This is a genomic window from Paraburkholderia megapolitana, assembly GCF_007556815.1.
Classification (GTDB): Bacteria; Pseudomonadota; Gammaproteobacteria; order Burkholderiales; family Burkholderiaceae; genus Paraburkholderia; species Paraburkholderia megapolitana.
In genome coordinates this window covers 1,720,331-1,835,673 of record NZ_CP041743.1, presented here as the reverse complement: position 1 = coordinate 1,835,673, position 115,343 = coordinate 1,720,331, and the positions used below count along the sequence as shown (strand labels likewise).

At 63.9% G+C, this 115,343-nt stretch carries 77 protein-coding genes and 1 pseudogene (2 of these 78 running past the window's edge); 38 read left to right on the top strand and 40 right to left on the bottom strand.

Translation table 11 applies throughout. The features are described from left to right. From FNZ07_RS07705 to FNZ07_RS07660, 10 genes are all read right to left on the bottom strand, one after another. Window positions 1-1,210, bottom strand: partial view of a molybdopterin cofactor-binding domain-containing protein gene (locus tag FNZ07_RS07705; RefSeq protein WP_091015159.1) — the beginning only. It extends 2,426 nt beyond the left edge of the window; 1,210 of the gene's 3,636 nt are visible here — the first part of the coding sequence; its start codon is at window positions 1,208-1,210; its stop codon lies beyond the left edge, outside the window. Then, on the bottom strand, window positions 1,207-1,755 hold the full coding sequence (locus FNZ07_RS07700) for a (2Fe-2S)-binding protein (RefSeq protein ID WP_091015156.1): 549 nt from the start codon (window positions 1,753-1,755) through the stop codon (window positions 1,207-1,209). Before FNZ07_RS07700 ends, FNZ07_RS07705 begins: the two co-directional genes overlap by 4 nt. Window positions 1,756-1,789: 34 nt before the next feature. Beyond that, on the bottom strand, window positions 1,790-2,989 hold the full coding sequence (locus tag FNZ07_RS07695; RefSeq protein ID WP_091015153.1) for an amidohydrolase family protein: 1,200 nt from the start codon (window positions 2,987-2,989) through the stop codon (window positions 1,790-1,792). 54 nt (window positions 2,990-3,043) lie between these two features. Next, window positions 3,044-3,757, bottom strand: coding sequence for an ABC transporter ATP-binding protein (locus tag FNZ07_RS07690; protein WP_091015150.1), 714 nt, complete (start codon window positions 3,755-3,757; stop codon window positions 3,044-3,046). Then, window positions 3,754-4,560 (bottom strand): ABC transporter ATP-binding protein, encoded by an 807-nt coding sequence (locus FNZ07_RS07685; RefSeq protein WP_091015148.1) that lies wholly within the window; start codon window positions 4,558-4,560, stop codon window positions 3,754-3,756. The genes FNZ07_RS07690 and FNZ07_RS07685 overlap by 4 nt, the downstream gene beginning before the upstream one ends. Then, on the bottom strand, window positions 4,557-6,518 hold the full coding sequence (locus tag FNZ07_RS07680) for an ABC transporter permease (protein ID WP_245811573.1): 1,962 nt from the start codon (window positions 6,516-6,518) through the stop codon (window positions 4,557-4,559). The genes FNZ07_RS07685 and FNZ07_RS07680 overlap by 4 nt, the downstream gene beginning before the upstream one ends. A gap of 71 nt (window positions 6,519-6,589) precedes the next feature. Then, on the bottom strand, window positions 6,590-7,174 hold the full coding sequence (locus FNZ07_RS07675) for an amino acid synthesis family protein (RefSeq protein WP_091015144.1): 585 nt from the start codon (window positions 7,172-7,174) through the stop codon (window positions 6,590-6,592). A 66-nt stretch (window positions 7,175-7,240) separates the two neighbouring features. Further along, on the bottom strand, window positions 7,241-7,831 hold the full coding sequence (locus FNZ07_RS07670; protein WP_091015142.1) for an amino acid synthesis family protein: 591 nt from the start codon (window positions 7,829-7,831) through the stop codon (window positions 7,241-7,243). Further along, a complete protein-coding gene (locus FNZ07_RS07665; RefSeq protein WP_091015140.1) occupies window positions 7,807-8,850 on the bottom strand; it encodes a UPF0280 family protein in 1,044 nt (347 codons plus the stop codon). Before FNZ07_RS07665 ends, FNZ07_RS07670 begins: the two co-directional genes overlap by 25 nt. A gap of 5 nt (window positions 8,851-8,855) precedes the next feature. Further along, window positions 8,856-10,454, bottom strand: a complete 1,599-nt coding sequence (locus FNZ07_RS07660; protein ID WP_091015138.1) for a 6-hydroxynicotinate reductase — start codon at window positions 10,452-10,454, stop codon at window positions 8,856-8,858. Window positions 10,455-10,718: 264 nt separating this feature from the next. Here FNZ07_RS07660 and fdxA point away from each other — a divergent pair, with 264 nt between their 5' ends. From fdxA to FNZ07_RS07645, 3 genes are all read left to right on the top strand, one after another. Then, complete coding sequence (gene fdxA / locus FNZ07_RS07655) at window positions 10,719-11,042, top strand: ferredoxin FdxA (RefSeq protein ID WP_091015136.1); 324 nt, start codon at window positions 10,719-10,721, stop codon at window positions 11,040-11,042. 71 nt (window positions 11,043-11,113) lie between these two features. Beyond that, complete coding sequence (locus tag FNZ07_RS07650) at window positions 11,114-12,205, top strand: NAD(P)/FAD-dependent oxidoreductase (protein ID WP_091015134.1); 1,092 nt, start codon at window positions 11,114-11,116, stop codon at window positions 12,203-12,205. A 92-nt stretch (window positions 12,206-12,297) separates the two neighbouring features. Continuing rightward, entirely contained in the window at window positions 12,298-13,005 is a 708-nt protein-coding gene (locus FNZ07_RS07645; RefSeq protein ID WP_091015132.1) for a TetR family transcriptional regulator, read from the top strand. A 37-nt stretch (window positions 13,006-13,042) separates the two neighbouring features. On the opposite strand, the gene pcaC is transcribed toward FNZ07_RS07645, so the two are convergent. The 5 genes from pcaC to FNZ07_RS07620 all read right to left on the bottom strand — a co-directional run bounded on the left by pcaC (window position 13,043) and on the right by FNZ07_RS07620 (window position 17,139). After that, the gene (gene pcaC, locus FNZ07_RS07640) at window positions 13,043-13,432 is read right to left on the bottom strand and encodes a 4-carboxymuconolactone decarboxylase (RefSeq protein ID WP_091015129.1); all 390 of its coding nucleotides are present in this window, start codon (window positions 13,430-13,432) and stop codon (window positions 13,043-13,045) included. After that, window positions 13,432-14,220, bottom strand: coding sequence for a 3-oxoadipate enol-lactonase (gene pcaD / locus FNZ07_RS07635; RefSeq protein ID WP_091015127.1), 789 nt, complete (start codon window positions 14,218-14,220; stop codon window positions 13,432-13,434). Before pcaD ends, pcaC begins: the two co-directional genes overlap by 1 nt. Before the next feature lie 5 nt (window positions 14,221-14,225). Further along, window positions 14,226-15,605, bottom strand: a complete 1,380-nt coding sequence (locus FNZ07_RS07630; RefSeq protein WP_091015124.1) for a 3-carboxy-cis,cis-muconate cycloisomerase — start codon at window positions 15,603-15,605, stop codon at window positions 14,226-14,228. A gap of 144 nt (window positions 15,606-15,749) precedes the next feature. Continuing rightward, window positions 15,750-16,409, bottom strand: coding sequence for a 3-oxoacid CoA-transferase subunit B (locus tag FNZ07_RS07625; protein WP_091015122.1), 660 nt, complete (start codon window positions 16,407-16,409; stop codon window positions 15,750-15,752). A 16-nt stretch (window positions 16,410-16,425) separates the two neighbouring features. Continuing rightward, window positions 16,426-17,139, bottom strand: a complete 714-nt coding sequence (locus FNZ07_RS07620; protein WP_091015119.1) for a 3-oxoacid CoA-transferase subunit A — start codon at window positions 17,137-17,139, stop codon at window positions 16,426-16,428. Between the two features lie 278 nt (window positions 17,140-17,417). Between FNZ07_RS07620 and FNZ07_RS07615 the strand changes: the two genes are divergently transcribed. Together FNZ07_RS07615 and folE are read left to right on the top strand one after the other, a co-directional pair. After that, the gene (locus FNZ07_RS07615; protein WP_091015117.1) at window positions 17,418-18,341 is read left to right on the top strand and encodes a LysR family transcriptional regulator; all 924 of its coding nucleotides are present in this window, start codon (window positions 17,418-17,420) and stop codon (window positions 18,339-18,341) included. Window positions 18,342-18,458: 117 nt separating this feature from the next. Continuing rightward, a complete protein-coding gene (folE, locus tag FNZ07_RS07610) occupies window positions 18,459-19,121 on the top strand; it encodes a GTP cyclohydrolase I FolE (RefSeq protein WP_091015114.1) in 663 nt (220 codons plus the stop codon). A 477-nt stretch (window positions 19,122-19,598) separates the two neighbouring features. Here folE and FNZ07_RS07605 read toward each other — a convergent pair whose 3' ends face one another. From FNZ07_RS07605 to FNZ07_RS07590, 4 genes are all read right to left on the bottom strand, one after another. Beyond that, the gene (locus tag FNZ07_RS07605; protein WP_091015112.1) at window positions 19,599-20,507 is read right to left on the bottom strand and encodes a DMT family transporter; all 909 of its coding nucleotides are present in this window, start codon (window positions 20,505-20,507) and stop codon (window positions 19,599-19,601) included. A 136-nt stretch (window positions 20,508-20,643) separates the two neighbouring features. Continuing rightward, window positions 20,644-21,441, bottom strand: a complete 798-nt coding sequence (locus tag FNZ07_RS07600; protein ID WP_170275686.1) for an AraC family transcriptional regulator — start codon at window positions 21,439-21,441, stop codon at window positions 20,644-20,646. A gap of 71 nt (window positions 21,442-21,512) precedes the next feature. Next, complete coding sequence (gene epsC, locus FNZ07_RS07595) at window positions 21,513-22,439, bottom strand: serine O-acetyltransferase EpsC (RefSeq protein WP_091015108.1); 927 nt, start codon at window positions 22,437-22,439, stop codon at window positions 21,513-21,515. Between the two features lie 131 nt (window positions 22,440-22,570). After that, window positions 22,571-22,804 (bottom strand): hypothetical protein, encoded by a 234-nt coding sequence (locus tag FNZ07_RS07590; protein WP_091015106.1) that lies wholly within the window; start codon window positions 22,802-22,804, stop codon window positions 22,571-22,573. Window positions 22,805-23,146: 342 nt separating this feature from the next. On the opposite strand from FNZ07_RS07590, the gene FNZ07_RS07585 reads away from it, so the two are divergent. Together FNZ07_RS07585 and FNZ07_RS07580 are read left to right on the top strand one after the other, a co-directional pair. Then, the gene (locus tag FNZ07_RS07585; RefSeq protein WP_091015103.1) at window positions 23,147-23,590 is read left to right on the top strand and encodes a DUF3005 domain-containing protein; all 444 of its coding nucleotides are present in this window, start codon (window positions 23,147-23,149) and stop codon (window positions 23,588-23,590) included. A gap of 222 nt (window positions 23,591-23,812) precedes the next feature. Further along, window positions 23,813-24,418: a short chain dehydrogenase gene (locus FNZ07_RS07580; RefSeq protein WP_091015101.1), complete on the top strand. Its 606-nt coding sequence runs from the start codon at window positions 23,813-23,815 to the stop codon at window positions 24,416-24,418. 55 nt (window positions 24,419-24,473) lie between these two features. Here FNZ07_RS07580 and araD read toward each other — a convergent pair whose 3' ends face one another. From araD to FNZ07_RS07540, 8 genes are all read right to left on the bottom strand, one after another. Beyond that, window positions 24,474-26,204, bottom strand: a complete 1,731-nt coding sequence (gene araD / locus FNZ07_RS07575; protein ID WP_091015099.1) for an L-arabinonate dehydratase — start codon at window positions 26,202-26,204, stop codon at window positions 24,474-24,476. A gap of 64 nt (window positions 26,205-26,268) precedes the next feature. Beyond that, the gene (locus tag FNZ07_RS07570; RefSeq protein WP_245811611.1) at window positions 26,269-27,051 is read right to left on the bottom strand and encodes an ABC transporter permease; all 783 of its coding nucleotides are present in this window, start codon (window positions 27,049-27,051) and stop codon (window positions 26,269-26,271) included. Between the two features lie 128 nt (window positions 27,052-27,179). After that, window positions 27,180-28,058, bottom strand: coding sequence for an ABC transporter permease (locus FNZ07_RS07565; RefSeq protein WP_091015094.1), 879 nt, complete (start codon window positions 28,056-28,058; stop codon window positions 27,180-27,182). After that, window positions 28,055-29,137 (bottom strand): ABC transporter ATP-binding protein, encoded by a 1,083-nt coding sequence (locus tag FNZ07_RS07560; protein WP_091015092.1) that lies wholly within the window; start codon window positions 29,135-29,137, stop codon window positions 28,055-28,057. Before FNZ07_RS07560 ends, FNZ07_RS07565 begins: the two co-directional genes overlap by 4 nt. A gap of 67 nt (window positions 29,138-29,204) precedes the next feature. Beyond that, window positions 29,205-30,389, bottom strand: coding sequence for an extracellular solute-binding protein (locus tag FNZ07_RS07555; protein ID WP_245811572.1), 1,185 nt, complete (start codon window positions 30,387-30,389; stop codon window positions 29,205-29,207). Between the two features lie 262 nt (window positions 30,390-30,651). Beyond that, entirely contained in the window at window positions 30,652-31,590 is a 939-nt protein-coding gene (locus FNZ07_RS07550) for an SMP-30/gluconolactonase/LRE family protein (RefSeq protein ID WP_091015090.1), read from the bottom strand. A 69-nt stretch (window positions 31,591-31,659) separates the two neighbouring features. Continuing rightward, entirely contained in the window at window positions 31,660-33,240 is a 1,581-nt protein-coding gene (locus tag FNZ07_RS07545) for an aldehyde dehydrogenase (NADP(+)) (RefSeq protein WP_091015088.1), read from the bottom strand. Window positions 33,241-33,320: 80 nt separating this feature from the next. Continuing rightward, window positions 33,321-34,262: a dihydrodipicolinate synthase family protein gene (locus tag FNZ07_RS07540; RefSeq protein ID WP_091015086.1), complete on the bottom strand. Its 942-nt coding sequence runs from the start codon at window positions 34,260-34,262 to the stop codon at window positions 33,321-33,323. 580 nt (window positions 34,263-34,842) lie between these two features. Here FNZ07_RS07540 and FNZ07_RS07535 point away from each other — a divergent pair. Both FNZ07_RS07535 and FNZ07_RS07530 read left to right on the top strand, forming a co-directional pair. Continuing rightward, on the top strand, window positions 34,843-35,403 hold the full coding sequence (locus tag FNZ07_RS07535; RefSeq protein ID WP_091015084.1) for an autoinducer binding domain-containing protein: 561 nt from the start codon (window positions 34,843-34,845) through the stop codon (window positions 35,401-35,403). 145 nt (window positions 35,404-35,548) lie between these two features. Beyond that, on the top strand, window positions 35,549-36,241 hold the full coding sequence (locus tag FNZ07_RS07530) for a helix-turn-helix transcriptional regulator (protein WP_177228306.1): 693 nt from the start codon (window positions 35,549-35,551) through the stop codon (window positions 36,239-36,241). On the opposite strand, the gene FNZ07_RS07525 is transcribed toward FNZ07_RS07530, so the two are convergent. Further along, window positions 36,225-36,536: a helix-turn-helix domain-containing protein gene (locus FNZ07_RS07525; protein ID WP_091015078.1), complete on the bottom strand. Its 312-nt coding sequence runs from the start codon at window positions 36,534-36,536 to the stop codon at window positions 36,225-36,227. The two genes, FNZ07_RS07530 and FNZ07_RS07525, sit on opposite strands and share 17 nt — an antisense overlap. A gap of 180 nt (window positions 36,537-36,716) precedes the next feature. On the opposite strand from FNZ07_RS07525, the gene FNZ07_RS07520 reads away from it, so the two are divergent. Then, window positions 36,717-37,310: an acyl-homoserine-lactone synthase gene (locus tag FNZ07_RS07520; RefSeq protein WP_091015077.1), complete on the top strand. Its 594-nt coding sequence runs from the start codon at window positions 36,717-36,719 to the stop codon at window positions 37,308-37,310. A gap of 108 nt (window positions 37,311-37,418) precedes the next feature. On the opposite strand, the gene FNZ07_RS07515 is transcribed toward FNZ07_RS07520, so the two are convergent. Then, entirely contained in the window at window positions 37,419-38,927 is a 1,509-nt protein-coding gene (locus FNZ07_RS07515; protein WP_091015074.1) for an MFS transporter, read from the bottom strand. A gap of 172 nt (window positions 38,928-39,099) precedes the next feature. After that, window positions 39,100-39,789, bottom strand: a complete 690-nt coding sequence (locus FNZ07_RS07510; protein WP_091015072.1) for a FadR/GntR family transcriptional regulator — start codon at window positions 39,787-39,789, stop codon at window positions 39,100-39,102. Between the two features lie 286 nt (window positions 39,790-40,075). Here FNZ07_RS07510 and FNZ07_RS07505 point away from each other — a divergent pair, with 286 nt between their 5' ends. The 3 genes and pseudogenes from FNZ07_RS07505 to FNZ07_RS07495 all read left to right on the top strand — a co-directional run. After that, window positions 40,076-40,546, top strand: coding sequence for a universal stress protein (locus FNZ07_RS07505; RefSeq protein WP_091015070.1), 471 nt, complete (start codon window positions 40,076-40,078; stop codon window positions 40,544-40,546). A 143-nt stretch (window positions 40,547-40,689) separates the two neighbouring features. Further along, a complete protein-coding gene (locus FNZ07_RS07500) occupies window positions 40,690-42,009 on the top strand; it encodes an SUMF1/EgtB/PvdO family nonheme iron enzyme (protein ID WP_091015068.1) in 1,320 nt (439 codons plus the stop codon). Between the two features lie 75 nt (window positions 42,010-42,084). Then, window positions 42,085-42,474: pseudogene (locus FNZ07_RS07495) on the top strand (Clp protease N-terminal domain-containing protein); the annotation flags it as partial. Window positions 42,475-42,661: 187 nt separating this feature from the next. Here FNZ07_RS07495 and FNZ07_RS07490 read toward each other — a convergent pair. The 4 genes from FNZ07_RS07490 to FNZ07_RS07475 form a co-directional block, all read right to left on the bottom strand. Beyond that, window positions 42,662-43,057, bottom strand: a complete 396-nt coding sequence (locus FNZ07_RS07490) for a type II toxin-antitoxin system VapC family toxin (protein ID WP_091015062.1) — start codon at window positions 43,055-43,057, stop codon at window positions 42,662-42,664. Continuing rightward, the gene (locus FNZ07_RS07485) at window positions 43,054-43,293 is read right to left on the bottom strand and encodes a type II toxin-antitoxin system Phd/YefM family antitoxin (RefSeq protein ID WP_211367909.1); all 240 of its coding nucleotides are present in this window, start codon (window positions 43,291-43,293) and stop codon (window positions 43,054-43,056) included. The genes FNZ07_RS07490 and FNZ07_RS07485 overlap by 4 nt, the downstream gene beginning before the upstream one ends. A 194-nt stretch (window positions 43,294-43,487) precedes the next feature. Beyond that, window positions 43,488-43,910 carry a DoxX family protein gene (locus FNZ07_RS07480; RefSeq protein ID WP_091015058.1) on the bottom strand — a complete coding sequence of 141 codons (423 nt, stop codon included), beginning with the start codon at window positions 43,908-43,910 and terminating at the stop codon, window positions 43,488-43,490. A 47-nt stretch (window positions 43,911-43,957) separates the two neighbouring features. Further along, complete coding sequence (locus FNZ07_RS07475; RefSeq protein ID WP_091015056.1) at window positions 43,958-44,656, bottom strand: pirin family protein; 699 nt, start codon at window positions 44,654-44,656, stop codon at window positions 43,958-43,960. A 189-nt stretch (window positions 44,657-44,845) separates the two neighbouring features. Here FNZ07_RS07475 and FNZ07_RS07470 point away from each other — a divergent pair, with 189 nt between their 5' ends. Continuing rightward, window positions 44,846-45,763: a LysR substrate-binding domain-containing protein gene (locus FNZ07_RS07470; RefSeq protein WP_091015054.1), complete on the top strand. Its 918-nt coding sequence runs from the start codon at window positions 44,846-44,848 to the stop codon at window positions 45,761-45,763. A 56-nt stretch (window positions 45,764-45,819) separates the two neighbouring features. On the opposite strand, the gene FNZ07_RS07465 is transcribed toward FNZ07_RS07470, so the two are convergent. After that, window positions 45,820-47,382 (bottom strand): tannase/feruloyl esterase family alpha/beta hydrolase, encoded by a 1,563-nt coding sequence (locus tag FNZ07_RS07465; protein WP_170275685.1) that lies wholly within the window; start codon window positions 47,380-47,382, stop codon window positions 45,820-45,822. 889 nt (window positions 47,383-48,271) lie between these two features. On the opposite strand from FNZ07_RS07465, the gene FNZ07_RS07460 reads away from it, so the two are divergent. The 14 genes from FNZ07_RS07460 (at window position 48,272) to FNZ07_RS07395 (ending at window position 101,375) form a co-directional block, all read left to right on the top strand. Beyond that, window positions 48,272-52,114 (top strand): SDR family NAD(P)-dependent oxidoreductase, encoded by a 3,843-nt coding sequence (locus tag FNZ07_RS07460; RefSeq protein WP_091015048.1) that lies wholly within the window; start codon window positions 48,272-48,274, stop codon window positions 52,112-52,114. Beyond that, window positions 52,114-60,108 (top strand): hybrid non-ribosomal peptide synthetase/type I polyketide synthase, encoded by a 7,995-nt coding sequence (locus FNZ07_RS07455; protein ID WP_091015046.1) that lies wholly within the window; start codon window positions 52,114-52,116, stop codon window positions 60,106-60,108. The genes FNZ07_RS07460 and FNZ07_RS07455 overlap by 1 nt, the downstream gene beginning before the upstream one ends. Continuing rightward, the gene (locus FNZ07_RS07450) at window positions 60,105-71,336 is read left to right on the top strand and encodes a non-ribosomal peptide synthetase (RefSeq protein ID WP_091015044.1); all 11,232 of its coding nucleotides are present in this window, start codon (window positions 60,105-60,107) and stop codon (window positions 71,334-71,336) included. Before FNZ07_RS07455 ends, FNZ07_RS07450 begins: the two co-directional genes overlap by 4 nt. Next, window positions 71,333-78,454 (top strand): non-ribosomal peptide synthetase, encoded by a 7,122-nt coding sequence (locus tag FNZ07_RS07445; protein WP_091015042.1) that lies wholly within the window; start codon window positions 71,333-71,335, stop codon window positions 78,452-78,454. The genes FNZ07_RS07450 and FNZ07_RS07445 overlap by 4 nt, the downstream gene beginning before the upstream one ends. A 107-nt stretch (window positions 78,455-78,561) precedes the next feature. Then, window positions 78,562-85,560, top strand: a complete 6,999-nt coding sequence (locus FNZ07_RS07440) for a type I polyketide synthase (protein WP_091015040.1) — start codon at window positions 78,562-78,564, stop codon at window positions 85,558-85,560. Beyond that, complete coding sequence (locus FNZ07_RS07435) at window positions 85,560-91,247, top strand: beta-ketoacyl synthase N-terminal-like domain-containing protein (protein WP_091015038.1); 5,688 nt, start codon at window positions 85,560-85,562, stop codon at window positions 91,245-91,247. The genes FNZ07_RS07440 and FNZ07_RS07435 overlap by 1 nt, the downstream gene beginning before the upstream one ends. Before the next feature lie 98 nt (window positions 91,248-91,345). Then, window positions 91,346-92,284, top strand: coding sequence for a cupin-like domain-containing protein (locus FNZ07_RS07430; protein ID WP_170275684.1), 939 nt, complete (start codon window positions 91,346-91,348; stop codon window positions 92,282-92,284). 40 nt (window positions 92,285-92,324) lie between these two features. Beyond that, complete coding sequence (locus FNZ07_RS07425) at window positions 92,325-94,034, top strand: PfaD family polyunsaturated fatty acid/polyketide biosynthesis protein (protein ID WP_170275683.1); 1,710 nt, start codon at window positions 92,325-92,327, stop codon at window positions 94,032-94,034. After that, a complete protein-coding gene (locus FNZ07_RS07420; RefSeq protein ID WP_091015031.1) occupies window positions 94,031-94,843 on the top strand; it encodes a thioesterase II family protein in 813 nt (270 codons plus the stop codon). The genes FNZ07_RS07425 and FNZ07_RS07420 overlap by 4 nt, the downstream gene beginning before the upstream one ends. After that, window positions 94,827-95,546 (top strand): 4'-phosphopantetheinyl transferase family protein, encoded by a 720-nt coding sequence (locus tag FNZ07_RS07415; protein ID WP_091015029.1) that lies wholly within the window; start codon window positions 94,827-94,829, stop codon window positions 95,544-95,546. The genes FNZ07_RS07420 and FNZ07_RS07415 overlap by 17 nt, the downstream gene beginning before the upstream one ends. Then, complete coding sequence (locus tag FNZ07_RS07410) at window positions 95,512-96,960, top strand: polysaccharide pyruvyl transferase family protein (RefSeq protein ID WP_170275682.1); 1,449 nt, start codon at window positions 95,512-95,514, stop codon at window positions 96,958-96,960. Before FNZ07_RS07415 ends, FNZ07_RS07410 begins: the two co-directional genes overlap by 35 nt. Window position 96,961: 1 nt before the next feature. Further along, window positions 96,962-98,722, top strand: a complete 1,761-nt coding sequence (menD, locus tag FNZ07_RS07405; protein WP_091015023.1) for a 2-succinyl-5-enolpyruvyl-6-hydroxy-3-cyclohexene-1-carboxylic-acid synthase — start codon at window positions 96,962-96,964, stop codon at window positions 98,720-98,722. 110 nt (window positions 98,723-98,832) lie between these two features. Continuing rightward, complete coding sequence (locus FNZ07_RS07400) at window positions 98,833-99,594, top strand: metallophosphoesterase (RefSeq protein WP_091015021.1); 762 nt, start codon at window positions 98,833-98,835, stop codon at window positions 99,592-99,594. Window positions 99,595-99,725: 131 nt separating this feature from the next. Further along, complete coding sequence (locus tag FNZ07_RS07395) at window positions 99,726-101,375, top strand: acyl-CoA synthetase (protein ID WP_091015017.1); 1,650 nt, start codon at window positions 99,726-99,728, stop codon at window positions 101,373-101,375. On the opposite strand, the gene FNZ07_RS07390 is transcribed toward FNZ07_RS07395, so the two are convergent. Beyond that, complete coding sequence (locus FNZ07_RS07390; RefSeq protein ID WP_091015014.1) at window positions 101,376-102,785, bottom strand: MmgE/PrpD family protein; 1,410 nt, start codon at window positions 102,783-102,785, stop codon at window positions 101,376-101,378. 356 nt (window positions 102,786-103,141) lie between these two features. Here FNZ07_RS07390 and FNZ07_RS07385 point away from each other — a divergent pair, with 356 nt between their 5' ends. From FNZ07_RS07385 to FNZ07_RS07370, 4 genes are read left to right on the top strand one after another with little or no spacing between them, the layout of a single operon-like run. Beyond that, window positions 103,142-103,447 carry a putative quinol monooxygenase gene (locus tag FNZ07_RS07385; RefSeq protein ID WP_091015011.1) on the top strand — a complete coding sequence of 102 codons (306 nt, stop codon included), beginning with the start codon at window positions 103,142-103,144 and terminating at the stop codon, window positions 103,445-103,447. Between the two features lie 52 nt (window positions 103,448-103,499). Beyond that, the gene (locus tag FNZ07_RS07380) at window positions 103,500-104,114 is read left to right on the top strand and encodes a hypothetical protein (protein WP_091015848.1); all 615 of its coding nucleotides are present in this window, start codon (window positions 103,500-103,502) and stop codon (window positions 104,112-104,114) included. Between the two features lie 52 nt (window positions 104,115-104,166). Continuing rightward, window positions 104,167-104,760, top strand: a complete 594-nt coding sequence (locus tag FNZ07_RS07375; protein ID WP_091015009.1) for a cytochrome b/b6 domain-containing protein — start codon at window positions 104,167-104,169, stop codon at window positions 104,758-104,760. A gap of 2 nt (window positions 104,761-104,762) precedes the next feature. Further along, window positions 104,763-105,554, top strand: a complete 792-nt coding sequence (locus FNZ07_RS07370; protein ID WP_091015007.1) for a molybdopterin-dependent oxidoreductase — start codon at window positions 104,763-104,765, stop codon at window positions 105,552-105,554. Between the two features lie 20 nt (window positions 105,555-105,574). Here the strand turns inward: FNZ07_RS07370 and FNZ07_RS07365 are convergent, their stop codons facing one another. From FNZ07_RS07365 to FNZ07_RS07355, 3 genes are all read right to left on the bottom strand, one after another. After that, complete coding sequence (locus tag FNZ07_RS07365; protein WP_091015004.1) at window positions 105,575-106,534, bottom strand: GlxA family transcriptional regulator; 960 nt, start codon at window positions 106,532-106,534, stop codon at window positions 105,575-105,577. Window positions 106,535-106,703: 169 nt separating this feature from the next. Further along, the gene (locus tag FNZ07_RS07360) at window positions 106,704-107,009 is read right to left on the bottom strand and encodes a putative quinol monooxygenase (RefSeq protein ID WP_091015001.1); all 306 of its coding nucleotides are present in this window, start codon (window positions 107,007-107,009) and stop codon (window positions 106,704-106,706) included. Between the two features lie 197 nt (window positions 107,010-107,206). Continuing rightward, the gene (locus tag FNZ07_RS07355) at window positions 107,207-107,503 is read right to left on the bottom strand and encodes a DUF4148 domain-containing protein (RefSeq protein WP_091014999.1); all 297 of its coding nucleotides are present in this window, start codon (window positions 107,501-107,503) and stop codon (window positions 107,207-107,209) included. 405 nt (window positions 107,504-107,908) lie between these two features. On the opposite strand from FNZ07_RS07355, the gene FNZ07_RS07350 reads away from it, so the two are divergent. After that, a complete protein-coding gene (locus tag FNZ07_RS07350; protein WP_091014997.1) occupies window positions 107,909-108,619 on the top strand; it encodes an SDR family NAD(P)-dependent oxidoreductase in 711 nt (236 codons plus the stop codon). Window positions 108,620-108,685: 66 nt separating this feature from the next. Here the strand turns inward: FNZ07_RS07350 and FNZ07_RS07345 are convergent, their stop codons facing one another. Continuing rightward, on the bottom strand, window positions 108,686-109,639 hold the full coding sequence (locus tag FNZ07_RS07345) for a LysR family transcriptional regulator (protein WP_091014995.1): 954 nt from the start codon (window positions 109,637-109,639) through the stop codon (window positions 108,686-108,688). A gap of 147 nt (window positions 109,640-109,786) precedes the next feature. On the opposite strand from FNZ07_RS07345, the gene FNZ07_RS07340 reads away from it, so the two are divergent. From FNZ07_RS07340 to FNZ07_RS07320, 5 genes are all read left to right on the top strand, one after another. Next, complete coding sequence (locus FNZ07_RS07340) at window positions 109,787-111,073, top strand: MFS transporter (protein ID WP_091014992.1); 1,287 nt, start codon at window positions 109,787-109,789, stop codon at window positions 111,071-111,073. An 88-nt stretch (window positions 111,074-111,161) separates the two neighbouring features. After that, on the top strand, window positions 111,162-112,694 hold the full coding sequence (locus tag FNZ07_RS07335; RefSeq protein ID WP_091014989.1) for a M81 family metallopeptidase: 1,533 nt from the start codon (window positions 111,162-111,164) through the stop codon (window positions 112,692-112,694). A 40-nt stretch (window positions 112,695-112,734) separates the two neighbouring features. Then, window positions 112,735-113,784: an alpha/beta fold hydrolase gene (locus tag FNZ07_RS07330; RefSeq protein WP_091014986.1), complete on the top strand. Its 1,050-nt coding sequence runs from the start codon at window positions 112,735-112,737 to the stop codon at window positions 113,782-113,784. A gap of 84 nt (window positions 113,785-113,868) precedes the next feature. Continuing rightward, the gene (locus FNZ07_RS07325; RefSeq protein ID WP_091014984.1) at window positions 113,869-114,882 is read left to right on the top strand and encodes a D-cysteine desulfhydrase family protein; all 1,014 of its coding nucleotides are present in this window, start codon (window positions 113,869-113,871) and stop codon (window positions 114,880-114,882) included. A gap of 102 nt (window positions 114,883-114,984) precedes the next feature. Next, window positions 114,985-115,343, top strand: the 5' portion of a protein-coding gene (locus FNZ07_RS07320; protein WP_091014982.1) for a hypothetical protein. It continues 10 nt past the right edge of the window; only the first 359 of its 369 coding nucleotides appear in the window; it begins with the start codon at window positions 114,985-114,987; its stop codon lies off the right edge, out of view.

The following is a 115,343-nucleotide window of genomic DNA, read 5'->3' as shown; positions in this document are numbered from 1 at the left end:
CGACTTCGATCTGCGCTTCGTCGAGTGCGAGCAGCAGCGCGAGATCGGCACGCATCGAGTGCGGGTTCTGCGTACCGGACCAGACCTTCAGTGAACCTTCGCGATAGTCGGCAACCGCGCACGACGGTCCGATCGACGCGTGCATCTGGAACGGCCAGACATACGTGCGTTGCAACGTGTCATCGGTCTGTCCAAGCGCCGCGTCGACGTCGCCTTCGATCACGAGGTCGCGCCGCTTCGACGGATTCGCGCGCAACGCGGCTTCGACCTGCTCGCTCGTTTCTAGCGGCGGCAGTTCGTCGTAGGGTTTCCAGCGCACGTGCAGACGGCGCGCCGCCTGTTGCGCGATCTCTTCGCGCTCGGCGACGATCCCGACGAAATCGCGGATCACGACGACCTTCACGATACCAGGCAGATCGGCGATCGATGCTTCGTCCACGTGCAACAACGACCGACCGATGAAGTCGCCCTGCGCGACGCCCGCATACGGCGGCCGCACCACGCGGCCATGCAGCATGCCGGGCACGCGGACGTCGTGCACGAACACCGGCTCGCCGGTAGCTTTCGCGGGGATGTCAATACGCGGCGTACTACGGCCGACGACCCGGTAGTCGTCAGGCGACTTCACCGGCGTATCGAGCACCAGTGGCAATTCGATGCGGCGCCCCGCGATCAGTTCGCCATAGCCGATGCCTTGTGCGGGTGCCGCGTCGCGCGGATAGACGACGCCGTCGCGCACCGCCAGCGCTTCGGTGTCGAGTGCAAAGTGCTTCGCCGCCTCAGCGACGAGAAAACGGCGTGCCTGCGCTGCGGCGGCGCGCAGCGGCACAGCGGAAATCTGGATCGTCGCGCTCGCAATGGTTGGCCCCTGGTTCGGCGCCTCGCGCGTATGGCCGAGCACGATCGATACGCGCGTCAGCGGCACGTCGAGTTCTTCGGCAACGATCTGCGCAAGCGCTGTGCCGATGCCGGTACCGAGATCGACGTGGCCGTTGAACGCGACAACGCTACCGTCGCCGCGTACGACGACGAACATCTCGGTCTGCGTCGGCACAAACGACGAGCGCGAACCGGGCTGACCCGGCGCGGGCTGCACCGGTGCCTGCGGCATGCGCGTGATGATCAGCACGTTCGAGGCGAAATCGAGCCGCTGCGGCGAAGTTGAACCAGGCTGTGGATCGCGCGGTACGCCGAATTCGGGGCCGGTCACGAGCGATCTCCGGCGATGTGCTCAGGCGGGCGTTGGTCTGCGAGCGCCGCTTGATGCGCCTTGTCGCGTGCCTCGGCCAGCAACTGCACTGCACGCTGCACCGCGCGCAGGATCTCGACGTGCGTACCGCAGCGGCACAGATTACGCGACAGCTCACGCCGGATCGTGTCGAGCGCAGGTGTCGGGTCGCGGTCGAGCAGCGCCTTCGTGGTCATGATCATGCCGTTCAGGCAGTAGCCGCACTGCGCGGCCTGTTCGTCGATGAATGCCTGCTGCACCGGATGCGGCGCGGCGCGTGTACCAAGCCCTTCGAGCGTCGTAATCGCACGCCCCTGTGCGACCCGCGCCGTCGTCACACACGAGCGCGTCGGCATGCCGTCGAGCAGCACCGTACACGCGCCGCACTCGCCGAGCCCGCAGCCAAACTTCGGCCCGTTCAACGCGAGATCGTTACGCAGCAAATACAGCAGAGGTGTATCGGGATCGGCGGCGAGCGTGTGCGACGCACCGTTCACATCGAGCGTCAGGGTAGCGGTGCGGTTCATCGCGGGCGGCGGCGTAGGCGTAAGCGCGCCGTGCCTACAGGACGACCGGTACTTCGGTCGCGGGCGGCGTATTGCGGCTGCGACGACAGCGGATCAATCCGTCGATCATCACCATCCCCACCCCCGGAATATCGCCGAGCTGCACGCTTTGGAGCAGCGTCGCGCCCGCGGTGTGCTGCGCGCGATCCATGAACACGAGATCGGCGGGACGGCCCACTTCGATCAACCCCTGGCGCAGATTGCGTTGGCGCGCGGTGTTGCCGGTCGCAAAGCAGAAAGCGATTTCGGCGGGCACGTCGGCGAGGCTCGAGATCAGCGCGATCATCCGCAGGATGCCGAGCGGTTGCACGCCCGAGCCAGCCGGGCTGTCGGTACCGAGGATGATGCGATGCGGGCACTTCAGTTCGATGGCGTGACGCGCTGTAAGCAGTGCAATGCGTTCATTGCCGTTGTGGACGATTTCGAGCGCGCGGCTCGATTGCTCGCACAGGTCGCACACATGACGATATGACAGCGACGTATGGCCGCCGTTGATGTGGCCAATCACGTCGGCGTCGGCGGCAAGCACGACGTCCTTGTCGATCAGGCCTGAGCCGGGAATCGACGGACCGCCCGTGTGAATCGTGCTCTGGATGCCGTACTTGCGTGCCCACGCAACCATCTGCGCCGCTTCCTCACCGGCTTTCACGCTGCCGAGTCCCACTTCGCCGAGCAGCTTCACGCCCGCCTCGGCAAGCTCCTTGAAGTCGGCTTCGACCATGCCTTTTTCGATGATCGGCGCACCCGCCAGCACTTTCACGCCGCCGCCCACGCCCGCCCCGCGCATCCCTTCGAACGAACGTTGCGCGGTAATCGCCAGCGCCTTCACACCGACGATGTCTTTCGGGCGGCCGGGCAAATGCACCTCGCCCGCAGAGATCATCGTCGTCACGCCACCGTTCAGGTTCGACTCGATCCAGCCCATCTGATTCTGTCGCGGTGTCCAGTCGCCGAACACCGGGTGCACGTGTGAATCGATCAGACCAGGCGCCACCGCTGTGCCCTTGCAATCGATCGTCGTCAGCGCGCCTTCCGTGTCGCAATCCTTTTCGCGGCCGATTGCAACAATCGCCCCGTCGTCGATCACGAGCGTGTCCGCATCGAGTACGGGGTGATCGATATCGCCCGACAGCAAGAGGCCGATGCGCTTCACGACGACCTTGCCCGATGTGCCTGCCAACGTCTCAACTGCCATCTGTTCCTCCTTGTGCGACGACGCAGCGCGGTGTGGAATACCGTGCTGCCGGCGTCAGACGCTCAGATACGCGCGCCTGACCGTTTCGTTCTTTGCGAGTTCGTCGATCGTCCCGCTGAAGCGGATCTGCCCTTTTTCGAGCACATACGCGCGGTCGCTCACGAGTTCGGCGAAGTGCAGGTTCTGCTCCGACAGCAGGATGGAGAGCCCCTCGCGTTTGAGTTCGAGAATCATGTTCGCCATCTGCTCGACGATTACGGGAGCAACGCCTTCCGAGGGCTCGTCGAGCAGCACGAGATAGGGATTGCCCATTAGCGTGCGCGATACGGTGAGCATCTGCTGTTCGCCGCCGCTCATCTGTCCGCCGGGACGCTGCGGCATTTCGCCGAGATTCGGAAACAGGCGGAACAGTTTGTCGGGCGTCCATTGCGGTGCGCCTTCGCGCGGCGGTTGACGACCGGTATCGAGGTTCTCCATCACCGTGAGATCGGCGAACACGCGCCGATCTTCCGGCACGAAGCCCATACCCATGCGCGAGATGCGGTACGGCGGCAGCGCACCGATATCCGTGCCGCGAAACGTGACGTGGCCCTGGCGCCGCGGCAGCAGACCCATCACCGCTTTCATCGTGGTCGATTTGCCAGCGCCGTTGCGGCCCATCAGCGCGACGACTTCGCCTCGGCCGACTTCGAGATTCACGTCGAACAGGATATGCGCGCGTCCGTAGAACGCATTAAGGCCGGATACTTTCAGCAGCGCTTCGCTCATTGCAGCGCTCCCTGGTTCGTCGGCGCGGCCGCGTGATTCAACGCTGCACGCGGCTGGAACGTCTTACCCGTGCCGAAATACACTTCCTGCACGCGCGGATCGTTGCGAATCGTGTCCGCGTCACCTTCGGCAATCAGTTTGCCGCGCGCGAGCACGATCATCCGGTCGGCGTACGCGAACACCACGTCCATGCTGTGTTCGGTGAACAGCACGCCGATGTTGCGCTCAGTGACCAGTTGCCGCGTAAGCGCCATCAATGCGTTGCGCTCCTTCGGTGCCATGCCTGCGGTCGGTTCGTCCATCAATAGCAGTTTCGGCCGGTTTGCGAGCGCGATGGCGAGTTCGACGCGCTTCACGTCGCCATAAGCGAGCACGCCGCAGGAACGATTTGCATCCGCGGCCATGCCGACCTGTTCGAGCAAACTGAACGCTTCGTCCGCATGCCACGAGCGTGCCGGTTTCCACAAGCCAAACAACTTGCGTTCGTACGACACCAATGCCATCTGCACGTTTTCGAGCACGGTCATCGAGTTGAAGGTGGCCGCGATCTGGAAGGTCCGGCCCACGCCGAGTCGCCAGATATCGCGAGGGCGCATACCGACCAGTTCGTGACCGTCGAGCTGGATCGATCCCGCCGAAGGACGCAGTTGTCCGTTGACCATGTTGAAGCAGGTCGACTTGCCCGCGCCGTTCGGTCCCAGCAGCGCGAGCAGCTGGCCTGCGGCGAGATCGAAGGACACGCCGTCGACAGCCGTCAATCCGCCGAACGATTTCGACAGCCCGGTTACGCGCAGCAGGCTCATAGGCCCTCCTTCATCGCTGCTGCGGCCGACGCAGTTGCACCGGCCTCAGAAGAAGGATGCGCGGCACCATTCTTCGGCTCGACGTCATCGTTGCCGAACCGCTCGCGCACAAAACCGACGATACCCTGAGGAAACGCGATCACCAGCAACAGAATGGCGAGCCCGAGCAACGCCTGCCAGTAGTCGGTTTGCCGCGCAACCGTGTCCTGCAGCCAGGTGAATACCGCGGCGCCGACCACCGGACCGGTCAACGTTTGCAAACCGCCGAGCAGCACCATCACGAGCCCGTCGACGGAGCGGCTCACGCTGATCACTTCCGGCGAGATCGTTCCTTTCGAGAATGCATACAGCGAACCGGCAAGGCCGCAAAACAGCGATGCGATCACAAACGCGGCCCATTGCACGCGCTTCACATCGATACCGATCGCTTCGGCACGCAGTACCGAGTCGCGCGACGCACGCATCGCGTAGCCGAGCGGCGAGAACAGCATTCGACGCAAAAGCCACACGCCGAGCGCAACGCATGCAAGCGTCAGGTAGTAGTACGCAACCGGCGAAGACAGCCAGTTCGACGGCCAGAGACCAAGCAAGCCATTGCTCCCCCCCGTCACGTCATCCCACTGGAACACCACCGACCACACGATCTGCGCAAACGCGAGCGTCAGCATCGCCAGATAGACGCCGGATAGCCGCACGCAAAACCAGCCGAACACGATTGCACCGCCAGCCGCGAGCAACGGACCTAGCAGCAGTGCGACCTCCATCGGCAGAGCAAGCACTTTCAGAAACAACGCAGCGCCATAAGCACCGAGCCCAAAATAGGCTGCGTGTCCAAACGAATGCATCCCGCCGGGCCCCATGATGAAATGCAGGCTCGCAGCGAACAGCACGGCAATCAGTATTTCGACGAGCAGCACCGGCATATACGGAAACGCATTGGCCGCGAGCGGTGCGAGCACCAGTACTAAAGCTACGAACGCCGCAAGCCAGCGCAAGCGTCGGCCCGCGGGCCGCAGCGGCGCTTCCGGCGCGGCCATCGCGCGAACGGCAGCGCTGGCACGACCGAGCAAACCCCACGGCCGCACGACAAGCACGATCGCCATCACGACAAACTCAGCGACGAGTGTGAACCGGCTCAACGACAGATCGATTCCGCCGATCGACACATGTCCAATACCGATGCAGAGCGCCTTGATTTCCGCGATCAGCAGCGCCGCGACAAAAGCGCCCGGAATCGAGCCCATCCCGCCGACTACGACAACGACAAACGCATTGCCGATCGTATCCAGATCGAGTGAGAGATTCGCGGACATGCGCGGCCCCTGCAATGCACCGCCGAGCCCCGCGAGAAACGCACCGGCGAAGAACACACCGGTAAAGAGCCACGCCTGATTGATGCCGAGCGCGCCAAGCATCTCGCGATCCTGCGTCGCGGCACGCACCAGCGTGCCCCAGCGCGTGCGCGTCAGTGCGTACCAGAGCAGCAACAGCACGACAGGTCCGATCACGATCAGCAGCAGATCGTAGGTGGGCGCTGCGTGCCCGAGCAGATTCACCGCGCCGGCCAGATGCGGAGCGCGCGGCCCAAACAGATCCTCCGGACCCCAGAGCCACAACGTCGCATCGCGGAAGATCAGCACGAGCGCAAACGTCGCGAGCAGATGGAACAGTTCAGGCGCCTGGTAGATGCGTCGAAGCACGACGAACTCGACGAGTGCGCCGAGTATGGCCACGGCGAGCGCGGCGCCGAGCACCGACAGCCAGAACCCGCCCATCGTCGCGCCGAAGCGGCTCGTCAACGTGTACGCGACATAGACGCCGACCATATAGAACGAGCCGTGCGCAAAGTTGACAATGCGCGTCACGCCGAAAATCAGCGACAGACCCGCCGCGACCAGAAACAGCGCGGACGCATCGGCGAGTCCGTTGACGAGTTGTACCAGAAGATTCGAAAGCATCGGGTCCTCAACGACTTCCTGGAAGGCACATCGACCGCACGTACACGGCTGGACACTACCAGCGAAATAAATCAGCGCAAACCGTCTTCGCCCTTGATCTCGCTCGCCTGCAATCCACCGATGCGCGCCAACGGCCGGCCACCCGCCGTCACTGCGACTGCGACGACGATCTCGTTCGCACGCGGCGCATCGGCGACGCGTGCCTCGATCGCATCGAAATGGCTACGCACGTATGCAGCATCCTTGTGGCCGAGCGGCACGTCGATGGCGGTGCCGAGCGTACCCATCTTCTTCGCCGACGGCACGAGCGCCGCGCCCTTCTGCACAGCCGCGCGCAACGGTGCACCGAGCTTCGGATGCAGGATCGCCGCGGCGTGTTCGAGTTCGCCCGCTTCACCGACGATCGCTGCCTTGCCGTAACTCTGCGCCTCGCCCGGTTCGATGCCGAGCGCTTCGACACAACGCTGACCGAGCAGGCCGCCGAGTTCCTCGCCGGCTTCGATCAGTGCATCGAGCTGCGGCACATAGCGGCCCGCGTACGGATTGTCGATCACCGCGATCGCCACCGCGCGACGCAGCGGTGGATCGATGGTCTGGCCCATTTCGATGCGCGTCTCGTCCACCTGCACGATCAGCTTGCGAAGCTTGATTGCCATATTGCTCTCCTTCTATCGATTCGTTCTATAACGAGGCTGTCCTGGCGATGCGGTGCATACAACAGGTCAGCGCAGCCCGTCCTTGCCGGCGATCGCTTCTTTCGCCAGGCCGCCCACACGCGCATGTACGCGCTGCCCCGTGCTCATCGCGAGGATATAGACGATTTCGTCCGCGGCGGGCGCGCCGGGCACACGCACTTCGATTGCGTCGAAGTGGCTGCGCACGTAGCTCGCGTTAACGTGGGTCATGGGTACATCGAGTGCCGTTGAGGGCGCCCCAACCTTCTTCGCGGATGGCACGATTGCGTTGGTCGGTACGCCATTTTTCTCAAGCAGCTCGCGCATCGCATAGCCGCCGGGAACGTGCCACAGCGCACCGTGTTCGAGCTCGCCCGCCGCGCCGATGATGGCTCCCTTGCCATAGCCCTCGATCGCAGCGTGCGGAACCGCCATCGCCGCAAGCAACTGGCCGGCGAGCGTCACGCCAATCGGTTTCAGCAGTTCCATCGCGTGCTGGATCTCGGGTTCGTAGCGGCCGGCAAACGGGTTCTTCATCACCGCGGCCAACGTGCCGCGTCTAAGCGGATGCGCGGGCGGCGGACCGAACTCGTGAAAAATGTCTTCGACGTGTGTCAACACGCGGCGTATTTCAAACACGATGCCTCCGGTGAGTGAGGATGGCGGCCCGGACCTGCTGCGTCCGGCGGCGCGAAAATGGATTCGGTGAATCGTGACGCGACGTGGCGAACGTCGTGTTCGGGAAAGCCTACGGTACGCGCGCTATGTTGCAGGAATAGCGCTGCGCCTTCGATCGTGCCATCGTCGCACAACTGCTGCGCTGTTTGCGCGCCGCGTGTGAGGGCGAGATCGATCGACGGTTGAGGCAACGGCGGTACATCGACGGTGACGGCCAGATCGCCGAGATCGCTGTCGTCTTTCAGTGACGACGCGGGGCGCCGGACGATGCTCGCATCGTCCAGGTTGATTGCATTTGCAACGATCGTCGCCGACGCATCTGCAACAGCCGCCGTGCGTGCCAGCACGGTGGCGCTGTCGGCGATGCCGAGACTGAAGCTGCGCCCGCGCCAGCCGCTCGTTGCGATGCCGCGCACAGCCATCGTCGCGTCGAGCGTCAGGCTGCCGTCGAGTGCTGCTTGATGGTTTGGGCCGAGAAATGCCGAGAGATCGGCGAACACACCGATCCTGTAATGCTGGCCAGCGGTGAGATGCAGCGCGATGTCGCCGCCGTTGTTCACGAATGCGCGCGCGACGCCGGGCCGCATGAACGCCTGGATCAGCTCGTCAGCAACGCTGCCGGCTACCGCTGCCATTGGCGTGATGTAGTTTGCGCGATGCGGATGACATGCGGACCACATGCGTCGTGCAATCGGTCCCTGGCATGGGTTGTCTTCGTATGTCGACGTTTGCGGTACTCGTGTACGCAGCAGCGGTAGTTCTGTAACGAGTTCGCCGAGTACGACCGTGAAGCGCTGCCAGCAAGCATCGTGCGCGGCGAGTACCGCAGCCTCGTCGCCATCGGCGCCGACGATCAGATCGATCGGTCCATGCTGCAGATGCCAGCGGCCATCGTCGAGACGCCTGCGCGTCGCACCGCTCGCAGCCGTTTCGGTTGCGGTTGCGGTGTGCGCATGCGTGCGGGCAGTGACATTGGACATCGTGCTTATCCGAGCATCGGTGGCATACCGAGCGGCCACGGGTTGTCGGGATGACGAGCAAGCGTGCGGCGTGCGAGCGGCGCGCCTTCGAGATGCTCAGGCCCATGCGCAAGCACGTCTGCAAGCGGTCTGATCGCATCCATGTGACCACCGAGCTCGCGATAGGCATCGAGCGTCATCGAGAATTCGATCGGGGCGACGATCGCCGGTGTCGGCACGGTGCCAAACGAACGATCGGGCATCCGCGCCACATCCACCATGACTGTGATGCCACCGCCGGGCCATACATAGGCGGGCGCACCGCCGCATGTCACGTTGACGAGACGCTCCTTGATCGCACGCGTGAGACGCACCGGGTTCTCGGTCGCGCCCGCGCGCAGACTGCCGCCCGCACCGCCAATGAACAGCACGGTGGCCAGCGACGGCTCGCAGTTCTCGCCGATCCGCTCGACGGTCTGACGTACGGTGTCGGGCATCTGCGCGGGCCGCGGCACCAGGTCGCTGTCGAGTTCATACCATTGCGCGTGTTCGCCGGTCGTCGACACCATCAAGATGCGCATGCCGGGACGTGCCACTGCCGGATCAAATCCTTCGACGATCGCGAGCGGGTCCTGGATGTCGGTGCCGCCCCAGCCGGTGCCGGGGTTTGCCACCTGAAAGTAGCGGCCCGGTGTCGATTTGCGGCCACGGATTTTCAGACCCGAGCGCGTCATGCCGAGACAGCGCCCTGCCTGATGCTCTGTCAGCACACCGGTAATGTGATCGTCGACGACGACGACTTCGTCGACATGACCGAACCACTGTTTGGCAAAGATGCCGATCGTGGCCGAACCGCAACCCACCCGCATACGCCGCTCTTCGACACCATCGACAACCGGCGCAGCGCCTGCGCGAATCACGAGGCTCGCACCGCCGTCGATCGTCAGTTCAACCGCTTCCTTGTTGCCAAGCGCGAGCATCATGTCGCAGGTCACGCGCCCTTCTTTCTTGCTGCCGCCCGTCAGGTGGTGCACGCCGCCAAGGCTCAGCATCTGCGAGCCGTATTCGGCGGTCGTCACGTGGCCGACGATCTCACCATGGCAACGCACATTCGATTGTTCCGGCCCGAGAAAGCGGTCGGTGTCGATTTTCACCTTGAAGCTGCAGTAGCTGAAGATGCCTTCGGTGACGACCGTCACCATATCGACGCCCTCATGCTGCGACGACACGATGAACGGCGCGGGCTTGTAGTCGGGGTAAGTGGACGATGCGCCAACACCGGTTACAAATAACGGAGCGCTGTTGTCGGCACTGGTCTGCGCCTGCGCATCCGCACCTGCGCTAAAACCGATCGCCGTCGGCTCAGTCGCATCGGTCGCGCGCGACACGAAACACACCGGGTCGACGCGGATCAGCCGGCCATCCGCGTTCGCATAGCGATCGCAGGCGCCGGTGCGCCCTTCCGATATCTGGCACAACACGGGGCACGCATTGCATTCGATCTTGTTCACCGCCATCCGCTCGCTGCGCGGCGCGGCTTTTTCGAGCACGGTCGGACCGGGCGTCGTGGCAGTAGCGCCATCGACACGATCTGCACCGAAATCGACCTTCGTATGTTCAGTCATGGGTGGGGTTCCATACGACGACATTACATCAGGTCCTGCACAGCGAATGAAAGCACCTTGTTTCAGGACACTTTCTCGCAAAACACAGCATCTGCAATTTTGAAAAATGTTGCGGTCACTCACCGTTCGTGTAGTATCCGCTACACCAAACTTGCTTGAAATCTACTCGATCAAAATAGACTGCGCAACGTCTTTTCCCCACCCGGTTGCGATGCTGCGCCGCGCCATTTCGCGCGTCTCGCACCGTGCAGAAGGAGTCTTGCCGTGACTCATGTCGTAACCGAGGCCTGCATTCGCTGTCGTTATACCGATTGCGTCGATGTGTGCCCCGTGGATTGCTTCCACGCCGGGCCGAACATGCTGGTGATCGACCCCGACGAATGCATCGACTGTGCGGTGTGCATTCCGGAGTGTCCGGTCAATGCAATTTACGCCGAAGACGATCTGCCTGCAGGGCAGCAGGCTTTCGTCGCGCTCAACGCGGAGCTGGCAACCGTCTTTCCTGTCATCACTAAAGCCGTGCCGCCACTGCCCGATGCCGACGCGTGGAAAGACGTGACGGACAAGCTGCCGATGCTGGAACGCTGAAGCGCACGGCCGTACGCTTCAGCGTGTTCTCTCGCTGTTGTTCCTTCAACCTTCCCCTCTGAGGAGAAACCATGAACGAGGTCGTCGATCAACCGACTCAGCCCGTCACCCGCGCCGAACCGCCAACGCCCATCGAAACCGACGCATTGATCGTCGGTGCCGGGCCGGTCGGCCTTTTCCAGGTGTTCGAACTGGGCCTGCTGGAAATTCGCGCTCATGTAATCGATTCGCTGCCGGTGGTCGGTGGTCAGTGCGTCGAGTTGTATCCGGACAAACCGATCTATGACATTCCCGCCGTGCCCATGTGCACTGGACAGGAACTCGCTGACAACCTGATGAAGCAGATCGAGCCGTTCGGCGCGACGTTTCATCTTGGACAGGAAGTACAGACTGTCGAGCGTCTCGACGACGGACGCTTCTTTGTGCGTACGAGCAAAAACACCGAATTCATCACGAAGACCATCTTCATCGCCGCCGGCGTCGGCTCATTCCAGCCGCGCACGCTGAAAGTGCCCGGTATCGACAGGCATCATGGGCGGCAGCTGTTTTACCGGGTACGCGACCCCGAACTCTTTCGCGACAAAGACATCGTAATCTGCGGCGGCGGCGATTCGGCGCTGGACTGGGCACTCAATCTGGTCGACGTCGCGCAAAGCGTCGTGCTCGTGCACCGGCGCGACGATTTCCGCGCGGCGCCTGCTTCGGTGGCGAAGATGCGCGCGCTGTGCGACGAGATGTCGATGCAATGCCTGATCGGCCAGGTCAACGGTTTCGAAGATCGCGGCGACGCGCTGCATCGGCTCAAGGTAACGGGTGGCGATGGCGTGACACGCACGCTCGAACTCGATCACCTGCTGGTTTTCTTCGGCCTGTCGCCACAGCTTGGCCCGATTGCGCAATGGGGTCTTGGCATCGAGCGCAAACAGATCGGCGTCAACACCGAGAAGTTCGAGACGAACGTGCCGGGCATCTTCGCCGTCGGCGATATCAATACCTATCCGGGCAAGAAGAAACTGATCCTGTCGGGCTTTCATGAAGCGGCACTCGCCGCGTTCGGCGCGGCGCCCTACATCTTCCCGGACAAGAAGATCCACATGCAGTACACGACGACCAGCACGAAGCTGCACAAGGTGCTAGGCGTCGAAACGCCAGTGTTCGATTGAAGCGCGCCTGGTTATGATGGCATCGCGCCGGTCGCAAACGCGGTCGGCGCATTGTTCATCCAAGGAATCCGATCCGTGAATAGAGGCCGCCCATGAGTCCTACTGCCGCCCGCAAACCTGGTGCTACCGGCATCCGTGCGAAACAGGCACAGGACACGCGCGCGAAGATCCTGAAGGCGGCAATCCGGGTGTTTGCTAAGCAGGGTTATGCGAGCGGCCGTGTGGAGAGCATCTCGAAGGCAGCACGGTCACACGACCGGATGATCTACTACTACTTCGGCAGCAAGGAACAGTTGTTCATCGAAGTGCTGGAAACAATCTACACGCAGTTCAACGAAGCCGAAAGCAAGCTGGACCTTGACCTGGAAGACCCCGTCCACGGGCTTTCGCAGATGGTCGAGTTTGTCTGGCAGTACTACCTCGATCACCCGGAGTTCGTCACGCTGCTGTCGAGCGAGAACCTGCATCAGGGCAAACATGCGAAGAAGTCGTCGAAGCTGCGGGAAATTTCCGGGTTTGCGATTTCAGTCGTGCAGCGCCTGCTCGATGCGGGCCGCGCGCAAGGGGTGTTCCGCTCGAACATTGCTGCGCGCGATGTGTACATCATGATCGCGTCGCTTGGGTACTTCTATAACGCGAACCAGTACACGTTGAGCGCGTTTCTTGGCGAAACGTTGATGGACAAGGCCGCGCTCGCGCACTGGCGCGAGACAATCAAGGAGACGGTGTTGCGTGCGGTGTTGCTCAACGTGCCGGTGGAGTCATCGTTGCCTTCTGATGGCGACACAGCGGGAGCGTGAAGAAACGCATGCTGTTGCGTTGCATGTGCAACCGCTCTCAACCCTGCGCCGCGTCTTCCTCGCGAAACAGCTTGTCGGCAAGATGAAACGCCGCATTCCCCGCCGGCACGCCGCAATAGATGGCCGCCTGCAGCAGCACTTCCTTGATCTCATCGCGGCTCACGCCATTGTTCTTCGCGGCCCGCAGATGCAGCGCGAGTTCTTCGCTACGATTCAACGCGACCAGCATCGCGATCGTCAGCAGGCTGCGCGTGTGGCGCGGCAAACCATCGCGTGTCCAGATCTCGCCCCACGCATGTCGCGTGATCAGGTTCTGGAATTCTTCGGTGAATTCAGTGCGATTCGCCAGCGACCGGTCGACATGCGCATCGCCCAGCACCGCACGCCGCACTTCCAGTCCCGCTGCATAGCGCTCGTCTTCAGTCATCATGGCTCCGTGAGGAAATCGAGCACGGCCTGCGTAAATGCATCGGCCCGCTCGATGTTCGAAATGTGCGACGCGTCCAGCTCGAGATAGTGCGCACCGGGAATTGCAGCGGCCAGTTCGCGCCCCTGCTCGGCTTTCGCGGCGAGGTCGTGCGTGCCGCCGATCACGAGTGCGGGCGCCTTGATAACTGGCGCTTCGGGACGCAGATCGGTGGCATCGATTGCTTCGCAATTCAACGCGTAGCCTTCCTTGTCGGTATGCGCGAAGACATCGCGAATCGCCGCTAGCACCAGTGGCTCGCGCGCGATGAATTCAGCGGTAAACCAGCGTGGCAACACGGCTTCTGCAAGCGCCACCATACCTTCGTTGCGTGCGCGCGCCGCACGCGGCACCCAAACTTCCGGCGAACCGATACGCGCCGCCGTATTCGACAGCACCACGCGATCGATGCGCTCGCCGTGGCGCGCGGCAAGCGCAATGCCAGTCAGTCCGCCCATCGATATGCCCGCGAAATGCGCTCGACGAATCTTCAGTGTGTCCATCAGACCAAGCACGTCGCCTGCGAGCTGATCGATCGTGTAGGGCCCCTTCGGCGTTTCCGAATGACCGTGGCCGCGCGTGTCGTAACGCAGCACGCGAAACTGCTTCGACAGCGGCTCGACCTGCGGTGTCCACATCGACAGATCGCTGCCTAGCGAATTCGACAGCACGATCCACGGCGCACTACCGTGACGATCTCCGTCGATCCGATAGTGGAGCTCTGTGCCGTTGACTGCGGCGTAGGGCATGCCCGTTACTCCTTTGAAAGCGCGCGGCTCTCACGCGTAGCGTGAAGGGTGAGCACCGCATCGACATACGCGTGCGCGGAGCCGACGTAATGAGCGGGATCGAGCAGACGCTTCAGTTCGTCTACCGACAGATGCTGAGTGACTTCGGCATCGGCGCACAACACGTCGAGCAGCGGCTGGCCGGTACTGACTGCGGTCTTCGATGCATGCTCGACCCGCTGGTGCGCATCGAGCCTACCGATCCTGTCGCCGAGCGCAAGCATCACCGCTTCGCCGAGTATCAGTCCGTGCGTGACCTGGAGATTCGCGGCAAGGCGCCCGACGTTCACGTCGAGGCCGCTGGTAATCTGTTCGATATTCGCCAGTGCGCCACCCGCGAGCCGCGCGAGATCCGGCAGCGCATCCCATTCGGCCTGCCAGCCGCCGAGTGCGCGCTCATGCTCCTGCACCATCCCGGCAAGCACCGTCGCGACGAGGCCGGGCGCGCGCGTCGCAGCGGTGAGCACCGCTGCGCAGCCCACCGGGTTGCGCTTATGCGGCATCGTCGATGAACCGCCCTTGCCTGCGGCCGCGGGCTCCGCGAGTTCGCCGATTTCGGTCTGCATCTGCAGGGAGATGTCGCGGGCGATCTTGCCGAGCGTGCCGATCAACATGCCGAAGCTCGACGCGGCGTCGGCGATGCGATCGCGCTGCGTGTGCCACGGCAATGCGGGCTCGGCGAGATCGAGTTCCTTTGCCAGTGAGTGTGTGACGTCCAGCGCGGCTTCACGCAGGCTGGCTAGCGTGCCGGCCGCGCCGCCGAACTGCAGCACCAGTGTGCGTGCACGCACAGCGTCGAGCCGGTCGCGATGCCGCAGCAGCGCATCGAGCCACTGTGCGAACTTCAATCCGAGCGTGATCGGCAGCGCCTGTTGCAGCCAGGTGCGACCGACCGCAGGCGTCGCGCGATGCGTGCGAGCCAGCGTGGCAAGTGTCGAGCAGGTGGACTGCAGCCCGCGATCGAGCAGAGCAAACGTGCTGCGTAGCTGCAACACCGTGGCGGTATCGATGATGTCCTGGCTCGTTGCGCCCCAGTGCACGTATTTCGCGGCCTGCGGGTCGGCGGCTTTTACGCGGGCCGTGAGTTGCTTGACGAGGGGAATCGCAAGGTTGCCGCCCAGCGCCGCATCGTGAACAAGCGCATCGGCGTCGAGTTGATCGGCGTGGCACGCGGCCTCGATCGCCGCGACGGCAGCCTGGGGAATCACACGATGTGCCGCCGATGCGCGAGCCAGTGCCGCTTCGACATCGAGCATCCGCTGCAGCGTCGCGCGCGGCGACCAGATGTCGTTCATCGGTTGGGTGCCGCAGATGAGACCGGTCAGACGGGCGCTATCTTCGAGCATGGTGACTTCGACGGGACGAGAAAGCCTTAAAGGAGCGGCATGCCGCCCAGCGGGATGCACTCAGATTCTGCAGGCTGAACGAAAGACTGTTCGCGCGACCCGCGGCCAGTTGCGGCTTCATTGTCGCCGAAGCCCGCGTACAGGTCACGCGGCGCGCGCAGCCTGGGTACCGTCGATCAGCGCAATACCGGTCAACTTTTGCAGCGTATCGAAACCGAGATCGGAGACGATCTCGCGCACAACCAGCCCGCTCGCGGTCACATCGATCACCGCGAGATCGGTGTAGATACGATCGACGCAACCGACACCCGTCACCGGATACGAGCACTCGCCGACGATCTTGCTCTCGCCCTGCTTGGTCAGGTGCTCCATCATCACGTAGACCTGTTTGGCGCCGATCGCGAGATCCATAGCACCGCCTACCGCGGGGATCGCGTCCGGTGCACCGGTGTGCCAGTTCGCGAGATCGCCGGTGGCCGAGACCTGGAACGCGCCGAGCACGCAAAAGTCGAGATGGCCGCCGCGCATCATGGCAAACGAATCTGCGTGATGGAAGAACGCCCCGCCGGTCAGAAGCGTGACGTGCTGCTTGCCGGCGTTGATCAGCTCGTCGTCTTCCTCGCCAGGCGCCGGTGCCGGGCCCATGCCGAGCAAACCGTTCTCGCTGTGCAGGAAGATTTCCTTGTTCGCATCGAGGTGGTTCGCCACCAGTGTGGGCACGCCGATGCCGAGATTGACGTAGGCGCCTTCAGGAATGTCCTGGGCGACGCGTTGCGCCATTTCATCGCGGGTCAGTTTCTTCATGTCGGATCTCCGGTGCTCAGGCGGCCTGGCCGGTGGCTTGCACGTCGTGTGCCTCACCGTGCGCGGCCTGCCGCACTTCGATCACACGCTGCACGAAAATTCCGGGCGTGACGATCACTTCGGGATCGAGCGCACCGAGCGGCACGACTTCCGACACCTGCGCGATCGCGACCTTCGCCGCACTCGCCATGATCGGCCCGAAGTTACGCGCGGTCTTGCGATAAACCAGGTTGCCCCAACGATCGCCACGATGCGCCTTGATCAACGCGAAATCCGCCGGCAACGGTGCTTCCAGCACATAGTGACGACCGTCGATCAGGCGCGTCTCCTTACCTTCAGCCAGCTTCGTGCCATAGCCAGTCGGCGTGAAGAAGCCACCGATACCCGCGCCAGCCGCACGGATGCGTTCGGCAAGATTGCCCTGCGGCACCAGCTCGAGCTCGATTTCGCCGGCACGGTACAGCGCATCGAATACATACGAGTCGGTCTGACGCGGAAACGAACAGATGATCTTGCGCACGCGCTTCGCCTTCAGCAGCGCGGCAAGGCCAACGTCGCCATTGCCGGCGTTATTGTTGACGATGGTCAGGTTGCGCGCGCCTTGCGCGATCAGTGCGTCGATCAGTTCGGACGGCATGCCCGCGGTACCAAAGCCGCCGATCATCACGGTCGCGCCGTCATGAACATCGGCCACCGCTGCCTGAAGGGAATCGAAAATCTTGTTGATCATGTCGAATGTCCTCTAGCGACGCGTCGCCCAACCTGCGTTCATGGGTCGGACAATCTGCGCGTCTTGCTGCCGACCTTCACGGCCGGTGAAATGTTCGCTAAAAGAACACACATTCGTTTAACGAACATCGTGAGGCATTATCCGTGGCGCTTCGTACGCTTGTCAAGGCAGCCTTTCTCGGGCATGGTTGCTCTTCCCACTATATGCCAGCGCGATTTATCCGCTAGCGTGTATACGGTTTCTCCATACAGCCCGCGATACTGTCCGGCTACCCGGCCATGCAAGAGCTCGATCTCAATCTGATTCCCTACCTCGTCGCGATGGAAGACACGCGCAACGTGAGCCGCGCCGCCGAGCACCTGGGTGTGAGCCAGCCGCGTGTGAGCACTGCGCTCGGCCGGTTGCGCGATTACTTTGGCGATCCGCTTTTCGTGCGCACCTCGCGTGGCATGGAGCCTACGCCGCGTGCACTCGCGCTGCTGCCCGCTGCGCGCGACGCACTGATGCGCATCGAAAAAGGCATGCTCGACGCGCAGGATTTCGCGCCGGCTACGAGCACCTATACGTTTTCGATTGCGCTGTCGGATGTCGGCGAAATCGTATTCCTGCCGCGCCTGCTGCAGACGCTCGCCGAGCGCGCGCCGCACGCGAACCTGCGCTCCGTATCGCTACCGCCTGCACACGTGGAGCGCGGCCTGGAATCCGGCGACGTCGATCTGGCGATCGGCTACTTCCCGGACCTGTCGGGCAATAACTTCTTCCAGCAGCGGCTCTTCTCGCATCGCTTCATCTGCATGATGCGCAGCGGCCACCCGCTCGCAAGCGCGCCGCTTACGCTCGCCCAGTTCGTTGCGGCGGGACATGCGGTAGTCCGCGCGGAAGGACGCAGCCAGGAAGTGCTCGAGAAGTTTCTCGAGAAGAAACGCATCCGTCGTCGTGCGGTGCTGGAAACACCGCACTTCATGAGCCTGCCGTTCATCCTCGCGCGCACCGACCTGATCGCGACCGTACCGCACGCGATCGGCTTCGCGTACGTGACGGAGCACGCGTCGATCACGCTCGTCGAGCCGCCGCTCGTCCTGCCGCGTTTCGATTTGCGGCAGCACTGGCATCGCAAGTATCACAACGATCCGCGCACGAACTGGCTGCGGGGCGTCGTGTCCGAACTGTTCAACGATGCGCTGGATGAATGGCCGAAGTGATAGATAAGGATGCATGACCCTACCGGCGACATCGCGATGCGCCACGTACTGCAAAACATGGAACAATGGCCGCATCGTGCAACCCGCGTGTCCCCGGTGACGTGACAGGAGTAAAGAATGAACAGCAAAGCCGGCAAGGTCCGCGCAATCCGCACAACCGCGAAGGCGAAGCCTGCCGAGACTCCTGTGCGCCCCACTCGTGAAGAAGCCGAAGCAGCCGTTCGTACGCTGCTGCGCTGGGCCGGCGACGACCCGCAGCGCGAAGGGCTGCTCGATACGCCGGCGCGTGTGGTCCGTTCCTATGAAGAATTCTTCGCGGGTTATTCGGTCGATCCACGTGACGTTCTGGCGCGCACGTTCTCGGAGGTCGACGGTTATGACGAAATGATCGTGTTAAAGGACATTCGCTTCGAGAGTTATTGCGAACATCATATGGTGCCGATTATTGGTCGCGCGCACGTTGCGTATCTGCCGCAGCATCGGGTGGTGGGTATTTCGAAGCTTGCGCGGCTGGTGGATGCGTTTGCCAAGCGGCTGCAGATTCAGGAGAAGATGACTGCGCAGATCGCCGATACGCTTAACGAGGTGTTGCAGCCTCGAGGCGTTGGAGTAATTCTCGAGGCGTCGCATCAGTGTATGTCTACGCGCGGTGTGCATAAGGCCGGTGTCGCTATGGTTACCTCGCGGATGCTCGGGGCGTTTCGGAGTGATGCTTCTACGAGGCGGGAGTTTCTCGCTATTGTTAATGGTCCGCCTTCTGTTGGTATAGCTAATACCTGATCTTTTTGCCTCGGGCGGCGGCCTTTTGTTGGTGCCTCTCGTGGCTGGTTTTTTTGCCTGGGCAGGCGGCTTGTTTTTAGCGCCTCGCGGCGCCGGCGTTGCCCCTGTGCGGGGCGGCACCTTCTTTCTTTGCCGCGGCAAAGAAAGAAGGCAAAGAAAGCCGCTCGAGACGTTACCTAGTCCTTTCCGTGTGTCGCCTTCGTGGCCCGCATCTAAGTGTCGTCCTCGCATTGACACCGTAGTGGTCCGAAACGAGACCGTCCCTCGCACCCTCAACACTAGTGACAAGGCCGTCATTCATCCCGCTCGCACTACGTGCTCGCGGCCCGGTGACCACATGGGGAAACTATTGCGACTGCGAAGGATGTTGACGAACGCAGCGGAGAAAATATCTGAGAAAGGTCGATGCTGAGATGGACAAGTAAGCGCATGTCATTCGCTGCAAAAGCTTGAACCCGCATCCCGCCACCACGATGTTCAACCTGCTGTGCTCGGTGCACGCAGTCGTCGGCCAAACGTTGCTAGCCATACCGCTGCCAGCACGCATGCAACGCCCGCTAGTTGCGAGCTCGTCACCGGTTCGTGCAGTACTAGCGCCGCCAACGCCACCGCCGATACCGGTACGAGCGCCGTCATCAGGCCAGCTTCCGCGCCGCTCACGCGCGCAGCGCCCGCATACCACAGTACGAAGCCCGCGACCGTCGGCACCAGGGCGTAATACACGACTCCGAGCAGCGCGTTTGCGTCGAACGGCAACGTCCACGGTCTTTCGAAACAGGCCGGCACTATCGCGACCGCCAGGCCAATGCCCGACATCAGCGCGGATAGCGGTAAGGCATCGACGGGGCGGCTCAGTTTGCGGTTCAGCAGGATGAAAAGTGCCTCGCACACAACCGCCGCAAATACGAGCGCGTTGCCCGTGAATGCGCCAGCGCCGCGTGAACTCGACAACTGGTCGAAATGGATCGTGCACGCAAGCACGCCAGTCGTCGCGAGTGCGATCGCGCCGATCAAGGCGGGCGCGGGCCGTTCGCCAAGCGCGAGCATCGCCACCGCCGCCGAGACCGCAGGCAAGGTTCCGGCGATCACGCCCGCATCGGCGGCCGACGCGAGCTTCATACCGCTGATCAGGAACACCGTGTAACCGACGCTACCCGCACCCGCCTGCGCGATGGCAAGCCACGCATCGCGGCGTGACAGGCGGGGCCAGCGCACGCGTCGCACACGCATCACGACGATGAAGACCGGAAACGCAATCGCAAACCGCAACGCGGTCGCCGAGAACGGCGGCAAACCCGCCGCGATCGCCTTGCTGACAACCACAGTGCTGCCGACGCCTATCATCGCCAGTCCGCAGAACAGATACCCGACATAACGCGAATTCATGCTCGTGCTTCCCTTCGTCAATGGAACGAGCACGCAGATTAATGTCCGCGCAGACAGTGGGTCTTGAACGAAATTGCAGCGCGCGCGCACGCGGTGTGCGGCAAGCAGGAAGCAGGAAGCAGGAAGCAGGAAGTATCTAGCGAACCGCCGCCGAATACACAGCCGGCGTCACACCAAAGAGCCGCACGAACGCGCGCGTCATATGGCTCTGATCAGCAAAACCCGCCGCAGCGGCTACACTCGCGAGACCCATGCGGCTCGCGATCAGTCGTCGCGCCAACATCACACGCCGCTGCATCTGGTATGCATGTGGCGGCAAACCCGTTTCCCGCGCAAACGCACGCAGCAACTGGAAACGACTCATGCCGGAATCGGCAGCCAGTTCGGCGAGTGTGACCATGGCGGACGGCTCGTCGTCGATGCGCGCCTTCGCCCGCGCAACAGGTGTAGTCGCTTGCCGTGCGGTACACAGTGCAACGGTGGTGTGATGTCTGCCAACGTGCGCAAACAGCGCTAGTAGTGCTTCCTCGCAAGCGAGCGAGTCAGCCGCTAATCCGCTTTCCACCGATACCGCAAACAAACGCTCGAACAGAACCTTCAACAACGCATCGCGGGCCACCGGCACCGTGAGTTCGAGTGAACGCGAAGGTACGTCGGCCAGTTCACCCACCGCGTCGAACACCAACGACGGCTCGAAGTACAACATGCGCCACGCGCGGCCACGTTCGTCGAGCGGGCTACCGTCGTGAATCTCGCCGGGATTCACAGTGATCACGTCGTTCGCACGCGCCTCGACCGGGCCGCGACCGCTCGCCGATCGCTGGCCGCCTTGCGCAATCACGCCGATACCGAAGCGGTCGTGCGTGTGGCGGGCAAACGTTTGAGTAGTGCGCGCGACGGTCGCTTCGACACCGGCCAGTGCGCAGCGCGGCATCTGAACGCGTGCGCTAGCGCCGGGCTGTCTGGCGCCCACCACTGCCGCACTACGAACGCCGCGCGCAACCATCAGTGCTTCCCGTCGTCGGTACGCTCGCCTTCGCGGACTTTGCCCTGCGATACGCTACTGCCCGGCGGCACGCTATGCGTGAGCCACACATTGCCGCCGATCACCGAGCCACGCCCAATCGTCACGCGACCGAGAATCGTCGCGCCCGCGTAGATCACGACGTCGTCCTCGACGATCGGATGTCGCGCATTGCCTTTCACGAGCGCACCGTCGAGGTCGGCGGCAAAACTCTTCGCGCCGAGCGTCACGGCCTGATACACGCGCACGCGCTGGCCAATCACCGCTGTCTCTCCGATCACGACACCGGTACCGTGATCGATGAAAAAACTCGAATCGATCTGCGCACCCGGGTGAATGTCGATGCCGGTTGCCGAATGCGCGATCTCGTTGATGAAGCGCGCGAGCAGCGGCACGCCGAGCCGGTGCAGCGCATGCGCGAGACGATGGTGCGTCATCGCCCACACGCCCGGATAGCAAAGCAGGATTTCGGTGATGTGCTGCGCGGCCGGATCGCCGGCGAATGCGGCCTGGATATCGCTCACCAGCAGCGCACGAATACCGGGCAACTGCGTGCCGAATTCGCGGGCGACATCGAACGCCCGTATGCTCAGCGCTTCGTCGCTGGTTTGTGCATGTTCGGGAAGAAAGCGCAGCGCACGGCGAATCTGTTCGGAGAGCAGGCGCAACGTGCTTTCGAGTGTATGGCCGACGTAATAGTCGACGCTTTCGTCGGTCAGATCGGCCGCGCCGTAGTGAGTTGGAAACAGCGCCGCGCGCAAACCGCCCACAATATTGATCACCGCGTCACGCGACGGTAGTTCGCGGATGCCGAGCGGATGGCGGGTACGGTGTAGTTGCTCGCGCGACGCGCGCAAGTCCGCGACGATCTGCTCGAGGCCCCAGTTGTGGGAAGGCACATTTGACATGGTGGACACGGCGCCGTGCGACAGGGCACGGTTCAGAGTGAAGTGTCCTGAGAGATTACCTTGTTTTGCGGCGCCCCGCGCAACGTGCCTCTACCAGGCAGGAGGCACTGTACAGGCTACGCTGCGCCCGCTCAGATCGTCACGCTACTCGCGTCGATCCATCGCACTGCCCAGTCGCGGGCATGCGCGATCGCGGTGGCTTCGTCGGGAAATCGAAGGTCGGTTGGAAAAAAACGATTGGCAACGAGCTCGCCGTCGCTGGAACGGGAGATCACTACATAGGGTTGCCATGAGCCGTCGCCCACGTGTGCCGGCTCACAATTCAGCAAGTAGCCGCGATGTGTAAATGCAGCATCAAAGTGCATGAGTCACCCGCCCTGACTGCCTCGTATGATGGTTCGAAAGGCGCGCTGCCGCTGTGCATCCTCCACGCCGCAATAGCCCGAATTTCGCTGTTGCAGAATGCTGTTGCGGTGGGTGCTTCTGATGACCTGCAGAGTGTTCGGTGCGCGCCGGCTCGTCGGAGTACGATAATACTCTGTCGTAAAGTATCGTCCATTAAAAAAGTAAAAATTGACATTTGGTTCATAGAGCGAACGCACTTTTTTACGGCGTTTTGCGTTGCTTACCCGGAACGGGTTTTGCTCACTCATCAATGAAGGCCGCGACAGCCGTCAAGGCCCGCATATTTCAGAGTGAGGAACGCCATGAACACAACCGATACCGACGATACGAACAAACATACCGTATCACGCGGGCTCAGTACAGAGCTACACAACGATCGTACGCACGACAGCACGGTCGACACCGACGGCAAGAATCGCGAGGCGGCGCGGCTCGCCGGACACGGCACGATCGGTCCCGACGAAGTGACACAAAGCAACGCGACACTCGACAACAGCGTTCCCGAAGCGCGCGACGGGATGGCCGGTTTCGACAGTCGCACGGGCGGTAACCATCTGCTGCTCGCGGTCGCGCCAGGCTACACGGTGATCGACCGGGGCATGGTCGAACCTGAATCGCCACACGCGTTCGATGAGGGTTTCGACAATCCGGATCTGCCATCCGGATACGAAACGCGCGGGCGCGAGCATTACGCGTTGAATCATCGGCGGCCGGCTCGCGTGATCGAGTTTCAGCGGATTAAATAATCGCGCGATGCAACGCACTGTTTGATTCAATCGACGAGCGGGCGCGCGCATGCGGATGCGCAGCGCGTGCATCGTTTCAATGCGGCACTGAGCGAGAACGCGTCGACTCGAATTCGATTCGAAACCTGGGGTTTCAGGACCCCGGCTTCGCGACGGCTTTTTCCCGCCGCGGCAGTCCGCGACAATCAGGAATGATTCACCATCCACTCGCGGGAGCAGAACATGAAGAAGATTGTCGTCATCGGTGCAACGGGTACGCTGGGCCAGGCCGTGGCCACGGCGTTGAAGGCTCGTCATGAAGTGATCGAAGTGGGGGCGACACGCGGCGCGCATCGCGTCGACGGCACCGATCCCGCGAGCATCGAGCAGTTGTTTCGCGAAATCGGCAAGGTTGACGGCATCGTCACGGCAACCGGTAAGCTGCACTTCGGGCCGCTATCTAACATGACCGTCGAGCAGTTCTGGATTGGCCTGCGCGACAAGCTGATGGGCCAGATCAACTTCGTGCTCGGCGCGCAGCGTTATGTGAACGATGGTGGTTCGTTCACGCTGACGAGCGGCATCGTCGGCGAAGAACCGATCCGCGAAGGCGCGAACGCGACGACCGTGAATCTCGCGCTCGCAGGCTTCGTGCGTGGCGCGGCGATCGAATTGCCGCGCGGCCTGCGCATCAACCTGGTGAGTCCGACTGTGCTGGTCGAATCGATGGATGCGTATGCGCCTTACTTCCGTGGCTTCGAACCGGTTACCGCACAACGCGCTGCGCAAGGTTACCTGCGCAGCGTCGAGGGAGCGGAGACGGGTCGGGTGTATCGCATCGGTTACTGAACGACGGACTGTCGGCTGATCGTCAACTGACCGTTCAAACAGCGGCAGCGCCGCGTCAGTGGATTTCCGGATCGCCCTGACGCGCGCCGCCGCGCTGCAGAAAATCGAAGTCGCAGCCCTTGTCCGCCTGCATCACATGCACCTGATGCATCGCACCGTAGCCGCGCTCGAAGCGCGGCGCCGGCGCGACCCACGCAGCCTTGCGTCGGGCCAGCTCATCGTCAGCTACCAGCACGTTCAGTGTGCGACGCGGCACGTCGAGTTCGATCAGATCGCCGTCCTGCACCAGCGCGAACGGACCGCCGATAAACGACTCCGGTGCAACGTGCAGCACGCATGCACCGTAGCTCGTCCCGCTCATCCGCGCATCCGAGATGCGCAGCATGTCGCGCACACCCTTTTGCAGCAGCTTGCGCGGAATCGGCAGCTGGCCCCACTCGGGCATTCCCGGTGCGCCGATCGGCCCCGCATGTTGCAGGACGATCACGCAGGTCTCGTCGATATCGAGCGCATCGTCGTCGATACGTGCAGCCATATCGTTGTAATCGCGGAACACGACCGCGCGGCCGGTGTGCACGAGCAGCTTCGGATCGGCCGCACCCGGTTTGATCACCGCGCCGTCGGGCGCGATATTGCCGCGCAGCACTGCAAGGCCGTTGTCGGGTAGCAGCGGCGCGCTGCGTCGGCGGATCACATCGTCGTTGAATACCTGCGCACCCGTGATGTTCTCGCCGAGCGTGCGGCCGTTCACCGTTCTCTGCGAACCGTCGATCAGATCGCCGAGTTCGACGAGCATCGCCTGCAAACCGCCTGCGTAGAAGAAGTCTTCCATGAGGTAGGCACCGGTCGGCCGGATGTTGGCGAGCACCGGCACGCGACGCGCAATCTCATCGTAACGGTCGAGTGTCAGCTCGACACCCGCGCGCCGCGCGAGCGCGATCATGTGGACGATCGCATTCGTCGATCCTGACAGCGCGAGACAGGTCGTGACCGCATTGTCGATTGCGCCGGCTGTCACGATGTCGGACGGCTTCAGATCTTCCCAGACCATCTCGACGACGCGCATGCCGGTCTTCGCGGCCATCTGCGCGTGGCGCGAGTCGGGCGCCGGTATCGATGCGAAGCCAGGCAATGTGAAGCCGAGCGCTTCGGCCGCGCTCGTCATCGTCGACGCGGTGCCCATCGTCATGCAGTGTCCTGGCGAGCGCGCAATGCCGCCTTCCACACCCTGCCAGTCTTCCTCGGTGATCTTGCCCGCGCGCAGATCGGCCCAGTATTTCCACGTGTCCGAACCCGAGCCGAGCGTCGCGCCGTTCCAGTTGCCGCGCAGCATCGGGCCGGCGGGCAGGAAGATAGTAGGCAGGTCCATCGAGATCGCGCCCATCAGCAGCGCGGGCGTCGTCTTGTCGCAGCCGCCCATCAACACGACGCCGTCGGCCGGGTACGAACGCAGCGTTTCTTCGGCTTCCATCGCGAGGAAGTTGCGGTAAAGCATCGTAGTCGGCTTCTGGAATGGCTCGGACAGTGTCTGCACCGGCAGCTCGATCGGAAAACCACCGGCCTGCCAGATGCCGCGCTTCACTTCCTCCGCGCGCTGGCGGAAATGCGTATGGCACGGGTTCATCTCGCTCCACGTATTGAGGATCGCGATGACCGGTTTGCCCGCGTACTCTTCGCGGCTATAGCCCATCTGCGCAGTGCGCGAACGGTGACCGAACGAGCGCAGATCGTTGACGCCGTACCAGCGATGACTGCGCAGTTCTTCAGGGGTCTTTTTCTTTGTCACGTGTAGCTCCCAGCTTGATCGGGTCGCGGACGAACGCGGTTCGTCCGACAGGTAGTGGACCGGCTCAGCGGCGCTGTTCCTTCACGCGCGAGACGATCTGCGTGGGGCTCACGAACTGCAGCGCAATCAGCACCCACACCAGGGTGATCGCCATGTAGATCATCGCCATCGCATCGATCGATTGCGGCGCGCGCACGCCGGTCGAAAACACCGCGTAGTACAGCGCGACGACGAGCGTCTGCGTCGCCGGGCCGGCCGTGAAAAACGTCAGCTCGAACATGCCGATGGTACGCACGAGCACCAGCAGCCCTGCGGCCAGCATACCCGGCACGAGCAGCGGCAGCAGCACGTAACGGAAATAGCGGAACGTGTTCGCACCGAAGATACGCGCCGCGGACTCCAGCGCCGGATCGATCTGTTCGATGAAGGGCGTCATGACGAGAATCACGAACGGTAGCGCCGGCACGAGGTTCGCGAGGATCACACCGCCCAGTGTGCCGGCCAGTCCGATGCTGTACATCGCGGTCGCCATCGGAATACCGTAGGTGACGGGCGGCACCATCAGCGGCAGCAGGAAAACGAGCATCGCGATGCGTTTGCCGCGAAACTGCACGCGCGCAAGTGCGTAGGCCGCCAGCACGCCGAGTGCGACCGACAGCAGCACGACCGCGCCGACCACTTCGACCGTGACCCAGAGTACGCTCGCGAGCTGGAAGTCGCCCCATGCCTGCGCGTACCAGCGCAGCGTGAAACCTTGCGGCAGCAACGTGCCGAACCAGCGTGTCGCGAGCGAATTGACGGCGACTGTGGCGATCAACAGCACGACGTTCAGCAGGAAGAACAGCATCGTCCCCCATACCAGCGCGGTCCACGCGCGGCTGGCAAGACTTCTGTGCCGGCTGCCATTGCGTGCAGGCGGAGCATCTTCTACGGCGGGTGCCTGCGGTAGCGAGACGGCGTGGCGATCGGTCGTCATCAGCCCTTCCCTCCGCTGACCGGCCCACGATAGAAGAAGCGACGGGCGCCGAGCATACCCGCGACGACGATCAACTGCACGAAGCCCATCACGATCGCGATGGCCGAGGCAAGCGAGTAGTCGTAGCTCTCGAACGCCGCTTCCGCTGCGGCGATCGACATCACGCGAGTCGGGCCGGCCGGTGCACCGAGCAGTACCGCCGACGGAAACACCGAGAACGCCTGCACGAACGATAGACACGCAGCCATCGTCAGCCCAGGCACGAGCAGCGGCAGATAGATCTGCCGGAACTGCTGCCACGGGCTCGCGCCGAGCGTCGCGGCCGCGTTGGCCAGCGTCGGGTCGATGCCGGTCACGTACGAGAGCGTCAGCAGGAACGCGAAGGGAAACCCCGACACCACGAGCGAAATCAGCACACCCCAGTAGTTATGCGTGAGCCGTACTTCGTCCGTGTACAGATGCAGCGCGCGCAGCACCTGCGGAAACCAGCCGTTCGGCCCGAAGTACGTGAGCATGCCGTCGGCGATCAGCACGGTGCCGAGCGTGACGGGAATGACGAGCAGTGTCGTAACAAGCTTCTGGTACGGCGAATGGCGCCGCAGCGCGAATGCGACCGGCACCGATACGCCGACATTGATCAGCGTCGCGGGTACGGCGAGCTTGAGCGTGACGAGGACCGTCGGCCACATCGACGTGTCGGTGAAGAACGTGCGGTAGTTCGCCCACACGCCGCCGCCGTTCATCGGTTGAAACGACAGGACAAGACCGTACACGAACGGGTAGACGAACAGCGCGAGGATAAAGATCAGCGCTGGAGCAACCAGCCAGGCTTTCGGATCGCGTGGCGCGGTGGGCGGCGCAAGGGTTGCGGTGTTCATCGTGCTTCGCTGCCGTCGTAGACGAGCGTACGCGCCGGCGGCACCCTTAAGCGCAAACGCTCACCGACAACAAATTCACCGGCGATGCGCGCCCACAGATCGCCGAACATCGTATGCACACGCAGCAGCGAATCGTGACCGCCGTACTCCACTGTCGTGACGTCCGCGTCGAAACTATTGTCGGTTCCTGGCGCGGCCAGTTCGAGATCTTCGGGTCGCAGCGCAACGCACACGCGTTGACTGTCGAACCCGTCCATCGCAACACCAAGCAGGCGCACGCCACTCGCGTTCACCGCGACGCCATCGCCCTGCTGACCTTCGAGCGCAAACTCGAGCACGTTGCGATAGCCCATGAAACGCGCGACATGCAGATTCTTCGGCCGGCCATAGACTTCCTTCGGCGTCCCGACCTGCTGTACGACGCCCTCTTTCATCACGACGATGCGATCGGCCATCGACAGCGCCTCGTCCTGATCGTGCGTCACGTAAAGCGTCGCCCGTTCGAGCTGGCTATGAATACGGCGAATCTCCGCGCGCATTTCGATGCGCAGCTTCGTATCGAGATTCGATAGCGGTTCGTCCATCAACACGAGCGGCGGTTCGATCACGATCGCGCGGGCAATCGCGACGCGCTGCTGCTGCCCACCCGACAGCTGGCCAGGCAGCTTGCGTTCGTGGCCGACCAGTTGCACGAGTTGCAACGCATCGCGTGCGCGGCGCGCGGTTTCGCTCTTCGACACGCCGCGCATCTTCAGGCCGAAGCCGACGTTGTCGAGTACCGACATGTGTGGAAACAACGCGTAGTTCTGAAACACCATACCGAAGCCGCGCTTCTCGGGCGGCAGTATGTCGATGCGCGTTTCGTCGAGCCAGATGCCGCCGGACGTGAGCGGTTGCAGGCCCGCGATGCAGTTGAGCGCCGTCGACTTGCCGCACCCCGAAGGCCCCAGCAACGCGATGAACTCGCCGCGCCGGATGTCGAGATCGAGTCCTTGAAGCGCCGCGACCGGATGGCCGTCGGCGCTCGTGAAACTGCGACTCACTGCTGCGAGCCGCAATTGCTCAAACTGATGCTTCATGACGATGTCCTGATGCGGACGACGGCATCGCGGGCCACCGTCCGGTTCGCTCGCATAACACGGCTGGCTACTTCGTTTTCTGCGCGCCTACTTCACGGTCCCATTTCTGGAACGCCGCCACCATCGCGGATGCACTGAGCGGCAGTACGTGTGGACGTTCGGCCAGCAGCTTCGCGTACTCGGGACGACCGTACTGCTTCAGCACGTCCTGACTGTGCGCCGGCGCCTGATCGACGGTGACGCCCTTGATCGCGGGGCCGGGATAGAAGTAACCGTCGTCGTACGTGAGCGCCTGCTGCGCAGGCTCCAGCATGAAGTTCATCAACTTGTAGAGCACGTCGAGCTTCTCTTTCGGCACGCCCTTCGGGATCACCATGTAGTGCGCGTCGTTGACCCATGTCATGTTGTCGAACGCCTGCACGCGGAACTCCGCCGGCACGATGCCGAGTGCGCGCGGATTGATGTCCCAGCCGGTGACGGTAACCGTCATGTCGCGCGTGCCCTCGCCGAGCTCCTTCATGACCGCCGACGTGCCGCCCGGGTAGTACGGAATGCAGTCATTCAGCTGCTTCAGGAAAGCCCATGTCTTGTCCCAGCCATTGACCGGATCCTGCGGATCCTTGTCGCCGAGTACATACGGCAAGCCCATTAGAAACGTGCGGCCCGGACCCGAATTGGCGGGCCGCGCGTAGATCAGCTTGTCCGGGTGCGCCTTGCACCATTGCAGCAGTTGCGCGGGTGTTCGCGGCGGATCGCTGACCTTCGCCGGGTTGTATTCGAGCAGCGGACCAGCGGGCATATACGCGACCTCGAGCCCATACCCCTGCGCAAGGTCCTGCATCTTGCGCGGCCCGGGCGCGTAGCGGTCGAGCGTGCCGGGAAACGCAGCCGCTTGATCGGGCAGCAGCTTGATCCACAGGTTCTGCTGGATGCCGGCCGCGAGCGCGTCGGTGCCGGTCAGCACGAGATCGATATCGGAGCGCCCGGCTCCCTGCATCGCCTTGATCTTGCCGGGCAACTGCGGAGCCGGTGCATTCGTGTAGGTGATGTTCGAAACGAGGTTCGGGTATTTCGCCTTGAAGGCTTCGAAACCTTTTTGTGTCAGTTGCAAGTCGCCGGCTACGTCGACGATGTTGAGCGCGACCGGACCGGCTGCGTGCGCGAGCGGCGCGAATGCTGTCAGTGTCGCCGCGGCGGTGAGTGTCGCGCACGCCGCGACGTACCTTGCTGACCCGCTACCCGAAAAAATCATTGCATCTCCTCGCTTCTTGTAGGGGGTCCGCTACCGGTCCAGTAGCAGCGCCCCGTGTCTCGCCCCTCGTGGAACATAGCGAAGGCGGCCCGCAGATGTCAAGCAAATTTCAGAAACACATGGTGTGCTCGAGCAAGAGGAATTACGCCGCTTACCCGCTATTTATAAGGGTTTTACCGGTTGTGTCGGGATCCGCGTTACTGCTCTGCCAGGTTATTTCCTCAACTTGTTTAGCAACTTCCCCGCACGACGCGACCGCTCATCAACCGCCCTTCACACCCTGCGTATTCACGTACAGCGAATACAGCCCGTGCGACGCCGCCATGAACAAACGGTTGCGATGTCGCCCGCCGAAGCACAGATTCGCGCACCGCTCGGGCAGCGCGATATGTCCGATCGCCTCGCCTTGCGCGGTGAACACGCGTACGCCGTCGAGTTCGTCGGTGCCCATGCCCCAACCGCACCACAGGTTGCCGTGGATATCGACACGAAAGCCATCGGGCGTGCCCTGGCCCGCGTCGATCAGCACGCGGTCGCCAGTGAGCGTGCGGCCATCGCCGGCGACATCGAATGCGCGGATCTTGCGCGGCGTGCCGCGCGACTCGACGATGTACAGCACCGACTCGTCCGGTGAAAACGCGAGTCCGTTCGGACCCAGCACCGTATCGGCAACGACGCTCACCTCGCCGGTCTGTCCATCGACGCGATAAACGCAGGCCGACAACTCGGACTCCTGCTTCTCGCCCTCGTAATAGCCCTCGATGCCGAAGGTCGGATCGCTGAACCAGATCGACCCGTCGGACTTCACGACGACATCGTTCGGCGAATTGAGGCGCTTGCCCAGATAGCGGTCGGCGAGCACGGTGATCGAGCCATCGTATTCGGTGCGTGTGACACGCCGCGTCAGATGCTCGCAGGTGACGAGCCGTCCCTCCCGGTCGCGCGTGTTGCCGTTCGCGTTATTCGACGGCCGGCGAAACGGCGTCACCGCGCCGCTCTCCTCGTCCCATCGCAGCATGCGGTTGTTCGGGATGTCGCTCCACAACAGATAGCGGCCGTCGCCGAACCATACCGGTCCTTCGGACCAGCGCGTGCCCTGGTACAGGCACTCGACCGAGGCGAGCGGAAGGCGCAGCGCATTGAAGCGCGGATCGAGAATGCGAACAGAGAGGTCGGGATAGCGTCGGCTGGCGTCGGTCATGGCGCAGGAGATGGAAAGAGAAAGGGCCGGGCGCATGAGCGCCCGGCGTGCCGGACTTTCAGGCGCGGCTTATTCCCGCCCGAGCTTGCCGTCGCGCAGACGCCAGAGCTTCAGCGGATTCTCGTCGCGCAGCGCTTCGGGCAGCAGGTCGGCGGGCAGATCCTGATAGCAGACCGGGCGCAGGAAACGCTCGATCGCGGTCGCCCCGACCGATGTCGAGCGCGAGTCCGATGTAGCCGGGAATGGACCGCCGTGCACCATCGCGTAGGACACTTCGACGCCGGTCGGGAAACCGTTTGCGAGGATGCGACCGGCCTTGCGCTCGAGCACCGGCAGCAGTTGCCGCGCGAGCGGATAGTCTTCGGCTTCGAGTTGCAACGTCGCGGTCAACTGGCCTTCCACATGACGCGCCACTTGCAGCATGTCTTCGATGGTCGGGCAGATGACGATCAGCGACGTCGGCCCGAAGATCTCGTCTTCGAGCTCCGGCGTAGCGAGGAAATGCATCGCGTTCGTCGTGAAGAGCGCCGGCAGCGCCGCACACGACGCATCACTGGCCATGCCCTGCGCGACGGTGGTCACGCCACGTTCCTCGCCGCGCTGCAGAACACCATCCTTATAGGCAGCCGCGATGCCGGCGGTGAGCATGGTCTGCGCGCCCTTCTTTGCGAGCGCCTGGGCCGCCGCGTCGATGAAGCGCTGCGTCTCTTCGCCATCGAGCGTAATGACAAGGCCCGGATTCGTGCAGAACTGCCCGACGCCGAGCGTCACCGACTCGACGAAACCGGCCGCGATTTCATCGCCGCGCGCTTTCAGCGCGCCTGGCAACAGGAAAAACGGATTGACGCTGCTCATCTCGGCGAACACCGGAATCGGCTCGCGACGCTTCGCCGCGATATCGACGAGTGCGAGGCCGCCACGGCGCGACCCTGTAAAGCCAACCGACTTGATCGCCGGATGCGCGACGAGCGCTTCGCCGATCTCGTTCCCGGCGCCGACCAGTAGCGAGAACACGCCTTCCGGCAGATCGCAGTCGACGACCGCTTTCTGGATCGCGCGGCCGACCAGTTCGGACGTACCGAGGTGCGCCGGATGCGCCTTCGCGACAACCGGGCAACCGGCGGCGAACGCCGATGCGGTATCGCCGCCCGCGACCGAAAACGCCAGCGGGAAATTGCTCGCACCGAACACCGCGACCGGCCCGACCGGAATTTTCTGCAAGCGCAGATCCGGCCGCGGCTGCGGCTTGCGTTCGGGCAACGCGGAGTCGAGCGTGGCGGTGAGCCAGCGACCCTCGCGCACCAGCGCAGCAAACAGCTTCAACTGACCGACCGTGCGGCCGCGCTCACCTTCGAGGCGCGCTTTCGGCAGAGCGGATTCGGCGTGCGCGCGTTCGATCAACGCATCGCCGAGCGCCACGATATTGTCGGCAATCGCTTCGAGAAAGCGGGCGCGCGTTTCCAGCGGCGCGGCGCGGTACGGATCGAATGCGCGCGCGGCCAGTTCGCAGGCCCGCTCGACTTCCGCCGTGCCGCCTGCGCCGAAGGTCGGCTCGATTTCCGCGTTGCGGGCCGGGTCGAACGCGCGCAGCGTGCCCCTGGTGCCGCGCACCGCCGAGCCGCCGATCAGCATGTCTCCGGTAATCTGCATGTTGCTACTCCTGTGAGGCGCCGCGGCGCCTCGACTACCGCCGGAGTGCGCAACGCAAAGTCAGATGGGGAAGTACGCCGTCAACGGATTGTGGACCGTTCGACGAGATGACGCTCGAACGCGAGCAGTGCCTGCGTCTCAGCGTCGATCTTCGCATGATGCTCGAGCGGCGTCGAACTCAGTAGCGGTAACAGCGGCCCCATATCGGCAATCTTCGAGAACGTGACGGCATCGTGCAGCACACGGATCAGCGAGATCCCGTCGCGCAGCGTTTCGAGCGGCATGAATGCATCGTAGAGCGCCTGCGCCTCGTCTGCGCGCGCGGCCTTCACCGCATGTAGCAAGGCCGTCACCGCATGCGGCGCAATGCAGCCGGAACCGGTCGTCCACGACGCGAGCCCGAAGTCGCGCAGATGCACGAGCGCCGGACGCTCCCCCATCCCCGAAATGATCTGGGTCGGACTGATGTGTTGCAGCAGGCGGCGCAGATAGGGATCGTGCTCCGGCCGCTCACGCACGATCGCGTACTTAATAGCAATCAACGTACCGCGCTCGACGAGTCGGGCAAGCGTGTCGACATCCACGTATTCCTCACTCTTTATATAGAGCGTGAGGGGCATCCCGGCCGTCTCGGCAATGCGCGAGAGACCATCTTCGATCCCCTGCGATGTCGTGAAGCCGGTCAGCGGGAGCACCATCGCGGTGCGGTATGAGGTTTGCGCGAGGATGCGCGCCTCGTCGAGCATCTTGCCGTAGTCCGGACCAATGGCCGGGATCACGCGTGTCCCGGGACCCGCGCACACGGCAAGCAGCTCGAGCAGCTCGCGATACTCGCTCACCGCCACGTGATACAGATTGGCGTTGCCGCCATACAGCAGCGTGCGCACGCCGCCCGCTTCGATGTGGCGGATCAGTTTCTGGTTCTGTGCGGCGTCGAGGGAAAGGTCGGCGCGGCGGGCAAGCGGCGGCACCGCCATCACCGTGGCGGCAAATTCGCTTTCGTGGAGCGGGGAAACATTCATGGTGCCTCGGCGCAAGTTCGGTCAGACAACCGACAAGTTAGCACCGGGTTCACGATGTTGTCAAACAACTTGAGTAATTTTGAGCCGTTTTGGTATGACAACCGGGAATGCTCATTCTTACTGAGTAATAGACATTCAGACGGGCATTTCTACCTCACTTGTGCCTTTACGTGTCCTTTTGACTGTCTAGATGGAATTGAATCGCAATTGGAGAAGTGGCTCCTATTACGGTTTATCACTGGTGTTAAATCCGTGACATTGAAATCGCATAGAACGGCCCTTGTCCCGCACGGCAGTTGCCGGACAACCGCCGTGTGCGCGCGGTAGTGTGCTTATCCCGATCAATCGCGCAAGAAGCTTTCGTTTGTTTTCTCTCAAGCTATTGCGCGCCGCCGCAATTGGAATAGACGCGATCTTTATTCCAATTTCAATTACCAGAATTAAAAAACAATGATAAATTCTCCCCGTGCTAACGACTGGCCGAAATTTTCGCCCCGGCATTACCGACGGTCGAGCCACACAACGGGAGAAAACTGACGTGTCGCTAGAGTTGCTACAGTCGCGAAACCTTATCGAACAGATGTCACCGATACTCGACGCCCCGGACGAATCGACATGGTTCGATGCGATAAGCAATCTCGCCGAAAAATGGGGCTTCAACCAGGTTTTTCTCGCGATCCTGACCCGACCGGACAGCCAGTTCGAAGATGCGTTCATACGCAGCACGTATGCGCCGTCGTGGCGCCAGGCCTACGACGACAGGAAACTCTCGTATATCGATCCCATTGTGTCGCATTGCTCGACACGTTCTACGCCGATCGCCTGGTCACAAGAACTGTTCGACAGCGCCCCTGCACCGCAGCAAGCGTTCTTCGAGGAAGCGCGCTCACATGGCCTGCGTGTCGGCGTGACGTTGCCGATCCATGGACCTAAACAGGAATGGGGCGGGATATCTTTCGTCACTGACCGTACGCCGACCGACGATTTCTGGCGTCACGTCAACGTCGTGTTGCCCAATCTCGTGCTACTACGCGACCTGGTGCTCGATACCGGCGAGTGTCACCTGAACGCGCATGCGCAACCCCTGATTCCACAGCCGACGCCATATAAACGCGGATATCCGGCCGGGAATCGGAATTAGGAATCGATGATGAACTCTGCCCGCGCAACAAGCTCGACGGCATCTTCGCGCCAATGTCACCGGCAGTCGGGCCATGCAACCTGAGAGAACTGACGTGTCGATACAGTCGCTACAGTCGCTAAAATTTATCGAGCAGGTCTCGCCGATGCTCAGTGCCCCGGACGAATCGACGTGGTTCGGTGCCCTGGCCAAGCTCTCCGAACAGTGGGGCTTCGACAAGATTCTGCTTGGAATCCTGCCGCGACCGACTATCCGGATCGAAGACGCGTTCATACGCAGCACATACGCGCCGTCGTGGCGCGACGCCTATGAAAAGCGAGGGCTGGTGAACATCGCCCCGACCGTGACCCATAGCGTGACACGCTCGGCACCGCTCCTCTGGACCCCCGAGCTTTTCGCTGGCCCGGCGCAAACGATGTATGAAGAAGCAAGTGCGTATGGACTGCGTGCGGGCGTGACATTGCCCATTCACGGCCCCAAACAGGAGTGGGGCATGCTGTGCTTTGTCAACGACTCCAACCCAGCCGGCGATTTCTGCCGTCACGTCGACAACGTGCTACCGAATCTCGTGCTGCTGCGCGATCTGGTGCTGGATAGCAGCCAGCATCACCTGACCGCACATGCGCAACCGCTGATCCCGCAGTTGACGCCACGGGAACGCGAATGTCTGGCATGGACCGCCCAAGGGAAGTCCACGTGGGAAATCTCACATATTCTCAACTGCTCGGAAGCTGTCGTGAACTTCCACGTCAAGAATATCCGGGCCAAGTTCGGCGTCAATTCACGGCGGGCAGCCGCCGTGATCGCAACGCAGCTGGGACTTATTGACCCAGGCTGATCAGGGACCTGGATTCCTGGCTGTAGAGCACGCGCTCAGCTCGCCCCAGATCTCCGTCGGAGATAGTTTTCGTAAAATACAGTCCAAGCAGGATCGAAACCGGTGCCGGAATTTCAGCGCCCGATTCGAATCGGCTACCGCGCGACTGGGTAACGCCAAAGCGCGCCCAGAAACGACGCTGGCTTTCTTTTTTCTTCTTTCTGTATGCAATGATCAGCACGCGGTCAACAGCAGACGACACCTCCGGCGACCGTTCTTGAATGCCCGCTTGCCAATGATTTTCCAAAAGTTCCATGGTGTATCTCGCTGTGGTTGAGTTTGCTACTGTTTGCTGTTCAACTATCTGTTTGCTATTTGTCTCAATTTTGCTGGAGTGCGTCGTCGGTGACACCTACCCATGTAGATAGGTGCGCGCCCTATCCGAAGTGCATACGTTTCCCCCGTATCGGACGACCCACACGTTCAGGAGAACGCCATGCAAACCACGATTCGGATTGGAACCAGGAAAGATTTCGATAACGAGCACATCAACCAGATGCACCGGTTACGTGCGCGTGTCTTCAAGGGGCGCCTCGGTTGGGATATTCCAACCACCGCCGGCATGGAGATTGACGATTTCGATGCGCTCGATCCCTACTACATGTTGATTCAGGATGAAACGGGTCGTGTTCGGGGCTGTTGGCGGTTGATGCCGACAGAAGGCCCCAACATGCTGCGCGACACCTTCCCGCAGCTATTACACGGCACGGCGGCGCCGGCGGGACGGCATATCTGGGAACTGAGCCGATGGGCAATCGATACGGAGGGTGAAGAACAGACTTTCGGCTTCGCCGATCTGACGATCCACGCGATCCAGAGCATCATGACTTTCGCCCAGCGAATGGGCATCTCGCGTTATGTGACTGTCACCACAACATCCGTCGAGAGGTTAATCCGCCGCACCGGCATCGAGTTGTGCCGTATTGGGCCGCCTTTGCAGATCGGTATCGAGCGCGCGGTGGCTCTGGACGTGGCGGTCAGCGCTCAAACGTTGACGGCACTGTTCGGACCCATGGCGATTGCGGCCTGATTCATTCGCTGGCGGCAATGCGAAAAAACATTCAAGCCAGTCAGCGCCATCAGAAGCAATCCACGCGCAAAAGACACGTTGCGGTTCACCCCGCTTCGCTCCCCAGCCTCACTGCCGCCGAAACGTAATGCTGGCAATCCGGCGCACCATCAGCGCCGCCGCCAGCGCGGCAACGCCTGTCAGCAGCACACCGATGTGTATCGATTGCACCAGCACCTGCCGGGCCGCTTCGACGAGCGCTGGACCGTCGAGCCGTGCCCGCGCCAGTTCGGCAAGCAACGCGTCGCGCAGCGCCGGGTCGATCAGGATGCGCGGATCGGCGAGCTTCGGCAGCCACGCCGACGCAACCGGTTCGCCCAGCACCCGCAATGAATCCGCGACACCCGCGGCATAACGGCGATTCACGATCGTCGCCACGACGCTCGTGCCGAGCATGCCCCCGACCATCCGGGTCGATTGCAGCAGCGCCGTCGTGATACCGAAGCGCTCGCGCCCCGCGATCTCCTGGCCGAACACGTTCAGGTTGTTCAGGATGAAGCCGAGCCCGATACCGACCGCCCCCATCGCGAGTTCCAGCCACAGGTGCCGGGTAGTCGGCGTGGCGAGCGCAATACCGACCGACGCGGCCACGAGTAACGCAAAGCCAATCGAAAGAATCAACGTCGGCTTCGACAGATGGATCACGATGCGCGTGTTGATCAGGCTACCGAGCGCAATACACGCCGCAATCGGCGTCGCGAGCAGGCCGGCTTCTTGCGGCGACAGTCCGAAACCGCCTTGCAGCAGCAGCGGCGCGAAGAAAATCAGCGAGAACATCACGAAGCCCGACAGCAGCGACAACGTGAACAGCGTGACCAGTTGCGGGTCGCGGAACAGATCGAGCGGCACGATCGGATGCGTGGCGCGCCGCTCGCAGACGAGAAACGCAATCGCACCGAGCCCGACCAGCGCAGCCAGCACGAGGTTGCCCGTGGTCAGGCCATCTTTTGGCACAGCCTCGATGAAAGTCTGCAAGCCGCCCAGCACGAGCGCGACGAGCGCCGCGCCGGTCCAGTCGATCCGCACCTCGCCGCCGCCCACGCGCCGGTAAGCCGGCAGATGCGCCCAGATGAAGTACAGCGCAAGTGCGCCGACCGGCAGGTTGACGAGAAACGTCGAGCGCCAGCCGAAGTGCTGGCTCAACCAGCCGCCCAGCGATGGCCCGGCCGCCGTGCCGATGCCATAGGCCGCGGCCATCACGACCTGCCAGCGCACGCGGGCGCGCGGATCGGGAAACAGATCCGGAATCGACGCGAACGCAGTGCCGACCATCATGCCGCCGCCCACGCCCTGCAGGCCGCGCGCGATTGCCAGAAACGGCATGCTGGTCGCGACGCCGCACAGCACCGACGCCGCGGTGAACACGATCACCGCGGCGATAACGAAGCGCTTGCGGCCGAAGTAATCGCCGAGCCGTCCGAACACCGGCACCGTGACCACCGATGCAAGCAGATACGCGCTAGCGATCCATGCGTAGTACTCGAAGCCCTGCAGTTCGGAGACGATCGACGGAAGTGCCGTGCTGACCACGGTCTGGTCGAGCGCGACCAGCATGTTGACAAGGCCGATGCCGAGCATGGCCAGTAGCGCGTCGCGAAAAGGCAGGGGGCGGGAAGGATTCACGGGGGACAAACCTGGCGCGAGGCGCGAGAACGGATAAAAACGGAAGGTGGGTCGAGCCTGGGAGATGCAGATACCGGATGCGCTACCGACAGCCTCACGGCTCGCCGCGCACAGAAAGAACGTGCGGCTACGAGCCGAACATCCTGTCGCGTGCGTTTTCGAGGTGAACGCGCATCGCGTGGCCTGCCGCAACGGAATCTCTGGCACGGATCGCGTCGAGTACCGCGAGATGTTCGGCCTGCACGAGCCGTTGTCGCTCGACGGTTTTCACCAGCGACAGGTTGCGCGACAGGTTCATGCTGAACACGATCTGCTCTTCGATGAACGACATCACGGTGATGAAAAACGGGTTCTTCGATGCGCGGGCCACGGCCAGATGAAACGCGAAGTCATCCTTGGCTCCGATGCCCTGGGTCTCGATGATCCGCTCGAGTTCGTCCCACGCGTGCTGGATCGCCGCGATATCGTCGGCCTCCGCTTGCTGGGCGGCTAGCGCGGCCGCGCCGGCCTCGGTGACGATGCGAAATTCGTAGCAACGGCGGATGTCGGACAGCGTTTCAAGCGGGGCAAAGCGCCGCACATCCGGATCGGGGCGACGCGCGACCGTCGTACCCGAACCGTGCCGCGTCACGATGATGCCGTCGGCGCGCAAGCGCGCCAGCGCTTCGCGCACGGTCGGCCGGGAGGTATCGAAACGTTCGGCCAGCGCGTGCTCGGTGGGCAGACGGCCACCCTCCTTGTACTCGCCTTCGAGAATTCGATTGAGGATGTCGCTGTAAATCTTGTCGGGCAGGCCCAACGATTTGCGCTCGTTCATCGTCGACGGGAATCAGCTTGTCTGAATAGGTTTGGATTGTAAGGCAAACCGGCCCGATTTCCCGTCGAGAACTGCTTCAGTTAATCCTGTCGATATGCGCAAGAGCCAGTCGCAGCAAGCCCTGCGCGGTACCGCGGGGGCGCCGGAAAATTTGCTAAGCAAACGTTTGACATCCCGTGCGCGGCACGCTGCGCGCCCGTCGGCAATCATCTAAGCTGATATTGGCCGCACGCCACGCAGGATCGTCTGCGGATTTTCAGCTTTCCCTTTCGACGCGGAGTCTTTCATGTACACACGCATCCTCGTAGCCGTCGACGGCAGCCATACTTCGCGCCGCGCGTTCGACGCCGCGCTCGCGCTGGCGAGTGCACCTGGCGCGGTACTGCAGCCGTTCTACGTGATCGAGAACACACCGATGTATTACGAAGCACCCGGCTACGATCCCTCGGTGCTGCACAACCAGCTAGTCGAGCAAGGCAAGGAACTCGCCGACGACTTGACGAAGGTCATGCGCGAGCACGGCGTTGCCGGCGATCTCGCCACGGCCCAGGCTTCGTCGCTCGACGACGTACCCACGCTCGTACTAAAAGCCGCCGAAGCCTTCAAGGCGGACCTGCTCGTGATGGGCACGCACGGCCGGCGCGGCTTCCAGCGGCTGATACTCGGCAGCGTCGCGGAGCGTTGTGTGCGCCAGGCCACGTTACCGGTGCTGTTGATCCCGTCGGCAGCCGGTCATGACGACGACAAGACAGACTGACCCTGTCAGAATTTCAAACGCGTGGACAGATCGACATACGGAATGCGCTCGTTCGAATACCCGGCAAAGGTGTCGCCCCCGGGCACGTCTTCTGCAAAAAAGGTAAAGTTGAAAACCGTCCCCCCGCAAGGAGACCCGGCGACATGAAACGCGACCTTGCCGTCCAGCATCCGCTCATCCAACGCCTGATCGAAGCCCGTAATGTGACCGACGCGCTGTTTGCCGTCGTCAAACCCGAATTCCTCTATGACCGGCCGATTCGCGAGCGTCATCGCATCGTGTTCTACGTCGGCCACCTCGAAGCGTTCGACCGCAATCTGTTCGCCGAACGCCTGTGCGCTCTGCCCGCCTTCGCGCCGTCGCTCGACGCGCTGTTCGCGTTCGGCATCGATCCCGTCGACGAAGGTTTCCCGACCGACCAGCCGGCCGACTGGCCCACGTTCGACATCGTGCGCGACTACGCAGAACGCGCCCGCACGCAGATCGATCAGGCGCTCGCCACAATCGATTTCGAGCGCGACGGCATGGCGACCGGTTCGCCCGCGCAATTGCTGAACGTGGCGATCGAGCACCGCTTGATGCATGCGGAAACGCTCGCTTACATGCTGCATCAGTTGCCGCTTGCGCAGAAAGCGGCGCCGTTGTCCGGTCGCAATGCATCGCCGGCTCAGGCACGCGACGCCGTGCGCGCACTCGCCGCGCCAGCGATGATGAGCGTGCCCGCGGGTCCGACCGTGCTCGGTATCGCGAAGGAAAGTGGACAGTTCGGTTGGGACAACGAATTCGGCGAGCTGCGCGTCGATGTGCCGGAGTTCGAGATCGACCGGTATATGGTGACGAACGGCGAGTATCGCGACTTCATCGATGCGGGCGGTTATCGCGAGCGTGCATGGTGGAACGACGCGGACTGGGCGTGGCGGGAAGCGGAACAGATCGAACATCCGGTGGTCTGGTCGCGTGGTCATGACGACAGCGCTGATGGCAACGCGTGGACGCTGCGCACGATGTTCGACGATATCCCGTTGCCGCTCGACTGGCCGGTCTATGTCAGCCACGCGGAAGCCAGTGCGTACGCGCGCTGGGCCGGCAAGTCATTGCCGACCGAGGCGCAATGGCAGCGCGCCGCGCACGGTGCACCGCAAGGCGTCTCGGGTAACTTCGATTTTCGCAACTGGAACCCGCAGCCGGTCGATGCCCATCCCGACAACGTCAGTGCATTCGGTGTTGAAGGCCAGTTCGGCAACGGCTGGGAATGGACCGCGACGCAGTTCGACGCGCTACCGGGCTTCGAAGCGTTTCCGTTCTATCTCGGCTACTCGGCGAATTTCTTCGATGGGCAGCATTACGTGCTTAAAGGCGGCTCTGCGCGTACCGCGTTGTCCATGCTGAGGCCGTCGTTCCGCAACTGGTTTCAGGCGCATTATCAGCATGTTTATGCGGGGTTTCGGTGTGTGCGGGGTTGAAGGATTTAAGGCGCGAAGCCAGAACAACAAGAGGCAGAAAATAAGCGCAAGCTTGTCACTCGTAGTGGAGAACGTATGCTCTCGCGTGATCTGGAAACCAGCCTGCACCTGGCGTTCGTGAAAGCGAGCGCGGCACGGCATGAGTTCATCACGGTCGAACATCTTTTACTGGCCCTGCTGGACAATCCCACGGTAATGGGGGTGCTGCGCAGGCACGCGGTCAACATCGAAAATCTGCGTCAGAACTTACAGGAATTTCTTCGTGACAACGTACCGGTCGCTCCGGGAACGGACGAGGTCGATGTCCAGACCGCGTATGGTTTCCAGCGCGTAGTTCAACGTGCCATCGGGCGGGTACAGATCACGTCGGACGACGAGACGGAAGTGACTGGCGCAAAGGTGCTGGCGGCAATCCTCGATGAAAAGGATTCGCACGCGGCGTACTTCCTGCGGCAACAGAGAGTCAAGCTATCGGCGTGGTGAGAAAGTACCGGAGCCAATGGCTGGAATAGCCACGCCACCATATCTGCTCCCACAGGTACTCTCCTGCAACCGCGCAACATCGCGACGAGTCGATCGCACCTTCGATGAGCAACATTACGTGCTGAAAGGCGAAATTGAAATCAGACGTCTTGCTTCTCTCGTTTTCCTGTTACCAGATCGTTTTGACATGGGCATAGGCCCGTATTTTTTCGTCTTTGGTCACAAGCGGGACCGAAAACTTACGTGCGAGCGCAACGATCATCCGGTCAGCGGGGTCTTTGTGAAACTCGCCCGGTAACTCGACCGATTTGACTGCCGTTTCAGGATCGATCGGGATGAAGCGCACGGCCTCGATGGCAGATACCGTTGCGAGCCAACTCGCCACGTCCATCGACAGGACAAGCTTCTCCCGATCGACGAGCATGGCGATCTCCCAAGCCGAGATTGCCGAAACGATGATCTCGCCGCCGGCAAGTTCCCGGTCAATAGCGGCTCTCGCTTTCTTGCTCAGCGTCGGGTCAGCCGTCACCCACCACACCAGCGCATGCGTATCCAGCACGATCACTGCGCTGCCTCCCAATCACCTTCCGCGACCGGATCGGTTGGATTGTCGTAGCGCACAACCGAACCCCGCAGCACATCCAGGGGACTGCGCTCGATGCCCCCGAACGGCCGGACTTCGAGCACGGGCTTGCCGTGATCGGTCACGATGACGCTTTCGCCCGACGACTCGATTTGCCGGAAGAACTCAAGCGCTTTCGCCTTGAATTCGGACTTGGAAACCTGATTGTGATTCATAATTTGCCTATGGTCATTTGTCCATAGTCACAATCATAGCAAAAATGACTACCTAAACAAGTCATTTTTGACCGACCTCACGCAACGCCTTTGGCAACGTATGTGATGTCGACTCCCACGGGGACTCTCCTGCAATCGCGCGACGAGTCGATCGCACACCAGCTCAGGCAAGCGATCGCCTCGACGCACCCATCCGCCTAGCTCGCGCGCAGAGCCGAGACACGGGAAGCCACCCGACCGGTGAGCGCATCGAGACTGAATGCGCCGGCGCCAAACCACGTGATCTGCAGAAGGCCGCCCGCCATCATCACGTTCTTGAGGAAGTGAATCATCTGGTTTTGATCGGCGAAGTTGTGGTGAAACACCATCGCGGTGACCAGACAAAACACCGCCATCCCCAGCGATACGGCGCGAGCCCGATAGCCGGACAGCAGCAGCAAGCCGCCACCCAGTTCGGTCAGCACGGCAAGGACAAACGCGAGCGGCGGCACGGGCAGACCCATGGCCGCAATGTAGCCGACCGTCGCCCCATACGCTGCGAGCTTGCCGAGCCCGCTCATGACAAACGGCCCACCGATCAAAATACGACCTAACAACGGAATAAATTTGAAGCGTTCCATCACAATCTCCTTGAATGAATTTGCAGAGGTGGAATACGAAAGAGGAATTAGCCGGCGTCCACCATCACCAGCTCGGAATCTTCAAGAGCGGAAATCTGTGCCGCAGCGACATGCGTGATCGCCACGCCGTCGAGCGGCCCAACCAGTTCGCCATCGACTTCAATACGTCCCGAGGCCACGACGAGATAGGCACGGTGCGCTGAACCGAACGCGTATCGAACGCTTTCGCCTGCCTTTAGCAGCGCACCCAGCACCCGCGCATCGGCGCGAACAGGAAGCGCCCCTTCGTCGCCGTCGAACCCGCTGGCAAGAACGACGAAGCGCCCCGACCGATCGCGTTTCGGAAACGGCCGGGTACCCCATGCGGGTTCGCCACCGGCCTCACGAGGCAGCAGCCAGATCTGAAACAGCTTGAGCGGCGCGTCACCGCGGTTGAACTCGGCGTGACGGATGCCGGTGCCGGCGCTCATGACCTGAACGTCACCTGCGCGGATCGCACCTTCGGACCCCAGCGTGTCTCGATGACCGAGCAGGCCCTGACGGACATACGTGACGATCTCCATGTCGCGGTGCCCGTGCATCGGGAAACCACTGCCCACGGCGATCTCGTCGTCGTTCCAGACAATCAGCGGGCCGAGCGCGCCATGCGCGGGATTGCCGTCGGCGCTGACCGCGAAATGATGTTTCGCGCGCAGCCAGCCGAGATCCGCCCGGTCCAACGATTCCCAACGCCGATGTGTGAGCATGTCCGCCTCCGTTTTCCTGTCATCGCCAGCGCGATGCTTGCCACCTGGGTCACCTGGGCCACCTGCCGAATCCGGCACTGGTGGAATCGATGGAACGAATGCTATATTCGCAACGACGTTACGCCTAGATGCCATATCGGAACGCATTATTGCTCTGGATAGAACGATAAAAAGGAGGGAAAGCCATCCATGAACGCAATCACCGACCTCAACGATCTTTGGCTCTTCTCAGAGGTGGTCGAGCATGGAAGCTACACGGCGGCCGCGCGCAGTCTCGGTCTGCAGACCTCGAAACTGAGTCGGCGGATTCGGGCGCTGGAAGAAGAGCTCGGCGTCCGGTTGCTCAATCGCACGAGCCGGAGCCTGTCTTTGACGGAAACCGGGCGGCAGTTCCATCAGCATTGCCTCGCGCTGGTGGCGGAAGCAAAGGCCGCCCGGGATATCGTGGACCGGACCCGGTCCACGCCACAGGGGACCGTGCGCATCGCCTGTCCCGTGGCTCTGCTCGAGTCGGGCATCTCCAGGATCATCGCGCGCTACGTCGAGGACCACCCCGATGTCCAGGTTCTGCTGGATGCAACCAATCGCCGCGTGGATGTCGTGGAGGAAAGCCTGGACTTTGCCATCCGGGTCAGGCTTCCTCCGCTGGAGAACACCGATCTTGCCGTCCGTCAGTTGGGTCTGTCGATCCGCATTTTGGTGGCCAGCCCCGCACTGGCAGCACGCCATGCGCCGCCCAGTTCCGTCGAATCCGTGCAGAGCTGGCCCACGCTTTCGATGGCGAGCAGCAGCGAGCGATTTGTCTGGAATCTGGTCGACACCGAAGGGCGCGTGACGTCATGGGTGCATCGGCCCCGCCTCGCGACCGACGACCTGGCCAGCCTTCGGGTCGCGGCGCTATCTGGCGTCGGCGTGGCCTTGCTGCCGAGGGAACTGGTGGAGGCCGACCTCGAGGCCGGCCGGCTGCAGCACCTGCTACCAGATCTCGCCACTACGCCTGGCCTCGTCCACGCGATCTTCCCCTCACGTCGGGGCATGGTTCCGGCCGTGCGTCATCTGCTCGATGCGCTGGTTGCAGGATGCGCAGATTCGAAGTGGCAGCGCTAGGAGCATCAGGTTGAGGCTCGGTTGCGCCGCCGTGGGACCGTCACAGCCACGCCCGTTTAGCCCGGCACGCAGATATAGCTGGACGCCGCATTCACATCGCCGGCGCCCAGATAGTGCGGCACGAACGGATACGGGCAGTCCGGCAGCGACGACGTCACCTTGCCATTGGTGTCGAATTTCACGAGCAGCAGTTGCCCCGGCGGGATGTCGTACTCGACCCACGCAATCATCGCCCCGAGATAGTCGGTCTGATCGGGACCGTTGCCGCCGAGCACGTGACCCACGCCCGGCTCCAGATAGAAGCGCGCATTGCTCCCGGCGAAGCCGGCAAGCTGTACCACGGTTTTCCAGTTGCGCAGATGGTCGCGCGGGGAAATCAGCGGATCGGCGGCACCGTTGAACGAGATCATCTTTTTACCCGCCATCAGATATTGCGCGATAGCCGGCAGGTGGTGATCGGCGCCAATGTTTTGCAGCCCCGCTGCGATGATTGGATAGGACGCGTCAACATTGAAGTTCGCTTGCAGACTGCCGGGTACCGTCGGCGGAAACAGCCATTCCACGTTGCCGGTACCGATCGCTGCAAAGCCACCACCCAGTCCGCCGTATGCACCGACACCGAACATCGAGCCGAAATCCGCCCAGTTATAGCCGGCAAAAAGCAACTGGCCACTGCTTGTCGACAAGGGAGCAAGCAGGCGCTGCACGGTCTGTACCTGTGCGGGCGAAAGACACGTTGCCGCAGGCGCACCCGACGCGCCGCACTGCAGGGCCACTGGGCTGAAGGTACAGGCAGCAGGATTCAGGATCACGCCGTTGGCGTTGCCGCATTGCGCGACTGCCGCACTGTAGGCTGCGGTCCATTGCGCACTCGATGGCATGGCGGGTGAACCCGCAATCGTTGCCGTATGTAGCATCGCTGCTACCTGCGTGCCCATGTTCATGCTTTCATCGCCGGCGATGATGCCGTCGTAATCGCCCGGCAGATTCTGCGCGACAAGATAGGCTTCGCGGCCACCGTTCGATGCGCCATTGAAGTACGTATATCTCGGCGCCGAACCATAGAACGCGCGAATGACGGCCTTGGCGAAGTGAACCGTGATGCCGGTCGACGCATACGCGTAGTCCTGCAGCTCGGTCGTATTCGTCAGTAGTTCCGCAGGATTACCGGTGCGGTTGCCACCGTTCGATGCGGTATAGGCAATCCCACGCGCGAGCGGTTTGATCAACGGGAACTGTGCAGAGGTGGCTTCAACAGTTGGAATGCTCCCATCGAAACCGCCACCGCCCTGGTGCAGCAACCGGTTCGACCAGTTGTCGGGAAGATCGACCTCGATGTCGAGCTGGGTATTCGCGGCGCCGGTTGCGGAGATCTTGCAATAGGCAGGGTTGCCGCCTGCCGCAGCAATGCGCAGACTCGTTGTCACCGTAATGCCATTGAATTGCTGGCCGTTGATTTTCGTGCACTGTGTCGCGTAGTCGAGCGACTTCAACGCCGCCGGCGTCGCCAGCGATCCCGCGGCCTCCGCGTTGCCATAACCCAGGAACGCGGGCAAGCACCCGCCCACGGCCAATGCGATGGCGAGTCGCATGGCGTTACTTTCAATCCAGCTTTTCACGTTGATCGCTCCAGATGTAGGAATCCTATTTATTTCCGTCGTGGCCGGAGAGTCGAGTTCTTTGCTTTCGTCAGGATGAGCAGGATCGCTGCGCGGTGACGAAGAGGAGATCGGTAATCTGAAGGAACACATCCGCCTGATCGACCGGGCCGGGGCATTAATAAACCGTCCAGCCGTTCGGTCAATGTATGCAACGTTAGGATCGTTTGGGCGGAACGCCAAGCGGGGTTAACCCTTCGGCTAGCGAAATCGACGGTGCACGACGCTTTGCGAATGACCGTTCCGCACGCGGAAAGTCGTCGGATTCACCGCAAACATGCTCATGCACAAGTACTATATTCACGCACTATATGCATATACGCATATAAATTGCACGACATACGCCGAACGATGAAAATCTCATAGCGCCGACTCGCCCTCCCATGCAACTTGAACGGGACAGCGTTTTTCGCGTGTATCGCCTGCTGCGATGCGAGATGCATGTATGCATCTGTATCTCGGGAAATCCCTGGCGAATAATTCGATCGGCATTTCACCGCGTCCATTCAGACATCGATAAATCCACTCCGGCAATAGCAGATTGCTCATTCGGGTTGATTCGCCCTTACCCCATTCTCAAGACAAACGCCACCGCGCCCGCTTGAGCGCCAATGCCCGTCAAGCGGCAATGTCCCTCGTTTCTGGGGCAGACATCCCGCGCCAGGCCGCGTCTAATGGCCCCGCTGTCAATTGAATCGCGACGCAGTTCCTGTTATCCGGCCGCTAGAGGTGTGGCGTTTTTAAACAGGAATTGTGTGTGGGACAGTTCCCAAAAGCCACGCATGCCCCCCGCATATAAAGCATTGCATGGATGTCTGTCTGCGCATGATCGGCAAGGGGCAATTCAGGTATGTCATTACCATTATCCGGACCTTCACGGGTCGCCATAATCGGTGCTGCCTGTAGATTTCCAGGCGCTGAAAATCTGGCCGCATTTCGTGCGTTGCTAGCCGACGCGCGCGAGGCGGTGTCGACGATTCCCGCCGCACGTCAGGGGCTCGCGCGCGGCGCACAGCGCGCCGGTTTGCTCGCCGACGTCGAGCGCTTCGATCCCGAGTTCTTCGGCATCGCGCAGCGCGAAGCCGATCAGATGGACCCGCAACAGCGCCTGTTGCTCGAGCTGGTGGTGGAAGCACTCGATGCGGCTGGTCTGCCGCGCAAGGATCTCGCCGGCAGCCGGACCGGCGTCTATATCGGCATCTCCACATCCGACTACAGTCGCCTGCAGGTCGGCGGCAACGGCACCCTCGATCTGTATTCGGGTACCGGCAATGCGCTGAGCATCGCCGCGAATCGCATCTCATACGTACTCAATCTGGCCGGTCCGAGCTTCGCGCTGGATACGGCCTGCTCGTCGTCGCTGAACGCGACCCACCTCGCGGTACGCGCGTTGCGCGCGGGCGAGATCGATCTGGCGATCGTCGGCGGTGTGAACCTGCTGCTAGCCGGCGACCTGATGGAAGTATTCGCCAACGCGCGGATGCTGTCGCCGGACGGTCGCTGCAAGACCTTCGACGCGAGTGCCGACGGTTATGTCCGCGGTGAAGGCGGCGCCATCGTGCTACTCAAACGCGCCGCCGATGCCGCGCGCGACCATCACCCCGTGCTCGCCCTGATTGCCGGCAGCGCCGCCAATCAGGACGGTCGCAGCAATGGCCTCACCGCGCCGAGCGGTCCCGCCCAGGTGGCGGTGATCGAAGCGGCACTCGCCGATGCAGGCTTGCAGGCGAGCGACATCGATGCTGTCGAATTGCACGGCACAGGTACGCCGCTCGGCGATCCGATCGAAGCGCATGCACTGGCTCAGGCGCTGCGGGCAAAACGCGCGTCCGCTCTGCTGGTTGGATCGGTCAAGACCAATATCGGTCATCTCGAGTCGGCGGCCGGCATCGCCGGACTGTTGAAGGCAGCCGTGGCACTCGATGAAGGCCGCCTGCCGGCCAGCCTGAATTTTCAGCGCGTGAATCCGGAGATCGACCTCGATGCGCTCGGATTGCAGGTCGCCACAGCGACGACGCCGTTGTCTGCGCAAGACCGGCCTGCGCATATCGGCGTCAGCAGCTTCGGCTTCGGCGGCAGCAACGCGCATGTGATTCTCGAACAGGTCGCCGCGCAACCCGAACGCGACGGGCACGCGGTGCTCGACGGCGCGCAAGCCCAAATCTGGTCGCTGCCGCTTTCCGCTGCACATCCCGAGGCATTGCGCGAACTTGCCGCACGTTATGCCGATCGTATCGCGGGCCTCGCATCGAATGAATTGCACGACGTCTGCTATAGCGCAGCACGTCACCGCGATCATCTCGATCATCGGCTCTTCGCTCAGGGCGATCGCGCGAGCCTTGTCGCCGCGTTGCGCGCAGCGGCAGCCGGTCAAACCCACGATGCGCTGTGGCAAGGTCAACGCCCGGCGGCAGGACCGCGCAAGCTGGCCATTCTCGCCGACGACAGCGCACTCGACGACGGTCGCTTCGCGCTCGGCATGGTGCTCGCCGCGGGTGCCGGCAAGCAGGCCGTGAGCAAGCTCACGGGTCGCTGGGACCTGCTGCTGCAAGCCGCCGAGGCACCGGCTGGCCTGCCCGAGCGCATCCGTGTGCTGCATGCACGCGAACCAGCGCAGGCGCTCGCGTTGCTTTACGTGCACGGCCACGATCTGCGCTGGGAGCGTATCTACCCGCAGGGGCAGTTCACCGAGCTGCCCGCCTATCCGTGGCGTCGTCGTCGCTGCTGGTTCGCTCCCCTCATCGCTCAGGAGCAACCCGCAACAGCAACGGATTCAAACGCGCACAACCAGCACGCCTATCGGATTCAGTGGCGCGAACTGCCGAAGCTCGATGCCCAACCCGTCGCCACGACCGACGCGCAACGCTGGCTACTGGTCGGCGGCGGCGAGCTGGCCGAACAGCTGCGCACGCGCATCGAAGCCGACGGCGACCACGTCGTCACAGTCGGCGTCGAAGGTAATCTGGCCACGCGCAAGGCAACCGTCGCCGGGGCGCTCGCCACCCAGGGTCCGCAGTGGCGCGCCGTGCTGCATCTCGATGCGCTCGACAACCGCAGCCACGACAGCGCGCAATCGCTGTTCATCGGCGGCCTCGCGACCGTGCAGGCATTGATCGAGAGCGGCCAGCAACCGATGCGGTTGTGGTTCGCTACCCGCGCGTCCCAGGCAGTCGTTGCGCGCGCAACGCTCGACCATCCCGCGCAGGCTGTTTTGCACGGCATCGCGCGTACGCTGGCCAATGAAGCGCCGCATCTGCTCGGCGGCAGCATCGACCTGCCCGGCACCGCCGATCACGGCGAAGCGTCGGCGCTCCTGTACGAGGCGATACGTTCGCCTCGCGCAGAACATGAACTGGCCTCGCGCGATGGCGCCTGGTGGGCACCGCGACTACAGCGCGCACCGGTCGCCGCCGATATCGCCGTTCCCCCACTGGATGCCAACGGCGTGTACCTGGTCACCGGTGCCTTCGGCGCACTCGGTGAGCATTTGCTGCGCTGGCTAGTCGAGCGCGGTGCGCGTCGGCTTGCCTTGCTGGGTCGCCGCACTCCAGATGCGGCAGCGCTGCAACGAATCGAAGCGCTGCGCGCGCAGCAGGTCCGCGTCGAGAGCTTCCTCTGCGACGTCGGCGACGCCGATGCATTGCGCGCCGCGCTCGTCACTGCCGAGAAACAACTGGATGGTTCGCTGGCCGGTGTGATCCATGCCGCCGGCGCATTCGAAGGCGCATTCCTCGCGCAGATGACCGAGCAGCAGGTCGCCAAAGTGTTGAGTGGCAAAGCCGACGCCGCGCTGACGCTAGCCGATGCGTTGCGTGGGCGCGATCTGCCATTGTTCATGTTGATCTCGTCGGCGGCCGCGACCTTCGGCCTGCCCGGCAACGGCAACTACAACGCCGCCAACGCGGTGCTCGACGCCGTCGCCGCGCATCGTCGCGGTCAAGGCCACGTCGCGCTGGCGGTGAGCCCGGCACCGATCGTCGGTATCGGCATGGAAGCCACTGCGCCTGCCGCCTTGCGCGCTTACTGGCAGCGCCTCGGCCTGCAGCCATTGCAGGTCGATGGTGTGCTGCGGCAGATCGAACAGGTTCAGGACATCCATCATCTGCTGGCACTGCCGGTCGACTGGAAAGAGATCGCGCGACACGTGGGCGACACACCGCCGCCGCTACTCAGCGAATTGCTCGAGCCGGTCGCAGCCGTAAGCGCGAAACCCGTCGCATCGGATGCCGCACGCGCGCCGTGGCGCCAGTGGCTCATCGACGCGCCCACTGCGCAGCGCACTCATCTGCTTGAACAACGCATCGGTGAAATCCTCGGACGCGTACTGCATCTGCCGACGGGCGAGCGTCCCGATCCGGTGCTGGGTCTGCAGGAACAAGGCATGGATTCGCTGATGGCACTCGAATTCCACGACAACCTGCAACGCGCGAGCGGCTTGCAACTGCCGAGCACGCTCGCGCTGGAGACACCCTCGGTACGCAGCCTCGCCACGCGTCTGCTGGGTCTGCTGCTGCCTGCCGCCGATACCGCCGGTCACGCGCACGGAGCAGTGCCAGCGTCGTCACCGGCCATCGCCACCGCACGGCCATCGACGCTCGCCAACCAGCCGGTGCATGAACTGCTGTCCCTGATCGCGGGACTCGACGACGCCGAAGCCTGGCAAGAACTGATCACAGCCACGGGAGACGCCTGATGTCAGATTTGCCCTTGCTGAGCTCGATGCAGCTTGCGGTCGCGGCCTCACGTCTGCGTCAGCACAGCGCGGAAGCCGACGTGCTGGCGAGGGAGCCGATCGCGATCGTCGGGCTGGCCGCGCGTCTGCCGAACGGCACAGCCGACGCGAACGAAGACCTCGATGGCTTCTGGCAACTGCTTGCCGCCGGTCGTCCTGCAACGGGCAACCTGCCCGCCGAACGCCACGAAGAGTTCGGCGACCTGGCGGGATTGCAAGGTGCTTTCCTGCGCGCCGTTCACGATTTCGACGCACCGCTGTTCCGACTGTCGCGCCGCGAAGCGACCTCGCTCGATCCGCAGCAGCGATTGCTGCTCGAAGTCGCGTGGGAAGCGCTCGAATCAGCCGCGATCGCCCCCGACCGTCTGCGCGACGCGGCCGAGAACACCCGCGTCGGCGTCTACGTCGGCCTCGGCTCAGGCGACTACGGACAGTTGCCGCTCGCGAGCGGTAACTTCGATGCCGTCGACAACCTGTTCGGCACCGGCAACGCCGCTGCGTTTGCCGCTGGCCGGCTTTCCTATCACCTCGGACTCAGCGGTCCGGCGATGACAGTCGAAACCGCCTGTTCGTCGTCGCTGACCGCGCTGCATCTGGCGTGTCGCGCGCTACGCGGCGGCGAGTGCGAGATGGCGATTGTCGGCGGCACGCATCTGATTCTGGCGCCGTTTGCGCGGCGCTATTTCCAGCGCATCGGCGCCCTCGCGCCCGACGGTCGCAGCAAGACATTCGCCGCCAACGCCGACGGTTTCGGCAACGGCGAAGGCTGCGTCGCGACCGTGTTAATGCCGCTCTCGCAAGCGGTACGTCACGGTTATCACATCCACGCGTTGATTCGCGGCACCGCGCTGAGCCAGGATGGCGCGAGCGGCGGCGGCCTCACCGTGCCGAGCAAATCTGCACAGGAACAGGTCATCCGCACCGCGCTGCAAAACGCCGGTCTGCAACCCGACGATATCGACTACGTCGAAACGCACGGCACCGGTACCGACCTCGGCGATCCGATCGAAGTGTCCGCGTTGCAGTCGGTATTCGGCACAGCGAGCCGGCAGGCACCGCTGCACATCGGTGCAGTGAAAGCGAACATCGGCCACACCGAGGCCGCCGCCGGACTGTGCGGGCTCGCCAAGATCGTGCTGTCGCTGCAGGCCCAAACGCTGCCGCCGCAACCACCGATCGCCGCGTTGAACCCGCATGTCGACTGGGCGCGCAGTGTCGCGTCGGTGGTGCGTGCAAGCACAGCATGGCCGCGCCAGCAACGGCCGCGTCGCGCCGGCTTGTCGGCCTTCGGTCTGTCCGGCACCAACGCGCACGTGATCATCGAAGAAGCGCCCGAGGTCGCCGTGCCGCGCGCGGAGATTGACCGGCCGCGCCATCTCTATGCGCTCAGTGCGCGCAGCGGCGAACAACTCGCCGACCTCGCACGCCGCGCCGCCGCCGACCTCGCGCGCGAACCGCAAGTGGCACTAGCCGATATCTGCTTCGCCGCAAATGCAGGCCGCGCCCGGCACCAGGTACGCGCCGCGCTACACGTCGACAGCCATGCGTCCCTGCGCGAAGCGTTGCAACAACTCGCGGCGACTCCCCCCGCCGCCAGCAAACCGCGCGCTCAAGGCGTGGTGTTCCTGTTGACCGGCCAGGGCAACCCCAGCCCCGGCGCAGGCGCTGTGCTATATCGCACGCAACCGGTATTCCGCGCGGCCATCGACCGCTGCGCCGCGCTGCTCGAACCTTCGCTCGACCTGCCGTTGCAGCGTCTGCTGTTCGACGCAGAAAACAGCGTGCTCTTGCAACAGACCCGCTACGCGCAACCGGCCACCGTCGCACTGAGCTGGTCGCTGGCGCAACTGTGGGCGGACTGGGGCATCCATCCCGTCGCGATGCTCGGCCACAGCCTCGGTGAATACAGCGCGGCCGCAATCTCCGGCATGGCCAACATCGACGAGATCCTGCCGCTGGTCGCGGCACGCGGCACGCTGATGCAGGAACACGCGCCGGCAGGTCGCATGCTGGCCGTCGCAGCACCCGCCAGCAGTGTCATCGATCTGGTCGAAGCGGAGCCCACGCAACTTGCGCTCGCAGTCGATAACGGCGAGCGCAATTGCGTGCTCGCCGGCAGCGCGACCACCATCGAGCGCGTCGTCCAGCAACTCGCCGCGCGCAAGATTCGCAGCCGCGCGCTCGACACCAATGCCGCCTTCCATTCGCCGCTAATGGACAGCGTGCTCGAACCGTTGCAGGCGCTGGCCGCCCAGGTGAGCTGGCGCGCGCCCGCCGTACCGGTGATTTCCAATCTCAGCGCGCAGGCACACGAACACGCACCGGACGCCGCGTATTGGGCACGTCACGCACGCGGCTCGGTGCGCTTTCGCGAGGGTCTCGCCACGCTGCTCGCCCAGGGCCATCGCACGTTCCTCGAACTGGGGCCGCGTCCGGTGCTAAGCACGCTCGGCGAGAGCAGCGCGGCGCCCGCGGACACCCTGTGGTGCAGCAGCCTCAACGGTAGCGAGGACGACTGGCAGGGTGTGCTGGACAGTACCGCCGCCCTGTACACGGCCGGCATCGATGTGGACTGGGTTGCCTTCGATCGCCCCTATCGCCGTAGTCGCACGCCGCAATCGCCTTCGTCCTTCGCACGCAGTACCTACAAACTGGTCCAGCCGAGATCCGCTCCCATGACAACTTCCGTTTCCGGGCGCAACGCCGTAGAACCGACAGTCGCCGCCGATGAGTCCGCGCGCATCGCCACGATCCAGGCCGAGCTCCGCACACAGGTCGCTCAGGCGCTAGGTGAACCCGAACAGGCCGTAACCGGCGACCGGCCATTCGTGGAAATGGGCGCTGACTCGGTGGTACTGGCCGAAGCGGTGCGTGCGATCCAGACACGCTATAGCGTGAAGATCGGTATCCGCGAACTGCTCGGCGAGCTCAATACGATCAATCGACTGGGCGCGTTTCTCGCGACGCAGAGCGTGCCGGCGCCGGCACCGACACTCATCGCCCAGGTAGCAGTGGCACCGGTACCAACGGCGGTATTCACTGCACCGGCGGTGCCCGCTGCACCGTTGCTGGTCGCAGCACCAACGGCACCGGTAGCACTGGCACATTCCACCGGCATCGAAAGCCTGTTCCAGCAACAACTGACCTTGGTGCAAAGCGTGATCGGCGCGCAACTGGCGGCGCTCGGTACGACGGGCAGCGCGGCCGCCGCGCCAGCGGTGGCGAGCGTGAGCAACACGATCACGGTACCGCCGCCGCAGCAGTCACACCCTCATCTCGCGCAGGTCGCACCAGTGGCAGCGGCAGTCGCACCTGCACCCGCACCGCAACTTGCAACACCGATCGCAGCCACCGCACAACCCGCCGCCGCCACTGCCACGTCTCATTCCGACCCACGCCAGGCCGCCCATTTCGATGCCTTCGCGAAGCGCTATATCGCTCGCACGGCGGAATCGAAACGGCTCGCGGGGCTGCGTCGCCAGCACTTCGCCGACGTGCGCGCGTCGGCTGGCTTCCGCCCTTCAATGAAGGAGCTGCTCTACCCGATCACCGGCGAGCGCTCGAAGGGGGCGCTGCTGTGGGACGTCGACGGCAACGAATACATCGACATCTCGATGGATTTCGGCGTGAATCTGTTCGGTCATGGCGCGCCGTTCATGCAACAGGCCGCACACCGACAGATCGATAACGGCATCGCGCTCGGACCGCGTTCGCCGCTCGCCGCCGAATGCGCGAAGATGATCTGCGAACTGAGCGGCATGGATCGCGTGCTGTTCTGTCAATCCGGCAGCGAGTCGGTCATGACCGCCGTGCGGTTGGCGCGTTTGCTGCGCGGGCGCGATCGCATCGCGACGTTCCGCAAGTCCTATCACGGGCACTTCGACGGCTTCCTCGGCGATCGCAGCGCGTACGGCGACCAGACCGAACCGGCCGCGCCGGGCATTGCGCAGAGCTTCGTCAACGACCTGCTCGTGCTGGACTACGGCAGCGACGAATCGCTCGAAGCGATCGCGCGCCAGGCCGACACGCTGGCCGCCGTGCTCGTCGAACCGGTGCAGAGCCGCAACGTCGGCATGCAGCCGCGCGAGTTCCTGCAACGTCTGCGCGAACTCACGAAGCGCCACGGCATCCTGCTGATTTTCGACGAGATGATCACGGGGTTCCGCACCGCACCGGGCGGTGCGCAGCAGATCTTCGGCGTCGAAGCGGATCTCGCCACGTATGGCAAGACGATCGGTGGCGGCGTGCCGATGGCGGCGCTCGCCGCGCGCGGCAATCTACTCGATGGCATCGACGGCGGACAGTGGCAGTTTGGCGATACGTCGGCGCCGAATCCGTACATCACCTTCTTCGCGGGCACGTTCAACAATCATCCGCTCGGTCTCGCGCTGTGCCACTCGGTGCTTACCGAACTGAAGCGCCGCGGCCCTTCGTTCCAGGAAAGCCTGACCGAACGCACCCACGAACTCACGGAGCGCCTCAATAGACGCCTCTCCGCAATCGACGCACCGCTGTCGCTGACTCACTTCGGTTCGTTGTTCCGCTTCAAGCATGCGGGCAACCTGGACCTGCTGTACTACCACCTGCTGTATCGCGGCCTGTTCGTCTGGGAAGGCCGTAACTGCTTCCTGTGCGACGCGCACGGCGAAGCGGAGATCGACGCAATCGTCGAGCGCACGATGGATGGTGTGGAAGCCCTGCGCGAAGGCGGCTACTTGCCTGGCGCAAAGCCTGCCACCGCAGTACCCGTGCCAACACAACCGCTGAACTCGCCGCTGAACCTGCCGTTGTCCGACCAGCAAAAGCAGATCTGGATCGCCTCGCAGATCGATCCGGCCGGCGCGCTCGCGTATGTCGAAACCGTCAGCATGGAACTCGAAGGCCGGCTCGATGCAGCCGCACTGCAACGCGCGCTAGGCCGCCTTGCTGAGCGCCACGAAGCGCTGCGCACCACGCTCGACGGCGAGAACGACCGGCAAACCGTACATGCCTCGCTGCCGGTGCCGCTGCGACTCGAGACGAGCGACGAACGCGATGCCTGGCTCACTGCCTTCCAGGCCGAACCGCTCGATCTCAGTCGCACCGGTCCGCTACAGGTCGGCCTGCTGCAACCGGCGAGCGGACCCAGCGTGCTCGCGATCCGCGCACACCATGCGCTGATCGACGGTATCTCGCTCGGACTCGTCGTCGAAGAACTGTCGACCTTGCTGCAGAACCCGCACGCCGAACTGCCGGCAGCACTGCCGTTCCGCGAACATCTACGCGCGATTGCCGATGCCGACGACACCCAGGCGCTCGCGTTCTGGCAACAGCGCATCGCCGAAGCACCGGCCCCGCTGCCGCTGTCCACGCTCGGATCGATGCAACAGTCGCGCTGGCAAGGCGCACGCGTGCGGCTGCCAGTACCGGCAGAGGTGAGCACAGCCCTTGGCAAGCTCGCCGGCAGCCACGGCACCACCATCTTCACCGCCGCGCTGGCCACGACGCTGAGCCTGCTGCATGCGTCATACGATCGCGACGATGTGCTGATCGGCATCGGCGCTCATGGCCGCAAACATGGTCACGAACGGATGGTCGGCCAGGCCGCGCAGGTGCTGCCGTGGCGCTCGCGTCTCAAGACCGGCATGCGCTTCGACACGTTGCTGCGCGAGGTCGATGCACAGTGGCAAGGACTTGGCGAATACCAGGCGTATCCGGTCTCGCGTCTGCTCGAACAGGTGCTCGGCAACGAACAGCGGGCGGGCGCGCTGAACGTCATCTTCAACATGGATCACACGCGTCACACCGAATTCGCCGGGCTGCCCGCCCGTCTGCTCGATGCGCCGGTGGCCGGCGCGAAGTTCGAACTGTCGATCAATCTGCTGCAAACGCGCCAGGGCTGGCTGCTCGATCTCGACTACAGCAGCGACCGCTACGAGCGCGAACAGATCGAGCGCATCGGTCGACGCTGGCTCGATTGGGCAGGCCGCGTGGCTACCGATCCGCATCTCGAGTTGGAACGCGCCGTCGCACTGCCCGCCGAGGAACTGAACAAGGTCCTCGCAGCATTCGCCACCGATGTCGCGCCGCCGCCAGCCGCCGACTTCGTCCAGTTGTTCCGCGAGCAGCTGGCCCGCGCACCGCAGGCCATCGCGATTCGCGACCAGCAGCGCGAATACGACTACGCGACGCTCGATCGCGCTGCCCGCGTCCTCGCAAAACGTCTGCACGCTCACGGCGCAGGCGCGGGGCGCATCGTCGCAGCGGCGCTGCCGCGCTCGGCCGAACTCGTGACCGCCGTGCTGGCCTGCTTCTATGCCGGCGCAGCGATTCTGCCGATCTCCGGCGACGAACCGAAAGCGCGCCGCACGCAGATCTTCGCAACCGCGCAACCGGCGGTCGTGCTCACTTTGGCCGCCACAGCAACCGACCTGATCGATCTCGAGATCCCGGTCATCGCACTCGAATCGCCGTCCGCGCTCGCCGCCGCGGTTGCACAAGAAGACTTCGAGCCGCTGCAGAGCACCGCTGGGCAACTCGCCTTCGTGATCTATACGTCTGGCAGCACCGGCGTACCCAAGGGCGTCGAGTGCACGCGCGACGGTCTGGCGCGCCTGCTTGCGTGGAACATCGACCAGTACGAGGTCGGCCACGGCGATACGGTGCTGCTCAGTTCGCCGACCACGTTCGACGTCGCGATGCTCGAAATCTGTCTACCGCTCGCGAGCGGTGGCCGCGTCGCCATCGTGGCGCCGGAGCAGCACAGCGATCCGCAGTATCTGGCAAGGCTCATGGTGGCCGAGCAGGTCACGTTCGCGTTTCTCGTGCCGGCGCTGCTCGAGCTGATCGTGCGTCAACCCGAAATGAAAGAATGCCGTTCGCTGCGCCATCTGCTGGCCGGCGGCGACACCGTGCCCGCCGATCTGCGCGATGCGGTCCTCGCGCTCGGGCTGCCGCTCAAGTTTCACAACGCGTACGGTCCCACCGAGACGACGATACTCGTCAGCCAGTTCGATTGCCTGCCCGGACAAACCGAACACTACGTGCCGATCGGCTACGCGCCGAAAGGCACGTGGTTCCGTATCGTCGACAGCCGCAATCGCCCGGTCGGCGTCGGTATCGAAGGCGATCTTTTGATCGGCGGCGAACAGTTGTCGCGCGGCTATCTCGGCGACCCGGAGTTGACGCGACAACAGTTCGCGACGGACCCGCTGGGTCGGCCCGATGCGCGCATCTACCGCAGCGGCGATCGCGCGTGCTGGCGCGAGGATGGCGCAGTGATCCACCGCGGTCGCGCGGATCGTCTCGTGAAACTGCGCGGTCAGCGCCTTGAGCTGGGCGAGATCGAAATCGCGTTGCGCGCGCATCCGCAGATCGGCACGGCCGTGGTCGACCTGCTCGCGGACCAGACCCTGATCGCGTGGTACGTCCCGAGCGATGTGCTAGCCAACGCGCCGATCGCCGCGTTGCGCGATTACCTCGCCAGCAGGCTGCCGGCCTATATGGTGCCCACTCACTACCTGCATCTGCCGGAGCTGCCGCTCATGAGCAGCGGCAAGGTCGATCGCGCGGCGTTGCCTCGGCCGGCCGAAGCGGTCCCGGCCGCGGTGTCGGATGCATCGCCGCTCGAACGCGAACTGCTCGACTACATACATCGCGAACTGCAACTCGCACCGGGCGGCACGACCGAGAACTTCTTCGCCGCCGGCGGCCAGTCGCTGTCCGCAGCGAAGCTCGTGAGCTGGGTCCGCCAGCACTGGCAGATCGAGTTGCCGCTCAAGCAGTTCCTCGCCGAGCCCAGCGTGCGCAGCCTCGCCATCGCCATCGAAGCCGAGCGTGCCCGCGCCGCCGGTGGCGCGCCCGCGTCCGCCGGCATCATCCCGATCCGCTCCCGCGCGCAACGCCGCGTGCGCCGCGATGCCGCCCTCGAGGGCGTGCAGGCCATCGAGTCTTCCAATAGCGAGGTGAGCCAATGAGCGCTCGCATCGATGAAACGGTATCCACGAACGACATCCTGCTGTTCCGCGCCTCGCCGGCGCAACAGCGGCTGTGGCTGCTCGAGCAGCTGCACGACGGCAACAGCCAGGACTACCTGATCGCGGGCGCCCTGCGACTGCATGGCCCGCTGTCGACGCAGGCGCTCAAGCTCGCGTTGAACGACTGCGTGGACCTGCACGAAAGTCTGCGCACCGGCTTCATCGATATCGACGGCACGCCCTGGCAGGCTGTCGAGCCCGAGCTGGAAATCGGCCTCGTCGAACACGATCTGCGCGCGCTGCCGGCAGCGGAACGCATGCCCACCGCGTTGCGCATGGCGCGCGAAGCAATTGAACGCAACTTCGATTTGCGCAATCCGCCGTTGTTACGCGTGCAACTACTGCGGCTCGAAGCCGATGACTGGCTGTTGAGCCTGTGCATCCACCACATCGTCTGCGACGGCTCTTCGCTGGTCCAGTTGCTGACCGATATCGCGACGGCTTATACGCACCGCCTCGACCCGTCGCAGCCCGCGCCAAAGCCGCCGCGTGTGCAGATGGCCGACTACGCGGAGTGGCAATGCGAGCAGCTCGAAACACCGGCTATGCACGCACGGCTCGCGTTCTGGCAACAACGTCTGCGCGATGTGCCCGACCTCGCATTGCCGCTCGATCATGCGCGACCGGCCGTGCGCGCGGCACGCGGCGCGCGTGTCGAACTGAGCTTCGATGCGAACTTGCGGCAGCGCATCGAACAGGCCGCGCGCGCGAGCAACGTCACGCCGTTCGCGGTACTGCTCGGTGGCTGGGGCATGATGCTGGCCCGCTGGAGCGGGCAGCGCGATTTCGCGATCGGCGTGCCGATCACCGGTCATGGCGAAGCAACGCTCGATGGTGCGGTGGGCTTTTTCATTGAAACGGCCGCGCTGCGCTTTCAGTTCGACGATGCCGCCGATATGCGCACGCTGTGGCGCAACGCCGCCGAGACCTGGCGTGAAGCGATGGCGCAAGGCGGCGTGCCGCTCGACCGCTTGATGAAAAGTCTGAATCGCCCGCAGGCACGCGACCGCACGCCGTTGTTTCAGACGCTCTTCTCGATGGTCCCACCGATACCGCTCCCGACGCTGCCCGGTCTGCGCAGCGAACCGCTGTCGCTGTGGCTCGGGCAGGCAAAGAGCGACATCGTGCTGGAGCTGGGCGAAACCGGTGACACGTTCGGTGGCGCGCTCGAATACGACAGCGCGCTGTTCGATTCGCGCACGATAGAACAGCTGGCGCTCTATTTCGCTACGCTGCTCGACGCCGCGCTCGCCACGCCGCACGGGCGGCTCGCCGATCTGCCGGCTTTCAATGCCACGACCAATACCGCTGCCGATGTCGTTGCATCGACGCAAACCGGCCCCTTCGATCTCGCGAACGGTCTGCCCGCCATCGTGCCGACAGCACGCACCGATGCGCGCATCCCGCTGGCGTGGCATCAGGAACGCATCTGGTTCGTCGACACGTTCGAAACCGGCTATCTCTACGACGCGAGCCCGGTCTATCACAACATTCCGCTGATCCTCGAACTGTCGGGCGATGCCGACGTTGCGTCGCTGGAAGCAGCATTGAACAGCGTCGTCGCGCGCCACGAAGTGCTGCGCACACGCGTGCACAGCGACGGCGAGCAGGCGTGGCAGGTGTTCGATCCCGAGTTGCGTCTCAGCGTGAGCGAATCTTCGGCCAATGGCGAAGAAGCACTCGCCCGCGCAATCGAAGAAACCCGCAAGCCGTTCGCGATGAACGCGAGCCAGCCGTTGCTGCGCGCCGCGTTGATCCGCATCAACGCGCAGCATGCGGTGCTGGCCATCACGGCCCATCACCTGATCGCCGATCGCGTATCGATGCGGCTACTCGCGAGCGAGTTGTTCGAGCTGTATGCAGCGAAGACGATCGGTCGCGCGGCTGTGTTGCCGGAACTGCCGGTCCAGTACCTCGATTACGCCGCCTGGCAGCGGCGCCTGCCCGCCGCAGCGGTGCAGACACTGCGCGGCTACTGGACGCAGCAGTTACGCGGCCCGCTGCAAGCAATGGAGTTGCCGCTGAACCGAGCGCGCATGGCGATCCACGTGTTCGCCGAAGCGCGCCACGAGTTCGTCATCGGCGAGCCGCTGGTCGAACGGCTGCGCGCCGTCGCGGCGCGCTCGGGTCACAGCGCCGCCGATGTGCTGTTCGCCGGTTTCAATGCGTTGTTGCGCCGCTATAGCGGACACGAAGAACTGGTCGTCGGCTTCAGCGCGCCGTGCCGCGAACGCGCCGCGATCGCCGCGCTGATCGGCCCAATCGCCAATCTGCTGGTATCGCGCAGTCAGGTCGATGCGACGACCACGCTGCAAGCATTGCTCGACCAGGTACAGCGCAATACATCGCAAGCGCTCGAACATCGCGACATGCAGTTCGATCAGTTGGTGCTCGCGCTCGCACCCGACAAGGACATGAGCCGCACTGCGCTGTTCGACATCCTGTTCCAGTTCGACGACACAGCGCCGCAAGTGCTGTCCGGAGGCGGACTCAGTGCAACGGCAGTCGAAACCAACCTCGGCTACGGCAAGAACGACCTGCATCTGTTCGTCCATGCACAGGACCGTCACTGGGCCGGCAAGCTCGTCTACAACGCACTGTTCTTCGACGCGTGGCTCATCGAACAGATGATGGCCCACTACCTGACGCTGCTAGAAGCGCTGGCAACAAACCCCGATCAGCCGATCGACAGCGTGCCGCTACTCGGCCCCGCCGAACGCGATACCCAGTTGCTCGTGTGGAACGACAGTGCGGCGGCGTACCCGCACGAACGGACCGTGCATCAGTTGTTCGAAGAGCAGGCCGAACGCACGCCTCATCACATTGCCGTCAGCTACGGCGACGAACAGCTCAGCTATCGCGAACTGAATACGCGGGCCAATCAGCTCGCGCATCGGCTGCGCGCCTCCGGCATCGAACGGCAAGCACTGGTGGTGCTGCTGCTCGATCGTTCGCCGGACATGATCGTGGCGATTCTCGCCGTCATGAAAGCCGGTGCGGCCTATGTACCGATCGATCCGCATGCGCCGGTGGAGCGGATCGAATACATCCTCAAAGACAGCGGTGCGCGTCAGGCGATCGTCTCGCCGAACCTGCCCGGCAATCTGCCCATCGGCGATCTGCAAACCATCACGCTCGGCGACACGGCCGGTAGTCTGGCCGGCTGGCCCGATACCAATCCTGACAATCTGAATTCGCCGGACGACCTGATCTACGTGATCTACACGTCCGGCTCCACGGGACAGCCCAAGGGCAGCCTGCTCGAACACCGCAACGTCGTGCGCCTCATGCACAACGACAAGTTGCAGTTCACGTTCAATGCCGACGACGTGTGGTCGCTGTTCCACTCGTATGCATTCGATTTCTCCGTCTGGGAGATGTACGGCGCCCTGCTCTACGGCGGTCGCGTGGCGATCGTGCCGGACACCGTGCGCAAGGACCCCGCGCTGTTCCTCGATTTTCTCGAACAGGAAGGCGTCACGGTCCTCAACCAGACACCGTCGGCCTTCTATAACCTCAGCGGCGTCGCGGTCGCCCAGGCGGAATGGCCGCTGCCCGCACTGCGTTACGTGGTATTTGGCGGCGAAGGGCTGGACCCGGGCAAGCTGCGCGCATTCCATCGCGCGTACGGCCACGTTGCGCTGATCAACATGTACGGCATTACCGAAACTTGCGTGCATGTCACGTTCAAGCACATCGGTCAGGCCGAGATCGACAGCAATCTGTCGAACGTGGGCCGGCCGATTCCGACCACCACGGTCTACATCATGGATGCCGAACAACGCCTCGTGCCCGCGGGCGTGCCTGGCGAAATCTGTGTCGGCGGCCTCGGCGTCGGTCGCGGCTATCTGAACCGGGCCGATCTGACGTCGCGGCGGTTCGTGACCAATCCGTACCTGCCGCACGAACGGATCTATCGCTCGGGTGACCTCGGCAAGCTGCTCGAAAACGGCGAGATCGTTCATCTCGGTCGCATGGACGACCAGGTGAAGATTCGCGGTTTCCGCATCGAGCTCGGCGAGATCGAAGCGAAGCTCAGTGCTTGCGAGACCATTGCCGAAGCGATGGTGATGACACGCGAAGATACGCCGGGCGATAAACGTCTGGTCGCCTACGTGATCCTCGACGCGGGCGCGCAACTGTCGCTGCCTGGTCTGCGTACCCAGCTCGGCAAGGTGCTGCCGGATTACATGATTCCGAGTGCGTTTATCGCGCTCGATGCGTTCCCGCTTACTGTGAACGGCAAGCTCGATCGCAAGGCGCTGCCTGCACCCGATCTGTCGCAAGGCCAGCTGTCGGCGCATGAATACGAAGCGCCGCTCGGCGAAACCGAGCAGGCCATCGCGCGGATCTGGCAAGAACTGCTCGGCATGGAACGGGTAGGACGTAGCGACAACTTCTTCGAGATCGGCGGTCATTCGCTGCTGGCCGCCAAGGCCATGGCGCGTCTTGGCAAGCAGTTGCAGCACGCGTTGCCTATCAGCGCGTTGTTCGATGCGCCCGTGCTCGCCAACCTGGCTACCGCGTTTACTACGGCTGCAGCGGCAGCAGAATCTGCTACGTCGAGCAGGCCGGTTGCGTCGATCGCTAAATCCGCCAGCGGACAAAGCGCCCTACCCACGCCGGCTCGCGACGCGCACGCGGCCACGCCGCTGTCGTCGGCCCAGGCTCGCCTGTGGTTCGTTCATCAACTCGATCCGCTCGATACGGCGTACAACCAGTTCGGTGCGGTGCTGATCGAAGGTCAGTTGCAGATCGATACGCTCACGCAAGCGCTCGCTTTGCTACAGGAACGTCAGCACAGTCTGCGCACGCGCTTTATCGATCGCGACGGTGTGCCGTTGCAGCAGGTCATGCCGGCCGGCAACCTTGCCTTGCCGGTCGACAATCTCGAAGCACTCGATCCCGCCGAACAGGATCAGGCGCTGCTCAAACTCGCTAGCGACGAGGCAAACCGTCCGTTCGATTTGACCGAGGCACCGCTGCTGCGCGCACGCTTGCTGCACCTCGGACCGGAACAGCATGTGTTCTGCCTGACGGTGCATCACATCATCATCGACGGCTGGTCGCTCGGTGTTCTCTGGCAGGAACTCGGCGAGCTGTACCGCAGCCTCGCCGCACGACGTCCGGCTACGTTGGCGCCGCTGCCGCTGCAATACGCGGACTACGCGCAATGGCAATTGGCGATGCTGGACAGCGCACCGCTGCGACACCATATCGATGCCTGGCGCCTCGATCTCGCCGACCTGCCCGCACTCGATCTCGCCACCGATCACGTGCGCCCGGCGCAGCTGGGCCGCACCGGCGCGCAGGTCGATTTCGCGCTCTCCGGTCGTGCGGTTACCGCGCTGGACAAGCTCGCGCGCGCGGCCGGCACGACCCGTTTCGTCGCCAGCCTCGCGATCTTCGCTGCGTTGCTCGGACGCTGGAGCGGTCAGTGCGATTTCGCGCTCGGTGTGCCGATTGCCGGCCGCGAGCGCGACGATGTCTACGACGTGATCGGCTGCTTCATCAACCTGCTGCCGATCCGCGTCGAACTGACGCAAGCTGCCGGTTTCGGCCAGCTCGCCGAGATGGTGAAGCAGCGCTACCGCGCCGCGCTCGAACGTCAGGCGCTGCCGTTCGAACGACTGCTGGAGGCGCTGCGCCCTGGCGTCGACAACGGTCAACATCCGCTGTTCCAGGTGCTGTTCAACTACATGCACAGGGACATCCATACGACAGTGACCGACGGCCTGCGTCTGCAGCCGCTGGAACTGCCCGGCGACATCGCGCAGTTCGACCTGTCGCTGCATCTGGATGATTCCGCCGATGGTGTGCATGGCCGCTTTATCTACCGTAGCGAGCTGTTCGACGCGGCTACTGTCGAACGCATGGCCGCCGGCTATCGCGCCCTGCTCGAAGCCGCCGGCGAGAGCACGCTGGGGTGGGCCGATGTGGAACTGGCTACCGCGAAAGATCGCCAGCGCCTTGCGGCCTGGAACGATACCGCCGTCGACTACGGCCCGGCCACGACGCTCGATGCGTTGATCGCGGAACAGGTCGAGCGCACACCGCAGGCCACTGCCATCGCGGCGGAAGACGGCGCGGTCGACTTCACCGAATTGCTCGCGCGCGCCGATGCGCTGGCCGAGCGTCTGCGCGCTGTCGGCGCGGGACCGGACCGCGTCGTCGCCGTGTATCTGCCGCGCGGCGTCGATCTGCCGATGACGCTGCTCGCCGTGCTGCGCGCAGGCGCGGCCTATCTGCCGCTCGACCCCGACTTGCCCGCCGACCGGCTCGCCTTCATGGTCGCCGACGCTGCCCCTGTCGCGCTCGTCGCAGCGGCCGGAAGCTACGAGTGGCTGCCCGCGGAGTTGCCGGTACTCGCACCGAATTTAGCAAGCGAAGCGGCCGCTGCTGCCGCTGCAGGAAAGAGCACCGGCAAGCGCACCAAACGCCGCACGAAAGCCACGACCCAGGCCACCGCGCAGGCAGACAAAGACCGCAGCCCCGACAACCTCGCCTACGTGATCTACACCTCGGGCTCGACGGGCAAACCGAAGGGCGTGATGGTGTCGCACCGCGCGATCGCCAACCGACTGCTCTGGATGCAAGCCGAATACGCGCTCGGCACCGGCGACCGCGTCCTGCAGAAAACACCGTGCGGCTTCGACGTGTCGGTATGGGAGTTCTTCTGGCCGATGCTGACCGGCGCGACGCTGGTCATGGCCCGCCCCGACGGCCATCGCGATCCGGATTACCTCGCGGCGCTGATCGAGCGCGAGCAGATCACGACGCTGCACTTCGTGCCCTCGATGCTCGATATTTTCCTCGCCAACACCGAGCCCGGCCGTTGCGCGCCGCTGCGTCGCGTGTTCACGAGCGGCGAGGCACTGAGCCCCGATCTGCGCGACCGCTGTCTGACGTTCCTGCCGCAAGCCGCCCTGCACAATCTGTACGGCCCGACCGAAGCCGCCGTCGACGTGACCTACTGGCCGTGTGCGGAACCCGGCGGCCCGGTACCGATCGGCCGGCCGGTTGCCAACACCCGCATCCATATCCTCGATCGCCACGGACGCATCGCGCCGATCGGCGTCCCCGGCGAAATCTGTATCGCCGGCGTGCAGGTAGCGCGCGGGTATCTCAACCGGCCCGAACTCGATGCCGAGCGCTTCGTCAGCGAGCCTGACGCTACCGGTGAACATGCGCGCATGTATCGCACCGGCGACCTCGGTCGCTGGCGCGAAGAGGGCTGGGTCGAATACCTGGGACGCCGCGACCATCAGGTGAAACTGCGTGGCCAGCGCATCGAACTCGGTGAAATCGAGGCCGCGCTACGCCAGCATCCCGCCGTACGCGATGCGATCGTTCTGCTGCAAGGCGAAGGCGTGCGCGCACGGCTCGACGCCTTTGCACTGGTCAGCCCCGGCGCGCCCGACGGCGCCACCTTGCGGGCCTTCCTGAGCGAGCAACTGCCCGCAGCGCTCGTGCCCGCGCGCGTGCATGCGCTGGAAAGTTTCCCGTTGACGGTGAGCGGCAAGACCGATCGCCGCGCGCTTGCCGAGCTGACGCCGCCGGCATCGCCGGATACCGACATCGCGTCGGCGAGTACCGCCACGCGCGAGCAGGTCACGGCGATCTGGTGCGAGGTACTGGGTTTGACGCACATCGAGCCCACGAAGAATTTCTTCGAGGCCGGTGGCAATTCGCTACTGCTGGTCCAGGTACACGCGCGGTTGAAGCGCAGCTTCGAGCGCGTGCCGACGTTGACCGAACTGTTCCGCTATCCGAGTGTTGCTGCGCTCGCGGCACATCTCGATGGTGCGAGTCCCGCAAACCGGAGCGCCGCACCGCGTGCGGCCCGTGCTGCAGATGAAGCCATCGCCATCGTCGGCATGGCCGGCCGTTTCCCGGGCGCCGCGAACGTAGACGAGTTGTGGCAGGCACTACTGGAAGGACGCAGCGGCATCCGCGAAGTGAGCCGCGAAGAAGCGCTCGCCGACGGCGCCGACCCGGCCTTTCTCGACCATCCGTCGTACGTGCCGTACGCGGCACCGCTCGAAGGCATCGGTCACTTCGACGAAAAGCTGTTCGGCTACAGCCCGGCCGACGCCGCGCTGCTCGATCCGCAAGGTCGCTTGCTGCTGCAATGCGCGTGGGAAACGCTCGAACACGCCGCGGTGAATCCCGATCACACGGATCAGCGCATCGGCGTGTTCGCCGGTGCGACGGTCAGCACCTACGCGTTGCACGCACTGCGCGAACACGCGCAGGACCCGTCGTTTGCCCAGCGCGTGCTGTTTGCCAACGACAAGGACTACATCGCGAGTCGCATCGCCTACAAGCTCGGACTGAACGGCCCCGCGATCGGTGTGCAGACCGCGTGTTCCAGTTCGCTGGTAGCGGTCGCGCTGGCTGTGCAGGCGCTGCGCAACGGCGAGTGCGAAGTTGCGCTGGCCGGAGGCGCGTCGGTGAGCGTGCCGCATCGCATCGGCTATCTCTACGACGAAGGTTCGATCTACTCACCCGATGGTCATTGCCGCGCGTTCGATCGCGACGCGGGCGGCACGATCGGCGGCAACGGCGTCGCGATGGTCGCGCTGAAGCGACTGAGCGCGGCGCTCGCCGATGGCGATCCGATCCGCGCGGTGATTCGCGGCATCGCGATCAACAACGATGGCTCCGACAAGCTCGGCTTCACCGCACCGTCGATCAAAGGCCAGGAAGCCGTCGTACGCGCCGCGCTGGCCGACGCCGGTGTCGAGGCGAATTCGATCGGCTATATCGAGGCGCATGGCACGGGCACCCGGCTCGGCGATGAAGTCGAACTGAGCGCGCTCGCTGCCGCGTTCGACAGTGTCGAAGCACGTACCGAACCGTGTCTGCTCGGCTCGCTGAAATCGAGTATCGGCCACCTCGATGCGGCTGCCGGCGTGGCGGGTCTGATCAAGGCGGCGCTCACCGTCGAGCACGGCATCGTCCCCCCTACGTTGCATCTGGACACACCGAATCCGCTGTTGCAGGAACACGCCGCGCGCTTTCGCGCGGCAACCGCGCCGACACTGTGGCCGGGCAAGCAGGCGCGGCGTGCCGGTATCAGCTCGTTCGGCATCGGCGGTACTAACGCGCATTGCATCGTCGAGCAACCGCCCGTACGCGAAGCCGCGGTCGTAACACCGGTCGCGCAACTGCTGCCGCTTTCCGCCACGGACCGCGATGCGCTAATGCGCCTGCGCTGGCAACTCGCCGACTATCTGCAGAAGCATCCCGACACCGATCTCGCCGCGCTCGCCTGGACGTTGCAGAGCGGCCGGCGCGTGCTGGCCTGGCGTCAGGCGTGGCTGGTCGAAACGGTCGAAGGAGCCGTGGCACTGCTGCGCGATAGCGCGCTGCCCGAGACACCTGCCGCGACCGACGCTGTGGAGCTCGACACGCATGCTGTCTCGCTGGCGCAAGCGGCCGAGCGCTGGCAAGCAGGCGCGACACTCGACTGGCACGCGCTGCACGGCACACGTCCGCCGCAACGCTTGAGCCTGCCGGCCTACCCGTTCGCGCAACATCGTCACTGGCTCGACGCTGCGAGCGCATCCGGTCCACAACTGGCCGTACTCGACTGGCAACGTGTGCCGGCTGCGCCGCGCGCGCGCAGTGCCGAACCGATCGCCCTGTACGGCAGCGATCCGGCATTGCTCGCCGCACTCGCGGCACAGCTCGAAAAAACAGGCGCCGCTGTCGAAACACTGACCTCGCTCGACGGTCTGCGTCGCGAGCAACGCCTCGTCGTGCTGGCTCCCGACTACAGCCAGGTGCTTGCGCTGTCGCATCAACTGGCCGTGTTGCCGCCGCAACGACTGGTGCTGGTCGGCCGTCATGCCGAGGACAGCAGCGATGCCACCGACAGCGAAGCAGCCATGGCCTTCGCCGCAGCCCTGCCGCTAGGCCAGGAGCTGCCCGAACTGGGCCTGCGCCGCATCGACCTGGCCGGCGCCGACGATGCCCGCCAGCTCGCCGCACTCGCAGTCGAATGCGCGGCCGATGGTCCTGCGCTGGTCCAGTTGCGCGACGGTCAACGTCGCGTGCCCAAGGTGCAGACGGTGCCTGCCGCACCGGCGGCGACAGCGTGGCGCGACGAAGCCGTGGTGCTGATCACTGGTGGCTACGGCCAGCTCGGTTTCGCCTTCGCGCAGCATCTCGCGGAACACTCGCGTGCCCGGCTCGTACTACTGGGCCGCACCGCGCCACCCGACGACGATCCGCGCCTGCAAGCGCTGCGTGCGAACGGTGCCGAGGTGCTCGCACTGAGCGGCGACATCGCCGAACCCGGCGTTGCCGAACACGCGGTGCAAATGGCCCAGCAACGCTTTGGCGCGCTGCATGCGGTGATCCACGCGGCGGGTATCGCCGGTAGTGAGGCGCAAAAGCCGCTGCTCGAAACCGACCTCGCCGAGAGCGCGGCGATCTGGACAGCCAAGCGCGCCGGCACACAACAACTCGCCACCGCACTGGACGGCCTCGTGCTCGATCACGTTCTGTTGTGCTCGTCGATCTCCACCGTGCTGGGCGGGCTCGGCTTCGCCGCGTACGCCGCCGGCAATCGCTGGATGGAAGTGTTCGCCGAGGCACAGAGCCGGCGCGGCGACACCCGCTGGCTCGCGCTCGCCTACGACGGTCTGCATTTCAGCAGCGACCTCGCGCAGGAACCGGCGCTCGACGCTGCCACGGCCATCGCGCTTGCCGAGCAGGCGCTGACGGCTGGCCTCAGCGGTCGCGTGCTGGCTGTAGCAAGCGACCTGCAGAGCCGCCTGCGCCGCTGGGATAGTCAGACGCTGCGTGCACCGGCTGCCGTCGACGCGCTCACGCCGGCCGCACTCGCCACCGTCTACGACGATCCGCTGCAAGCCCTCGTGGCCCAGGCGCTCGCCAATACGCTGGGGCTCACGCAGCTTGGACCCGACGACGATTTCTTCGAACTCGGCGGCGACAGCCTCGTGGCGACCCGTTTGATCGCCCAGTTGCGTGAAGCCACCGGATTGAAGCTGTCGGTCGGTCTCGTGCTGCGCGCGCCGAGCGTGCGTCTGCTGGCCGCCGAGATCGCGGCCTTGCGCGGCGGCAGCAGTGGCACTAGCAACAACGGCGGCCGCACCGAAACCACCGACGACCACGCTTTTGAAGAGGGCGTCCTATGAACGATGCCGGCAGCACGATCGCGATCCGCCTGCTCGCGGAGTTGCACGACCTCGGTATCGCCCTGTGGATCGAGGATGGCCAGCTGCGTTTTCGCGCACCCAAGGGCAAGCTACCGCTCGACCTGAAAGAGCGTCTGGTCGCTCACCGCGCGGAGTTGCTGGCCCAGCTCGAACGGACCCGCGACGCGCAAACGATCCGGCGTCGGGTGCAACCGCAGGGCGAGCCTGCGCCGCTATCGGTGCAGCAACGCGCCGTGTGGGCGGCACAGCAATTCGGCGGCGGCCAGGCGTTCCTGATGCCAGGCGCGTTGCAACTGGATGGCCCGCTCGACGCCGACGCGCTGCAACGTGCATTGCAGGCACTGTGCGCACGCCACGAAGCATTGCGCACCACGATCACGCTGATCGGCGAGCAACCGATGCAGACGGTGCTGCCTTCGATCGACCTTGCGTTACCGCTCTACGATCTGTCCGCACTCGACGAAGCGGGGCAACAGAGCGAACTGGACCGCCTGCTGGCCGAAGAAGCGACCACCACAATCGAGCTGACCCAGGCACCGCTGCTGCGCACCCGCCTGATCCGCCTCGCCGCACAACGTCATGTGCTGTGCCTGACCTTGCATCACATCGTCGCCGACGGCTGGAGCATCGATATCCTGCTCGGCGAACTGAGTGCGCTGTATCGCCCCGGCGCCGCGACTGCGCCTGCCTTGCCGCCTGGCGGGCTCGGCTATGCGGACTACGCGGCCTGGCAAGTCGCACATCACGCGGTCGACGCCGATCAGGACGACCTCGTTTTCTGGCGCACACAGCTCGCCGAACTACCGGCGCCGCTCGAACTGTCCACACGCCGCGCCAACGCCACCGACAAACAGTTCGTCGGCGCATCGGTGCAAGTCGATCTGCCCGCAGCCGAGTTGCGCGCGCTACGCCAGCTTGCCACCCAGGCTAAGTGCACGTTGTTTGCGGCGCTGTGCGCGAGCTTCGCCGCGCTGCTCTATCGCTACAGCGGTCAGCGCGAACTGCTGATCGGTACCGCCATCGCAGGGCGTGGTCAGCGTGAACTCGAAGATGTCGTGGGGCTCTTTGCCGGGCGCCTGCCGCTGCGCTTGCAGGTCGATCCGCAACTCGGTTTCGCCGCATTGATCGGCAGCATCGGGCAGCAAACAACCGAAGCATTCAGCCATGCCGAAGTGCCGATCGAACGCATCGCAACGCAGGTATTGCCCGCGAGCGAGAGCGGTCGAGATCTGTTCCAGGTGATGATCGCGCTGCAAAACGCGATCCAGAACGAGCTTCGTCTGGAAGGCTTGCAGGTACAGCCGGTTGCGACGCCGCCGACCGTCACCAAGTTCGATCTCGCGCTGTCCTTCGAGGAACGCGGCGATCGGCTGATTGCCGCGCTGGAATATGCGAGCGCGCTGTTCGAGCGCGAGCCGATGCAGGCCATGCTCGATCACTGGTTGCAGTTGCTGCGCGTCGCGCTCGCCGAGCCGCAACGTCCGTTGTCGCAACTGCCGCTGCTGTCCGCACGCGAGCGTGCCGCCCTGCTCGATTTCCGGCCCGAGGGCGCGCCTGCTACGCACTTGTGGCAGGGCTTCAACGATGTGGTCGCAGCGCATCCGGAACGGATCGCATTGAGCTCGCCGCTCGCGTGGAATCACGCCGAACTGCGCCAGGTCACTTATCGCGAACTGGCAGCGACAGCGCGCGGTATCGCTGCTAGCCTGCACACAGCCGGTGTGCGCCGCGGCGACGTCGTGGCGATGGCCGGACATCGCTCGATCGATTTCATCGAAGGGCTGCTTGGCATCCTCGCCACGGGCGCGGCCTATCTGCCGCTCGATCCGGAAACGCCGGCCGCACGCATCGCGGAGATGGCGGAAGACAGCGGCGCCAACCTGCTGCTCGCCTGCGACGATGCGGGTCTATCCTTCGCTGCGCTGTTTCCGGTGACCATCGATTTGCGCGATTTGCGCGCGCAAGACACGCAGGAAACGCCGTCGGCAAGCGAAGCGTTCACCGGCGCAGCCAGCGATATCGCGTATCAGATCTTCACGTCCGGTTCGACCGGTCGACCCAAAGGTGTGCTCGTCAGCCATGCGAACGTTGCGCACTTCCTCGCCGGCATGCAGCAGTTTCCGTCCGATGGCACCTATCTGAGCTTCGCGTCGACTGCCTTCGATGCCTCGATCATGGAGATCTGGCTGCCGCTGCTCAAGGGCGCCCAGGTCCTCGTCGCGCCACCCGGATTGCCCGATCTCGACGCGCTCGGCAACCTGCTCGATACGCACAACGTGCAGTTCGCGTGGCTGACCGCCGGTCTGTTCCAGAGCCTGTGCGAAACCCATCCGCAGGTGCTGGCCAATCTCGAACATCTGATAGCCGGTGGCGACCGTCTATCGCTCAATGCCTTGCGCGCGCTGTTCGCGCGCGGCGGCAAGGTGCGTGTCTACAACGGCTACGGTCCCACCGAAACGACGGTGCTCGCGACCCTGCATCCGATCCTTCCCGCAGACGTCGGCCCCGATGCGGTCAGCGTGCCGATCGGTTCGGCGGTCGGAGCAACCCGTTTGTATGTGCTCGATGCACACGGCGAACTGGCGCCGCCGGGTGCGGTCGGCGAGTTGTATGTCGGCGGCGGCGGTGTTGCCGGCGGCTATGCGAAGCGGCCCGAACTGAGCGCCGAGCGTTTCCTGCGCGACCCGTTCGGCGTCGTGCCCGATGCCCGCATGTACCGCACCGGCGACCTCGTACGCTGGCGCGCCGATCGCAGCCTCGAATTTCTCGGACGTGCGGACCGTCAGGTGAAAATCCGCGGTTTCCGTATCGAACTGGCCGAAATCGAAGCGCATATCGGCGCGCATCCAGCGGTGGTGCAAGCGCTCGTCGATGTGCAGGACACCGACGGCCACAAGCAACTGACAGCCTACGTCGTACTCGCACCCGATCACTCGCTCGACGCTCGCGAACTGAGCGCCTTTCTCGGCCAGCATCTGCCCGACTACATGCTGCCGCAGGCACTGGTGACGCTGCCGCGTCTGCCGCTCACGACGAACGGCAAGCTCGATCGCAACGCGTTGCCGAAGCCGGCACCGCGCAGCGCGAATCTCGATGCACTGCCCGACAACGAACAGGCCCGCGTGCTGAGCGCCGCGTGGCGCGAATTGCTGAAGGTCGACACGCTTGGAGCCGACGACAACTTCTATCACCTTGGCGGCGATTCGATCATCGCGATGCAAATGGCGATGCGGCTCTCGCGCCAGGGCTGGGAGATGCAACCGCAGGAACTGCTGCGCCAGCCGACCTTGCAGGCTCAGGTCGCGCTGTTGCAACGACGCCGCGAAACCATCGAGCGTCGCGCGCATGCGGGTCCGCTGCCGCTTACGCCGATCCAGCAGTGGTTCTTCGCGATCGACATGCCGCAGCGCGATCACTGGAATCAGGCCGTGCGACTGGCCATCGATCCCGCTACGCTCGAACGTCTGCCCGCTGCGTTGAGCGAACTGGAGCGGCTGCACGATGCGTTGCGTCTGCGCTTTCATCGTGACGACGATGGGCAGTGGCGGCAGACCATCGCCGAGGCACAGGCGGACCGTTTGCCGAAACATCACCACGTGGCCAGTGAAGCAGAGGCTCAAGTCTTGATCGGCGCGGCCCAGCAAAGCCTCGATATCGAACGCGGTCCGCTCTGGACTGCGCTGTTGCTCGAAGCGCCGCAATGGCCGTGGCCGCATCTGCTGATCATTGCGCATCACCTGGTTGTCGATGGCATGTCGTGGCGTGTCCTGATGGAGCACCTAGGTCAACTGCTGCACGGTGAACAACCGATTGCGCCTACGCTCGGCTATGGCGACTGGGCTGCGCACCTGGCCGCTGAGCCAGTCGGACAGATCGCCGCTCAATCAGCCGCCAGCGCAGTCGTCGCACCGCGGTTGACGCCCGCACCGCTCGCTCATCGCGACGGCGAGAACCTCGAAAGCAACACCCGCGTGTGCTGCGTCGCGCTACCTGCCGCATTGAGCCAGGAACTGCTCGGCCCGGCCAACACGCCATATCGCAGCGAGCCGACCGAACTGATGCTCACAGGCTTACTGCTCGGCTTGCGTGAGGTGTACGGACAACAGAGCCTTGGTATCGCACTCGAGCGGCACGGTCGCGATCTTGACGGCGCGGCACTTGCCAGCACTGTCGGGTGGTTCACCCGCATCGTGGCAATCGAGCTGGCATTCCCTACGCAACTCGCCACGCAATCTGTCGCGCAACGCACGCCACTCGAACAAGCGCTGCTGGCAATCAAGCAAACCGCGCGCAGCACTCCCGCGGGTATGGACTCGATAGCAGCGCGCGCACCGGATGTCGCCTTCAACTACCTCGGCCAGTTCGACCAGGCGCTGAGCACGACCGGCCCGCTGCGCGCAGTCGAAGAAAGCAGCGGCGAGCCGCTCGATGCGCAGGCACCGCGTCCCTATCCGATCGAGATCGTCGCGCACGCGACCTCGGCAGGTCTGCGGATCGATTTCCGCTACAGCGCGGCGCAAACCGACGCGACCCAGCTCGAAGCCTGGGCTCACGCCACCGTGCGCGCACTGGAAGAACTGCTCGTGGCGCTGCGTCGTCCCGGTGCGGGCGGCCGCGCACCGTGCGACTTTCCGTTGAGCGGCATTCGCGAACAGCAGCCGCTCGATACGTTGCTGCAAACGTACCAGTTGGAGCCCGCAGCGCTCGCCGAGTTGTTGCCGGTCAGTGCCCAGCAGCGCGGCATGCTGCTGGAAAGCCTCGCGCGTCCCGGCAGCGGCATGCATATCGAACAGTTCATCGCGACGTTCGACAGCAGCTTCGATCCCGCTGCACTGGAAGCGGCGTGGGCACGCCTGATCGTGCGTCACGACGCGCTGCGTAGCCGCTTCGTCTGGGCCGCGCAGAACGAGTTGCTGTGCGCGGTGCTCGCACAGTTCGCGCCGGCATGGCAACACCTCGACTGGCGCGGTGAAGCGGACGGCAAAGCACGTCTTGCCGCGTGGCTCGCCGCAGATCGCCAGCAAGGTTTCGAGCACGACACGCCGCCGCTGCGCTTCGCGACAGTGCGGCTCGACGCAGCCGATACCGCCGATGCATCCGCGGGAAACACCGAGCGCTGGCTCTTCGTGTGGACCTACCATCACGCGCTGCTCGACGGCTGGAGCGTGGCGCGCCTGCTCGAAGAAGCGTTGCACGCCGACCACCTGCCGCCCCCGAGTCACAGTGCACGCCGCTACGCCACGTGGCTCGCCGAACGCGATCGCGAAGAGGCCACCGCGTTCTGGCAGCACAACCTGACCGGCTTCGTTGGACCCACTGCGCTTGGACAGCCGCAAGCGGATCTGCAAGGCACACCTGGCCAGGTCGATCTGCATCGCTGGCTGCCTGCTGCACCGGCCGAGCGCCTGCAAGCGTTGACGCGCCAGCACGGCATCACGCTCGCCAACGTTGCGCGTGGCGCGTTTGCGCTGCTGCAAGGATGGGCCTCGGGACAGCGCGACGTGGTCCAGCTCACCACGGTGTCCGGCCGCCCAGCCGCACTCGATGGCAGCGAGCAATGGATCGGCCTGTTTATCAACAGCCTGCCGCTGCGTCTGAATGTGCCCACGCGAGGCGATGCCTGGTCGTGGCTGCGCGAAGACGTCAGCGATCGCGCGGCTGCAACCGTGCCGTACGAATGGTGTAGCGGCGCCGATATTCATCGTTGGTCGGGTCTGCCCGCCGGCCGGCCGCTCAGCGATGCGCTGCTGGTGTTCGAGAATTATCCGCGGCAGGCGCAACAGGAAGCTGCGGTGCCGATCGTCGAAGTGAACGGGCACGGTGCGCGCACGCATTTCCCACTGACCTTGCTGGTGGTGCTGACCGAACAGGGCTGGCGTTGCGAGCTGGTGGTCAACACCGCCTACATGCCGCTCGCCGAAGCCGGCCGCCTGCTCGATGCGTACGTGGGGCTGCTGGAGCGTCTCGCCGACGAGCAAGCCGACCTCGCCGAACTGATCGCCGGTTTGCCCACACAGGCGCTGCAACGTTGCATGCCGGTGCAGGAACAAAGCCGCGCGCCGCGCACGCAACTCGAGCTGGAGCTCTGCACGCTGTGGGAGCAGCTCTTCGCCGAGCGCGCGATCGGTCTCGACGATAACTTCTTCGATCTGGGCGGGCACTCGCTGCTCGCGCTCGATCTGATGACGCGACTGCGGCAACACTTTGGCCGCGAGGTGTCCTTCGCCGCATTCCTCGGTCAGCCGACCGTCGCGGGTCTCGCCGCGCTGCTCGGCGATCCCTCTCATGCCGACAGCGAACGGTTGATCGCACTCGGGCACGAGGGCGTGCCGCTCTATCTGTTCCCCGGTGCCAGCGGCAATCCGATGGCTTATCTGCCGCTCGCCCGCGCGCTCGACGGCCAGCTCGCCGTGCAGGTGGGCCAACCCGATCTGCACGCGCGTGTCGATACACCTTCGCTGGAACAACTGGCCGACGAATTCGCCACGGCGATCGCGCGGCGTCAGCCGGAAGGCGCATTGCGACTGGCCGGCCATTCGTTCGGCGCGGTGCTTGCCTACGCGATTGCCCAGGTGCTCAAGGCGCGTGGTCGCGAAGTAGAAAGTCTGGTTCTGATCGATCAGCCTGCGCCCGATGGCAGCGACCCGTTTGCCGCATACGACGAAGCCGATCTGCTGTCGGAGATCGCCGAGGCGATGGTCGCCTACTTCGGCCGCGAGTTGCCGCTCGATGCTGCAACGCTGCGCGGACTACCGCGCGCCGAACAGCACCGCCGCATGCTCGAACAATGCCAGGCGGCCGGCATCCTGCCTGTCAGCGCCGATCTGTCGATCATCGACAACCTGCTGACCATCTACCGGCGCAGCGCCTCGATTCTCGCTGCCTACCAGCCGCCCGCGTGGTCCGGCCCGCTCGCCGTGATTCGCGGCGACGCCGCAACCGGCGACGACCCGAGCCTTGGCTGGCATGCGCTGTGTTCGCATGCCGCGACGGCGCGCGTCGACAGCGACCACATCGGCATGATCACCGCCGCTCACGCCGGCGAGCTGGCCGCGCGGATTCTCGAGCAACAGGGGGAAGCATGCGTCCCGGCTTGATGAACCCCGGTTGCTCCGTCGATCCGGCCGCGTTGCAGCGCCGTTCGTCTGCTTCACACCCTGTCGTCCCAGCTACCGTACCCACCGAGTCCGACTAGAGACTGCTCATGCCCAAGTCCTCCAACGTCCAGCACCAGGTCTCCGCACCGATCGCGGTAATCGGCATGGCCACGGTACTACCGAAGGCCCGCAACCTCGGCGAGTACTGGAGTCATATTCTCGGTGGCACCGAGTGCCTTGAGCCGGTACCGCCGAGCCGCTGGCGCATCGATCAGTATCACGATGCCGACCCGTCGGCACCCGATAAAACCTATGCCGATCGCGGCGGCTTCATGCCCGATCTCGCCTTCGATCCGCTGCTGTACGGCATCCCGCCGAACAGTCTCGATGCCACCGACAGCGCGCAGCTCTACGCGATGATGGTGGCCCGCGAAGCGCTGCTCGATGCCGGCTATGCCACCGAGTCGAATGCCGCGGGCAAACCGCTGCCGGCCGCGCGTGCGGGCGTCGTACTCGGCGTCGCCGGCACCACCGTCGAACTCGCGCTCGACATGGCCCGCCGCAGCGACATTCCGAAATGGCAGGACGCGCTGAAACAGGCCGGTGTTGCGGCGGAGCAGATCGACGCCGTCGCCACCGCGATGGGCAACTACTACCCGCAGTGGACCGAGGACACCTTCCCCGGCATGCTGGCCAATATCGTGGCCGGTCGGGTCGCCAACCGCTTCGGTCTGGGCGGCGCGAGCCATACCGTCGATGCGGCCTGCGCGAGTTCGCTGGCCGCCGTGCGACTCGCGTGCCAGGAGCTGCGCAGCGGCGCCGCCGACCTGATGATCAGCGGCGGTGTCGACACCGACAATTCGCAGCTCGCGTTTCTTAGCTTCAGCAAAACGCCTGCCTTATCGAAGAGCGGCAAGGTCAGTGCGTTCGATGCGGAGGCCGACGGCACGTTGATCTCCGAAGGCGTCGCGATGCTGGTGCTGAAGCGGCTCGCCGACGCCGAAGCCGACGGCGACCGCATCTATGGTGTGATTCGCGGCGCGGGGGCGAGCACCGACGCAGCCGGTGGCGCGATCTACGCACCGCGCAGCGAAGGTCAGTTGCGGGCGCTGCGCAACGCGTATGACGAAGCCGGTTTTCCGGCCAACAGTGTCGGCCTGATCGAAGCGCATGCGACAGGCACGACCGTCGGCGATGCGGTGGAAATCGCTTCGCTGCAGACCGTGCTCGAAGGTGCAAAGGCACCGGTCGCGCTCGGCAGCGTCAAGTCGCAGATCGGTCATACCAAGGCCGCGGCTGGTGCGGCGAGTCTCGTCAAAACGTTGCTCGCGCTGCACCACAAGGTGGTGCCGCCGACGCTCAACGTGCGCAAGCCCAACACGTTGCTCGGCGAAGAGGGTCCGCTGTATCTGCCGAAACAGGCTCGTCCGTGGATTGGCAATCCCGATCATCCGCGCCGTGCGGGTGTGAGTGCGTTCGGGTTCGGCGGTGCCAATGTGCATCTGGCGCTGGAGGAATATGCGGCTACGGTGCCCGCCAATCCAGGCCATCGCCGCGCACTGCCGCTGCTTTTGAGCGCCGCGACTCCTGCCGCGCTCGCGCGACTGTGCGAAGAAGTCGCCGCGCGCTTCGAACAGGACGCGGACCATACACAGCCCTGGCCCGACACCGCACCGCACGTCGATCACCCGCGTGTGGGCATCACCGCCGTCAACGCGCACGAGGCCGCGACGCTGCTGCATCTGGCCGCGAAGACGTTGTCCCAACGTGGCGAAGAAGCCGCGTGGAGCCTACAGCAGACAGTTCATTTCCGCCGTCGCGCGCTCGACAGCGACGCCAAAGTCGTCGCCGTATTCAGCGGACAAGGCGCGCAGACCGTTGGCATGGGCGCCAAGCTCGCCACCGATTTTCCGCAACTGCGCACGATCTTCGATGCCTTCGATGCCGAAGCAAAAGCACACGGCCACACGCCGATCACCGACCTGCTTTATCCGCCTGAAACCTTCGCCCCTGCGCAAGCGCTGGCACAACGCCAGGCGCTGACGCATACGTTGTACGCGCAAGCTTCGATCGGCGCGTACAACATGGCCGTGTTCACGTTCCTGCGCGAGCACGGTTTCCGTCCCGACCTCGCAATCGGCCATAGCTTCGGCGAACTCTCCGCACTGTGGGCAGCGGGGAGTCTCGACGACGAGCAATACCGCGCCATCGTCCTCGCGCGCGGCGGCGCGTTGACACCGCCTGCCGGACTGGCCGAAGGCGGTCTGCTGGCGCTGAATGTCGACGCCGAGCGCGTGCGTGCGCTGCTGCCGCAACTGCCGGGGATCAGCCTCGCTAACCTCAACAGTCCGCGTCAGACCGTAGCCGGCGGCGACGCGCAAGCGATCGAGCAGGCGCTGCCGGTGTTCAAGCAGGCCGGCATTCAGGCGGTCCGCATTCCGGTCGCCGCAGCCTTTCATACGGCACACGTCGGTTACGCGGAAGCCGCGTGGAACGACGCGCTCGCGACACTCGAACCGCACGCGCCGCACTGTCCGGTGCTGGCCAACGTGACCGCCGCGCCCTATCCCGCCGATCCCGCCGGCATACGCGATCTGCTGCGTCGTCAGCCGTTCAACGCCGTGCGTTTTCGCGAACAGATCGAAGCGGCTTACGCCGAGGGCGGCCGCGTCTTCGTCGAGGTCGGTCCGCGCAGCATCCTGACGCGACTTGTCGGTGAGGTTCTCGAAGGCCAGCCGCACGTCGCACTGCCGACCGCACCCGATCCGGCCGGCGACGACGGCCTGCAGATCCAGTCGGCGGCCGTGCAACTGGCTGTGCTCGGATTGCCGCTGCGGCTGGAATTTCCCGCTCTTGAGAAGGCGGCGCCGCGTGCGCTCGCGTTCAATATCAGCGCGTCGAACCATCGCATCGGTAAGCGGCCGGCGTGGCCGGAAGTTGCGGAGGTTCCGGTGGCTGTGTCGGTGTCTGTACCGGTGACGGTTCAATCGCACGCAGCGGTAGTGGCGCCGGCGCCGCTGCCGGTCGCTGCGACGCAGAACGTCGGACAAGACGCGCAGGCAAATGCGTGGCTCGCCGATGTGCATCGTCAGTTCCTCGACGGTCAGCTCGAGCTTGCACTGACGCTCGCGAAGCACGCGCCGTCAGCCGCGGTGCTGCAGCAGATCGAGCGTGGCCAGCAACAGGCCATGGCGTTGCATCTGCAATTCCTGCAGGGACAGCAAGCGTTGTCGGCGGAAATTGGCGGTACGGCCGTTGCATGGTCGGGCAACGTCGGCGCACCGGTCGCTGCGCCGCAACTCTCACCCATCGCGCCCATCGCGTTTGAAGCACCGCGCGCGAATGTGTTGGCACCTGTTGTTGCTGCCCGCGTTGCGGCACCTGTAGCAGCCCCGGCTCCGGTGGTCGCAAAAACGTCGGCGCCTGTCGTTGCCGCTCCCGTTGCAGCCGCGAGCCAGGGTGTGGACATCACCGCGTTGCTGCTGCGCATCGCAGCAGAGAAAACCGGCTTCCCCGCCGAGATGCTGAACGCCGGCATGCGCCTCGAAGCGGATCTCGGTGTCGACTCGATCAAGCGCGTCGAAATTCTCGCCTCGGTACGCGACGCGTTGGGTGTCGCCGAGGATGGCAAGCTCGGTGACGAGTTGCGTCAGGCGGCGACGATCGGCGACATCGCTGCGTTGCTCGGTAGCCACCAGGGCGCATCCGCAGCACCATCGGTTGCCTCGGTTGCTTCAGTTGCGTCGGTCACTCCGGTCGCGGCTCAGGCCAGCGCCGCAACCGGCATCGACGTCGCCGCGCTACTGCTGCGCATCGTTGCCGAAAAGACCGGCTTCCCTGCAGAGATGCTCAACACCGGCATGCGTCTCGAAGCCGATCTCGGCGTCGATTCGATCAAGCGTGTCGAGATTCTCGCTGGTGTGCGCGATGCACTGGGCGTCGCCGAAGATGGCAAGCTCGGCGACGAACTGCGCCAGGCCGCTACGATCGGCGACATTGCGGCGCTGCTGGGCAGTCAGCACAGTGCAGCGGCTTCGTCGATAGCACCGGCAGCAGCAGCACCGGCCAGCGTCAGTACGGGCATCGATGTCGTCGCGCTGCTGCTGCGTACCGTGGCAGAGAAAACGGGTTTCCCCGCCGAGATGCTCAACGAGAGTATGCGTCTCGAAGCCGATCTCGGTGTCGATTCGATCAAGCGTGTGGAAATTCTCGCAGGCGTGCGCGATGCACTCGGCGTGGCGGACGACGGCAAGCTCGGTGACGAACTGCGCCAGGCCGCTACGATCGGTGATATCGCTGCATTGCTGCAAGGTCATGTGCAAGCGCCTGCGACCGTTGCGAGCGCGTCAGGTTCGGTACAGACCACTGCGGCGGCTTCGGTCGCTCCGCTGGCTCCGGCCACTACTGACAGCATCGATGTCGGCGCCCTGCTACTACGCATCATCGCCGAGAAAACCGGCTTCCCCGCCGAGATGCTCAACACCGGCATGCGTCTCGAAGCAGACCTTGGCGTCGATTCGATCAAGCGCGTGGAAATTCTCGCCGGTGTGCGCGATGCGCTCGGTATCGCCGACAGCGCGAGCGCCGGTGACGAACTGCGCAACGCGGGCACGATCGCTGAGATCGCCGCATTGCTGACGGGTATGACCAACGCCGTAGCAGCGCCCACTGCGTCCGCAGTCAATACGCCACCGGCTGCCACGCCCACCTACGATGCGCAACGCTGGCGCTCGCTCGCAGTACGCCCCGTACCGATCTCGCTGGGACGCCCCGTTCGCATGATCGCCGACGCCGGCGTACTGCTGATCGACGATGGCGGCCCGCTCACCCGCGAGGTCGCCGCCCGCTTGCGTCAACAAGGCCAACGCCCGATCGTTCTCGCGCTCGCCGGCTGGACCGACGGCGTCAGCGAACACGCCGACGTATCGTGCGAACTGGCCGGTCTCGACGATGCACTGGCCGCGCTGGCCAACGCCCACGGCAACCCGCAAAGCGTGCTGTTGCTGTTGCCCGCAGGCGACGACGCGGCAAGCCGTCGACGCCTCGCGCTCGGCCTGCTGATCGTACGCGCCGTACTGCGCTGGCAGCCGCATTGCATTCTGGGCAGCGCGCGGCTCGATGGCCGGCTCGGCTTCGACGGCGGCGGCGATAGCGTGGCCGGCGGTCTCGCCGGTCTGTTGAAAACGCTGCGTCACGAGCATCCGCAGAGCGTGGCGCGCTTCGTCGATCTCGCCGGATCGCTGGCACCGGCCGACGCCGCCGAACACCTGCTGTCGGAATGGCACGACTGCCAGCGCGCCGCCGTGTCACACAGCGATCCGCTCGCGCACTACCCGGCCGAATGCGGCTGGAATGCACAAGGCCGCTGGACCCTCGCCTGCACGGAAGAAAACGAAACCGCAGCCGAAACGCTGCCGTCGTTGCAAGCCGGCGATCTAGTGCTGGTCACCGGCGGCGCGCGCGGCATCACCGCGGCCTGCATCGAGGCGCTCGCGGCGCAGGTACCGGCGCATTTCGTCCTGCTCGGACGCACGGTCCTCACCGCCGGCGACCCGGCCTGGGCCGTCGGCCACGCAGCGGGTGCAGCGCTGAAAGCGCAAGCGCTGGAACACCTGCGCAGCAGCGGCAAGCAGATCACGCCTCGCCTCATCGATGAAGCGTGCCGCGCAGTCCTCGCCGCACGCGAAGTACGCGCCAACCTCGACGCCATCCGTGCGCATGGCGCCAAGGTCGACTACCTGGCACTCGATCTCGGCGACACCGCCGCGACGCGCGCCGCGCTCGCCGGTCTGATCGACGCGCACGGCCCAGTGAAGATGTTGGTGCACGGCGCCGGCGTGCTGGCCGATCGCCGCATCGTCGACAAGACCGCGCAGGACATCGAGCAGGTATTCGCGCCGAAGCTCGACGCGCTGCTGACCTTGCTCGACGCACTCGACACACAACCGCCGCAACGCGTGCTGCTGTTCTCTTCGACCGCGGGCTACACCGGCAACGCGGGACAATCGGACTACTCGATGGCCAACGAAGCGCTGAGCAAGCTCGCGTTTCGCCTCGGTCGTCGCTGGCCGCAGACACGCGCGGTCTCGCTCGCATGGGGACCGTGGGATGCCGGCATGGTCGACGAGACCTTGAAGAAGCTGTTCGCCGATCGCGGCATCGGCCTGCTGCCGCTCGCCGCGGGCACGCGGACGTTTGTCGAAGCAGCCCTGTCGAAACGTGGCGGCGGCAACCAGTACGTCGTCGGCGCTACCCTGCCCGCGCCTGGCGCCCAGGCCGGTTCGCGCGTTCGGCTCGAGCGGTCCTTTTCGCCGCAGCAAGACCCGCTGATCGACGAGCATCGCATCAACCGGCTCGCCGTGCTGCCTTCGGCGTGGGTCGCCGAGTGGCTCGTGGAATGCGCGACGCGCTGGCAGGATCGCGTGGTCACCGCACTCGAGGATTACCGCGTGTTCAAGGGGGTCGTCTTCGATACGCCCGCGCCGGTGACCCTCACGCTCGAACTCGAAGTGAGCGGGCCGCATACGCTGCGCGCCTCGGTCACCGACGCCGACGGGCGCCCCCGCTTCGCCGGCAATCTCTGCTTCGACCAGTCGCTCGAAACGCGCCAGCGCAAGCTGCCGGTCGCAACCGACAACGTTGCCGATCCCGCGGGTTACCTGGCCGGACCGATCCAGTACGGGCCGAGTTTCCGCGGTGTCGAGCGCGTGTTGCAGCTGGACGCGCACAGCACGCTGATCGAATGCCGGATTCCTGCGCACGTGTCGGAGAACACGACGAGCCATGGGCTGCGACCGCTGATCTATGACATTGCCAGCCACGCGTGCCTCGTCTGGCTGATGGAACGGCATCGCGCGGCGTGTCTGCCAGCTTCGATGGGCCGCTTCAGCTGGCGCGGCGATGCGCCGATGCCGCGCGACTTCTTCGTGGAAATGCGCGTACGCAGCCTGGTCGGCCCGCAGTTCAGCTGCGACTTCGAACTCTGCGATCGCGACGGCCGGGTGTTCGCGTTGCTCGAGGATTTCGCCGCCACCGTCGTCGGTGAAGACGACCCGCTGTGGAACCGCGATCTCAATGACGACGTGATCGGTATGGAGACGGCCTGATGCTCGCGCTCGATATCCTCGGCCTCGGTTGTCTGTTACCGGACGCCGACAGCCTCGACACCTTCTGGGCGAATCTGCTCGCCGGCAAACGATCGATACGCACAGCAGTCGCCGCCGACTGGGGCATCGACCCGAACCGCCTGCGCGGCACCGGTAGCGACCGCACGCCGAGCATCGAGATCGCGAGTCCGTCGGGTTATACGTTCGACCCGCACGGCTACCATCTGCCGGCCGAATTTCTCGCCGCCCAGGATCGTTGTCTGCAATGGCCGCTGGCCGTAGCGCGCGATGCGTTGCGCGACGCCGGCCTGTGGCCAGCCGATAAAGAAAGCCTTGCGCGCACCGGCCTGCTGCTCGGCAGTTATGCCTGGGCGGTCGGCGCGGCGAGCGATGCGTTGACCCGGCCGCTCTACGAACAAGCCATAGCAGAAGCATTCGATGCCGTCGCTCCGCAGGCGCAACTGCGGCTCGCAACGGGCCGTGTGCTGAAAGGCACGCATGCACAATCGGCGCGCATCGGCGGTGGTCTCGTGCGCGGTATCGCTGGGGCATTGGGCCTGGGTGGTCCGCGTTATTCGCTCGACGCAGCGTGCGCCACGTCGTTGTACGCGCTGCGCCTCGCCGCGTTGCATATCGCCGCGGGCGAAGCCGACGCGATGCTGGTGGTCGCCGCCAACGGGTTCGATCCGCTGTACGCGAACCTCGGTTTCGCCGCGACCCAGGCGCTGCCCGACGGCATTCCGAGCCGGCCCTTCGATGCACGCTCGACGGGTCTCGCGCCTGGCGAAGGCGCGGTCGCGATGCTGGTGCGCCGAGCCGTTGTCGGCACGTCGACCTATGGCGTTATTCGCGCAGTCGGTCTGTCCAGCGACGGCAACGGCAAGACCCTGACCGCGCCCAATACGCAAGGCCAGCAACTGGCCTGCGAACGTGCCTATGCGGATGCCGGCGTCGCGCCGTCCAGCGTCAGCTATGTCGAATGCCATGCCACCGGCACCCAGATGGGCGATCGCGTCGAGCTGGAAACGATGAGCGCCGTATTCGGCCCGGGCCAGGCCGTCGGCTCGGTCAAATCGAATCTCGGTCACCTGCTCACCGCCGCCGGCGCGGCCGGCCTCGTGAAGACCGTGCTGGCGATGCGCGAAGGCGTGCTGCCGCCGACGGCCGGCATCGAGCAACCGCTGAGCAGCGAGGCCGATATCGTGTGCGAACTGCGCACGTGGCCCGAGGGATTGCGACGCGCCGCGGTTAATGCATTTGGTTTCGGCGGGGTTAACGCCCATCTCGTTGTCGATGCGCCAGGCGCTGTGTCGACTGCGATCGATCAACGTGCCGATACGAATACGCAGCGCCGCGTCGAAGACACCGCAACACCGCCGCTGCTGACCGGCCTTGCCGCCACCGTCGGCGACTGCGCCAATCTCGATGCCGTCATTGAAGCTTTGCAGCAAGCGAAGCCACGGCTGCGCGATGCCCCGCCCGCGACATTCGCGGGCTTACCGTTCGTGGCACCACGCGGTGCCTATCTCGAGCGCGTCGCCATCGATGCGCTGCGACTGCGCCTGCCGCCGAAGGATCTCGAGCGGCTGCATCCGCAACAACCGTTGATGCTCGCAGTCGGCGACGCCGCATTGCGCGACGCCGGCATCGCTGCCGGCACCTGCACCGCGGTGATCATCGCGGCCAGCATGGACCATAGCGTGCATCGCCTGCTCGCTCGCTGGGAAAGCGGCTGGCGGCTCGCCGATGCACTCGCCGCGGCCGGACTGTCTTTAAGCGACGAAGAACGCGGCAAGCTCGATCAAGCGGTGACCGACGCGCTGCATACACCCGCCGATGCCGCCGTCGCACTCGGCTATATCGGCAACCTGCTTGCGAGCCGCATCGCTTCGGCCTGGGATTTCTCGGGCCCCGCGTTCACGCTGTCCGGCGACGAAACCACGGCATTGCGCGCGCTCGATCTGGGCGCACGCATGCTGGCGGAAGGCGTAGCGCAAGCGGTGCTGGTCGGCGCCATCGATCTGGGCGGCACCATCGAGAATCTGCTGGTCCGTCATGCGAACGGCGAGCCGATTCAGAACCCGCTCGCCGAAGGTGCCTGCGCACTGGTCCTTGAACCGGCAGCTACACACGATCAGGCACGCGCTTACGCGCAATGGCTCGGTGCCGGTTTTGCGGATAGCCTCGCCGATGCGGCGCAGCGTGCCGGGCAACGCGCAGGTCTCGCCGAGGGAACACCTGTTGGGTTGTTCGAAGTGGGCGCCCTGCCGGCTGCTGCACTGGCTGCGCCGCTAGCTGAGGCAACGTGCCCGGCACTGGCGAGCAGCGCCGCGATATTCGGCGACGGCCATATGCTGACGCCTCTGCTTGGCGTGCTGAACGCGGCGCTCGCATTGAATGCGCGCAGGCTGCCTGGCTGGGCCGGGTTGGACACCGCAGCCGCTTTGAACGATGAGCGGACCGCGGCATTCGGTACACCGGCCGCATTGGCCGCATTGGCCGCACTGGGCGAAGGTCGTGCGTACGTGCCGACCGGATCGACTCCATGGTTTCGCCCGGCCGGCGAACTGCGTCACGCCGCCGTGCTCGCGCGCGATCCCGACGGCAGCGCCGCCCACGCGCTGCTGCGCGAAGCTCCCGCTGCGCTGTCGCGCAGCGCGCCCACCACCACGCTACCGTTGTTGCTAACAATCACCGCGCAGACACGCGACGAACTGCTGGCGCGTCTGCGCGAGCTGATTGCCGCGCCGGCACAACTCGGTCTGCGTGCCCGGCAAACATTACGCGGCTACGACGCCGACGCGCCGCTCGCGCTGGCGTTGCTCGCCGACGATGTCGAAGGCTTGCTGGAAGAAGCCCGCGCCGCGCTGGCGCAGTTGCCTGCCGCGCAGGAATGGCAGTCGCCGCGCGGCAGTCGCTTCAGTGCAGCGCCGCTTGGCCGCGAAGGCGGCGTCGCGTTCGTCTACTCGCCGTTGAATACCGCGTTCTGCGGACTCGCGCGCGGCGTCGGTGCGTTGCTGCCCGGTGCGCTCGACAAGCTCGATGCCGGTTACCGCGATGCGGGCGCGGCGATGGGTGCGTCGTTGCTATATCCGCAGCGCCTTGCGCCGCTCGATCCCGAAACGCGGATGCAGATCGAGCAACGCCTGCTCACCGACAACCACGCGCTGATCGGCGCGGGTGTGCTGTCGAGCTGGCTGTACACGCGCCTGCTGACGGAGCGCATCGGCATCGAGCCCGCAGCGGTGTTCGGACATAGCCTCGGACAGCTCAGCATGCTGTTTGCCAACGATGTCTGGGAACCGGGCGATGCCTGGACCGCCCGGCTCGATCAGTTCGGCGAGCATCTGCAACGGTTGGCCGGCGACAAGGTGGCTGTGCGCGAACACTGGCAACTTGCCGACGACCAACCGCTCGAGTGGGCCAACTACCTGCTGCTCGCGCCGGCCGATGCGGTGAAGGCCGCTGCCGCGGGCGAGACGCGCGCCTATGTCAGCCTCGTCAATGCACCCGACGAAGTCACGCTGATCGGCGAGCAGGCGGCCTGCGCGCGCGTGCTGAAAAAACTCGGCATCGGTGCGATATCCGCGCCGGATAGCCTCGTCGTACATTGCGACCCGGCGCAGGCCGAACGCGCCGGCATCGCGGCGGTATGCACGACGTCGCAGGTCGGACCCGCTTCGCCGGCGTTGCTGTTCGCCGGCGGCGCACCCGCCTCGTGGACGCCGCAAGGCATCGCCGAACGGATCGCCGACGACCTCGTCTCGCCACTCGATTTCGCCGCCTTGACCGAGCAGGCTTATGCGCGCGGCGCACGCCTGTTCGTCGAGATGGGTCCGGGTGCGAACTGCAGCCGCTGGATCGGCAAGACCTTGCACGGACGGCCGCATGTCTCGTTCGCGATGAGCCGGCGCGATCAGGATGATGTGCAGAATTTCGGCCGGCTTGTCGCGTTGCTGGTCGCGCATCGGGTGCCGCTCGACATGGCTCGCGTCTGGGGTCTTGCCGACGAATCCAATGCACCGGCGAAGCCCGCGCTGTACAAGGAGCTCAAGTTTCAGCAACCGGCGCTCGCCGGCGTGCTGGCGGATAACCTGCGTCGGCTCGGTGTCGATCAGGCGTTGCAGCGCGCTGCGGGCAAGTCTTCGAACGTGCAACGGGAAAGCGCGAGGGTGGCGGCCGTGCTCGCGTCGGACACGCGCCCAGCGGCCTCTCAGCCGAACCTCGTCGTCAGCGTGCCAGCAGTGCATCAGGACACGTCAGCTCAAACCATCGAGCAGCGTTCCAGTGAACTGAGCGCCACGCTGCTCGCCATCGCCGCACGTCGTGCGCAAGCGCATGGCGCATGGCTCGAACAGCATCGGCAGAGTCTGACCGGCCTGCTCGGTCCGACTCCAGCTCAGGCTCCGGCTCCTGCGACACACGGCGACGAACACAGTGCGAAGCCCGCTGCGCGCCGTCACGCCAAGGCCTCGCTCTACAACGAATCCGACGTAATGGAATTCGCCGAAGGCCGCATCTCGCACGTGTTCGGTCCCGCCTATGCCGCCGCCGACCAGTTGCCGCGCCGCCTGCGTCTGCCCGGTCCGCCGTTTCTCGCGCTAAGCCGCGTGACGGAAATGTCCGGCACGCACGGCCAGTTGCACGGTAGCCGCATCCGCACCGAATTCGACGTGCCCGATCCGGCGTGGAATGCCGTCGATGGCCAGACCTGCTATCTCGCACTCGACGCGCAAGGCGTGCTGTTCCTCGCCGGCTGGCTCGGGATGGATGCGCAGAACCAGGGTCGCCGGGTGTATCGCTGGCTCGATGCCGTGCTGACCTTCCAGGGCGACACGCCGCGTGCCGGCGAATGTGTCGAATACGACATCCAGATCGTCGACTCCTTCCGCAACGGCGACTCGCTGCTGTTCAAGACCGAGTTCCAGGCCAGCACCAACGGCCGCCCGCTGCTGAAGATCGAACGCTGCACAGCGGGCTTTTTCACCTACGAGGAACTGGCGACCGGCGCAGGCATCGGCGAGCAGCACAAGGCCGTGCGCAAACCGGCAACGCAACCGTTCGTGCCGCCGCTGGCACCGCCCACGCGCGCACTCGAAACGCGGGACCTCGTCGCGCTCGCGCACGGCGACATCGCAGGCGTACTGTCGGGCGCGCATGCCGCCGGCGGACCCAACCCGTCGCTGCGTCTGTCGCCGACGATCACGCACATGATCGAACGCATTCCGTACATCCGCAGCACGGGTGGCGTGTGCGGTCTGGGCGGCAGCATGGCCGAGTTCACGCTCGATCCGCAGCACTGGGCGGTACGCGCGCACTTCAAGGACGACCCAGTGTTCCCAGGCCCCTGCATGCTCGAAGGGGCGTTCCAGTTGCTGCAGGTTCATGCGCTCGCGTTGGGGCTCGGCCGCGGTTTGCGCGGCGCACGGTTCCAGCCTGTGTGCGGACGCCCGGTGCAAGCGCGCTTTCGCGCCCAGGTGCTGCCGCGCGGACAGGTGTTCGGTTACCGCGCCGACATCATCGAGATCGGGCTCGACCCAGAGCCTTATCTGATCGCCGATATCGACCTCATCGATGCGGGCCGGGTTACCGGCCGTATCGAAGGACTCGGTGTGCGCCTTGTCGGCACGCCAGTCCACCACGCGATCGACACCGCCGCAGTTCATGCCCCTGGAGTCCTCGCATGAACCACAGCGCTTCTTCATCTTCCAGCAACGCAGCGGCCGCGCCGAGCGATACCGATGAAAGCAACCCATTACATCCGCACAGAATCAGGAGCGAACCCATGACCGATACGACCAACCCGATCATCAAAGTCATCGATCTGGTTCCCGGCGAGCGACGCGAGCTTCCTTCCATCGCGGCCCAGGACCTGACCCGCGAAGTCTTCTGGAACGACTACGTGTGCCGGCACCGGCCGCTCATCATCAAGGAAGGCGCCGCTCACTGGCCGGCGGTCGGCAAGTGGCAAGACCCGGGCTATCTGGAGTCGCTCCCCTCCGACGCCAAAGCGTGGCTGAGCCGCACCTTCAACCCGCTACAGATCATGGTCATCAAGAAGGTCGTGCAGATCAAGAAAGTGCAGGACTGCGTCCGCGAGATGCGCGAAGCCCCCGCCGATCAAACGTATTCGATGACCGGCATTCCGGTGCCGAAGGAATGGCAGCAAGACCTCGGCGAGCACGCGTTCATCTCGCCCGACCGGTTCGAGAAGGCGCCCCGCACTTACAACCGGCAGCGCATGTTCATCTACCGCAATGCGGCCTCAGACTGGCATTACCACGAGACCGACGAGACCTTGACCACGCAGTTGAGCGGCAGCAAGCGTTTCTCGATGTTTCGGCTCACGCCGGAAAACTGGGAGGACTGCAACAGCATCCTCGAAGCCAACCTGCACCACCTGAGTTGCGCGAAGCAGCTGTTCCCGCCGCGTCTTTCGCTCGTCAAGTACGAAGCCACGCTCAACCCCGGCGACGTGGCCTACATCCCGCCGTTCTGGTGGCACGGCGTGGATCCGGAAGACTCGGTGGTCGGCGTGACGCTCGCGAACTGCTTCCGTACGCCGTGGGAGCGTTTTGGCGACTGGCGCGACCCGATCACGCGCGGCATGACCTCGAACAAACCGAAGCCAGGGTATCGGGCATCGCCGATACAGAAAAGCGTGATTGCCTTCACTTCGCTGATGCGCCGCCTGAAGGGCACCCCCTGGTATGAAGAAGTCTGACCTCGCGACATCGTCGATGCAGAACCATGGAGTCAATGCAATGAATGCCCCTGTGAAGATCCCCGGCGCCACCGCCACGGCGCAGTCGCTGGGCAGCGCAGCGTTCCGTGAGCGCCATGGCCTGAGCCTCGCCTATATGGCCGGCGCGATGGCTGCCGGCATCGCCGGCGAGGCGCTGCTCGAAGCGCTCGTCGGCGCCGGTTGCCTCGCCAGTTTCGGGTCGGCGGGCCTGCCTCTGGCGCGCATCGAAGCAGCGATCGCGCGACTGCGTGCCTCGCTGCCCGGCAAACGCCTGTGCTTCAACCTGATCCATACGCCCGATCATCCGGCGCAGGAACGCAGCATCGTCGAGCTGTATCTGCGCGAAGGCATCGAGACCATCGAGGCGTCGGCGTTCATGCAACTGAGCGCGGCACTCGTGCTGTTCCGCGCGCGCGGCGCGCGCATCGACGAGCATGGTCGCGCTCATGCAAAGCAACGGATCATCGCCAAGGTGTCGCGCCGCGAAGTGGCGCAGGCCTTTTTAAGGCCCGCACCCGAAGCGCTGCTCGCGACGCTGCGGGCCGAAGGCGCGCTCGATGCCGTCGAAGTCGCCGCCGCGCGCCTGCTGCCGATGGCCGACGACATCACCGTCGAAGCCGATTCGGGCGGCCATACGGATCGACAGTCGCTGGTCTGCGCGTGGCCGGCGCTCGCCGCGTTGCGCGCACGCGTCGCGCGCGAGTTTCCGCCGGCGGCCGAGGTTGGGCTCGGCGCAGGCGGCGGCCTCGGCACGCCGGCGGCGATCGCGGCCGCTTTCGCGATGGGCGCGGACTACGTCGTGACCGGTTCGATCAACCAGGGCTGCATCGAGGCCGGCACCTCCGATACGGTCAAGCAACTGCTGGCCGGCGCCGAACCCGCCGATGTCACGATGGCGCCCGCCGCCGATATGTTCGAGCTCGGCGTCTCCGTGCAGGTGCTCAAGCGCGGCAGCATGTTCGCCGCGCGCGCCAACCAGTTGGGCGAGCTGTACCGCGCGCATCGCACGCTGCGCGATCTGCCGCCCGACGAATGCAAACGGCTCGAACAGCAGATCTTTCATCAGCCGATCGCAGCGGTGGAAGAGCAGACGCTCGCGTTCTGGCAGGCGCGCCATCCGGGTCTTGCCGAGCGGGCAGCCCAGGACCCGCGCGTCATGATGGGTCTCGTGTTTCGCTGGTACCTGGGCCAGGCCTCGCGCTGGGCGATCAACGGCGATCCGGCTCGCGTGCTCGACTTCCAGATCTGGTGCGGCCAGGCGATGGGCGCCTTCAACGCGTGGGCCGCCGATACGCCGTTCGCCGATCCGCGCCGCCGGCATGCGGCGGCGATCGCGCTGTCGTTGATGAACGAGGCGGGTGCGCATCTCGACAATTTCATGGCGCGCTCGGTGTGGCCACCGGCACTGTCGGCTGTCACATCCACGTCGACGTCGACATCCACGGACGACATCGAACTCGATGAAGAAGAGGATCTGCAGGAGTGGCTGATGCTGCAGATCGCGCGCGAACTTGGCGTCGACATCGACCAGATCGATCCGCGCTGCAGCTTCGAGAGTTATGCGCTCGATTCGGCACGCACCCTGCTGCTGCTCAACCGCGTCGAGCAGCGTCTGTCGATGAAGCTCTCGCCGACGCTCGTGTGGAACTACCCGACGATCGAAAAACTCGCCGCCCGCCTGCAACAGATGGCCGAGGCAGCGAGCGTTGGCGCGGAGGCAAACGCATGAACGGCACCACCCTGCAGCGTCCGCCGATCGTCGACGTCAGTGCGGACCGGCTCTGCGCACCGTGGACCCTGTTCCGCACAGCACGCGCGAACCCGGCGATGCGCCTGCTATGTTTTCCGCACGCCGGCGGCACCGCGCTCGCGTATCGCGGCTGGAGCGAACAGCTGCCCGACTTCGTCGAGGTCTGCCCGATCCAGTTGCCTGGCCGCAGCAATCGCGCGCACGAGACGGCCTATACCTCGGTCGCCGCGCTGCTCGACGATTTGCTGCCCGCGATCGAGCCATTGCTCGATCGACCGGTTGCGCTGTTCGGTCACAGCATGGGCTCGGCGCTCGCGTTTGCGCTCGCCATCAAGCTCGAGCAGCGCGGCCGCGCGCCGCTGCGCGTGTTCGCGTCGGCGCGGCGTCCGCCGTTGCTCGGCCACGTCGGTACCTTCCATGAACGCAACGACGCGGAGCTGACGGCGTATCTGCGCGATCTCGGCGGCACCCCGGAGATCGTCTTCGAGAACGCCGAGTTGCGGACCCAGGTGTTCCGTCTGCTGCGCGCCGACTTGCAGATGAACGACCAGTACACGAGCCCCCACGCGCTGCGCAACGTGCCGATCACCACGCTGGGCGGCCTGCACGATCCGTATGTGCCAGTAGGCGACTTGCAGGGTTGGTCGAGCCTCACTCACTCCGCGTTCGATGGCCGGTTATTTCACGGCGGGCATTTCTTCCCGCAGTACCAGCCGAAGCTCGTGCTCGATTATCTGAGCGAGCGTCTCACTGCCGATCTGGAGGGCCTGCATGTTCGTGCTGGATAAAGCCCATATCGAGATCGTCACGGTCGACCTAGACGCCCTGCCGACGCGCCACGATCTGCTCGACGCCGACGAGAACCGGCGCGCGCGTGCCTTTCTGCGCCCGCAGGACAGCCATCGCTTCGCCGCCGCGCACGGCTTGTTGCGCGAGTTGCTCGGTCTCGCCTGTGGCGAGCCGCCGGCGAGCCTCGTGTGGGGTGTGCGCGAGAGCGGCAAGCCGTGGTTGCCGGCTCATCCACGGCTCGGTTTCAACCTGTCGCATGCCGGCCCGATTGCGGTGATCGCGCTCGGTCGCGATCTACGTGTGGGCGTCGACGTGGAGCACCTCGCCCGCTCGCTCGACTGGCGCGGTATCGCCAGTCACTACTTCAATGCGGACGAATGTCGCGCGATAGGCGAAGGCGAAGGGTCGGCACGGCGTTTCTATACCTTGTGGACCGCGAAAGAAGCGGTCCTCAAGGCGATCGGTTGCGGCCTGTCCGCACTCGATGACGCACCGATCGCACTCGATCGCGAGGGTCGACCGCGACTGCTGCACCCGCTGAACGACGAATGGCATCTCACCCCGCTACACGAGGTCGGGCATCCCGCCGCCCTCGTCTATGACGGCCCCACGCGGATGCTGCGCCACTGGCGCTGGCCGCTTCCTGTCCACCTGCCCGGAACGCTTCATGACCGAGATTATCGAACCCCCCAGCCGGCTTGACGAATATCTGGCCTCAGGCGCCAACGACACCGTGCTGCTGCGCCAGTTGCACGAGCTGATCCAGAACAGCGCGAACGCTGCGCCGCCGCGCGTACCGGGCACGCCGCTGCGTCTGCTGCTGGCCGGCTACAACGGCGGCGGCAATACGGGCGCGGATGTGCGGGTGGCCGAGATGATCCGCCAGATACGCGCCATTCTTGGGCGCGAGCAGGTGCAGATCGGTTTGATCGCCGCCGGCGAGACATTGCCGCTGGAGCTCGCCGACGAGGTCCGGCCCGAGCTGAGCAGCGACTACCTGCCCGACTTTCTCGAGCGCACCTGTCGTCGCTACGACGGCGTGATCGCCTGCGAAGGCTCGATGTTCAAGTCGAACTTCTCCACCGCGCTCGGGGCCTTCATGGCCGCGAGCCTGGGCATCGCTTCGGCGAGCGGACGACTGGCCGTCGGCTACGGCGCCGAGGCCGGCCGCATGGAGCCGGGTCTGCGCGACTTCGTGTCCGGGCTGGGCCAGGGTCCGCTCGTGCTGTGCCGTAACGCGGAGTCGCGCACCTTGCTCGACGGTCTCGGTCTGCGTACCGCGGCGGGTGCGGACACTGCATGGACTTACCAGGCCACGCCCGAAGCTGCCGTACAACAGCGCCTGCGCATGCTCGGCGTCGGGCAGCGGCCGCTGCTCGTGATCTGTCCGATCAACCCGTTCTGGTGGCCGGTGCGTCCCGATCTCGCGAAGGCCGTCGAGCTGGAAACCCACGGCGCGCATCGCGACCTGCACTACGCAGCCGTGCTGTTTCACGCCGACAGCGACGAGATCCGCCGCGGCTATGCCGCCTATCTCGACGCGATCGCCGAGGCCGCGAAGCAATGGCGCGAGGACAACCACGGCAGCGTGCTGATCATCGGCATGGACCGCGTCGATCGCAAGCCTTGTCACGATCTCGCCGCGCGCTTCGACACTCCGCCGCCGATCGTGCAGAGCGGCGACGTATCGCCGGGTGCCATCGTCGGCATGCTGCGCGCCGCCGACCTGCTGCTCAGCTCGCGCTTTCACGCGATCGTGACCAGCATGCAGGCCGGTGTACCCGCGGTCGGTATCAGCATGGACGAGCGCATCAACAACCTGCTGGGCGCCGGCGAACACAACCGCCGGCTGCTGCGCGCCGACAGCCCAGAGCTGGCCGGGCAGATCCTGCCGGCGCTGCGCCATGCGCAGGCCGAGCGCGAATCGATCGGCGCGGCCGCGCAGGCGTTTGTCGCGAGCCAGTTGCGCGCAATGGGCGAGATGGGCAAGCGCTTCGCCGACGAAGTGCGGCGCTTCCATCCCGACATCAAGACACCCGACAGCAACGCCGGATGGAGCGCCTACCTGCCCTCGATGCATCCCGAACTGCACGCCCTATTAGAGAGGAATAGCTGACATGTCCCTGCAGAACCGCAATACCGCGTGGGTGCACGCGATCATCGACGAACTCTCGCGCGCGGGTGTCCGCCAGGCTGTCGTCTGTGCCGGTGGACGCTCGTTCGCCCTGATCGCGGGCATCGCGGCGAGCGACTGGGAAATCGCTCACGTGCAGACCGACGAACGCGCCGCCGGCTTCCTGGCGCTCGGCCTCGCCAAGGCAACCCAGCGACCGGTGGTGGTCGCGGTGACCTCGGGTTCGTCGGTGGGCAACTTGCTGCCGGCGCTCATCGAGGCCGACAGCACCGACGTGCCGGTGATCGTCCTCACCGCCGATCGCCCCAAGGGCGGTCAGAAGTCGGGCATGCCGCAAACCACGAACCAGATCGGCCTGTGCGCGGCCGTCGTGCGCGCCGCGCTCGACCTCGACAACCCGACCGACAGCTCGCAGGACATCGAAGCGCTGCGCGGCAAGATTGCCGGATTGCTGCCGCACTTGATCGGCGATCGCAAGGGTCCGGTGCAGATCAATATCCCGATGGCCGGCAAGCTCAGCTCAGCCGATCCGACGCCGAACTGGGAACCGCCTGCGCTCAGCGACCTGGCGCGTCACGGTCGCTTTAACGCCACGGGCACGCCGCTGCCGATCCGCGATGTAGCAATCACCCAGCCGCATGCAACCGATTGGGACGGCCTGATTGCGCGGCTGGGGCTGCGTCCTGGCATGAAGGGCCTGGTGGTGGCTGCATCGGACTGTCCGCTGACGCCGTCGGCTGCCGCGAAGCTGTCGAAGCAACTGGGCTTCCCGCTGCTCGCCGATGCGCTCTCCGGTCTGCGCCGCCCAGGCATGCCCAATCTGCTCACCACAGCCGACATTCTTGTAGCGGTCGAGAAAGAACAGCCGGACCTCGTAATCCGGCTCGGCGGTCTGCCGGTGTCGCAGTACATGCAGAACTGGCTCAGCACGCTGTCGGCGCCGGTGCTGCGTATCGATCGCAAGCACATCGAGGCGGACTTCCTGACGCCGCGCTTCGAGCTGCTGCAAAATCCCGACGAAGCCGATCTCGAACGGCTCGCCGCCAGCCTTGGGCGCGGCGACGAGAACTGGCTCGAGCAGTGGGTAAGTCGCGACGTAGTGGTCCGCAACGGCCTGAACGAAGCGCTCGCCGCGCTGCCCTGGGGCGAATGCCAGGCCGTCGCGACGGTGCTGGCCGCCGACGGCTACGACCTCCTGCATGTCGCCAATTCGATGACCACGCGCCATACCAATCTGCTGCTCGAGGCGCACGACCTGCAGGTGTATTCGAACCGCGGGGTGGTCGGGATCGACGGGACCAACTCGACGTTCATCGGCGAGTTGCACGGTTCGCAGTCGCGCGGTTTGCTGCTGATCGGCGATCAGACGTTCCTGCACGATCTGAGCGGGCTGGAAGCCAGTCGCATTGCCGGTCTGCGCGGCACGATCTGCGTCACCAACAACAGCGGCGCGTCGCTGTTCGATGTGCTCGGTCTCGGGCTCGAGAAGACGCTGCCCGATTACACGCGCCTCGTGCGCAATCCGCCGGGCTACCGTATCGGGCCGGCCGCTGCCGCGTTCGGTTTGCAGCACGTGCGCTGCGAATCGCTGCAGGCCCTGCAGCAGGCGCTCGCCGATGCGAAATCGGCCGAGGGGCTGCAGGTCATCGAAATGGTCGTGCCGGCCGATTCGCTGCGGCGGGACATCGTCCCGCTGTACACCGCCGCGATGAGTGCCTTGCAGGTACCGGTCGCCGCGGTATAAGCGCCAGAAGCCGTGTCACACGCGTCGAACGACGACGTGATTAAATACCTCCGGTTAGCCCGGTGCGCTCCGCACCGGGCCTCTCCCATTACGGCGGCGGTTACCCCACCATGCGCGTGTTTGCCCTGTCGGACATTCATGTCGATTACCCCGACAACGAGTCGTGGATCGAATCGCTTTCTACTCACGATTACCGCGACGACATACTGATTCTGGCGGGCGATGTCTCGGACTCGCTCGTGCGCATGCAGCGCTGTTTCGACAATCTCGTGCGACGCTTTCGCAAGGTGCTGTACGTGCCGGGCAATCACGACTTGTGGGTGATTCGCGAGAAAGGTCACAGCTCGCTCGATAAATTCCACCAGGTTTGCGAGCTTGCACAGGATTGCGGCATGTCGATACGACCGACGCAAGTGGGCGGTGTGTCGGTCATTCCGCTATTCGGTTGGTACGATTATTCGTTCGGCGAGCCCAGTGAGGACATTCTCGCGACGTGGATGGATTTTCGCGCATGCTTGTGGCCGGACGGTCTCGGCGCGCAGGAGATCACGACGTACTTCCTGCAACTCAACGAACCGGTGCTCGTTCCGTACGACGGGACCGTGATCACGTTCTCGCATTTCTTGCCGCGCATCGATCTGATGCCCGACTTCATTCCTCCGGCACACCGCACCGTTTATCCGGTGCTTGGCACCGAGCGGCTCGATCGACAGATTCGTGCGGTTGGCGCCAGTATTCATGTCTATGGGCATAGCCATGTGAACCGGCAGATCGTGGTCGATGGTGTGACTTACATCAATAACGCGTTTGGTTATCCGCATGAACAGCGGATTACGACCAAGCAGTTGATCTGTATTCATCGCGATAGCTGATCACAGCGTCACCCGGGAAATCGCGAGTACCATAGCCTGGTGTTCCTCGGCAAGCGCGCGAAACCGCGCGCATTGATTGCACAGGATAGGGAAAATAAACGGGAGCCTATGTCTCCCGAGGAGACCGTTCGATGACGCATATCTTCGACGAAGGCCTTGGCCGCCGCGAGGCGAACTACGTCCCGCTCACGCCCATCGATTTCATTGCGCGTGCAGCCGAAGTCTACGGTGACCGCCTGGGCGTTGTGTACGGTGCGACCCGTCGCACGTGGAGCGAAACCTATGAACGAACCCGGCGCCTCGCCGGTGCGCTACAGCGTGCGGGGATAGGACGCGGCGATACGGTCGCCGTGTTGCTTCCCAACATTCCCGCCATGATAGAGGCGCATTTCGGCGTGCCGATGGCGGGTGCTGTCCTCAACACGCTGAATACACGACTTGATCCATCATCGATTCTTTTCATGCTGCGGCATGGCGAAGCCAGAGCGCTGATCGTCGACACCGAGTACGCCGAAGTGGCACACCGGGCCGCGCTGGAGTTTCCGGATCTGCTTATCGTCAGCGTTAGCGACGTCATCGCCGCAGATCCACACCAGTTTCCACGCGCAACCGACTATGAGGATTTCCTGCAAGGCGGCGACCCGCAATTCGCCTGGCAGACTCCTGCCGACGAATGGGACGCGATTGCGTTGAACTACACGTCGGGCACGACCGGGGACCCGAAGGGCGTTGTCTACCATCATCGTGGCGCATACCTGAATGCCGTGAGCAATATCCTCGAATGGGATATGCCCAAGCATCCGGTCTACCTCTGGACGCTACCGCTGTTTCATTGCAACGGCTGGTGTTTTCCGTGGACCGTCGCCGCGCGTGCCGGTGTCAACGTCTGTCTGCGTAAATTCGATCCGAAGACCGTGTTCGATCTGATCCGTGTTGAAGGTGTCACCCACTACTGCGGTGCGCCGATCGTCCAGAGCGCACTGGCCAATGCTCCGGAGACGTGGCGCGACGGCATCGAACATCGCGTCGCAACCATGGTGGCCGGTGCAGCGCCTGCTCCGGCGGTCATTGCCAAGATGAAGGAGATCGGCTTCGACCTGACGCACGTGTACGGTCTCACCGAAGTCTATGGGCCTGCGTCGGTATGTGCGAAACAGGCGCACTGGGATAGTGCGAGCGAGGATGAACTTGCGCGCCTTAATGCACGACAAGGCGTGCGTTACCACCTGCAGGCAGCCGTAACGGTCGTGAACCCGGACACACTCGATCCGGTACCGAACGATGGCGAGACACTCGGTGAAATCGCGTTTCGCGGCAACATCTGCATGAAGGGTTATCTGAAGAACGAGCGCGCCACCGAAGAGGCCTTTAGAGGTGGCTGGTTCCACACCGGCGATCTCGGTGTGTTGATGCCCGACGGCTACATTCGCATCCGCGATCGCAGTAAGGACATCATCATTTCGGACGGGGAAAACATTTCGAGCATCGAGATCGAAGACACGTTGTACCGGCATCCGGCGGTTTCGCTGGCTGCCGTGGTGGCGATGCCCGATCCGAAATGGGGCGAGGTTCCGTGTGCATTCGTCGAGCTGAAAGAGGGAGCGCAGGCCACAGTCGAAGAGATCATCGCGCACTGTCGTTTGTTTCTGGCGAGTTTCAAGCTGCCCAAAGCCGTTCTATTTGGAGAGTTACCTAAAACTTCGACGGGGAAGATCCAGAAGTTCGAACTGCGCGCACGGCTCAAATCCAGCAGCGCCATAGACGTAGCAGCGGGGTCGTGACTACTGAATCCCCGGGTGGGTTGCCGGGTAGCGCGGTTGTGGACTGACCCTCGCAAGGAGCTGCATCAGCTCCTTGACCGGACGTCGATCGAGTGTCGATACCAGATCGATGATTTCGTCTCGCAGCGATTCGTCCGCGTATGGCTCGCTTAGCCAGTGGAACTTCTCGACGGTCCGCTCCCATGTGAACGGATTGTCGAGCCCGCCTTCGAAGCCGACGTGTTCCTTCGAGAACACCTGCCCGTTCTTGCAGCGGATCGTCACCCGCGTGTTCAACGCATGCGGGTACTGCCTGCTGAATTCGGCATCGGGCCGCACCGTGACCTTCTTGAGCAGCGCCTGCGTATCGGCGGCCTGAACGCGTTCCGGTTCCAGTTGCGCGGGCCCTACTTCGTCGTCGATCAGTATCGCCGCAATCAGGTACTTGAGGTTGTAGTCGGCCTGCTCCTTGGTCTGCGGCTCGTCCTTCGGGCCGAAACCACCCCCTCCCGCGATATCGAAGCCGGTCTGGAAGATGTCGCACACCACTTCCTCGACATCTTCGCTCTTCACACCGTGGCGACGCTTCAGATCGAGCGTCGCTTCAAGCACGGGTTGACCGTGAATCAGCGAGCAGAACTTCTTCATCACCGTTTCATGAATGACTTCGAGCCGGTGGTCGTTCCAGTCGACTTCGAGCGGCTGATCGAACATGCGTACGAGCCCGTTAGGTCCTTCGAACAGGCGCAGCGGACCTGTAAAGCCGCGTTTCGCAAGCGACGCCGAATAGATTGCGCGCATGCCGGTAATGGCCGGCGAGAAACCCTTCCATTGCGACACGGGCTCGGAATGGACGCACGACAACGAGATGTTATCTACCGTGGCAATCGTAATGGCATGGGCAAGCTGGCCGGCATCGAGGCCGAACAGCTTGCCCGACCCCGCCGCCGACGACATCGCCAGTTGAATGGCGTGATTGAATCCTTTCGCCATGACCGGAACGATCGCGGTGATGCGCGCGCCGATTTCGTACGCCACGGCGAGCGCGAGCATGAAGTCCTCGCCGCTTGCCGATGCGTGGTCGGCAGCCGCGAGGATCGTGCCGAAGTTATCGCTGGGATGACAGAGGCCGCCCGGCGACATGTAGCTGTCGAGCAGATCGACATAACGCACGAGACCCGAGTTGTACAACGCGGCCTGATCCGGCGACGTGCTGCCGCCGCCAATCAGCGTGCACGAACCCGAGCGACCGTATTCGTCGAACTGCTCGCGCAATGCCTTGAACGGTTTGCCCGACAGCGCCCCGATCGCGCAGCCGAGGCTATCGAGAATGTTCCGCTTGAACAGTGTCCGCGAGTGCGGCCTGAGGTGCTGTACACGTGCATCGAAAGCGAACTGGCCGATGCGTTGAGCAATGGTAGGCGTACTCATGTGGCGAAGTTCTCACGGTAAACCGCGTGGCGCGCGGGGAGGCAGATTCATAGGCTCGATAGATGCTGAATCTAGGCGTATTCATCCGCCTCGCAAACACCCGTCATGGATCAACTATTTTGCGCATGAGGAACAAGTCGAACGTCCGCATGCTGGTTCTCGCAACACTAATCGTGTGCAAGCCAGGCCGCTCAAGCCTTCCGCCATGTCCGCGCCTTACAACTCTCAAAGCACTGTCCGGTCGCGTGGCGGTTTTGATATCAAAACTGTCAATTGAGACTGTATTCCCTCTTGCACGCTCTTTGTACACTCCGCTTCACCGCATGAACCTGTCACGCGAACATTGGAGAACAAAGATGATCAGCAAAGCGTTATTTGTCCGTCTTGAAGCTAAACCGGGAAAAGAGCAGGCGGTAGAAGACTTTCTTACCGCCGGCCTTGAAATGACCAATCGGGAAGCGACTACGCCAATCTGGTTCGCTCTCAAGCTGTCGCCGACCACGTTTGGTGTGTTCGACGCGTTTGCAAACGATGAACACCGCCAGGCTCATCTGCACGGCAGCATGGCCAATGTGCTGATGTCGCGCGCCGCCGAGATGCTGGCAAGCCCGCCTTCGATCGAATCAATTGATGTGCTGGGCATGAAGAATCAGTTGCCCTGACCCGCCTGCGTGGCGTCCCGATTCAATCGCATTCATATAGATGGAGTTACTCGTGTCGATTCAATTGAAACTAGGTGTCCTGTTCGCTGCTGTTGCATTTTCGAGCGCATCTTTTGCGCAAGCACCCGACGCCAAACCGGAACGGATTCGCGGCGACATCGTGTCGTTCACAGGCGAAACGCTAACCGTGCACCGCAATAGCGGCGATACCGTGTCCGTCGATGTCAAACCGGACGTCGGCGTCTCGGCCCTTAAGCCAGCCAAGCTGGCCGACGCCAAGGTCGGTACGTACGTGGGAACGCCGGCGATCACCGGCCCCGACGGAAAACTGACCGCTACGTCGATGATCGTTTTTCCCGATGCAGCACGTGGCACAGCAGAAGGTCACTTCGCTTACGACTTCGGTCCGAGCAGCACGATGACGAATGCAAACGTCGTGTCGGTTGTGACGGGCACGAGCGGTCGCGAACTGCATCTGTCGTACAAGGGCGGCAACAGCACTGTGACCGTGCCGGCAAATGTGCCGGTCGTCACTCCCGTACCGGCAGCCAGAACGGATCTGACGGCAGGCAAGAAGGTGTTCCTCGTGGTGACACCGGGTACGAGCGGCGTGTACGACGCACACGTGCTGTTTGTCGAAAAGGATGGCGTGGCACCGGCGTTCTAAAGCATGAGGCCGGCCCGCTGGGGCCGGCCTCTTTAAAGACCACGAGATCGCTTTGAGCCACGTAACGATTCAACCCGCCTGGGTCCGCATCACACACTGGATTAACGCAGTCGCGGTCGTCCTGATGGTGCTGAGCGGCTGGCAGGTCTACGATGCCTCGCCGATCTTTCCGTTGTTCCGGTTCCCTGCCGTCATCACGCTCGGTGGATGGCTCGGCGGCGCGCTGCTCTGGCACTTCGCCGTGATGTGGCTGCTGATCGCCAACTTCCTCGTCTACCTCGGATTGAATCTCGCTTCCGGGCGTCTGCGCCGCAAACTGCTGCCTGTCAGCCCCAAGGCGCTTGTCACCGATCTCGTCGCCGCGCTGCGCGGCACGCTCGGGCATGAAGATCTCTCGCGCTACAACGCGGTACAGAAGTTCGCCTACCTGGCGGTTATCGTCGATATCGTGGTCGTGATCCTGTCGGGGCTGGCGATCTGGAAGTCGGTGCAGTTCCCACTGCTGCGTACGCTGATGGGCGGGTACGACAACGCGCGCATCGTGCATTTCTGCGCCATGAGCGTGCTGGTGGCGTTCTTTTTCGTGCACGTCGTCATGGTTGCGCTCGTGCCGCGCTCGCTACTTCTGATGATCCGCGGACGTTGATCATGAGTTTTCGAAAAGACCCCGGCAAATCCAGCGCGTTTCTCTCGACGCATGCCGAATCCATCATCAAGGACGCACGCAACGAACTGAAGAGTCCCGCACGCCGGCTGCTCGGTAAACGGATTCTCACGCTCGGCGGCATTGCAATGCTATCGGGCTGCGATCTGACCAACGACAAATCTGTGAACACCATGCTGCGCAAAATGTCGTTCTTCAACGACGACGTGCAGGCGTTGTTGTTCAACCCGAACGAGATGGCGCCGACATATCCGGAGTCGATGATCACGCGGCCGTTTCCGTTCAACGCGTTTTACGGCATCGACGATGTGCCCGAAGTCGATGCTGCGACTTACCGGCTTCAGGTGAACGGGCTCGTACGCGGCAAACGGGTCTGGACGCTTGACGAACTGCGCACCATGCCACAGGAAGACCGGATCACGCGTCATATCTGCATCGAAGGATGGAGTGCGATCGGCCGGTGGGGCGGCGTGCGTTTTTCCCGCTTCCTGAAGCAGGCCGGCGCCGATACCACGGCGAAGTACGTGTCGTTTCATTGCGCGGACAACTACTGGACCAGTATCGACATGCCCACTGCGCTGCACGCACAGACACTGCTTACGCTGACCTACGACGACCAGGTGTTGCCGCCGAAGTATGGCTTCCCGATGAAGCTGCGCATGCCAACCAAGCTCGGTTATAAGAACCCAAAGCACATCGTGGCGATCGGCGTGACGAACGAATACCCCGGTGGTTACTGGGAGAACCAGGGGTATAACTGGTTTGGCGGTTCTTGAGCCGAGTCAGGCTCCACGGCTCAAGCCCCGCGCAACTCGCGCACACCCTTCCCCGTCCGTCGCCTTAGCAAGGTTCGCAACGTGCTGCCGTCCGCATAGCCGACCTGCTCGGCAATACGATCGACCGTGAGTCTCGTTGTCTTGAGTAGATGCACGGCGCGCTCGATTCGCAGATCCTGGATGTACTCAACCGGCGTTTTACCTAGCACTGCGTTCAGACGTCGCGTCAATGTCCGCGTGCTGGTCCCCAAACCATCGGCGACAACATCGAGCACGAGCGTCGCGTCGAGGTGTTCGCGCACCCAACGATCGAACTGTTCGACGAGCGGGTCGGAATGGGAGAGATGATCGGAAATCGCATAGACCGATTGCGACATCCGGGTATCGAATACGAGGTACCTGGCCACGAGCGATGCAAGCTCAGGACTATTGTTGCGGATCAACCAGAGCCCAAGATCGAGATGGCTCAACGCCGCGCCCGCCGTCACCGCGGCACCGCTCGGCACGACGATGCGATGTACGTCCAGATTCACATGCGGATAGCGCTGCCGGAACAGCGGCGAGAGCCACCAGGTGGTCGTGGCCTCGCCACCGTCGAGCAAACCGCTTTCCGCGAGCACGAAGGTTCCCGTGCAGGCCGCCGCAACGCGCGCGCCGCCGGCACGCCACGAACGCAACGCGCCGAGTGCATCGATCACATCGTTGCGCTCAAGTGTGGGCACCAGTACGTCGGCCGTCATACGGTTGAGCGCCGGTACGACGATCCAGTCCGGCGCAGGCGCGTGCGTTACATCGTGAACCGGCACCTGCATTCCAAGCGCGGTACGTACCTCGGGGCGCATGCCCGTCACGGTAATGTCGAAACCCGCGGTGGTGACGCCAGTCGCGTTCGCAAGATTGTTGGCCATCGTCAGGCTGTCGAGTACGGTGGTCAGCCCCGTATCGAACACACCTTCGAGCGCGAGGACATAAATTCGCATGGTGATTGGGTATCCAGCCTATCGATGGCGAAACGCGGGGCGCGCTTCTCGCCAGGAATGCGTGCATGCCTTCCTTTTGACCTTCGGTCGAAAACACCGAACGAAAGCATCGCCGCTCATGCAGCATACCCTCGTTTAACGGCGACTCGAACGACCGACGTTTCGCCGTTCACGCCAGTTGATTCTTCATCCCAAGAACGTCGATTGACTCAATCGATGGAGGACGTGCCAGCAACTCTTCGGCGTGCGCCATCAGTGCGGCGGCGATAGGTCCGTTCAGATGTGCCTGTCGATCTGCTTCGTTTGCGAAGACATCGAAGATGCCGAACGTCGTCGGCGACAACCTTAGCGCGAACCAGATCGGCGTGGTCGTCTCCTGCCCTGCCATTTCAAGGCCGGCGTCAAGAAAGTTTGCGACTGCCTGCTCCTTACCCGGTTTGGCTTCAAGCCGGACAAAAAACGCTTTGCTGATCATCTTCGTTCTCCAGTGCAGTGTCCGCGCGAGGGGCTCATGCGGTGAGTCACACTGTACAAACAGAGCGCGTTGACGAGTACCGTCGCGATCGACAATTTTCGTATCGATCCGGCCAGTCACGATTCAAGCCGCGTGCGGGAAAATGAAAAAGCCACAAAGCCGAAGCTCTGTGGCTCGACAAGAAACTCGCCTGATGCCTAGCGGGTGTACATCGCGTTCCAGTCGGAAGCGGACACCCTGCTACCGGACTGCGAAGTAGCACTCGACGCACCACCATAAGCGGTGGAACCACGTTGCGCAGACAGCTTTGCTTCGGCTGCCTGAATGGCGCTCGGATACTGAGTCTGATCGCCATCGCCGACGTGATAGCCGACGCTTTCAAGCTGAACGAGTTCGTTGCGAACCTGAGTACGCGTTGCCGCATCTTGTGCATAGGTCACTGCGGGAACAGCGAAAACAGCCGCGATGATTGCTGAGCGAAGGATCGTCTTCATGATAAATCTCCAGTCGGTGATTGAGGGCTTGCTCCAGACAGGTTGTTCGAAGCAGTGACTGAACTCTAGGCTCCAACGATCCATCGATTAACCATAGGCAGTGAAACTCAATGTCCTCCGACACCGATCTAATCGGTTTTTTGCCGCCTGATCCGCGCATTTAATCGAGTACGAATGCGTGCGCAAAACGCGCTCAACAAACGCCTCGCTCCATACCTGGCGGGGCTCGGCGCGCTCAGTCGCACGGCACCGCGCGGCGCACCACGCATTCATTTGTTCCTCGGGATCAATACTGTTTCGCCTCGGTGGGTGTGCGCAGACGGTGCTAATCAGCCTAAATTGCATCCATCGGCGAAGTGAGCCCGATCAGCACAACCTCGATTCACTTATTCCAGGAGCAACATCATGAGCAATTCGCAGAAAGTCGCCATCGTTACAGGCGCATCGCAAGGTATCGGTGCAGAACTGGTCAAAGCATTTCGCGAGCGCGGTTATCGCGTCGTGGCGACAGCGCGCTCGGTGCAGCCGTCGAACGATCCGAATGTCGTCACGGTGGCAGGCGACATTGGTGACCGCAACGTTGCAAAGCGCGTGATCGACGAAGCAGTTACACGCTTCGGTCGGGTCGACACGCTCGTCAACAACGCAGGCGTTTTCATCGCCAAGCCCTTCACGCAATACACCGAAGAAGATTACGCCGCCGTTCTTAGCGTGAACCTGAACGGCTTCTTCCACATCACGCAGCTGGCGATTGCCGAGATGGAGAAGCACAACAGCGGGCACGTCGTGCAGATCTCGACCAGTCTCACCGATCACGCTATCAATGGCGTGCCTTCAGTACTCGCCTCCCTCACGAAGGGCGGTCTCAACTCGGCAACGAAGTCGCTTGCAATCGAATACGCGAAGACCGGTATTCGTGCGAACGCCGTGTCGCCGGGCATTATCAAGTCACCGATGCATGCACCGGAAACGCATGCGGCACTCGGTAGCCTGCATCCGATGGGTCACATGGGCGAGATGAGCGATATCGTCAATGCCGTGCTTTATCTGGACTCGGCACCGTTTGTCACCGGCGAGATTCTTCACGTCGACGGCGGTCAGAGCGCGGGACACTGATTCTGTTTTAGTACGTGCGGCCGATGAATCGTGGCGACTACGGCAACCGCCAGGTTGCCGCGCGGTTCATGCCGCCGTGCCGCGTGACCGCCGGCGCGGCTTGCGCACCGGCGGCGTGAACATCGACATTCTGTGCAAGATCCAGTTGAGCAATTCCTGCGGGGCCGCGGCGAGCGGCCTGCCGGCCTTCACCAGCACCCTCGCCTTGACGCCGCGAAACAGCGGGTGGTCGATCGGAACGACGACCAGTTCGCCGGCCGCAATCTCACGGTAAGCGGCGAATTCTCCGATCAAGGTCACGAAGTTCTCCGCTGCGACGAAGCGCTTGAGCGCGGTCAATGAACTGGTGGTCAGCGTTGCGCGAATGTCGATATTCTCCGCAAGCGCGAGCATCTTTACGGCTTGTCCGATACCGAACGTGGCTGGCATCAACGCGAGCGGCCACGCGAGCAAATCTTCGATCCGCGCGGGACCGCCGCGGCGCGCGAGCGGATGATCGCGCCGCACCAGCAGCACGACCGGTTGCGCCGAACTTGCCCGGTATTCGATCCGCGGATGCGGTGGCGGATTGTACGCAAGCCCGATATGCGCGCGGCTTTCGGCGACTTCGTTCAGCACGTCGTCGACGGACAGAATGTCGAGACCGATATCGAGCCGTGGATAGTGCGCGCAGAACGGCGTCAACACCTCGTCGACGAACATGTCGACATAGCCTTCGCTGACCGCGAGCTGAATCTGCCCTTGCTGCAACCCCTGCATCGCGTGCAGTTGTTCCTCGAATTTCTCCTGCTGCGCCCGGTAGCCGCGCCAGAACTCGAGCAGGTGCGCGGCCGCTTCCGTCGGCTTGACGCCGCGCGCCTCACGCTCGAACAGCGTCACCCCCAGTTCCTCTTCGAGCAGTTTGATCTGCCGCGTGATCACCGAAGGCGACGTGTTCAGGCGATCCGCTGCGCCACGAATCGTGCCGTGCGCGAGAACCTCGTGGAAGTACCGCAAACGCTGATGATTAAGCTCGCGCATGGTGCTGCTCCGTTGAATGCCGGGTTTCCGATGTGTTGCTCATAAAGCAACGATATGTGAACTTTGTTGCTCTTGCTAGTCCGATTTTGCCTGGACACCATGGAGGCACATCAAAAGGCGCTGCCGCGCCGAGCCCCGGAGACGGACATGTCGACGATTCAGACCTTGAGCGAAGCGCCCAGTGTGCCGGCGCTATACAACCGGCTCAACTGGCGGCTTCTGCCGTTCCTGCTCGGCTGCTACATGTTTGCCTATCTCGACCGGGTCAACGTCGGTTTCGCCAAGCTGCAGATGCAAAGCGAACTCGGTTTCTCGGATGCTGCATACGGCGTCGGTGCCGGCATCTTCTTTCTCGGCTACATCCTGTTCGAGTTGCCGAGCAACCTGCTGCTGCCGCGCGTCGGCGCGCGCAAAACCTTTAGCCGCATTCTCGTGCTGTGGGGCATCACGTCGGCTTGCATGCTGTTCGTGCGCAGCGTGCCGACGTTTTACGCCATGCGCTTTCTGCTCGGTGTATTCGAAGCGGGCTTCGCGCCCGGCATGATCTATTACCTGTCGTGCTGGTACGGACCGAATCGTATGGCGCGTGCGGTCGCAATCGTGTTCGTCGCGGGGCCGATAGGCGGCATCGTCGGCGGGCCGCTATCGGCGTGGTTGATGACGACGCTGTCCGGCGTCGGTGGTCTGGCCGGCTGGCAGTGGATGTTTCTCGTCGAAGGGCTGCCGTGCATCGTGCTCGGCATATTGACGTTGATGCTGCTGTCGGACCGGCCTGCCGATGCGAAGTGGCTCAGCACAGACGAAAAGCAGTTGATCGAGCGCGAACTCGGACCGGTCGCCATGCACGGCCATTCGTTCGGCGCCGTCGCACGCGACCCGCGTGTCTATCTTCTTGCACTCGCCTACTTCTGCATCATTTTTCCGATCTACGCACTGAGCTTCTGGCTGCCGACGCTGATCCGCGAACAAGGCGTCACCGACACGATCCGTCTCGGCTGGTACAGCGCGATTCCGTACGTAGCGGCGGCACTGGGCATGTACGTGGTGGGGCGCCGCTCGGACCGGCTCGGCGAGCGCCGCTATCACTGCTCGGTGCCAGCCTGCGCCGGTGCAATCCTGCTAGCCGCGTTCACGTTGTACAGCGGCAACCTCGTCATCTCGCTCGCACTGCTGACGCTCGCTACCGCGGCAATGTGGATGGCCTACACGGTGTTCTGGGCGATTCCACCGGAATACATCAAGGGCCCGGCCGCGGCCGGTGGAATCGCGCTGATCAACACGATCGGACTGTCCGGCGGTTTCTGGGGACCCGCGATGATCGGCTGGACCAGAACGGCGACCGGCAGCATGCATACGGGTCTGTTCGTGATGGCCGGCATCGCGTTGCTCGCCGCCGTGCTGATCCTCGCGAACCGAAAACTCACACGCATATGACCACCACCTCATCGTGCTTTCCGGCCGTTCCCGCACGACACGACGGAAAGCATCTTGCTCTTGCCTCGCATAGAAGGATTTCCAGACCATGAAGATACTGATTGCCGGTTTCCAGCATGAAACCAACACCTTCGCACCGACCCAGGCGTCCTATCAAAGTTTCATTCAGGGCGAGGGCTTTCCTGCTCTTGCACGCGGCGCGGACGTGCTGACGCTGCGCGACGTCAACGTGCCGATCGGCGGCTTCATCCGTCATGCCGAAACCGCGGGACATGCGCTGATCCCCGTGATCTGGGCAGGCGCGAGCGCATCGGCTCACGTCACGCGCGACGCCTACGAACGGATCGCCGGCGAGATCGTCGATGCGGTGCGCGCGGGCGGCTTCGACGCGATCTACCTCGATCTGCACGGCGCGATGGTCGCCGAGCATCTCGACGACGGAGAGGGCGAACTGCTCGAACGAGTGCGCGAGATTGTCGGCGACCGTATGCCGGTTGTCGTTTCGCTGGATCTGCATGCGAACGTAACCGAACGCATGCTGCAACTCGCCGATGCGCTCGTCGCGTACCGCACGTATCCGCACGTCGATATGGCAGAAACCGGCAAACGTGCTGCGGAGATTCTCGATCGAATCACACGCGACACCCGGCCGCTCGCGTGCGTCGCGCGTCGCGTGCCGTTTCTGATTCCGGTGAACGGCATGTGCACACTCGTCGAACCCGCGCGCGGACTGTATGACCGGCTCGATGCGCTCGAGCGCGATACGGTTGTGTCGCTGTCGTTCGCACCGGGCTTCCCGGCTGCCGATTTCCCCGAGTGCGGACCGGTGCTGTGGGGCTACGGGTTCGAGACCGAGGCGTTGAGCGTTGCCGTCGATGCGCTCTACAGCCGGATGCTGGCCGAAGAAGCGCAGTGGGAAGTACCGTTCCTCACACCCGACGAAGCGGTGCTCGAAGCAATGCGCCGTAGCGAACACGCGGACAAACCGGTGATCATCGCCGACACGCAGGACAACCCTGGCGTGGGCGGCGACTCGAACACGATGGGCATGGTGCGCGCTCTGCTGCACAACGGTGCGACCGGTGCGGCCGTCGGCGTGATCTGGGATGCGGATGCGGCACAGGCCGCGCATCGTGCGGGCGTCGGCGCTCGTATCGAACTCGCGCTTGCGGGTCGCTCCGGTGTGCCGGGCGATGCGCCGCTCGAAGGTGTGTTCGAGGTCGAGCATCTGTCGGACGGACACTTTCGCTTCGATGGTCCGATGCTGAACGGCATGCCCGGCGATCTCGGCCCGGTGGCGTGCCTGCGCATCGATGGTGTGCGCATTGCTGTGAGCAGCGTGAAGATGCAGGTGTTCGACCGCAACCTGTTTCGCGTCGCCGGCATCGAGCCCGAGCACATGAAGATCCTCGTCAACAAAAGCTCCGTGCATTTCCGCGCGGACTTCGAGGCGATCGCCGATTCGATTCTCGTTGCAAAGGCACCGGGCCCGATGGCCGCCGACCCCACCGATTTACCGTGGCAACACCTCGATCCGCAGATCCGCGTGCGTCCGATGGGCCCGTCATTCGCCGCGTTGCGCGACGCGCGTTCGGCAGGCGCCTCTGCCGATTCCCATTGATCGATTGAACTTCAACACATCTTGAACTGGAGAAACGCATATGTCTGACTCAATCAACACACGTCGCCGCCTTTTCCTCGGCACAGCCGCAGTCGGTATCGGCACGATGGACCTGAGCTTCGCCGGTCTTGCGCGTGCGCAGTCGTCATCCAGCGCGTCTGCGCCGGGTACGCGCACGACGCCATCGAGCGCATCGTTCGACGATCTGCGGCAGATCGATGCCGGTCTGCTTAACGTCGGCTATGCCGACCTCGGGCCGGCTAACGGCCCGGTGGTGATCCTGTTGCACGGCTGGCCCTACGACATCCACAGCTTCGTGGATGTCGCACCGCTACTCGCTTCCGCGGGGTATCGCGTAATCGTGCCGTACCTCCGCGGCTATGGCACGACGCGACTTCGCTCTGCCAGCACGGTGCGCAACGGTCAGCAGGCCGTCGTTGCCGTCGATGTCATCGCGTTGATGGATGCGCTGAAAATCGACAAGGCCGTGTTCGGCGCCTTCGACTGGGGCGCGCGTACCGCCGACATCATCGCTGCGTTGTGGCCCGAACGCTGCAAGGGACTGGTGTCGGTGAGCGGCTATCTGATCGGCAGCCAGGAAGCGAACCGTGCGCCACTTCCGCCGAAAGCAGAATTCGCGTGGTGGTACCAGTTCTATTTCGCAACCGAACGCGGCCAGCTCGGCTACGAGGCGAACCGCCACGATTTCAACAAGCTGATCTGGCAACTTGCGTCGCCGAAATGGAACTTCGACGATGCGACTTACGAACGTTCCGCGGAATCGTTCAAGAACCCGGATCATGTTGCGATCGTGATTCACAACTATCGCTGGCGTTTAGGGCTCGCGCAGGGCGAGCCGCAATACGATGCGCTGGAAAAGCGTCTCGCTGCCAGTCCGGTTATCGGTGTGCCGACGATCACCCTCGAAGGCGATGCGAACGGCGCACCGCATCCGGACCCGGCGTCCTACGCGAAGAAGTTCGTCGGCAAGTATGCGCATCGCACGATCACCGGCGGGATCGGACATAACCTGCCGCAGGAAGCGCCGAAGGCGTTTGCCGATGCAGTGCTCGATGTTGCGAAGCTTTGACGCGTAGACGCGTTCCGGCGCTAACCCGACGGGCGCGGTAAGCTTCACGTGGACGTACGATCACACCACCCAGGAGGTAATGAAATGGCATCGCGAGCACCGGACCTTTCCCGGTTTCCTAAAGCACAATTGCGCGACGGACCTTCACCGATTGTGGCGCTACCGAGATTGAGCCGGCACCTGGGTGGCGCCGACATCTATGTCAAGCGCGAGGACGTCGATGGTCTGGGCGGTGGAGGCAACAAGTTACGCAAGCTCGAGTTCCTGATCGGCGAAGCGCAGGCAATGGGAGCGGATACGGTCATCACGGTAGGTGGCCGCCAGTCGAATCATGCCCGCCTGACCGCAGCGGTGGCCGCGCGCGTTGGCATGAAATGCGAACTGGTGCTCTCGAGGCTCGTTCCGATCGACGACGATGACTACGTCGAAAATGGCAATGTCGTGCTCGACCGCCTGTTTGGCGCGGTCATTCACGACATTCCAGGAAACGTTAGCGCATTGCAGGTTGCAGAAGAGCGCGCTGCGACGTTACGCAGCCAGGGACGCAAGGTTTATGTGTGTCCGCTAGGCGGATCGAGTCCGGTGGGTTGTCTGGGCTACGTCTCCTGTGCACTCGAGCTTCTCGATCAGTCGCGTGAAAGCGGTATTGAGTTCGACCATATCGTTGTTCCGAATGGCAGTGGCGGTACGCAGGCCGGACTTGTCGCCGGCTTGATCGCTTCTGGTGTGCCGCCGACGAAAGTAGTCGGTTATACGGTTCTGGCGCCGCTCGAGAAAGCCTTTGCGACCACTTGCGAAAAAATCGGGCAAACGCTTGCCTTGATCGATTCCAGTCTCACGTTCTCTACTAGCGATGTCGTTCTGCATGGTGAGCAGCTTGGAAGCGGCTACGGACTACCCACCGATTCGATGCGTCGCGCGGTGAATCTTCTGGCCAGCCAGGAAGGTCTTCTGCTGGACCCGGTATATAGCGGCAAGGCGTTCGCGGGTTTGATCCAGAGCGTTGAAAGCGGCCGGTTCGGCGCGGGGCAAAAAGTGCTGTTTCTCATGAGTGGCGGGACGCCATCGCTGTTTGCCTATCGCTCGACGTTTGCCTGACTGTGGGCCTACAACCCGAACCAGATCTTTTTCGCTAAAAACCTTGACCTTCCCCCACTGGGAAGGTCCACCATCCAGCAATCCCGCTCCCAACCCGAAGCCGTGAATTTCCTGACCAAACTGATTGCCTGCTTTCTGATCGCCTGGTTGCCGATACTCGGCTACCCGGCACAGGCACCGGCTTGCTCGGGAATGTCGACCGCGATGTCGCCATCGTCATCGCACGAATACCAGTCGATGACCGGCAGCGAGCACGACCACAAACACGGCAGCGCGGCGCCGTGCGTCAAGCTGGACACGGTCTGCCAGACCGGCATGAACGACCTGTATTGCGGCGTGCCAGGCGTCCTCCCCTCATCCCATCGAACGATCGCGGCAACAACTTCATTGCCCGAGTATCGGCGTGTGAATCACACCCTCGACGCGCAGTTCGTTCCCGAACCGCCGCAACGTCCACCGCA

Excerpts from the sequence above, each read along its gene's own strand:
- FNZ07_RS07700 (WP_091015156.1), bottom strand. The coding sequence starts at position 1,755 with ATGAACCGCACCGCTACCCTGACGCTCGATGTGAACGGTGCGTCGCAC.
- FNZ07_RS07695 (WP_091015153.1), bottom strand. The coding sequence starts at position 2,989 with ATGGCAGTTGAGACGTTGGCAGGCACATCGGGCAAGGTCGTCGTGAAG.
- FNZ07_RS07690 (WP_091015150.1), bottom strand. The coding sequence starts at position 3,757 with ATGAGCGAAGCGCTGCTGAAAGTATCCGGCCTTAATGCGTTCTACGGA.
- FNZ07_RS07685 (WP_091015148.1), bottom strand. The coding sequence starts at position 4,560 with ATGAGCCTGCTGCGCGTAACCGGGCTGTCGAAATCGTTCGGCGGATTG.
- FNZ07_RS07680 (WP_245811573.1), bottom strand. The coding sequence starts at position 6,518 with ATGCTTTCGAATCTTCTGGTACAACTCGTCAACGGACTCGCCGATGCG.
- FNZ07_RS07675 (WP_091015144.1), bottom strand. The coding sequence starts at position 7,174 with ATGGCAATCAAGCTTCGCAAGCTGATCGTGCAGGTGGACGAGACGCGC.
- FNZ07_RS07665 (WP_091015140.1), bottom strand. The coding sequence starts at position 8,850 with ATGTCCAATGTCACTGCCCGCACGCATGCGCACACCGCAACCGCAACC.
- FNZ07_RS07660 (WP_091015138.1), bottom strand. The coding sequence starts at position 10,454 with ATGACTGAACATACGAAGGTCGATTTCGGTGCAGATCGTGTCGATGGC.
- FNZ07_RS07650 (WP_091015134.1), top strand. The coding sequence starts at position 11,114 with ATGAACGAGGTCGTCGATCAACCGACTCAGCCCGTCACCCGCGCCGAA.
- FNZ07_RS07645 (WP_091015132.1), top strand. The coding sequence starts at position 12,298 with ATGAGTCCTACTGCCGCCCGCAAACCTGGTGCTACCGGCATCCGTGCG.
- pcaC (WP_091015129.1), bottom strand. The coding sequence starts at position 13,432 with ATGACTGAAGACGAGCGCTATGCAGCGGGACTGGAAGTGCGGCGTGCG.
- pcaD (WP_091015127.1), bottom strand. The coding sequence starts at position 14,220 with ATGCCCTACGCCGCAGTCAACGGCACAGAGCTCCACTATCGGATCGAC.
- FNZ07_RS07630 (WP_091015124.1), bottom strand. The coding sequence starts at position 15,605 with ATGCTCGAAGATAGCGCCCGTCTGACCGGTCTCATCTGCGGCACCCAA.
- FNZ07_RS07625 (WP_091015122.1), bottom strand. The coding sequence starts at position 16,409 with ATGAAGAAACTGACCCGCGATGAAATGGCGCAACGCGTCGCCCAGGAC.
- FNZ07_RS07620 (WP_091015119.1), bottom strand. The coding sequence starts at position 17,139 with ATGATCAACAAGATTTTCGATTCCCTTCAGGCAGCGGTGGCCGATGTT.
- FNZ07_RS07615 (WP_091015117.1), top strand. The coding sequence starts at position 17,418 with ATGCAAGAGCTCGATCTCAATCTGATTCCCTACCTCGTCGCGATGGAA.
- folE (WP_091015114.1), top strand. The coding sequence starts at position 18,459 with ATGAACAGCAAAGCCGGCAAGGTCCGCGCAATCCGCACAACCGCGAAG.
- FNZ07_RS07605 (WP_091015112.1), bottom strand. The coding sequence starts at position 20,507 with ATGAATTCGCGTTATGTCGGGTATCTGTTCTGCGGACTGGCGATGATA.
- FNZ07_RS07600 (WP_170275686.1), bottom strand. The coding sequence starts at position 21,441 with ATGCCGCGCTGCGCACTGGCCGGTGTCGAAGCGACCGTCGCGCGCACT.
- epsC (WP_091015108.1), bottom strand. The coding sequence starts at position 22,439 with ATGTCAAATGTGCCTTCCCACAACTGGGGCCTCGAGCAGATCGTCGCG.
- FNZ07_RS07590 (WP_091015106.1), bottom strand. The coding sequence starts at position 22,804 with ATGCACTTTGATGCTGCATTTACACATCGCGGCTACTTGCTGAATTGT.
- FNZ07_RS07585 (WP_091015103.1), top strand. The coding sequence starts at position 23,147 with ATGAACACAACCGATACCGACGATACGAACAAACATACCGTATCACGC.
- FNZ07_RS07580 (WP_091015101.1), top strand. The coding sequence starts at position 23,813 with ATGAAGAAGATTGTCGTCATCGGTGCAACGGGTACGCTGGGCCAGGCC.
- FNZ07_RS07570 (WP_245811611.1), bottom strand. The coding sequence starts at position 27,051 with ATGCTGTTCTTCCTGCTGAACGTCGTGCTGTTGATCGCCACAGTCGCC.
- FNZ07_RS07565 (WP_091015094.1), bottom strand. The coding sequence starts at position 28,058 with ATGAACACCGCAACCCTTGCGCCGCCCACCGCGCCACGCGATCCGAAA.
- FNZ07_RS07560 (WP_091015092.1), bottom strand. The coding sequence starts at position 29,137 with ATGAAGCATCAGTTTGAGCAATTGCGGCTCGCAGCAGTGAGTCGCAGT.
- FNZ07_RS07555 (WP_245811572.1), bottom strand. The coding sequence starts at position 30,389 with ATGATTTTTTCGGGTAGCGGGTCAGCAAGGTACGTCGCGGCGTGCGCG.
- FNZ07_RS07550 (WP_091015090.1), bottom strand. The coding sequence starts at position 31,590 with ATGACCGACGCCAGCCGACGCTATCCCGACCTCTCTGTTCGCATTCTC.
- FNZ07_RS07545 (WP_091015088.1), bottom strand. The coding sequence starts at position 33,240 with ATGCAGATTACCGGAGACATGCTGATCGGCGGCTCGGCGGTGCGCGGC.
- FNZ07_RS07540 (WP_091015086.1), bottom strand. The coding sequence starts at position 34,262 with ATGAATGTTTCCCCGCTCCACGAAAGCGAATTTGCCGCCACGGTGATG.
- FNZ07_RS07535 (WP_091015084.1), top strand. The coding sequence starts at position 34,843 with ATGTCACCGATACTCGACGCCCCGGACGAATCGACATGGTTCGATGCG.
- FNZ07_RS07530 (WP_177228306.1), top strand. The coding sequence starts at position 35,549 with ATGCTCAGTGCCCCGGACGAATCGACGTGGTTCGGTGCCCTGGCCAAG.
- FNZ07_RS07525 (WP_091015078.1), bottom strand. The coding sequence starts at position 36,536 with ATGGAACTTTTGGAAAATCATTGGCAAGCGGGCATTCAAGAACGGTCG.
- FNZ07_RS07520 (WP_091015077.1), top strand. The coding sequence starts at position 36,717 with ATGCAAACCACGATTCGGATTGGAACCAGGAAAGATTTCGATAACGAG.
- FNZ07_RS07515 (WP_091015074.1), bottom strand. The coding sequence starts at position 38,927 with ATGCTCGGCATCGGCCTTGTCAACATGCTGGTCGCGCTCGACCAGACC.
- FNZ07_RS07510 (WP_091015072.1), bottom strand. The coding sequence starts at position 39,789 with ATGAACGAGCGCAAATCGTTGGGCCTGCCCGACAAGATTTACAGCGAC.
- FNZ07_RS07505 (WP_091015070.1), top strand. The coding sequence starts at position 40,076 with ATGTACACACGCATCCTCGTAGCCGTCGACGGCAGCCATACTTCGCGC.
- FNZ07_RS07500 (WP_091015068.1), top strand. The coding sequence starts at position 40,690 with ATGAAACGCGACCTTGCCGTCCAGCATCCGCTCATCCAACGCCTGATC.
- FNZ07_RS07480 (WP_091015058.1), bottom strand. The coding sequence starts at position 43,910 with ATGGAACGCTTCAAATTTATTCCGTTGTTAGGTCGTATTTTGATCGGT.
- FNZ07_RS07475 (WP_091015056.1), bottom strand. The coding sequence starts at position 44,656 with ATGCTCACACATCGGCGTTGGGAATCGTTGGACCGGGCGGATCTCGGC.
- FNZ07_RS07470 (WP_091015054.1), top strand. The coding sequence starts at position 44,846 with ATGAACGCAATCACCGACCTCAACGATCTTTGGCTCTTCTCAGAGGTG.
- FNZ07_RS07460 (WP_091015048.1), top strand. The coding sequence starts at position 48,272 with ATGTCATTACCATTATCCGGACCTTCACGGGTCGCCATAATCGGTGCT.
- FNZ07_RS07455 (WP_091015046.1), top strand. The coding sequence starts at position 52,114 with ATGTCAGATTTGCCCTTGCTGAGCTCGATGCAGCTTGCGGTCGCGGCC.
- FNZ07_RS07450 (WP_091015044.1), top strand. The coding sequence starts at position 60,105 with ATGAGCGCTCGCATCGATGAAACGGTATCCACGAACGACATCCTGCTG.
- FNZ07_RS07445 (WP_091015042.1), top strand. The coding sequence starts at position 71,333 with ATGAACGATGCCGGCAGCACGATCGCGATCCGCCTGCTCGCGGAGTTG.
- FNZ07_RS07440 (WP_091015040.1), top strand. The coding sequence starts at position 78,562 with ATGCCCAAGTCCTCCAACGTCCAGCACCAGGTCTCCGCACCGATCGCG.
- FNZ07_RS07435 (WP_091015038.1), top strand. The coding sequence starts at position 85,560 with ATGCTCGCGCTCGATATCCTCGGCCTCGGTTGTCTGTTACCGGACGCC.
- FNZ07_RS07430 (WP_170275684.1), top strand. The coding sequence starts at position 91,346 with ATGACCGATACGACCAACCCGATCATCAAAGTCATCGATCTGGTTCCC.
- FNZ07_RS07425 (WP_170275683.1), top strand. The coding sequence starts at position 92,325 with ATGAATGCCCCTGTGAAGATCCCCGGCGCCACCGCCACGGCGCAGTCG.
- FNZ07_RS07420 (WP_091015031.1), top strand. The coding sequence starts at position 94,031 with ATGAACGGCACCACCCTGCAGCGTCCGCCGATCGTCGACGTCAGTGCG.
- FNZ07_RS07415 (WP_091015029.1), top strand. The coding sequence starts at position 94,827 with ATGTTCGTGCTGGATAAAGCCCATATCGAGATCGTCACGGTCGACCTA.
- FNZ07_RS07410 (WP_170275682.1), top strand. The coding sequence starts at position 95,512 with ATGACCGAGATTATCGAACCCCCCAGCCGGCTTGACGAATATCTGGCC.
- menD (WP_091015023.1), top strand. The coding sequence starts at position 96,962 with ATGTCCCTGCAGAACCGCAATACCGCGTGGGTGCACGCGATCATCGAC.
- FNZ07_RS07400 (WP_091015021.1), top strand. The coding sequence starts at position 98,833 with ATGCGCGTGTTTGCCCTGTCGGACATTCATGTCGATTACCCCGACAAC.
- FNZ07_RS07395 (WP_091015017.1), top strand. The coding sequence starts at position 99,726 with ATGACGCATATCTTCGACGAAGGCCTTGGCCGCCGCGAGGCGAACTAC.
- FNZ07_RS07390 (WP_091015014.1), bottom strand. The coding sequence starts at position 102,785 with ATGAGTACGCCTACCATTGCTCAACGCATCGGCCAGTTCGCTTTCGAT.
- FNZ07_RS07385 (WP_091015011.1), top strand. The coding sequence starts at position 103,142 with ATGATCAGCAAAGCGTTATTTGTCCGTCTTGAAGCTAAACCGGGAAAA.
- FNZ07_RS07370 (WP_091015007.1), top strand. The coding sequence starts at position 104,763 with ATGAGTTTTCGAAAAGACCCCGGCAAATCCAGCGCGTTTCTCTCGACG.
- FNZ07_RS07365 (WP_091015004.1), bottom strand. The coding sequence starts at position 106,534 with ATGCGAATTTATGTCCTCGCGCTCGAAGGTGTGTTCGATACGGGGCTG.
- FNZ07_RS07360 (WP_091015001.1), bottom strand. The coding sequence starts at position 107,009 with ATGATCAGCAAAGCGTTTTTTGTCCGGCTTGAAGCCAAACCGGGTAAG.
- FNZ07_RS07355 (WP_091014999.1), bottom strand. The coding sequence starts at position 107,503 with ATGAAGACGATCCTTCGCTCAGCAATCATCGCGGCTGTTTTCGCTGTT.
- FNZ07_RS07350 (WP_091014997.1), top strand. The coding sequence starts at position 107,909 with ATGAGCAATTCGCAGAAAGTCGCCATCGTTACAGGCGCATCGCAAGGT.
- FNZ07_RS07345 (WP_091014995.1), bottom strand. The coding sequence starts at position 109,639 with ATGCGCGAGCTTAATCATCAGCGTTTGCGGTACTTCCACGAGGTTCTC.
- FNZ07_RS07340 (WP_091014992.1), top strand. The coding sequence starts at position 109,787 with ATGTCGACGATTCAGACCTTGAGCGAAGCGCCCAGTGTGCCGGCGCTA.
- FNZ07_RS07335 (WP_091014989.1), top strand. The coding sequence starts at position 111,162 with ATGAAGATACTGATTGCCGGTTTCCAGCATGAAACCAACACCTTCGCA.
- FNZ07_RS07330 (WP_091014986.1), top strand. The coding sequence starts at position 112,735 with ATGTCTGACTCAATCAACACACGTCGCCGCCTTTTCCTCGGCACAGCC.
- FNZ07_RS07325 (WP_091014984.1), top strand. The coding sequence starts at position 113,869 with ATGGCATCGCGAGCACCGGACCTTTCCCGGTTTCCTAAAGCACAATTG.